Annotated in this window: 101 protein-coding genes, 5 tRNA genes and 3 rRNA genes (1 of these 109 cut by a window edge); 49 read left to right on the top strand and 60 right to left on the bottom strand. The window is 31.6% G+C overall.

What is annotated here, in order from left to right; all coding sequences use genetic code 11:
• From WG951_RS16140 to WG951_RS16125, 4 genes are all read right to left on the bottom strand, one after another.
• Nucleotides 1–206: the 5' portion of a type II toxin-antitoxin system PemK/MazF family toxin gene (locus tag WG951_RS16140; protein ID WP_068449889.1), read on the bottom strand. 127 nt of this gene lie to the left of the window's left edge; 206 of the gene's 333 nt are visible here — the first part of the coding sequence; the start codon lies at nucleotides 204–206; its stop codon lies beyond the left edge, outside the window.
• Complete coding sequence (locus WG951_RS16135; RefSeq protein ID WP_105047962.1) at nucleotides 207–452, bottom strand: ribbon-helix-helix domain-containing protein; 246 nt, start codon at nucleotides 450–452, stop codon at nucleotides 207–209. It lies immediately after the preceding gene.
• 251 nt (nucleotides 453–703) lie between these two features.
• Nucleotides 704–2,044, bottom strand: coding sequence for a microtubule-binding protein (locus WG951_RS16130; RefSeq protein WP_105047961.1), 1,341 nt, complete (start codon nucleotides 2,042–2,044; stop codon nucleotides 704–706).
• Nucleotides 2,045–2,283: 239 nt separating this feature from the next.
• Nucleotides 2,284–2,940: a rhomboid family intramembrane serine protease gene (locus WG951_RS16125; RefSeq protein ID WP_105047960.1), complete on the bottom strand. Its 657-nt coding sequence runs from the start codon at nucleotides 2,938–2,940 to the stop codon at nucleotides 2,284–2,286.
• Between the two features lie 84 nt (nucleotides 2,941–3,024).
• On the opposite strand from WG951_RS16125, the gene WG951_RS16120 reads away from it, so the two are divergent.
• Nucleotides 3,025–3,918: a lysophospholipid acyltransferase family protein gene (locus tag WG951_RS16120; protein ID WP_105047959.1), complete on the top strand. Its 894-nt coding sequence runs from the start codon at nucleotides 3,025–3,027 to the stop codon at nucleotides 3,916–3,918.
• 30 nt (nucleotides 3,919–3,948) lie between these two features.
• On the opposite strand, the gene WG951_RS16115 is transcribed toward WG951_RS16120, so the two are convergent.
• The 3 genes from WG951_RS16115 to rpsA form a co-directional block, all read right to left on the bottom strand.
• Complete coding sequence (locus tag WG951_RS16115; RefSeq protein ID WP_105047958.1) at nucleotides 3,949–4,758, bottom strand: hypothetical protein; 810 nt, start codon at nucleotides 4,756–4,758, stop codon at nucleotides 3,949–3,951.
• A 40-nt stretch (nucleotides 4,759–4,798) separates the two neighbouring features.
• Nucleotides 4,799–6,190 (bottom strand): phosphoglucosamine mutase, encoded by a 1,392-nt coding sequence (gene glmM, locus WG951_RS16110; RefSeq protein WP_105047957.1) that lies wholly within the window; start codon nucleotides 6,188–6,190, stop codon nucleotides 4,799–4,801.
• Nucleotides 6,191–6,620: 430 nt separating this feature from the next.
• Nucleotides 6,621–8,432, bottom strand: coding sequence for a 30S ribosomal protein S1 (gene rpsA, locus WG951_RS16105; protein WP_105047956.1), 1,812 nt, complete (start codon nucleotides 8,430–8,432; stop codon nucleotides 6,621–6,623).
• A gap of 244 nt (nucleotides 8,433–8,676) precedes the next feature.
• On the opposite strand from rpsA, the gene WG951_RS16100 reads away from it, so the two are divergent.
• The gene (locus WG951_RS16100; RefSeq protein WP_105047955.1) at nucleotides 8,677–9,306 is read left to right on the top strand and encodes a 7-carboxy-7-deazaguanine synthase QueE; all 630 of its coding nucleotides are present in this window, start codon (nucleotides 8,677–8,679) and stop codon (nucleotides 9,304–9,306) included.
• Between the two features lie 189 nt (nucleotides 9,307–9,495).
• On the opposite strand, the gene cmk is transcribed toward WG951_RS16100, so the two are convergent.
• The 12 genes from cmk to WG951_RS16040 form a co-directional block, all read right to left on the bottom strand.
• Nucleotides 9,496–10,188: a (d)CMP kinase gene (gene cmk / locus WG951_RS16095; protein ID WP_105047954.1), complete on the bottom strand. Its 693-nt coding sequence runs from the start codon at nucleotides 10,186–10,188 to the stop codon at nucleotides 9,496–9,498.
• Between the two features lie 2 nt (nucleotides 10,189–10,190).
• Entirely contained in the window at nucleotides 10,191–11,219 is a 1,029-nt protein-coding gene (gene porQ / locus WG951_RS16090; RefSeq protein ID WP_105047953.1) for a type IX secretion system protein PorQ, read from the bottom strand.
• Nucleotides 11,220–11,389: 170 nt separating this feature from the next.
• Nucleotides 11,390–11,499, bottom strand: a 5S ribosomal RNA gene (rrf, locus tag WG951_RS16085).
• Nucleotides 11,500–11,673: 174 nt separating this feature from the next.
• Nucleotides 11,674–14,559: ribosomal RNA gene (locus WG951_RS16080) — 23S ribosomal RNA — on the bottom strand.
• 213 nt (nucleotides 14,560–14,772) lie between these two features.
• Nucleotides 14,773–14,849 (bottom strand) — tRNA-Ala (locus WG951_RS16075).
• 82 nt (nucleotides 14,850–14,931) lie between these two features.
• A tRNA-Ile gene (locus tag WG951_RS16070) sits at nucleotides 14,932–15,005 on the bottom strand.
• 84 nt (nucleotides 15,006–15,089) lie between these two features.
• Nucleotides 15,090–16,607: ribosomal RNA gene (locus WG951_RS16065) — 16S ribosomal RNA — on the bottom strand.
• Together the 16S, 23S and 5S rRNA genes with 2 tRNA genes alongside form the textbook arrangement of a ribosomal RNA operon.
• A 1,428-nt stretch (nucleotides 16,608–18,035) precedes the next feature.
• Nucleotides 18,036–21,014, bottom strand: a complete 2,979-nt coding sequence (locus WG951_RS16060) for a DEAD/DEAH box helicase (protein WP_105047952.1) — start codon at nucleotides 21,012–21,014, stop codon at nucleotides 18,036–18,038.
• Between the two features lie 230 nt (nucleotides 21,015–21,244).
• A tRNA-Arg gene (locus WG951_RS16055) sits at nucleotides 21,245–21,318 on the bottom strand.
• A 30-nt stretch (nucleotides 21,319–21,348) separates the two neighbouring features.
• Nucleotides 21,349–21,423: transfer RNA gene (locus WG951_RS16050), tRNA-Pro, on the bottom strand.
• Between the two features lie 15 nt (nucleotides 21,424–21,438).
• Nucleotides 21,439–21,520 (bottom strand) — tRNA-Ser (locus tag WG951_RS16045).
• Between the two features lie 103 nt (nucleotides 21,521–21,623).
• The gene (locus tag WG951_RS16040) at nucleotides 21,624–23,687 is read right to left on the bottom strand and encodes an HD family phosphohydrolase (protein ID WP_105047951.1); all 2,064 of its coding nucleotides are present in this window, start codon (nucleotides 23,685–23,687) and stop codon (nucleotides 21,624–21,626) included.
• Nucleotides 23,688–23,820: 133 nt separating this feature from the next.
• On the opposite strand from WG951_RS16040, the gene WG951_RS16035 reads away from it, so the two are divergent.
• Complete coding sequence (locus WG951_RS16035) at nucleotides 23,821–24,999, top strand: acetyl-CoA C-acyltransferase (protein ID WP_105047950.1); 1,179 nt, start codon at nucleotides 23,821–23,823, stop codon at nucleotides 24,997–24,999.
• Between the two features lie 38 nt (nucleotides 25,000–25,037).
• Complete coding sequence (locus WG951_RS16030; RefSeq protein WP_105047949.1) at nucleotides 25,038–25,811, top strand: C40 family peptidase; 774 nt, start codon at nucleotides 25,038–25,040, stop codon at nucleotides 25,809–25,811.
• A gap of 71 nt (nucleotides 25,812–25,882) precedes the next feature.
• On the opposite strand, the gene WG951_RS16025 is transcribed toward WG951_RS16030, so the two are convergent.
• Nucleotides 25,883–27,166: a tetratricopeptide repeat protein gene (locus WG951_RS16025; protein WP_245893466.1), complete on the bottom strand. Its 1,284-nt coding sequence runs from the start codon at nucleotides 27,164–27,166 to the stop codon at nucleotides 25,883–25,885.
• A complete protein-coding gene (gene gyrA, locus WG951_RS16020) occupies nucleotides 27,150–29,681 on the bottom strand; it encodes a DNA gyrase subunit A (RefSeq protein WP_105047948.1) in 2,532 nt (843 codons plus the stop codon). Before gyrA ends, WG951_RS16025 begins: the two co-directional genes overlap by 17 nt.
• Before the next feature lie 275 nt (nucleotides 29,682–29,956).
• Between gyrA and WG951_RS16015 the strand changes: the two genes are divergently transcribed.
• A complete protein-coding gene (locus tag WG951_RS16015) occupies nucleotides 29,957–32,521 on the top strand; it encodes an ATP-dependent Clp protease ATP-binding subunit (RefSeq protein WP_105047947.1) in 2,565 nt (854 codons plus the stop codon).
• A 63-nt stretch (nucleotides 32,522–32,584) separates the two neighbouring features.
• On the opposite strand, the gene WG951_RS16010 is transcribed toward WG951_RS16015, so the two are convergent.
• From WG951_RS16010 to WG951_RS15995, 4 genes are read right to left on the bottom strand one after another with little or no spacing between them, the layout of a single operon-like run.
• A complete protein-coding gene (locus WG951_RS16010; RefSeq protein ID WP_105047946.1) occupies nucleotides 32,585–33,352 on the bottom strand; it encodes a hypothetical protein in 768 nt (255 codons plus the stop codon).
• A gap of 30 nt (nucleotides 33,353–33,382) precedes the next feature.
• Nucleotides 33,383–34,120, bottom strand: coding sequence for an MIP/aquaporin family protein (locus WG951_RS16005; protein ID WP_105047945.1), 738 nt, complete (start codon nucleotides 34,118–34,120; stop codon nucleotides 33,383–33,385).
• A gap of 29 nt (nucleotides 34,121–34,149) precedes the next feature.
• A complete protein-coding gene (gene glpK / locus WG951_RS16000; RefSeq protein ID WP_105047944.1) occupies nucleotides 34,150–35,646 on the bottom strand; it encodes a glycerol kinase GlpK in 1,497 nt (498 codons plus the stop codon).
• Between the two features lie 36 nt (nucleotides 35,647–35,682).
• The gene (locus WG951_RS15995) at nucleotides 35,683–37,242 is read right to left on the bottom strand and encodes a glycerol-3-phosphate dehydrogenase/oxidase (RefSeq protein ID WP_105047943.1); all 1,560 of its coding nucleotides are present in this window, start codon (nucleotides 37,240–37,242) and stop codon (nucleotides 35,683–35,685) included.
• Nucleotides 37,243–37,537: 295 nt separating this feature from the next.
• On the opposite strand from WG951_RS15995, the gene WG951_RS15990 reads away from it, so the two are divergent.
• The 3 genes from WG951_RS15990 (at nucleotide 37,538) to WG951_RS15980 (ending at nucleotide 40,516) form a co-directional block, all read left to right on the top strand.
• Entirely contained in the window at nucleotides 37,538–38,329 is a 792-nt protein-coding gene (locus WG951_RS15990; protein WP_105047942.1) for a DeoR/GlpR family DNA-binding transcription regulator, read from the top strand.
• A gap of 249 nt (nucleotides 38,330–38,578) precedes the next feature.
• Nucleotides 38,579–39,301 carry an NYN domain-containing protein gene (locus WG951_RS15985; RefSeq protein ID WP_105047941.1) on the top strand — a complete coding sequence of 241 codons (723 nt, stop codon included), beginning with the start codon at nucleotides 38,579–38,581 and terminating at the stop codon, nucleotides 39,299–39,301.
• A 186-nt stretch (nucleotides 39,302–39,487) separates the two neighbouring features.
• Nucleotides 39,488–40,516, top strand: a complete 1,029-nt coding sequence (locus tag WG951_RS15980) for a TlpA family protein disulfide reductase (RefSeq protein WP_105047940.1) — start codon at nucleotides 39,488–39,490, stop codon at nucleotides 40,514–40,516.
• Between the two features lie 75 nt (nucleotides 40,517–40,591).
• Here the strand turns inward: WG951_RS15980 and WG951_RS15975 are convergent, their stop codons facing one another.
• The 7 genes from WG951_RS15975 to WG951_RS15945 all read right to left on the bottom strand — a co-directional run bounded on the left by WG951_RS15975 (nucleotide 40,592) and on the right by WG951_RS15945 (nucleotide 48,665).
• The gene (locus WG951_RS15975; protein ID WP_105047939.1) at nucleotides 40,592–41,545 is read right to left on the bottom strand and encodes an acetyl-CoA carboxylase carboxyltransferase subunit alpha; all 954 of its coding nucleotides are present in this window, start codon (nucleotides 41,543–41,545) and stop codon (nucleotides 40,592–40,594) included.
• 74 nt (nucleotides 41,546–41,619) lie between these two features.
• Nucleotides 41,620–42,534 carry a DMT family transporter gene (locus WG951_RS15970; RefSeq protein WP_105047938.1) on the bottom strand — a complete coding sequence of 305 codons (915 nt, stop codon included), beginning with the start codon at nucleotides 42,532–42,534 and terminating at the stop codon, nucleotides 41,620–41,622.
• On the bottom strand, nucleotides 42,521–43,612 hold the full coding sequence (locus WG951_RS15965) for an LptF/LptG family permease (RefSeq protein ID WP_211296695.1): 1,092 nt from the start codon (nucleotides 43,610–43,612) through the stop codon (nucleotides 42,521–42,523). The genes WG951_RS15970 and WG951_RS15965 overlap by 14 nt, the downstream gene beginning before the upstream one ends.
• A 70-nt stretch (nucleotides 43,613–43,682) precedes the next feature.
• A complete protein-coding gene (gene tgt, locus WG951_RS15960) occupies nucleotides 43,683–44,813 on the bottom strand; it encodes a tRNA guanosine(34) transglycosylase Tgt (RefSeq protein ID WP_105047937.1) in 1,131 nt (376 codons plus the stop codon).
• Nucleotides 44,814–45,137: 324 nt separating this feature from the next.
• A complete protein-coding gene (gene rluF / locus WG951_RS15955; RefSeq protein WP_105047936.1) occupies nucleotides 45,138–46,028 on the bottom strand; it encodes a 23S rRNA pseudouridine(2604) synthase RluF in 891 nt (296 codons plus the stop codon).
• A 68-nt stretch (nucleotides 46,029–46,096) separates the two neighbouring features.
• On the bottom strand, nucleotides 46,097–47,341 hold the full coding sequence (locus WG951_RS15950) for a hypothetical protein (RefSeq protein ID WP_146105242.1): 1,245 nt from the start codon (nucleotides 47,339–47,341) through the stop codon (nucleotides 46,097–46,099).
• A gap of 1 nt (nucleotide 47,342) precedes the next feature.
• Nucleotides 47,343–48,665 (bottom strand): DUF4270 family protein, encoded by a 1,323-nt coding sequence (locus WG951_RS15945; protein WP_105047934.1) that lies wholly within the window; start codon nucleotides 48,663–48,665, stop codon nucleotides 47,343–47,345.
• A gap of 247 nt (nucleotides 48,666–48,912) precedes the next feature.
• On the opposite strand from WG951_RS15945, the gene WG951_RS15940 reads away from it, so the two are divergent.
• From WG951_RS15940 to WG951_RS15930, 3 genes are all read left to right on the top strand, one after another.
• Nucleotides 48,913–49,923 carry a Kelch repeat-containing protein gene (locus WG951_RS15940; protein WP_105047933.1) on the top strand — a complete coding sequence of 337 codons (1,011 nt, stop codon included), beginning with the start codon at nucleotides 48,913–48,915 and terminating at the stop codon, nucleotides 49,921–49,923.
• A gap of 350 nt (nucleotides 49,924–50,273) precedes the next feature.
• Nucleotides 50,274–51,116, top strand: a complete 843-nt coding sequence (locus WG951_RS15935) for a sensor histidine kinase (protein ID WP_170062858.1) — start codon at nucleotides 50,274–50,276, stop codon at nucleotides 51,114–51,116.
• 3 nt (nucleotides 51,117–51,119) lie between these two features.
• Nucleotides 51,120–51,827: a LytR/AlgR family response regulator transcription factor gene (locus tag WG951_RS15930; RefSeq protein WP_105047931.1), complete on the top strand. Its 708-nt coding sequence runs from the start codon at nucleotides 51,120–51,122 to the stop codon at nucleotides 51,825–51,827.
• Between the two features lies 1 nt (nucleotide 51,828).
• Here WG951_RS15930 and WG951_RS15925 read toward each other — a convergent pair whose 3' ends face one another.
• Nucleotides 51,829–52,431 (bottom strand): alpha-ketoglutarate-dependent dioxygenase AlkB family protein, encoded by a 603-nt coding sequence (locus tag WG951_RS15925; RefSeq protein ID WP_105047930.1) that lies wholly within the window; start codon nucleotides 52,429–52,431, stop codon nucleotides 51,829–51,831.
• Nucleotides 52,432–52,490: 59 nt separating this feature from the next.
• Between WG951_RS15925 and WG951_RS15920 the strand changes: the two genes are divergently transcribed.
• From WG951_RS15920 to WG951_RS15905, 4 genes are all read left to right on the top strand, one after another.
• On the top strand, nucleotides 52,491–53,366 hold the full coding sequence (locus tag WG951_RS15920; RefSeq protein ID WP_105047929.1) for a sugar phosphate nucleotidyltransferase: 876 nt from the start codon (nucleotides 52,491–52,493) through the stop codon (nucleotides 53,364–53,366).
• Nucleotides 53,367–53,460: 94 nt separating this feature from the next.
• Nucleotides 53,461–55,449, top strand: coding sequence for an excinuclease ABC subunit UvrB (uvrB, locus tag WG951_RS15915; protein ID WP_105047928.1), 1,989 nt, complete (start codon nucleotides 53,461–53,463; stop codon nucleotides 55,447–55,449).
• A 166-nt stretch (nucleotides 55,450–55,615) separates the two neighbouring features.
• Entirely contained in the window at nucleotides 55,616–55,891 is a 276-nt protein-coding gene (locus WG951_RS15910; RefSeq protein WP_211296694.1) for a Bor family protein, read from the top strand.
• 58 nt (nucleotides 55,892–55,949) lie between these two features.
• Nucleotides 55,950–56,153: a hypothetical protein gene (locus WG951_RS15905; RefSeq protein WP_105047926.1), complete on the top strand. Its 204-nt coding sequence runs from the start codon at nucleotides 55,950–55,952 to the stop codon at nucleotides 56,151–56,153.
• Between the two features lie 94 nt (nucleotides 56,154–56,247).
• On the opposite strand, the gene WG951_RS15900 is transcribed toward WG951_RS15905, so the two are convergent.
• Complete coding sequence (locus WG951_RS15900) at nucleotides 56,248–56,568, bottom strand: winged helix-turn-helix transcriptional regulator (RefSeq protein WP_105047925.1); 321 nt, start codon at nucleotides 56,566–56,568, stop codon at nucleotides 56,248–56,250.
• A gap of 142 nt (nucleotides 56,569–56,710) precedes the next feature.
• On the opposite strand from WG951_RS15900, the gene WG951_RS15895 reads away from it, so the two are divergent.
• Nucleotides 56,711–57,709 (top strand): YhdH/YhfP family quinone oxidoreductase, encoded by a 999-nt coding sequence (locus WG951_RS15895; RefSeq protein ID WP_105047924.1) that lies wholly within the window; start codon nucleotides 56,711–56,713, stop codon nucleotides 57,707–57,709.
• Nucleotides 57,710–57,822: 113 nt separating this feature from the next.
• Here WG951_RS15895 and WG951_RS15890 read toward each other — a convergent pair whose 3' ends face one another.
• Nucleotides 57,823–58,686, bottom strand: a complete 864-nt coding sequence (locus WG951_RS15890; protein WP_146105241.1) for a hypothetical protein — start codon at nucleotides 58,684–58,686, stop codon at nucleotides 57,823–57,825.
• A 159-nt stretch (nucleotides 58,687–58,845) separates the two neighbouring features.
• On the opposite strand from WG951_RS15890, the gene WG951_RS15885 reads away from it, so the two are divergent.
• From WG951_RS15885 to WG951_RS15865, 5 genes are all read left to right on the top strand, one after another.
• Nucleotides 58,846–59,178 (top strand): ArsR/SmtB family transcription factor, encoded by a 333-nt coding sequence (locus WG951_RS15885; RefSeq protein WP_105047922.1) that lies wholly within the window; start codon nucleotides 58,846–58,848, stop codon nucleotides 59,176–59,178.
• A gap of 51 nt (nucleotides 59,179–59,229) precedes the next feature.
• Entirely contained in the window at nucleotides 59,230–59,697 is a 468-nt protein-coding gene (locus WG951_RS15880) for a DUF6428 family protein (RefSeq protein WP_105047921.1), read from the top strand.
• A gap of 155 nt (nucleotides 59,698–59,852) precedes the next feature.
• The gene (locus WG951_RS15875) at nucleotides 59,853–60,485 is read left to right on the top strand and encodes a low molecular weight phosphatase family protein (protein WP_105047920.1); all 633 of its coding nucleotides are present in this window, start codon (nucleotides 59,853–59,855) and stop codon (nucleotides 60,483–60,485) included.
• Nucleotides 60,486–60,487: 2 nt separating this feature from the next.
• Nucleotides 60,488–61,534 carry an ACR3 family arsenite efflux transporter gene (gene arsB, locus WG951_RS15870; protein WP_105047919.1) on the top strand — a complete coding sequence of 349 codons (1,047 nt, stop codon included), beginning with the start codon at nucleotides 60,488–60,490 and terminating at the stop codon, nucleotides 61,532–61,534.
• Between the two features lie 71 nt (nucleotides 61,535–61,605).
• Nucleotides 61,606–63,072 carry a potassium/proton antiporter gene (locus WG951_RS15865; RefSeq protein ID WP_105047918.1) on the top strand — a complete coding sequence of 489 codons (1,467 nt, stop codon included), beginning with the start codon at nucleotides 61,606–61,608 and terminating at the stop codon, nucleotides 63,070–63,072.
• Between the two features lie 113 nt (nucleotides 63,073–63,185).
• Here WG951_RS15865 and sucC read toward each other — a convergent pair whose 3' ends face one another.
• Nucleotides 63,186–64,388 (bottom strand): ADP-forming succinate--CoA ligase subunit beta, encoded by a 1,203-nt coding sequence (gene sucC, locus WG951_RS15860; RefSeq protein WP_105047917.1) that lies wholly within the window; start codon nucleotides 64,386–64,388, stop codon nucleotides 63,186–63,188.
• A 240-nt stretch (nucleotides 64,389–64,628) separates the two neighbouring features.
• On the opposite strand from sucC, the gene WG951_RS15855 reads away from it, so the two are divergent.
• The 8 genes from WG951_RS15855 to WG951_RS15820 all read left to right on the top strand — a co-directional run bounded on the left by WG951_RS15855 (nucleotide 64,629) and on the right by WG951_RS15820 (nucleotide 74,480).
• Nucleotides 64,629–67,052 (top strand): DUF5916 domain-containing protein, encoded by a 2,424-nt coding sequence (locus WG951_RS15855; RefSeq protein ID WP_105047916.1) that lies wholly within the window; start codon nucleotides 64,629–64,631, stop codon nucleotides 67,050–67,052.
• Between the two features lie 178 nt (nucleotides 67,053–67,230).
• Nucleotides 67,231–67,899 carry an ABC transporter ATP-binding protein gene (locus WG951_RS15850; RefSeq protein WP_105047915.1) on the top strand — a complete coding sequence of 223 codons (669 nt, stop codon included), beginning with the start codon at nucleotides 67,231–67,233 and terminating at the stop codon, nucleotides 67,897–67,899.
• 5 nt (nucleotides 67,900–67,904) lie between these two features.
• Complete coding sequence (locus WG951_RS15845; RefSeq protein ID WP_105047914.1) at nucleotides 67,905–68,669, top strand: TIGR02757 family protein; 765 nt, start codon at nucleotides 67,905–67,907, stop codon at nucleotides 68,667–68,669.
• A 197-nt stretch (nucleotides 68,670–68,866) separates the two neighbouring features.
• Nucleotides 68,867–70,816 (top strand): BatA domain-containing protein, encoded by a 1,950-nt coding sequence (locus WG951_RS15840; RefSeq protein ID WP_105047913.1) that lies wholly within the window; start codon nucleotides 68,867–68,869, stop codon nucleotides 70,814–70,816.
• The gene (locus tag WG951_RS15835) at nucleotides 70,813–72,066 is read left to right on the top strand and encodes a dihydroorotase (protein ID WP_105047912.1); all 1,254 of its coding nucleotides are present in this window, start codon (nucleotides 70,813–70,815) and stop codon (nucleotides 72,064–72,066) included. The genes WG951_RS15840 and WG951_RS15835 overlap by 4 nt, the downstream gene beginning before the upstream one ends.
• A 5-nt stretch (nucleotides 72,067–72,071) precedes the next feature.
• Nucleotides 72,072–72,398: a DUF4870 domain-containing protein gene (locus WG951_RS15830; RefSeq protein ID WP_105047911.1), complete on the top strand. Its 327-nt coding sequence runs from the start codon at nucleotides 72,072–72,074 to the stop codon at nucleotides 72,396–72,398.
• Nucleotides 72,399–72,424: 26 nt separating this feature from the next.
• Nucleotides 72,425–73,066, top strand: a complete 642-nt coding sequence (locus WG951_RS15825) for an alpha/beta hydrolase (RefSeq protein WP_105047910.1) — start codon at nucleotides 72,425–72,427, stop codon at nucleotides 73,064–73,066.
• 178 nt (nucleotides 73,067–73,244) lie between these two features.
• A complete protein-coding gene (locus WG951_RS15820) occupies nucleotides 73,245–74,480 on the top strand; it encodes a DEAD/DEAH box helicase (protein WP_105047909.1) in 1,236 nt (411 codons plus the stop codon).
• 118 nt (nucleotides 74,481–74,598) lie between these two features.
• On the opposite strand, the gene WG951_RS15815 is transcribed toward WG951_RS15820, so the two are convergent.
• From WG951_RS15815 to WG951_RS15805, 3 genes are all read right to left on the bottom strand, one after another.
• Nucleotides 74,599–75,204, bottom strand: a complete 606-nt coding sequence (locus WG951_RS15815; protein ID WP_105047908.1) for a thioredoxin family protein — start codon at nucleotides 75,202–75,204, stop codon at nucleotides 74,599–74,601.
• An 18-nt stretch (nucleotides 75,205–75,222) separates the two neighbouring features.
• Nucleotides 75,223–75,729: a TlpA disulfide reductase family protein gene (locus WG951_RS15810; RefSeq protein WP_105047907.1), complete on the bottom strand. Its 507-nt coding sequence runs from the start codon at nucleotides 75,727–75,729 to the stop codon at nucleotides 75,223–75,225.
• A gap of 115 nt (nucleotides 75,730–75,844) precedes the next feature.
• Complete coding sequence (locus WG951_RS15805; protein ID WP_105047906.1) at nucleotides 75,845–76,624, bottom strand: S1/P1 nuclease; 780 nt, start codon at nucleotides 76,622–76,624, stop codon at nucleotides 75,845–75,847.
• A gap of 121 nt (nucleotides 76,625–76,745) precedes the next feature.
• On the opposite strand from WG951_RS15805, the gene WG951_RS15800 reads away from it, so the two are divergent.
• From WG951_RS15800 to WG951_RS15760, 9 genes are all read left to right on the top strand, one after another.
• A complete protein-coding gene (locus WG951_RS15800) occupies nucleotides 76,746–77,606 on the top strand; it encodes an SPFH domain-containing protein (protein ID WP_105047905.1) in 861 nt (286 codons plus the stop codon).
• A gap of 103 nt (nucleotides 77,607–77,709) precedes the next feature.
• Nucleotides 77,710–77,877 (top strand): DUF4177 domain-containing protein, encoded by a 168-nt coding sequence (locus WG951_RS15795; RefSeq protein ID WP_105047904.1) that lies wholly within the window; start codon nucleotides 77,710–77,712, stop codon nucleotides 77,875–77,877.
• Between the two features lie 2 nt (nucleotides 77,878–77,879).
• Nucleotides 77,880–78,380 (top strand): hypothetical protein, encoded by a 501-nt coding sequence (locus WG951_RS15790; RefSeq protein ID WP_211296693.1) that lies wholly within the window; start codon nucleotides 77,880–77,882, stop codon nucleotides 78,378–78,380.
• Entirely contained in the window at nucleotides 78,377–79,297 is a 921-nt protein-coding gene (locus WG951_RS15785; RefSeq protein ID WP_105047903.1) for an alpha/beta hydrolase family protein, read from the top strand. Before WG951_RS15790 ends, WG951_RS15785 begins: the two co-directional genes overlap by 4 nt.
• A gap of 1 nt (nucleotide 79,298) precedes the next feature.
• Complete coding sequence (locus WG951_RS15780) at nucleotides 79,299–79,469, top strand: Arc family DNA binding domain-containing protein (RefSeq protein ID WP_105047902.1); 171 nt, start codon at nucleotides 79,299–79,301, stop codon at nucleotides 79,467–79,469.
• Nucleotides 79,470–79,627: 158 nt separating this feature from the next.
• Nucleotides 79,628–80,305 carry a DUF2490 domain-containing protein gene (locus WG951_RS15775; protein WP_105047901.1) on the top strand — a complete coding sequence of 226 codons (678 nt, stop codon included), beginning with the start codon at nucleotides 79,628–79,630 and terminating at the stop codon, nucleotides 80,303–80,305.
• Nucleotides 80,306–80,308: 3 nt separating this feature from the next.
• The gene (locus tag WG951_RS15770) at nucleotides 80,309–81,616 is read left to right on the top strand and encodes a DUF819 domain-containing protein (RefSeq protein WP_105047900.1); all 1,308 of its coding nucleotides are present in this window, start codon (nucleotides 80,309–80,311) and stop codon (nucleotides 81,614–81,616) included.
• Nucleotides 81,617–81,656: 40 nt separating this feature from the next.
• Nucleotides 81,657–82,352: a DUF4369 domain-containing protein gene (locus WG951_RS15765; protein ID WP_105047899.1), complete on the top strand. Its 696-nt coding sequence runs from the start codon at nucleotides 81,657–81,659 to the stop codon at nucleotides 82,350–82,352.
• A gap of 39 nt (nucleotides 82,353–82,391) precedes the next feature.
• Entirely contained in the window at nucleotides 82,392–82,967 is a 576-nt protein-coding gene (locus tag WG951_RS15760) for a YdeI/OmpD-associated family protein (protein WP_105047898.1), read from the top strand.
• 4 nt (nucleotides 82,968–82,971) lie between these two features.
• Here the strand turns inward: WG951_RS15760 and WG951_RS15755 are convergent, their stop codons facing one another.
• Complete coding sequence (locus tag WG951_RS15755) at nucleotides 82,972–84,438, bottom strand: magnesium chelatase (RefSeq protein ID WP_105047897.1); 1,467 nt, start codon at nucleotides 84,436–84,438, stop codon at nucleotides 82,972–82,974.
• 81 nt (nucleotides 84,439–84,519) lie between these two features.
• Nucleotides 84,520–85,644, bottom strand: coding sequence for a vWA domain-containing protein (locus WG951_RS15750; RefSeq protein ID WP_105047896.1), 1,125 nt, complete (start codon nucleotides 85,642–85,644; stop codon nucleotides 84,520–84,522).
• A gap of 124 nt (nucleotides 85,645–85,768) precedes the next feature.
• On the opposite strand from WG951_RS15750, the gene WG951_RS15745 reads away from it, so the two are divergent.
• Nucleotides 85,769–86,644: a TIGR01777 family oxidoreductase gene (locus WG951_RS15745; RefSeq protein ID WP_105047895.1), complete on the top strand. Its 876-nt coding sequence runs from the start codon at nucleotides 85,769–85,771 to the stop codon at nucleotides 86,642–86,644.
• A gap of 6 nt (nucleotides 86,645–86,650) precedes the next feature.
• Here the strand turns inward: WG951_RS15745 and WG951_RS15740 are convergent, their stop codons facing one another.
• The 7 genes from WG951_RS15740 to rsfS all read right to left on the bottom strand — a co-directional run bounded on the left by WG951_RS15740 (nucleotide 86,651) and on the right by rsfS (nucleotide 92,139).
• A complete protein-coding gene (locus WG951_RS15740; protein ID WP_105047894.1) occupies nucleotides 86,651–87,280 on the bottom strand; it encodes a YceI family protein in 630 nt (209 codons plus the stop codon).
• Nucleotides 87,281–87,287: 7 nt separating this feature from the next.
• The gene (locus WG951_RS15735) at nucleotides 87,288–87,554 is read right to left on the bottom strand and encodes an acyl-CoA-binding protein (protein ID WP_105047893.1); all 267 of its coding nucleotides are present in this window, start codon (nucleotides 87,552–87,554) and stop codon (nucleotides 87,288–87,290) included.
• A gap of 4 nt (nucleotides 87,555–87,558) precedes the next feature.
• Entirely contained in the window at nucleotides 87,559–88,215 is a 657-nt protein-coding gene (locus WG951_RS15730) for a phosphatidylserine decarboxylase family protein (protein WP_105047892.1), read from the bottom strand.
• 2 nt (nucleotides 88,216–88,217) lie between these two features.
• Nucleotides 88,218–89,012: a phosphatidate cytidylyltransferase gene (locus WG951_RS15725; RefSeq protein ID WP_105047891.1), complete on the bottom strand. Its 795-nt coding sequence runs from the start codon at nucleotides 89,010–89,012 to the stop codon at nucleotides 88,218–88,220.
• 1 nt (nucleotide 89,013) lies between these two features.
• On the bottom strand, nucleotides 89,014–89,598 hold the full coding sequence (locus WG951_RS15720; protein WP_105047890.1) for a hypothetical protein: 585 nt from the start codon (nucleotides 89,596–89,598) through the stop codon (nucleotides 89,014–89,016).
• A 181-nt stretch (nucleotides 89,599–89,779) separates the two neighbouring features.
• Nucleotides 89,780–91,750, bottom strand: a complete 1,971-nt coding sequence (ftsH, locus tag WG951_RS15715; RefSeq protein WP_105047889.1) for an ATP-dependent zinc metalloprotease FtsH — start codon at nucleotides 91,748–91,750, stop codon at nucleotides 89,780–89,782.
• A 20-nt stretch (nucleotides 91,751–91,770) separates the two neighbouring features.
• Nucleotides 91,771–92,139 carry a ribosome silencing factor gene (rsfS, locus tag WG951_RS15710; RefSeq protein WP_105047888.1) on the bottom strand — a complete coding sequence of 123 codons (369 nt, stop codon included), beginning with the start codon at nucleotides 92,137–92,139 and terminating at the stop codon, nucleotides 91,771–91,773.
• An 87-nt stretch (nucleotides 92,140–92,226) separates the two neighbouring features.
• On the opposite strand from rsfS, the gene WG951_RS15705 reads away from it, so the two are divergent.
• Nucleotides 92,227–92,958 (top strand): biotin--[acetyl-CoA-carboxylase] ligase, encoded by a 732-nt coding sequence (locus WG951_RS15705; protein ID WP_105047887.1) that lies wholly within the window; start codon nucleotides 92,227–92,229, stop codon nucleotides 92,956–92,958.
• Here WG951_RS15705 and WG951_RS15700 read toward each other — a convergent pair.
• Together WG951_RS15700 and pyrE are read right to left on the bottom strand one after the other, a co-directional pair.
• Nucleotides 92,955–93,344 (bottom strand): orotate phosphoribosyltransferase, encoded by a 390-nt coding sequence (locus WG951_RS15700; RefSeq protein ID WP_105047886.1) that lies wholly within the window; start codon nucleotides 93,342–93,344, stop codon nucleotides 92,955–92,957. The two genes, WG951_RS15705 and WG951_RS15700, sit on opposite strands and share 4 nt — an antisense overlap.
• 10 nt (nucleotides 93,345–93,354) lie before the next feature.
• Nucleotides 93,355–93,996, bottom strand: a complete 642-nt coding sequence (gene pyrE / locus WG951_RS15695; RefSeq protein ID WP_105047885.1) for an orotate phosphoribosyltransferase — start codon at nucleotides 93,994–93,996, stop codon at nucleotides 93,355–93,357.
• A 7-nt stretch (nucleotides 93,997–94,003) separates the two neighbouring features.
• Between pyrE and WG951_RS15690 the strand changes: the two genes are divergently transcribed.
• Together WG951_RS15690 and WG951_RS15685 are read left to right on the top strand one after the other, a co-directional pair.
• Complete coding sequence (locus WG951_RS15690) at nucleotides 94,004–94,600, top strand: NUDIX hydrolase (RefSeq protein WP_105049329.1); 597 nt, start codon at nucleotides 94,004–94,006, stop codon at nucleotides 94,598–94,600.
• 50 nt (nucleotides 94,601–94,650) lie between these two features.
• On the top strand, nucleotides 94,651–96,543 hold the full coding sequence (locus tag WG951_RS15685; RefSeq protein ID WP_105047884.1) for a SulP family inorganic anion transporter: 1,893 nt from the start codon (nucleotides 94,651–94,653) through the stop codon (nucleotides 96,541–96,543).
• Between the two features lie 13 nt (nucleotides 96,544–96,556).
• Here the strand turns inward: WG951_RS15685 and WG951_RS15680 are convergent, their stop codons facing one another.
• Nucleotides 96,557–96,988: a hypothetical protein gene (locus WG951_RS15680; RefSeq protein WP_105047883.1), complete on the bottom strand. Its 432-nt coding sequence runs from the start codon at nucleotides 96,986–96,988 to the stop codon at nucleotides 96,557–96,559.
• A gap of 79 nt (nucleotides 96,989–97,067) precedes the next feature.
• Here WG951_RS15680 and WG951_RS15675 point away from each other — a divergent pair, with 79 nt between their 5' ends.
• Together WG951_RS15675 and WG951_RS15670 are read left to right on the top strand one after the other, a co-directional pair.
• Nucleotides 97,068–97,337 (top strand): helix-turn-helix domain-containing protein, encoded by a 270-nt coding sequence (locus WG951_RS15675; protein ID WP_105047882.1) that lies wholly within the window; start codon nucleotides 97,068–97,070, stop codon nucleotides 97,335–97,337.
• Nucleotides 97,338–99,305: a DUF2075 domain-containing protein gene (locus tag WG951_RS15670; RefSeq protein WP_105047881.1), complete on the top strand. Its 1,968-nt coding sequence runs from the start codon at nucleotides 97,338–97,340 to the stop codon at nucleotides 99,303–99,305. It begins immediately after the preceding gene.
• A gap of 191 nt (nucleotides 99,306–99,496) precedes the next feature.
• On the opposite strand, the gene WG951_RS15665 is transcribed toward WG951_RS15670, so the two are convergent.
• The 6 genes from WG951_RS15665 to WG951_RS15640 form a co-directional block, all read right to left on the bottom strand.
• A complete protein-coding gene (locus WG951_RS15665) occupies nucleotides 99,497–101,185 on the bottom strand; it encodes an LIC_10190 family membrane protein (protein WP_105047880.1) in 1,689 nt (562 codons plus the stop codon).
• A 271-nt stretch (nucleotides 101,186–101,456) separates the two neighbouring features.
• Nucleotides 101,457–102,578 (bottom strand): lactonase family protein, encoded by a 1,122-nt coding sequence (locus WG951_RS15660; protein ID WP_105047879.1) that lies wholly within the window; start codon nucleotides 102,576–102,578, stop codon nucleotides 101,457–101,459.
• Between the two features lie 3 nt (nucleotides 102,579–102,581).
• Nucleotides 102,582–104,339, bottom strand: coding sequence for a M14 family metallopeptidase (locus tag WG951_RS15655; RefSeq protein ID WP_211296692.1), 1,758 nt, complete (start codon nucleotides 104,337–104,339; stop codon nucleotides 102,582–102,584).
• A 2-nt stretch (nucleotides 104,340–104,341) separates the two neighbouring features.
• Nucleotides 104,342–104,797: a pantetheine-phosphate adenylyltransferase gene (gene coaD, locus WG951_RS15650; RefSeq protein ID WP_105047878.1), complete on the bottom strand. Its 456-nt coding sequence runs from the start codon at nucleotides 104,795–104,797 to the stop codon at nucleotides 104,342–104,344.
• An 86-nt stretch (nucleotides 104,798–104,883) separates the two neighbouring features.
• A complete protein-coding gene (locus WG951_RS15645) occupies nucleotides 104,884–105,243 on the bottom strand; it encodes a four helix bundle protein (protein ID WP_105047877.1) in 360 nt (119 codons plus the stop codon).
• Nucleotides 105,244–105,365: 122 nt separating this feature from the next.
• Nucleotides 105,366–106,340, bottom strand: coding sequence for a D-alanine--D-alanine ligase (locus WG951_RS15640; protein WP_105047876.1), 975 nt, complete (start codon nucleotides 106,338–106,340; stop codon nucleotides 105,366–105,368).
• A gap of 92 nt (nucleotides 106,341–106,432) precedes the next feature.
• Between WG951_RS15640 and WG951_RS15635 the strand changes: the two genes are divergently transcribed.
• Nucleotides 106,433–106,990: a PASTA domain-containing protein gene (locus WG951_RS15635; protein ID WP_105047875.1), complete on the top strand. Its 558-nt coding sequence runs from the start codon at nucleotides 106,433–106,435 to the stop codon at nucleotides 106,988–106,990.
• A gap of 122 nt (nucleotides 106,991–107,112) precedes the next feature.
• Nucleotides 107,113–108,153 carry an RluA family pseudouridine synthase gene (locus WG951_RS15630; protein WP_105047874.1) on the top strand — a complete coding sequence of 347 codons (1,041 nt, stop codon included), beginning with the start codon at nucleotides 107,113–107,115 and terminating at the stop codon, nucleotides 108,151–108,153.
• Nucleotides 108,154–108,232: 79 nt separating this feature from the next.
• Here WG951_RS15630 and WG951_RS15625 read toward each other — a convergent pair whose 3' ends face one another.
• The 3 genes from WG951_RS15625 to WG951_RS15615 all read right to left on the bottom strand — a co-directional run bounded on the left by WG951_RS15625 (nucleotide 108,233) and on the right by WG951_RS15615 (nucleotide 111,281).
• On the bottom strand, nucleotides 108,233–109,330 hold the full coding sequence (locus tag WG951_RS15625; protein ID WP_105047873.1) for a DUF2652 domain-containing protein: 1,098 nt from the start codon (nucleotides 109,328–109,330) through the stop codon (nucleotides 108,233–108,235).
• Nucleotides 109,331–109,476: 146 nt separating this feature from the next.
• Entirely contained in the window at nucleotides 109,477–110,325 is an 849-nt protein-coding gene (locus WG951_RS15620) for a glucosaminidase domain-containing protein (protein ID WP_105047872.1), read from the bottom strand.
• On the bottom strand, nucleotides 110,322–111,281 hold the full coding sequence (locus WG951_RS15615) for a 1-aminocyclopropane-1-carboxylate deaminase/D-cysteine desulfhydrase (RefSeq protein WP_105047871.1): 960 nt from the start codon (nucleotides 111,279–111,281) through the stop codon (nucleotides 110,322–110,324). The genes WG951_RS15620 and WG951_RS15615 overlap by 4 nt, the downstream gene beginning before the upstream one ends.
• Before the next feature lie 666 nt (nucleotides 111,282–111,947).
• Between WG951_RS15615 and WG951_RS15610 the strand changes: the two genes are divergently transcribed.
• From WG951_RS15610 to WG951_RS15600, 3 genes are read left to right on the top strand one after another with little or no spacing between them, the layout of a single operon-like run.
• Nucleotides 111,948–113,393 (top strand): RimK family protein, encoded by a 1,446-nt coding sequence (locus tag WG951_RS15610; RefSeq protein ID WP_105047870.1) that lies wholly within the window; start codon nucleotides 111,948–111,950, stop codon nucleotides 113,391–113,393.
• A gap of 1 nt (nucleotide 113,394) precedes the next feature.
• On the top strand, nucleotides 113,395–114,627 hold the full coding sequence (locus tag WG951_RS15605) for a glutamate-cysteine ligase family protein (protein WP_105047869.1): 1,233 nt from the start codon (nucleotides 113,395–113,397) through the stop codon (nucleotides 114,625–114,627).
• Between the two features lie 2 nt (nucleotides 114,628–114,629).
• Nucleotides 114,630–115,304: an N-formylglutamate amidohydrolase gene (locus WG951_RS15600; protein WP_105047868.1), complete on the top strand. Its 675-nt coding sequence runs from the start codon at nucleotides 114,630–114,632 to the stop codon at nucleotides 115,302–115,304.
• Nucleotides 115,305–115,343: the final 39 nt, after the last annotated feature.

Raw genomic sequence — 115,343 nt, 5'->3', positions numbered from 1 at the left:
GTCTTTTCTAATCCGTTTATTTCATTTGGGTTGATAATTAAATTTCCTTTATAATTTTTTATACTTGTGGTTAATGGACAAACAATTACAACCTGTAAATGTTTATTTACCATATTACCACTTATAATAACTGCTGGTCTTCTACCGCTTTGTTCACTACCTTTTGTAGGATTTAAATACAGTTCCCAAATTTCGCCTTGTTTCATTTAATTAGAATCTGCATCGTTAAGTTCTGTAAAATATTCTTGCATGCCTTCTTCTGCAATCAATAAAATATCTGGGTCCGAAGCAGCCTGCTTATAAGACTGAATATAACTCGCTTTTTCTACTTGGTCTAAATACAATTCTAAAGCATTTTCTATTAACCTATTTTTAGGAAGTTTTAACTCTTTTGCCAATACAGATAATTTTTCTAAAAGACTATCCGGTAAAGAAGATGTGAATGTTGCCATTTTATATTTATTTTTTACAAATATAATATATATTTATTATTTACACATATTGATTAAAAAAATAAACACCTCTAAATTAATAAATTAGCGACTAAACAAGCCTGCGTTAAGGATTGAAATGGCATCCTTTTTTGAGGAACGAAAAAAAAGATATAATGAAAAGCCTGACCCCAATTTTTCATTGGGGTAACGCCCAAAATAATATTTATTATAACTAACAGATTGCTTCGTCATCCTTCCTCGCAATGACGTTAACTTAACAAATCGTCATTAGAAGTATCTGTTTTTGGTTTTGCTGCAGGAGCATCCGTTCCTTTTGGTGCAGTTGCATCTGCTTTGTAATAGTCTTCGAAAATCTCTTTCATGTCTATTCCGTAACGGTCTGCAAAATTCTTTTGAATATCTACATCTTTCTCTCTAATTTCGTGCAAAGCCTCTGCGTAAGAGCTATAAACACCGGTCATCACTTTTTCGTGAACCGGAATATTATCCATCATTTCTTGACGTGCTCTAGCACTTGCAGAATGCATAGATGCTAAAGTTTCTCCGATATGCTCATCTGTTTTTACACCTAAATGCTCTAAAATGGCCGCAAATTCTTGATCTGTTCTTGCTTTTAACGCCACCACATAACCATCATAATACTTTAATCTTTCTTCAGTATCCGACTTTAATTTTGCTCTATGCGTTTGTAAATTAGAACGCAAAGAAGTTAATACTTTAATGGTTAAATTGTGTTTATGCACAAAACTATCTTTACTGGCAGCTAAGGTTGTGTAGGCGTTTTTAAGACCTTCTAACTCTTCTACTTTTTGCTCAATAGCAGTCATTTTACCAATTGCTTCTGAATAAGCAGTAGATTGTTTGTCTACAATTTCTTCTAATTCTTGTCGAGATTGTTTTAATAAAGCATACTGCTCTTCTAATTGCGCTTCTACTTCTTTCTTTTTTGCTAAAGCCTTTGTATGATTTTTAGAAGCCTCTACAATGGCTTCTTTTAACTTTTCTTCTACTTCTTTTATTTCTACCTCTCTATTTTTTAAACGCGTAACTGCTGCTTGAGATTTGTAGGAAAGCTCACTTAATAGCGTTTGAATATCGGCACTTTCTATACGTTGCTGAAACAGTGCTTTTGCTTTATTATCTGCACCTGCACGTACTTTTTCTGCGGCTGCAAACTCTGCTTCTTCTTTTTTAATTTTAGATTTTCTTCCCCATAAATTGTTCCACCAAGTGTCTGCTTTATTTTGGGCATCTTCTAATTCTATTCTTGCTCTTTCTAATGCTTTTTGAGCATCGTCTATAACTTTTTGTTCGTCTGAATTTAAAGCTGAAAATTTTTCGAACATAATACCAACTTCGTCTTGGTAATCTGTTAAGTCTTTAATAGCATCTAAAAGCGTGGTTCTGTCTTTTTCTGCCATGTGCACAACATCATCTAAGGTTGCGTTTAAAATTTTTTGACGCGATTCGGGGTCGTCTTCTTGTGCCAATTTAGATTTCATGGTGTCAATCGCTTTCCCCCAGTTTACATCTACTTTTTCAGTTTTTTTGTTTGCACTAGTTTCTAGTAAATCAAAATCATCAGACATAGTTCTTTTTTGTTTTTTTTAAGTTGAACAATTTTTAGACAAGCAATTTCGTTAAAAATTTTGAAATAAAAACAATATCGCCTCTAAATATATGTAGCTCAGATTCTTTATTTGTTACAACACAAAGAATATTTATTATTTATTGATGGATGACCCCTCTGTTTTTCTAATTAAATTCATAGAGGTTATTGAACATGATTCATAAAAAAACCGAAACTAATTAGTTTCGGTTTTTATTTTTATAAATTTTTTAGTTTGTCTCCAAAAAGTAACAACAGTATAATTGGTATTCCTAAAGATATTACCAAAAGTTTATTTGTAATAAATAAAGAGGGATGCAATAAAAGTGTTACCACAAATCCACCAATTGCGCCACCTAAATGTGCCGAATGCCCCACATTACCAACTTGCTTTTTCATCCCGTAAATAGAGTATAAAAGATAGCCTACACCAAAAATATAACCCGGAATTGGTATCGGAATAAAAAACAAATACAACTCCATTGCTGGATATAAAAGTATCGATGCATACACAATACCAGAAACGGCTCCAGAAGCACCAACGGCACTATAATAAGGTTCCTTTTTATGATAATATAATGAATATAGACTCCCTGCTAATAAACTACCAAAATAGATAATTAAAAAATAAGTCATACCTAAAAAACCTGCAACAATATCTCCAAAAAGATATAATGCATACATATTAAAACCTAGGTGCATCCAATCTACATGCAAAAAACCAGAGGTTATTGTTCTTAATTTTTCACCAGCTAAAACTTTACCTACTTGAAACTTATATTTATCTAAAAAAGAATAATCTTTAAACCCTTTCATAGAAACCAAAACATTGGCTATTATAAGAATTAAAACTGCTTGATTTATATTGTTCATCATAAAACAAACATACTAAAATCTGATTTACTAATACTACTACAGTTTAAATTTATATACGATATTTGCAATACCAAAAAGTACTGTATGCAATTTATCATTTTTACACTTATATATCCTTTTATTTGGTTATTTTCTAAACTACCAATGAGGGTTTTGTATTTTATTTCTGATGGCTTATTTTTACTAAACTATTACATTATTGGCTATCGAAAAAAAGTAGTTTTAGAAAACTTAAGATTGGCTTTTCCTGAAAAAAGTGACGAAGAAATAACTAAAATTAGCAAAGGTTTTTTTAAACATTTAACTGATTTTTTAGTAGAAACAATGAAATCTTTTACCATTTCTGAAAAAGAAATTTCTAAGAGAATGAAATACAAAAACATTTCTCTACTAAAAAAACTTTCTGAAAATGGAAAAAGTATTGCTTTGGTAGGGATACATCAAGGAAATTGGGAATGGCTAACAGGCTTACCTCTAAAAATTAAAGATCCTGCATTTTTTGCTGCGTATACCAAAGTAGAAAATAAGCATTTTGAAAAAGTGGTTAAAATGTCGCGTTCTAAATTTGGAGGAACCTTGTACAGATCTACAGATACCATAAGACAAATTCACAGAAATTTTGTCAATAAAAAACAAGGAATTTATATTCTATTAAGTGATCAATCTCCACAGATGAGTAAGGCTCATTATTGGGCGCCGTTTATGGGGATTAAAGTTCCTGTACATACTGGTGCAGAAGCGCTTTCTAAAAGGTATGATATGAGTTTTGTTTATTGGACCTCTAGAAGAGTAAAAAGAGGGCATTATGAGGTAGAATTTGAATTGGTTACAGAAACACCAAAAGATTACAAAGACTACGAACTTACTGATAAATTTTTAGAAATAACAGAAAGAAATATTAGAAACCAACCTGAAGTATATTTATGGTCTCACAAACGTTTTAAACATAGAAATAAAGTACCAAAAGAGTTTTTATAAACCTTTTGATACTTTATTTTGTTTTAATTTTTAAAGATTAAACCTTCCTCCAATAAGAATATTTCTCTGAAAAAAAGTAAAACTTTGAGTAGCTCCATCAGTTGGATCTATAGTAGTTCTTACATCTGGCATATTGATATACCCAAATTTTAAATCAGATTGAATGAAGAAGTATTTAAAGAATGTTAAATCAAGTCCTACTACAGCTGATGCTCCCCAACCTGCAATATGAAACTCATCGTGTCTTTCTTTATTTAATAAAGTTACGTCTGTTCTTGGATATAAAATACCTGCTCCAAAACCTTCTGTAAGGTTTATTTGAAAGTTCTTATGATTGATACCAAAGTAATGACCAATTTCATCAAATCTTCTAAACTCTACATTTACATAGTTTAAACCGTCTGTATGTTCTAATTTTAAAAAATCTTCAGCCAACACAATGTCGTCATTATTATAAACGCCGTCATAACTTGTACCCTCATTAATTTCTCCATCAATTTTTACGGTTTGGTTTGGTACCATAACATATTTCATGTGGTCTACACCAATAGAAATTGTATAATTTTCCTTTAAGAAATATCCTATTCTATAATTGTTTTGAGGAATGGTAATTCTTCCTGGATTAAAATAATCATTAAAACTAAACGGAGTTTGCCTGTCTTTGGCTTTTACATCATGTAGGGTAAAATCGTAATTTTTCCCAGTAAAATGTATATCAGAATTAGAGTAATTAGCTCTGTTCCATCCCCAATAAAGAAAGAATTTCCCTTTATTGGTTATTTTTTCTGCTTTTTTTAAATCTTTTGTATCATTTTCTTGAGAAAAAGTACAAATTGTCATCAATAAGGATAAACCTACTATTACTTTTGTTTTCAAAACGTTACGCTATTATTTCTTTAATTTCGTTGATAAATCTTACTGCTAAATCGTCTGCTGCTTGTTGCGATTTAGCTTCTGTATAAATTCTAATAATTGGCTCTGTATTCGATTTTCTTAAATGAATCCATTCTTCTGCAAAGTCAATTTTTACACCATCTATTGTATTTACATCTTCATTAGAATAAGTAGAAGCCATGGTTTCTAAAATCTTGTCAACATCTATTTCTGGTGTTAACTGAATTTTATTTTTACTCATAAAATAACTTGGATACGAATCTCTTAATTCTTTACAAGACATTTTTTTATTAGCTAAGTGTGATAAAAATAAAGCAACACCTACTAGAGAATCTCTACCATAATGAGATGCAGGATAAATGATTCCTCCATTTCCTTCTCCACCAATTACAGTATTGGTTTCTTTCATTTTGATCACCACATTTACTTCACCTACTGCAGATGCAGTATACGTTCCGCCATGTTTTTCTGTAACATCTCTTAAGGCTCTAGAAGATGATAAATTAGAAACAGTATTTCCACCACCTAATTTCCCTAAAACATAATCTGCACAAGCAACTAATGTATATTCTTCTCCAAACATAGAACCATCTTCAGAAATTAAAGCCAAACGATCTACATCTGGATCTACTACAATTCCAAAATCTGCTTTCTTTTTTACTACTAGTTCTGAAATATCAGTTAAATGTTCTTTTAAAGGCTCTGGGTTGTGAGGAAACTCACCGTTTGGTGTACAATATAATTCGATACATTTTACACCTAATTCTTTTAATAAAGCAGGAATAAAAATTCCACCTGTAGAGTTTACACCATCTACAACTACTTTAAATTTTGCTTTTTTAATGGCTTTTACATCCACTAAATCTAGCTTTAAAACTTCTTTAATATGCTTTTTTAAGTATTTTTTATTCTTTTTATAAGAACCTAAATCATCTACTTCTGCAAATGAAAAATCTTCACTTTCTGCTAAAGCTAAAATTTGTTCTCCTTCTTCTCCGTTTAAAAACTCTCCTTTTTCATTTAATAATTTTAAAGCATTCCATTGTTTAGGATTGTGAGATGCTGTTAAAATAATTCCTCCATCTGCATTTTCTAAAGGTACTGCCACTTCTACGGTTGGGGTTGTAGATAATCCTAAATCGATTACATCGATACCTAAACCTACCAAAGTATTTGCTACTAAACTAGATATCATTTTACCAGAAATACGAGCATCTCTACCAACTACTACTTTTATATTTTTTTTGTTAGCGTTTCTTGCTTTAATAAATGCTCCGTAAGCAGATGCAAATTTTACAGCGTCTATTGGTGTTAAGTTATCGGCAGTTTTACCACCAATTGTTCCTCTAATTCCTGAAATTGATTTTATTAATGTCATAATTTATATTGTCTTTTTTAGCAGGACAAATATAATTCTATTAAGTGATAAAATAAATTAGTGAGCTGTTAATTTTGATATTGTAACGTATTGATAACTAGCTAGCGTTAGGGATTGAAACGGCATCCTTTTTATAGCGCTTTTTAACAAGCGTTATTGCGAGGAACGAAGCAATCTATTAATTATGAGATTCCCACAGTTTACAAAAAATAAAACTTCGCAATGACAGCTATAAAAAGATATAGTGGAAAGCCCGACCTTTTTAGGGAACGTCCTAAATGAGTATTCAGTGTTTAGTGTTTAGTGTTTAGTGTTCAAAAATTAAAATTTTTGAATACTGATACCTACAAAGTTTGTAGAAACTTTAAGGCACAAAAAAAAGCCGATACAAATTGTATCGGCTTTTAAAATATATTAGAAATGTAAATGATTATTTACCTTCTTCCATTTTTTTCTTTAATGCTGCAAGACCACCAATATCTCCTAAGGTAGTTTTTTCTGCTTCTGCTGCTTTCTTAACGGCAACTTTTACATTTCTTTTCTCTTGCTCTTTAAATAAAGATGTATGAGAAACAACAACTCTTCTGTATTCTTTAGAGAATTCTAAAACTACAAATTCGATTTTGTCTCCTTTTTCTAATTTAGAACCATCTTCTTTTTCTAAGAATCTTGTAGGTGCAAATCCTTCTACTCCATCAGCAAAAGTTACAACTGCTCCTTTATCATTCTTTTCTTTGATTGTTCCTTCATGTTTAGAACCGATTGCATACGTAGCTTCATGAGCATCCCAAGGGTTATCTTGTGTTTGCTTATGACCTAAGTTTAACTTTCTGTTCTCTACATCTAATTCTAATACTTGTACTTCTAGTTTATCACCAACAGTTACAAAATCAGATGGATGTTTCACTTTCTTAGTCCAAGATAAGTCTGAGATATAAACTAAACCATCAATACCTTCTTCTAACTCAACAAAAACACCAAAGTTTGTGTAATTTCTTACAGTACCTGTGTGCGTTGAACCAACTGGGTATTTAGTAGTAATATCTGTCCAAGGATCTGGGTGTAATTGTTTGATCCCTAAAGACATTTTACGGTCTTCACGATCTAAAGTTAAAATTTGAGCTTCAACTTTATCTCCAACTTTCACGAAATCTTGTGCAGAACGTAAGTGAGTTGACCAAGACATTTCAGAAACGTGAATTAACCCTTCTACTCCTTGTTCTACTTCTACAAACGCACCATAATCAGCTAAAACAACAACTTCACCAGTTACTTTATCACCAACTTTTAATTCGTTGTTTAAAGCTTCCCAAGGATGAGCAGATAATTGTTTTAATCCTAATTGAATTCTAGATTTGTTATCATCAAAGTCTAAAATTACAACGTTTAATTTTTGATCTAATTCTACAACCTCATTTGGATGATTGATTCTAGACCAAGATAAATCAGTAATATGTACTAATCCGTCTACACCACCTAAATCAACAAAGACACCATAAGAAGTAATGTTTTTAACAATACCTTCTAATACTTGTCCTTTTTCTAATTGACCAATAATTTCTTTTTTCTGTAATTCAATATCAGCTTCAATAAGAGCTTTATGAGATACAACAACGTTTTTAAATTCGTGGTTGATTTTCACAACTTTGAATTCCATAGTTTTCTCTACATATTGATCGTAATCTCTAATTGGCTTAACGTCAATTTGAGATCCTGGTAAAAATGCTTCGATTCCGAAAACATCTACAATCATACCACCTCTAGTTCTACATTTAACAAAACCGTTAACTACTTCACCAGTTTCATGAGCATTGTTAACACGTTCCCATGCTTTAATAACTCTTGCTTTTTTGTGAGATAATACTAATTGACCAGAAGAATCTTCTCTTTTATCAACTAATACTTCTACTTTATCTCCAACAGCTAAACCTTGGTTGTAACGAAATTCGTTTAAAGAAATAACTCCTTCAGATTTAGAGTTGATATCGATGATTGCATCTCTATCAGTAATTCTGATTACAGTTCCTTCAATTACGTCACGTTCGTTTACAAAACCTACAGTTCCTTCTAACGCTTTTTCAAATGCTTGTAATTTTTCTTCATCAACTGCTTCAATACCTTGTTCGTACTTGTGCCAGTTAAAATCAGCTAAAAATTGTTTTGGATCTACAGCAGGAGTTGCTGTTTCTTGTACATCAGCAGCAACAACTTGCGCTTCAGTGTTTTTTGTTTCTTCAGACATGTGTCTAAAATAATTTTGTATCTTATTGTTTACCAGATTTTAACGATAAAAACGCAAAGAGTTGTTTTTATAAATTGTTTTATACTTTTCCTTTTATAAATCTGTTATCGTAAAAAGGAGTGCAAATTTACAAAATTGTTTTGATTATTAAGCAATTAGAATTAATTTATTATTCCTTTTATTCTTGATATACAAAAAACTACCTTTGCACTCTTAAAACCGTTATGGGTAGATTTTAATGAAGATGGATAAAAATACAAAAGATTTAGTAAATAAAGGAATAATGCTTCCGTTAATGGAAGAGTTTTATACCATACAAGGTGAAGGTGCACACACAGGTACAGCCGCTTATTTTATAAGAGTTGGCGGTTGCGATGTGGGTTGCCATTGGTGCGATGTTAAAGAAAGTTGGAATGCTGAATTGCACCCACCAACACTAGCCGATACCATTGTAAATAACGTTAAAAAACACGCCAACACCGTTGTTATTACGGGTGGTGAGCCTTTAATGTGGTCTATGGATTATATTACAGAATCGTTACAAAAAAACAACATTAGAACACATATAGAAACTTCAGGAGCTTATTCTTTTTCTGGAAAATGGAACTGGTTTTGTCTTTCTCCCAAGAAAACAAAAATGCCTTTGGCAGAGTGTTACCCAGAAGCAGATGAGTTAAAAATGATTATTCACAATACCTCAGATTTTGCTTTTGCAGAACAAGAAGCGGCAAAAGTGGGTCCTAAATGTCAACTTTATTTACAACCAGAATGGAGTAAAAAAGAAAAAATGACCGCTTTAATTGTAGATTATGTCATGAAAAATCCAAAATGGAAAATTTCTTTACAAACACATAAATATCTGAATATTCCATAATATTCAGATATTTTATATTTTTTAGAAGCTATTTCCTGCTTTCCACTATATCTTTTTATAGAGGTCACTACAAAATTCAATTTCTTGTAAACCGTGTCAACTTCATTATTAAAAGTTACTTAAGTTTTTACAAAACTATAAAAAGGATGCCGTTTCAATCAGGGCTAAGTGTATCTGTAAACTTATTAGCTAAACAGAAAGTTTGGCATCTACTAAGGCACAAATTCTTTCAAATTGTTCTGTTATTCCCATATCAGAATTATCAAATTCAATAGCATCATTCGCTTTCAATAATGGAGAATCTTCTCTTGTAGAATCTATTCTATCACGTTCCTCCACATTAAAAAGAATATCTTTAAAATCTACTTTATCCCCTCTATCAATCAATTCTTTATAACGTCTAGTAGCTCTTTTATCAGCAGAAGCCGTCATAAATAATTTCAATTCAGCACCCGGAAAAACAACCGTTCCAATATCTCTACCGTCCATCACTATTCCACTATCTTCCCCCATTAATTGTTGTTCTGCAACTAACTTTTTTCTTACTGCAGAAATGGCTGAAACTTTACTAACTAATTGAGAAATTTCTAAAGTTCTAATCTCTTTTTCTACATTTAAACCATTTAAAAACATTTCTGCAAAACCTAACTTCTCATTAAATTGAAAAGTAAGCGATATCTCATTTAAACTAGAAACAAGGTTTTCTTTATCTAAAAAACTTTTACCAACAAAATTATTTTGTTTTGCAAATAAAGTAACAGCTCTGTACATTGCACCAGTATCAACATAAATATAATTGTACTTTTTAGCCAATAATTTAGCGATTGTACTTTTTCCTGTCGATGAAAATCCATCAATTGCAATAATAATTTTTTTACTCATATTTATCTTCTCCTATCTAAATCTATTAATAAACTAAAAGTACTTGCATTTGTTGCCGAATGAATTTTAGAATAGGCATAATTAAATTTTAATTTATTCATTTTAATTCCAAAGCCAAAAGAAAAACCACTAAACGTTCTTGCATTCTGTAGTTTTAATTCAGCTGCCCTTCTAAAATTATATCCCAATCTTAAATTGATTGCACTTTCAGGAAACAACTCTCCACCAATCACCAAATGTCTAAAAGTATTGGCAATAAAACCCACTTTTTTTTCAGTAACATTGCCTTCTAAATCTGTTGTTTGTTCAGAAGGGTTAGGTACAGATACATCCCATTGTTGTAAATTATCAATAGTTGCATACCATTTTAACGGAACATGTTCTAATTTATAAGAACCACCTAAAGCAATTTTAAATGGTAATTTTTCTTTTACTCCATTGTAGGTTTGTATTTGAGTACCAATATTTCTAGCCACCAAAGTAATTGCAAAAGGTTTGTAAGGACTATTATATAAAATGGCTAAATCTGTAGCAGCACCAGTAGATGTATAATTTTCAATATTAGAATTAATCACTCTAACATTAGCACCAATAAAAAAATTAGAATAAGGAATATTTATAGCATACCCTAAAGAAACAGCAATATCATTAGCTCCAAAATTCCCCGTTTCATTACCTTGCTCATCAGCACCAATTAAAGAACCATAATCAATATATTTAATACTACCGTGTATGGTTCCAAACCTCCTAGAAATTGTTTTAGCATAAGCCAAAGATCCAATATTTATTCCAGCTAAATAACTCGTATAATTTACAGAAACTTTATTGTCAATATCTCCACCAATAACAGAAGGGTTCCATATAGGTTGATTCACATCATCCATCAATACCAACACTTCCCCACCTAAAGCTACTTGTCTAGCAGAAGTAGAAACATTTAAAAATTGATACACTTTCTCTCCTCCAACTTGCCCACTAATAGCACAAAAAGAAAATAAAAAAGTAAAAAATAAGATGTTTTTATAATTCATTAAAAAATAAATAACGACTGCTAAATAAATAACGAAAATAAACTATATTATTACAATTACCTTACACAAATATGATAAAATTACAACAATGTCTTTAAATTTATTGTATAAAAAAACCTCAATTCGTTAAGAATTGAGGTTTAAAGATACGGACATTAGTCCGTATTAAAGAAAGGCGGCGACCTACTCTCCCACATAAATGCAGTACCATCGGCGCGATTGGGCTTAACTTCTCTGTTCGAGATGGGAAGAGGTGAGCCCCAATGCTATAACCACCCTAAGATTTTAGTTCTAAGTTTAAAGTTCCAAGTTTTAAAGTTTTTCAACTCATAACTCAACACTTATAACTCATAACTCTTTAGCTTTTGCTAAAGTATAAGTTAACATATGGTAAAATAATATCTAAATCGTCTTATAAATAAAGAGTCTGTGCTCCCGCCTTTCGGCGGGAAGCGTACATAAGTCTATGGGTTATTAGTATCACTTGGCTATGACATTACTGCCTTTACACCTATGACCTATCAACGTTGTAATCTCCAACGACCCTTTAAAGAAATCTCATCTTGTGGTGGGTTTCGCGCTTATATGCTTTCAGCGCTTATCCCTTCCCGACGTAGCTACCCTGCTATGCTTCTGGCGAAACAACAGGTACACTAGAGGTCAGTCCAACTCGGTCCTCTCGTACTAGAGTCAGATCCACGCAAATTTCTAACGCCCACAGCAGATAGAGACCGAACTGTCTCACGACGTTCTGAACCCAGCTCGCGTGCCACTTTAATGGGCGAACAGCCCAACCCTTGGGACCTTCTCCAGCCCCAGGATGTGACGAGCCGACATCGAGGTGCCAAACCCCCCCGTCGATATGAGCTCTTGGGGGAGATCAGCCTGTTATCCCCGGAGTACCTTTTATCCTTTGAGCGATGGCCCTTCCATGCGGAACCACCGGATCACTATGCTCTTGTTTCCAACCTGATCGACCTGTATGTCTCTCAGTCAAGCACCCTTATGCCATTGCACTCTACGTACGGTTACCAAGCGTACTGAGGGTACCTTTAGAAGCCTCCGTTACTCTTTTGGAGGCGACCACCCCAGTCAAACTACCCACCAAGCACTGTCCTCATCTCTGAGTTAGACTCTAGATAAGCAAAGGGTGGTATTTCAAGGACGACTCCACAACGCCTAGCGACGCCGCTTCAATGTCTCCCACCTATCCTACACATTACTTATCCAAAGCCAATACTAAGCTATAGTAAAGGTTCACGGGGTCTTTTCGTCCCGCTGCGGGTAATCGGCATCTTCACCGATACTACAATTTCACCGAGCTCATGGCTGAGACAGTGTCCAGATCGTTGCACCATTCGTGCAGGTCGGAACTTACCCGACAAGGAATTTCGCTACCTTAGGACCGTTATAGTTACGGCCGCCGTTTACTGGGGCTTCATTTCAGATCTTCGCCGAAGCTAAACCCTCCACTTAACCTTCCAGCACCGGGCAGGTGTCAGGCCTTATACATCATCTTTCAATTTAGCAAAGCCCTGTGTTTTTGATAAACAGTCGCCTGGACCTTTTCACTGCGGCCCTGTATTGCTACAGGGCGACCCTTCTCCCGAAGTTACGGGTCTATTTTGCCTAGTTCCTTAGCCATGAATCTCTCGAGCACCTTAGAATTCTCATCCCAACTACCTGTGTCGGTTTACGGTACGGGTTCTTATAATCTGAAGCTTAGAGGTTTTTCTTGGAAGCCCTTAGGCACACTATCCAATTGTCCGAAGACGCTTGGTACTATCACACTTCACCTAATTCTGCGGATTTACCTACAAAACTAATAGCTACATGTTTCAACGAACTATTCCGTCAGTTCGCGGTGCTTTCATTACTCCGTCACCCCATCGCAATTATAAGAAGTACAGGAATATTAACCTGTTATCCATCGACTACTCCCTTCGGATTCGCCTTAGGACCCGACTAACCCTCAGCTGATTAGCATCGCTGAGGAAACCTTAGTCTTTCGGTGTGGGGGTTTCTCGCCCCCATTATCGTTACTTATGCCTACATTTTCTTTTGTAACCAGTCCAGCATGCCTCACAGCACACCTTCTACCCAGGTTACAATGCTCCCCTACCACTAACGTGTCTTTCAACGTTAATCCATAGCTTCGGTAATATGTTTATGCCCGATTATTATCCATGCGAAATCGCTCGACTAGTGAGCTGTTACGCACTCTTTAAATGAATGGCTGCTTCCAAGCCAACATCCTAGCTGTCTAAGCAATTTCACCTCGTTTTTTCAACTTAACATATATTTGGGGACCTTAGCTGATGGTCTGGGTTCTTTCCCTCTCGGACATGGACCTTAGCACCCATGCCCTCACTGCTGAGAAACATTTTATAGCATTCGGAGTTTGTCAGGAATTGGTAGGCGGTGAAGCCCCCGCATCCAATCAGTAGCTCTACCTCTATAAAACTTTTACTCAACGCTGCACCTAAATGCATTTCGGGGAGTACGAGCTATTTCCGAGTTTGATTGGCCTTTCACCCCTACCCACAGGTCATCCAAAGACTTTTCAACGTCAACTGGTTCGGTCCTCCACTGTGTGTTACCACAGCTTCAACCTGCCCATGGGTAGATCACTCGGTTTCGCGTCTACTACTACTAACTAAAGCGCCCTATTCAGACTCGCTTTCGCTACGGCTCCTTGACTTAATCAATTAACCTTGCTAGAAACAGTAACTCGTAGGCTCATTATGCAAAAGGCACGCCGTCACAACTCGAAGTTGCTCCGACCGCTTGTAGGCGTACGGTTTCAGGTTCTATTTCACTCCCTTACTTAGGGTTCTTTTCACCTTTCCCTCACGGTACTAGTTCACTATCGGTCTCTCAGGAGTATTTAGCCTTACCGGATGGTCCCGGTGGATTCATACAGGATTACTCGTGTCCCGCACTACTCAGGGTACCACTATCTTAAATTTGCTTACTTTTACGGGACTATCACCCTCTATGGTCTGTCTTTCCAAACAGTTCTAATTCACTTATCTTCGAATATCGTGGCCCTACAACCCCAAAATTGCCGTAACAACTTTGGTTTGGGCTAATCCGCGTTCGCTCGCCACTACTAACGGAATCACTATTGTTTTCTCTTCCTCCGGTTACTTAGATGTTTCAGTTCACCGGGTTTACCCCACTTACGTGGTGACATGTCTTCAACATGACGGGTTGCCCCATTCGGATATCTACGGATCAAAAGGTATGTGCCCCTCCCCGTAGCTTTTCGCAGCTTATCACGTCCTTCGTCGTCTCTGAGAGCCTAGGCATCCGCCATACGCCCTTACTTAACTTATTGTACTTTTTGCTGTAGAATTGCTTCTACAATGAACTCTTTTATATTTTTATAAAAAAATTTTTGATTAGATAAATCTAATCGTTCTCTATCTATTTGATTCTTACGATATCATTTTACCAATATGTCAATGAACTTTCTTTCAATTAAACAATTATCAGTTAACAATTATCAATACAAAATTGATCAATGTTAAACGGTCATTGTTAATTGACCTGGTGGAGAATATCGGAGTCGAACCGATGACCTCTTGCGTGCAAGGCAAGCGCTCTAGCCAGCTGAGCTAATCCCCCATTATGAAATTCAGAATAAATCCTAAATTATGAATGTAGAATCCTCTTACTTCCAGAATTTCCTTAGTATTTTAGTTATTTGTAGTCCCGGGCAGACTCGAACTGCCGACCTCTACATTATCAGTGTAGCGCTCTAACCAGCTGAGCTACGAGACTAGAATAGCTTAATACTTTTTTATTTTAAAATTAACAGCAAAGAGTAAAAAAAACCTTTTTTTGTAACTCACCATCTTTCTCTAGAAAGGAGGTGTTCCAGCCGCACCTTCCGGTACGGCTACCTTGTTACGACTTAGCCCTAGTTACCAGTTTTACCCTAGGCGGCTCCTTGCGGTGACCGACTTCAGGCACTCCCAGCTTCCATGGCTTGACGGGCGGTGTGTACAAGGCCCGGGAACGTATTCACCGGATCATGGCTGATATCCGATTACTAGCGATTCCAGCTTCACGGAGTCGAGTTGCAGACTCCGATCCGAACTGTGATATGGTTTATAGATTCGCTCTCTGTTGCCAGATGGCTGCTCATTGTCCATACCATTGTAGCACGTGTGTGGCCCAGGACGTAAGGGCCGTGATGATTTGACGTCATCCCCACCTTCCTCACTACTTGCGTAGGCAGTCTCGTTAGAGTCCCCATCATAACATGCTGGCAACTAACGACAGGGGTTGCGCTCGTTATAGGACTTAACCTGACACCTCACGGCACGAGCTGACGACAACCATGCAGCACCTTGTAATCTGTCCGAAGAAAACTCTATCTCTAAAGCTGTCAGACTACATTTAAGCCCTGGTAAGGTTCCTCGCGTATCATCGAATTAAACCACATGCTCCACCGCTTGTGCGGGCCCCCGTCAATTCCTTTGAGTTTCAGTCTTGCGACCGTACTCCCCAGGTGGGATACTTATCACTTTCGCTTAGTCACTGAGCTAATGCCCAACAACTAGTATCCATCGTTTACGGCGTGGACTACCAGGGTATCTAATCCTGTTCGCTCCCCACGCTTTCGTCCCTCAGCGTCAGTACATACGTAGTAGACTGCCTTCGCAATCGGTATTCTGTGTAATATCTATGCATTTCACCGCTACACTACACATTCTATCTACTTCCATATGACTCAAGTCAACCAGTATCAAAGGCAGTTCCATAGTTGAGCTATGGGATTTCACCTCTGACTTAATCGACCGCCTGCGGACCCTTTAAACCCAATGATTCCGGATAACGCTCGGACCCTCCGTATTACCGCGGCTGCTGGCACGGAGTTAGCCGGTCCTTATTCTTACAGTACCGTCAAGCTGGTATACATACCAGTGTTTCTTCCTGTATAAAAGCAGTTTACAACCCATAGGGCAGTCTTCCTGCACGCGGCATGGCTGGGTCAGAGTTGCCTCCATTGCCCAATATTCCTCACTGCTGCCTCCCGTAGGAGTCTGGTCCGTGTCTCAGTACCAGTGTGGGGGATCTCCCTCTCAGGACCCCTACCTATCACAGTCATGGTAAGCCGTTACCTTACCATCTAACTAATAGGACGCATAGCCATCTTTTACCAATAAATCTTTAATTAATTAATCATGCGATTAATCAATACTATGGAGCATTAATCTTCATTTCTAAAGGCTATTCTCCAGTAAAAGGTAGGTTCTATACGCGTTACGCACCCGTGCGCCGGTCGTCATCTGTGCAAGCACAATGTTACCCCTCGACTTGCATGTGTTAAGCCTGCCGCTAGCGTTCATCCTGAGCCAGGATCAAACTCTTCATTGTATATTTTAAATATTTTAATGAATAAGTTTCAAAAGAATTTTACATTAATCTAATAATGTGGTTATTCTACTCTTTAATTACGCTGTCAATTTCAATATTTTCAATGAACTGTGCCGAGTCGGCACCGACAAGTCATAAAACTCAATCTTTACCTTTAACTCAACTTTGTAGAAATGTTAGAATCGAACTAACTAATCGTTTTAATGATTATTCCAAATTTTCTCTGATCGTTTTGCTGTATTTCTTAGCGGCTGCAAACATACAAACTATTTCTAATCTGACAATAAAAAAATAAACTTTTTTTTATTTTATTTTACCTGTAAAAAAACACTGAACTTTTTGCCGAAATTTTCGGACTGCAAACATACAACGTTTTTTACAAACCAACCTAATAAAAATTAAAGTTTTTTTTGATAAAATTTTTGCAAATTTACCGGTTTAACTCCTTAATTTTCACTCGATTTACAAACTCTCAATGAACGTGACTAACAAACTAATATTGCTGTTAGCGGCTGCAAACTTACAACACATTTTTAATCTAACAACTATTTTTTAACCCTTTTTTTTTGTTTATTTTACATACTTCTCCTAATTATTTTGTTTCTAGTAAGTTACATGAAATATTTTTTTGGTTATTTTTTTAAGGTTATTGGGTTTTATCTGGGTTTTGGGGATGACAACTACTTTTTACAACATAAGAACATTAAAAAAAGGAAAGAGTGTCAGCTGATTTTTTTGTCTAAATAGGTTTCTTGTTCTCTAATTTTAGATAAAACGACTACTACTCTCGTCAACTTTATCTTTGAAATAGCTTCACCTAGTTACTTGGATTTGTTTTTTTGCTTTTAAATAAAGCCTGTAAATGATTGTTTTTTAATTTTAATACAACGAAAATCGTGAAAAAGGTCTCTTATAGATGAAGTAGAAACTTTGTAAACAGAATTAAATCTAAAAATAAACGGATTACTTGAAAGCTTCGATTTGCTCAGAAGCTTAATTTATTAGAAGAAAGGGATTGCTTCGTGCTTCGCAATGACGTTTTTTTATATGAAGAACAAATGGGGTGGCTATTTGTTGAAATTGTTCTTTGTAGGCTTGTTTTCTTCTTGCTAATTACAATTACAGGCTTTGTGTTAGGGATTGAAACGGCATCCTTTTTGCTTTTCGCAAAAAGATATAGTGGAAAGCCCGACCTTTTTTATTCTATAAGTTTATTTGAATTAAAAAAGTGTACCTATATATAAACCCAACTTTTTTAATATCTCAACGAAAAAAGGGAACACCCAAAAGGGAAATTTATACGGATACTTTTTAAAATTACGTATTTAATTGCTTTTAAGAATTGAACAAAATGCTAAAACAAGTTTAGCATGATAAATGTTATACTTTTAGATACCCTTCTTCTACTCTATATTACTGAAACTGATTTTAAGTAGGCATTTCGAACATATTTAAATGTTTTTTTAAAATTCCTGATGGTGTATTTTTGGTTTCATCAAAGATTCTAGTATCTCCAAATAATATAAAACTATCTCTAGCTCTTGAAACTGCCACATTTAACATATTTGGTTTATTGTCTCTATCGAAAAACAATACACCTTCGTCCTCATTACTATATACAGAGCTAAACAGTACAATATTGCGTTCTGCGCCTTGAAGTGCGTGTACGGTTCCTAATTTTATGTCGTTTACTTTAAAACCAGACTCTATTAATGCTTTAGACAATTCTGTTTTTTGACTTGCAAAAGGTGTAATTATACCTAAAATATTTTCTATAGCATCTACATTATAAGCTTTTTCGATATCGGCTTTATGCATGTTTAGCCATAAAATAATGGCTTTTACTTCATTTAAGTTATGACGACTGTTAAATTTACGTTCGCTATAGCCCTCTACATGATAAGCCATCATTGAAGAAAATATTTGATCTTTATGGGCTTTTCCTTTCATTGGTTTTAGAATACCATCGTAAGCGAGTTCGTTACAAAAGCCAATAATTTCATCATTACACCTTCTGTGCTCTAACAACAGTAAGCCATTTTCTTTTTTGGTGACTAATGGTGTTTCGTATTCGCAGGCATTTTGAGCCATTTTCATGATACTACCACTAGAAGCTAAAAAACCAATGTTATTTAAATAAGCAATATGAGATGGATCTGCAACTATATTTTGATTGGTTAAATTACCATAATCGATTTTTAAAGGAATAGACCAAATAGGTTCTATTTGCTTTAAATCTCCCACAACAATTGCTTTTTTTGCTAATGAAAAGATAGGAATACTAACTTCTGGAGTTACTTGACCCGCTTCATCTATAATTAATAAGTCTAAAAAATTAAATAAAGGAAGGTATTCGAAAATAGGTCTGCCTTCTTCATTTTCTCCTTGAAACTGACTGTACAAAAAGTGTGTAGGTGCTGTATATAAGGTTGCCACAAAACAAGGTGTAAGCATTGCTCTTCGTTTCCATTTAGCAATAACTGTATTTTCTCCGGTTCCTTTTTCTGTTTCGTTTACTAAAACATCTTCTGTTTCTAAAATCCACCTTGCCTCCCAATAATGAGTTGCTAATAAAAAAGCCTTGTGTCTTAGGCTTAAATCTATTTCATCATAAAAGAAACGGTGCGTTTTATCATTCGATTCCATTTTTTCATACTCAAACTCCCACATTTGTTCTTCTGAAACAAAAGGATATCCTGTAATATCATTTTGACGTTTCCAGTTGTGTAGTTTTAAGTTTGATGACAATGCCAAATTAAGATCGGCAATACAATTTTTGATAAATACAAGCGCCGTTTTATCACTGGAAAGTGTTTCTTTATTAATTCTAAAAAGGTGTTCTGAATTTGAGCTACCCTCTTCTGAATCGGCTTTAAAATAACGTTTTATTTCACTAATAAATTGATCGTCTTTAGCAAGTGCTTTTATATCGACTATAATATCTCTCCATTCTTGTAATTTTGAGATTTGAATTACATTTTTTTTTATGTGATTGTTCTTATCTAGCAATAAATTATTTACCTTTTCTATAGAAATTAAGTAGTTCTGAGAAATTTGCCCCCCTTCTATTATGTTGTCTTCTATTACCGTAATTTCTTCTTGAAGGTGGTTGCAGGCATCTTCTAAGGATTCTGGATGAAACCCAAAATAATCTGAATAACTACTAAAATAGAAGTTTTTGGCATCATATAAATAATTTTCGTTTTCTAAATCACACAAAGTACCTTCATTACCAAACATGTTTCCTTTTAGGTAATTAATATTTTTTAAGCTTTTTTCACTTTTTGAATTGGAAGGTAAGTAGGTTGCGTAACCATTAAAACCAGGAATCCAGCGTTGTGCTAAAATCCCCATATCACTTTTAGAGTTTATAAAACTATCTATAATATTGGTTACCGCTTGGTTGTTTGTAGAGCATGCTAAAATAACAGGCGCTTCTTCTCCTTTAATAGCCGCTCTTACCACTTCTGTAGCCACTAAACTTTGCAATAATGTTGTTTTACCTGTACCTGGAGGTCCGTTTACTGCTGTAATGGCATTTTCTTCTGCCGTAAAATAAGACAATAAGGTTTTACGCTGACTTATTGATAATGGAAACTCATTAGACATTTGCCCTAAATGCAAATGATTGTAATCTAAAAAGCCTTTATCTGTAATCGGTTCTCTTCGTTCTCTATTTACGGGATTTATAATTTTTGAAATTAACGGAAGCTCTTCTGTTTCATTTATTAAGTTTTCGTACAAAAAGAGAATGCTTTTTGCTGCCGAAATTTTAGAGCTCCTTGCAAAATAAGTGGCTTTATGATTTGTCTTATACCCTACTGCTCTATAACTATCTATAGCTCCGTCTGTAATTTCAGAAAAAACCACATTGATATATTCCCAGTAAGCTGCCCAAGGGATGTTCTCTTCTTCCTCTTCTTTTTCTGGCTGTTCTATTTCTCTTGCTTCTGTAACTGTTTCTATTGATGAAAAAATAAAATCGTTTCCAACTTCTGCAATAGGATCTAAATAATTACGGACAATTAACGGAAAAACATCTCTTGGAGCAGATAATTGCCCTAAGCGATTTACTCTTGCAGTAATCCAAAATGGATAGATGGTTTTTTGCCTAAAATTAGGGTCACTCGATTCAAAATCTAACTGAAAAGGCGCAATGATAATTTCGGCATCAAATACTTTGTGGTAATTGTCACTGTCTTTTTTTGTGATTCCTTTTAACCTATTTATCCTTTTTTCTTCTACATCTAACATTTCGGCAGCATTCTTTGGATTGATGGTTGCCGAACTTAAATCGCAATAGTTTTGATGGAATAAGTTTTTGATTCTAGAAATGTCTACAGCTAAGTTTTCACTATCAGTTAAACTGTTTTTGTAATAATTTAACCAGTTTTTTACGTTGCTCATGTATTTTTTAGAATTCGTAGTTAATGGGTTGAAAAAATGGTGTGCGAATATATACTTTTAGATGTGTATTCTTATTGAATTAGATGCTATTGTTCTATAAAAAAAGATATGTTAATTGCTAATTACTGAAAGTTAAGTTGTTAGTCTTCTTTAAATTTATTAACAAATTATAGCTTGTTTTAAATAGTTTCTAAAAACAAAAAACCTTCACATTTCTGTGAAGGTTTAAGTGAGCCCTGAAGGATTCGAACCTTCGACCGCCTCCTTAGAAGGGAGGTGCTCTATCCAGCTGAGCTAAGAGCCCGTAATTTTTAAGTTGTTACGACCAACTGTGTCGGGGTGGCAGGATTCGAACCTGCGACCTCCTCGTCCCAAACGAGGCGCGATGACCGGGCTACGCTACACCCCGAGTGCAATTTCTTAGCGGAGAGACAGGGACTCGAACCCTGGCGACCCTAAGGTCGACAGATTAGCAATCTGCTGCATTACCACTCTGCCATCTCTCCTTTCGGAAACAGACTTAAAGCCTGTACTGAAATTGCGAGTGCAAATTTAAGACTAGAAAAAGGATTATACAAGACTTTTTTGATTTTTTTTTAAATATTTTTTTTATTCAGGATATTCAACTCGTAAATGATAGATATTCATCAGTTTTTTCTTAATTACTTTTTTTATAATTTCTATTTCTCTAAAGGTAATATCTGAATTTAAAAACTGATTATCAGCCATTTGCTTAGCCATGATTTTATCAATCAAATTACTAATAGACATTGCTGTTGGTTTTGTTAAACTTTTAGACGCAGCTTCGGAGGCATCACACATCATTAGAATAGCAGTTTCTTTAGAAAACGGAATTGGACCTTGGTATTGAAAATTTTTAATATCTACCTCTGCATCCGGGTTTAATTCTTTTTCCTTCATATAAAAATAATAGGTAGAACTGGTTCCGTGATGCGTTCGTATAAAATCTATAATTCTATCTGGTAAATTGTACTTTTTAGCCAACTCTACTCCTTTTATTACATGATCTGTAATAATTTTAGAGCTATCCCTTGGCGACAAATCATTGTGTGGATTAACACCTGTAGATTGATTTTCTGTAAAATACATTGGGTTTAACATTTTACCAATATCATGATACAAAGCTCCTGTTCTAACCAACATAGAATTGGCTCCTATTTCATTTGCTGCGGCTTCTGCTAAATTTGCTACCTGCATAGAGTGTTGAAACGTACCTGGGGCTTTCTCGTTTAATTCTCTTAAAAGCTTTGCATTAGTGTTAGAAAGTTCTAACAGGGTAACATCAGACACCAAACCAAATACTTTTTCATACATATAAATTAATATGATAGATAAAAAAGACAATAACCCATTTGCCGCAAAAAGCATAAAGTAGGTCCAATTTATCTGAGAAGCATTTCCTTCTCTAATAATAGAAAATGCAAAGTAGGTAAGCATATAAATTAATGTAATTTGAGCTACTGAAATAAATAAATTTGCTCTCTTATATAATTCTGAAACCGTTAAAATAGTTACAATACCTGCAATAATGTGTAAATAAATAAACTCGAAACTATTAGGTACAATATATCCTAATAGCAATACGGTTAAAACATGGGCAAACAAACCTAAACGAGCATCAAAAAAGGCTTTTAAAACTATTGGAAGTACACTTAAAGGAACCACATATAAATAATCTGAATTGTACTTTATAACCAATGTTTGTATAAAAATCATTGAAAATACATTGAAAAAGATAAAGGTAACCTTGTTATTGTTATCAAATATTTCTAATCTATACTTATGTAAAAACAATAATAACATTAATAAAGCCAGTGCAACTAAAATAGTATATCCTAAAATAATCCAATTATAATTAGAATCTGTCCAAACCTTAGATTCAGACTCACTTTTTAAAGAGTTTAAAATAGCCAGTTTTTTTCCTTCAACAATATCTCCTTTTAAAATAATTAACTTACCTACCTCTACCTTACCTTTAGTATAAGAGATATTTTTAATCTCATTGTCTATTACTTTTTCGCTGTAAAGGGCGTCAAAAGATACGTTCGGTTTTATGATTTCCGTCAACAAGTCTAACAGCACCTTTTTAGCATAAACATTTTTTTCTATCTCTAAATTACTTCTAATTATCTCTAAAACTTCTTTAGAACTTAAAAGGTTTTTAAATACTACATCTTCTACTTCGTTTCCTTTTCTTACGGCTACTATTTCATTTTTATTAGAAACCCTATCTTGACTTGACACTTCTAAAAAACCTTTCTTGTAAACAAGATCTATAACTTTTTGACCAATTCTAGACAAATCTTTAACATCTTCTAGATTCAAAGAATCTGATTGTTTTACAAGGGCAACCCTTTCTAAAAAATTAGATTTTACTGTATTTTCAACATCAAAATTATGCGTAAAATATAATTTTGAGTTTGCCGAAATCTCCTTTTTTTCTATGGCAATTTCTTCTGCAGTTTTCTGAATAGCAAAATCAAAAGGCGCATATAAATTATCATATTTCCATAGCTGCCCGTTGTTAAAATCGTATTTAAATTGTCCTCCTTTTGGAAACAAATAAACAATTGCAACTGTGGTTACTAAAAACAAAATTACCTTATAAATAATGGCATTGTTTTGGTACAATTTATTAACTATATTACTCATAGATTCTATCTTCTTACAACAAACTTACCATAAAAAAGTCAAGCTCAAAAATTCAAGTAGAATAATAAAACTTAAATTGATTAAAAATAGTTAATTTAGCACACAAATCTTACTTAAAATAAACACTCTATTTATGAAAGAAGTCGTAATTGTATCTGTAGCAAGAACTCCAATAGGAAGTTTTATGGGAAGTTTATCAACAATACCAGCCCCTAAATTAGGAGCTATTGCTATAAAAGGAGCCTTAGAAAAGATCAATTTAAACCCCAATTTAGTTGAAGAAGTTTTTATGGGTAATGTAGTTTCTGCTGGCCTGGGTCAAGCTCCAGCAAGACAAGCATCCATTTATGCAGGTATCCCAAATACAGTTCCTTGTACAACCGTAAATAAAGTATGTGCTTCTGGTATGAAAGCCATAATGTTAGCTGCACAAACCATTGCTTTAGGAGATGCATCTATCGTTGTTGCTGGTGGTATGGAAAACATGAGCAGCATTCCTCATTATCAACACGCTAGAAAAGGATCTAAATTTGGACCAATAACCATGGAAGATGGCTTGCAAAAAGATGGTTTGGTTGATGCTTATGACAATATGGCGATGGGCGTTTGTGCTGATGAATGTGCAAGTGAGTATGGTTTTTCTAGAGAAGATCAAGACACTTTTGCAATACAGTCTTATAATAGATCTGCTAAGGCTTGGAGTGATGGAAAATATGCTGATGAAATTGTACCTGTAGAAATTCCACAAAGACGAGGAGAACCAATTATATTTTCTGAAGATGAAGAATACAAAAATGTAAGAATGGATAAAATTCCAACATTAAGGGCAGCTTTTACAAAAGACGGAACTGTTACCGCCGCAAATGCTTCTACTATTAACGATGGTGGTGCTGCCTTAGTATTAATGTCTGCAGATAAAGCAAAAGAATTAAACATTACGCCTATTGCAAAAATTAGAAGTTATGCAGATGCTGCTCATGAACCAAACTGGTTTACAACGGCTCCAGCAAAAGCAATACCAAAAGCATTAGCAAAAGCAAACTTATCTATTGATGATGTAGATTATTTTGAATTAAATGAGGCATTTTCTATTGTAGGTTTGGCTAATATGAAAATTTTAAACATTACTGATGACAAAGTAAATGTAAATGGTGGCGCTGTTTCTTTAGGACATCCACTAGGTGTTTCTGGAGCACGAATTGTAATTGCTTTAACCTCTATTTTAAAACAACAAAATGCTAAAATAGGAGCAGCAGCAATTTGTAATGGTGGTGGCGGTGCTAGTGCATTTGTTATAGAAAGAATTTCGTAGAAAAAATAACTTAGAACTTATAATTCAAAACTCATAACTTGTTATACGGCATTTGTAATTTAAGCATGGTTCCTTTAAGAACCGAAGAATCAGACCAATCTGAAATGACTAGTCAGGTTTTATTTGGTGAAACTTTTGAGGTTATTGAAAGGCAAAAAGATTGGAGTAAAATTCGCTTAACTTTTGATAACTACGAAGGTTACATAGATAATAAACAATACTCAGAAATTAGTACAGATTTCTTTTTAAAATTAAAAACTGAAAAGCAATATTTTTCAGGAGAAATGATTGATTTTATTACCAACAGTAAAAACGAGTTAACCACCATTCCGTTAGGTGCCAACTTACCTTTTTACAATGCAGGAAAACTGCAAATAAACTCAGAATTATATCTCTACGAAGGCAGTGTTGTATCAGAAAAAAAATCTAAAATTGAAATTACGCAGACTGCTTTTAATTATTTAAACACACCATTTTTATGGGGAGGAAAAACCCCTTTTGGCATTGATTGTTCTGGCTTTACACAAATGGTATATAAACTTTGCGGACATCAACTTTTAAGAGATGCAAAGCAACAAGCCACCCAAGGTGAAGTATTAAGTTTTATTGAAGAAAGTGAAGCTGGTGATTTGGCTTTTTTTGATAATGAAGAAGGAGAAATTATTCATGTAGGTATCATTTTAAGTGATTATCACATTATACACGCTCATGGTAAAGTTAGAATTGATACTTTAGATCATAGCGGAATATTTAATGCTGAACTTCAAAAACATACACACAAACTTAGAATTATTAAAAAAATGATTTCGTAAGTTAAAAAATTAGACATAAAAAAAACCGAAACTAAAAATTAGTTTCGGTTTTTTTATTAAAAAAGTCTTAATTATTGACCTCTCATTTCTTTATAAATTGGTCTTAAAGCATCTGCTTCAGAAGTCATTTCTAAAGTATCATAAATATTTAAAAGTGTACTTACAGTTCCCTCTGTTCTACCAAGCTCATCTGCTTTTACAATATAAGGTAATGCATCTTTACAGATTTCTTTTAATGTACCTTCTAATTCTGTATATTTTTTATCATTCGATAAATTTTCATTCATCTCATTAATAACAGCAATTCTTTTATTTAAAACAGTAACCCCTAAGTTTAAATAAGCATCTCCATATTCAGGATCTAATTCTATTGCTTTTTTATAAAAACCAATAGCTTCTTCAATTTTATCTTCACCAGCATTTACAACACCTAAATTAAAAAACAAAGTAGGATTTGTAGGATCTAATTTTACAGCTTCTTCCATTAGGGCTCCAAATTTATCCATTTGCTCTAGCTTAATGTACATTTGAGCTTGATTTAATAATAAATTGATATCTTTTGGATTCGCTTTTCTAGCTTCCTCTAAAGCAGCAACAGCTAATTCTGGTTTTCCTTGGTTTACATATATATAACCAATATTTTTAATAATTTCTGCTTGTTTAGATTCAGTAACTTTTTCACTAGGGTTTGTATATTTACCAAACTTAACCATTGCATCTCTATTTGCTTTGGTTCCCATGTTTTCTTCTTTACCTGTTTCTTTATTTACAGCAGTATACTGAGTTGCAATACCCGTATATTTAATATCTTGTAATTCTTTATAATATTTTAAAGCACCATCGTAGTCTTTACCTAAAGAAGAACTTAAAGCTGCATTATATAAAAAAGAAGTATCTGTAGGACTTAATTTATACGTTAAATAAAAATTCTTTGTAGCTTTATTGTAATCTTTTCCATTATAAGAATCAATTGCTTTTTTAGATACAAATTGTATTAATTCATTTAATTTAGGTTGTGCTTCTTTTGTATATTTTTGCTTTCCTATTTCTTTCTCATAAGAAATTAACTTATTGTATGCAGCCGCTGCTTTTTCTACGTTAGATTTTCCGTACGCAGATCCTTTTAAAAAGAAATATTTTGCTTTGTACTTTGCATCCATTGAGTCTTCTGCGCCTTCTAAACCAGCTAATGCTGCTTTTGCTTCTTTAAACGCCCCTTTTTTAATTGCCTTTTCGGCAGCTTTAAGTTCATTCTTCTGCGCAAAAGATGCTATTGATAAAAAGCCAACTGTTAACGCTAATATTTGATTTCTCATTTTACTAATTATTAATTTATTGTTATTCTTGATTTTCATTTGAATCATTTTCAATTTCCGTGCCACTTTCTGTTTTTCCTTCTATATCATTTACTTCTCCCTCTTCTTCTACTTCTTCATCATGAGCTACTTTTGCTACGGCAGCAATGCTATCTGAATCTTTAATATTTATTAAACGAACTCCTTGTGTTGCACGTCCCATAACTCTTAAATCTTCTACAGCCATTCTAATAGTAAGACCTGATTTATTAATAATCATTAAATCATTAGAATCATCTACATTTTTAATAGCTACTAAATTTCCTGTTTTTTCAGAAATATTTAAAGTTTTTACACCTTTACCTCCACGATTAGTAACACGATAATCTTCTAATTTAGAACGTTTACCATATCCTTTTTCAGATACAACAAGAATATTACTTTCCATGTCATTTACAGCAACCATACCAATTACTTCATCATTTTCATGTTGTAAAGTTATTCCTCTTACACCAGAAGCAGTTCTTCCCATTGGACGAGTTTTTGCTTCTTCGAAACGAATAGATTTACCTGATGCTAAAGCTAACATTACTTGACTGTCTCCTGTAGTTAATTTTGCTTCTAGCAATTCATCTCCGTCCTTAATAGTAATAGCATTAATACCATTAGTTCTTGGTCTAGAATATTGTTCTAAAGAAGTCTTTTTAACTTGACCTTTTTTAGTTGCCATAATTACGTAATGGCTATTAATATAGTCTTCGTCTTTTAAGTCTTGTGTTACTAAGAATGCTTTTACTTTATCGTCTTGTTCTATGTTGATTAAGTTTTGCATTGCTCTACCCTTGGTGTTTTTACCACCTTCAGGAATTTCATAGACACGCATCCAAAATACTTTACCTTTTTGAGTAAAGAACATCATATATTGATGGTTTGTACCAACAAATAAATGCTCTAAGAAATCTTCATTTCTTGTTGTAGCTCCTTTTTGCCCTCTACCTCCTCTATTTTGAACTTTATATTCTTCTAGATTTGTACGTTTTAAATACCCTGCATTAGAAATTGTTACCACAACTTTTGTATTAGGTATCATATCTTCTATACGCATATCTCCACCAGCATATTCTATTACAGATCTACGCTCATCACCATACTTATCTTTTATGTGTAATAACTCATCTTTAATAATTTGGTAACGTCTAGGCTCGTTTGCTAAAATGTCTTTTAAATCAGTTATTGTTAACATAATTTCATCGAACTCTGCACGTAATTTATCTTGTTCTAGTCCTGTTAACTGACGCAAACGCATTTCTACAATTGCTTTTGCTTGAATTTCTGTTAATTCAAAACGCTCAATTAAAGCTTCTCTAGCTTCATCTGCATTATTAGAAGCTCTAATAATTTTTATAACTTCATCAATATTATCAGAAGCAATTATTAGTCCTTCTAAAATATGAGCTCTTGCTTCTGCTTTTTTAAGTAAAAATTCTGTTCTACGAACAACAACTTCATGTCTATGCTCTACGAAGTAATGAATTAATTCTTTTAAATTTAATTGCTCTGGTCTTCCTTTTACTAATGCAATATTATTTACACTAAAAGAAGTTTGTAATTGTGTGTATTTAAATAATTTATTTAAAATGATATTAGGTATTGCATCACGTTTTAATACATATACAATACGCATTCCGTTTCTATCAGATTCATCACGAATATTCGCAATTCCTTCTAATTTTTTATCATTTACAAGTTCGGCAGTTTTTTTAATCATTTCCGCCTTATTCACTTGGTAAGGGATTTCCGTAACAATAATGCACTCACGCCCCTTAACCTCTTCAATAACCGCTTTAGCACGCATTACAATACGTCCACGACCTGTATGAAACGCATCTCTTACACCATCGTAACCATAAATAATTCCTCCTGTAGGAAAATCTGGTGCGGTAATATGCTGCATCAATTCATCAATCTCAATATCTCTGTTATCTATATACGCAACAGTACCATTAATAACCTCTGTTAAATTGTGTGGCGCCATATTTGTTGCCATACCTACTGCAATCCCAGAAGCTCCATTTACCAATAAATTAGGGATACGAGTTGGCAATACGGTTGGCTCTTGCAACGTATCATCAAAGTTTAAACGATGATCTACCGTATCTTTTTCAATATCAGCTAACATATCTTCTGATATTTTCTGCATTCTAACCTCAGTATAACGCATTGCTGCAGGACTATCCCCATCTACAGAACCAAAATTCCCTTGGCCATCAACCATCATGTAACGTACACTCCAATCTTGCGCCATACGCACCATAGAATCATATACAGAAGTATCTCCGTGTGGGTGATACTTACCTAAAACTTCCCCAACAATTCTTGCCGACTTTTTATATGAACCTGTTGCTTTAATGCCCAACTCATGCATACCAAATAAAACCCTTCTATGAACTGGCTTTAAACCATCTCTTACATCTGGTAATGCTCTTGAAACAATAACCGACATCGAGTAATCGATGTACGCAGATTTCATCTGTTCTTCAATGTTAATCGGAATTAACTTTTCTCCGTCTGCCATAAATATATTTTGATTAATATTACTTCACTTTTTTAAAACAAGGCAAGATACTATTTTTCCTTGTCTCTACAAAGGTTTTAGCATTTGTAATTAAGTAGAGTTATCAACATTATTTAATAATTTTTAACATTATTTTATTTGCCTGATTTACAAGAGTTTTCTACTTTAGTATCATAGTCAAACTGTCAGTATTTTACCATTGGCACCTTTTTTGTAATTATCTATAAAAAAAAAGGACTAAATTTACAACACATCAATTATAGACAGAAAGAAATATGGACGATAATTTTTCACCAAAGGTCAGAGATGTAATTACTTTCAGTAAAGAAGAGGCGCTACGTTTAGGGCAAGAGTTTATTGGAACAGAACATCTTTTACTCGGATTAATAAGAGAAGGCGAAGGAAAAGCAATAGAAATACTAACAGCATTTAATGTTGATTTAATTTTGTTGCGCAAAAAATTAGAACAACTAAATCCTGCAAATCCTACTTTTTTAGAAAGTACAGGCAAGCCTAGTTTACGATTAACAAGACAAGCAGAAAAAGCTTTAAAAACAACTTTTTTAGAAGCAAAATTATATCAGAGCGAATCTATAGATACAGCACATTTATTACTTTGCATCTTAAGAAACGAAAATGACCCAACCACAAAGTTGATTCATAAATATCATGTGAATTATGAGGAAGCGAAAGCGCTTTACAAACAATTACATGTAGATGATTTAGAAGCAGATTTACCAATAAATCCTATTGCAGAAACTCCTTCTGATGATGAATACGCGTCAGAAAAATCAAATCCTTTTGATCAACCTCAAAAAGGAAAAACCGTAAAAAAATCGAAGACTCCGGTATTAGATAATTTTGGTAGAGATTTAACAGATTTAGCAGAAAAAGGAAAATTAGACCCGGTTGTTGGTAGACAAAAAGAAATTGAAAGAGTTTCTCAAATTTTAAGTCGTAGAAAGAAAAACAATCCAATGTTAATTGGAGAACCAGGTGTTGGTAAATCTGCCATAGCAGAAGGTTTGGCTTTGCGAATTATCGAAAGAAAAGTTTCGAGAATTTTATTTGACAAACGTATTGTTTCTTTAGATTTAGCAAGTTTAGTAGCTGGCACAAAATATCGTGGTCAGTTTGAAGAACGCATGAAAGCCTTAATGAATGAGTTAGAAAAAAATGATGATATCATTCTTTTTATTGATGAAATTCACACCATTGTTGGTGCTGGTGGCGCAACAGGTTCTTTAGATGCTTCTAACATGTTAAAACCCGCTTTAGCAAGAGGAGAAATACAATGTATTGGCGCAACTACGTTGGATGAATTTAGAACAAACATAGAAAAAGATGGTGCTCTAGAACGTCGTTTTCAAAAAGTAATTGTAGATCCAACTTCTGTTGATGAAACGATTCAGATTTTACAAAACATCAAAAACAAATACGAAGAACACCACCATGTAAATTACACAGATAACGCTATTGAAGCTTGTGTAAAATTAACCAATAGATACATGACAGATAGATACCTACCAGACAAAGCTATTGACGCTTTAGATGAAGCAGGTTCTAGAATTCATATTACAAACATTGTGGTTCCGCAACAGGTTTTAGAACTTGAATCTCAATTAGAAATTATTAGAGACCAAAAAACAAAAGCTGTAAACGGACAAAAATACGAGGAAGCTGCTAGGTTGCGTGATGATGAAAAAAACATGGAAGCTGCTTTAAATTCTGCCCAAAACCAATGGGAAGAAGACTCTAAATTAAATAGAGAAATTGTAACTGAAGATAATGTTGCCGAAGTAGTTTCTATGATGACAGGCATTCCTGTAAACAGAGTTGCAGAAGCAGAAACCAGCAGATTACACGAATTACCTGCCTTAATTAAAGGAAAAGTAATTGGACAAGATGACGCTGTTACCAAAGTTGTAAAAGCAATTCAGCGTAACAGAGTTGGGTTAAAAGACCCTAACAAACCAATTGGTTCTTTTATTTTCTTAGGACAAACAGGTGTTGGTAAAACACAATTGGCTAAAGTTTTAGCACGTGAGCTATTCGATTCTGATGATTCTTTAATTAGAATTGACATGAGTGAATACATGGAGAAATTTGCTATCTCTCGTTTAATAGGAGCGCCTCCGGGATATGTTGGCTATGAAGAAGGTGGTCAACTAACAGAAAAAGTTAGAAGAAAACCATATTCTGTTATCCTATTAGATGAAATAGAAAAAGCGCATCCAGATGTATTTAATATGTTGCTACAGATTTTAGATGATGGACATATTACAGATAGTTTAGGGCGTAAAATTGATTTTAGAAACACCATAATTATTATGACTTCTAATATTGGTGCACGACAATTAAAAGACTTTGGCGGCGGAGTTGGTTTTGGTACCTCTGCTAAAACAGCACAAGCAGATGAACATGCTAAATCTGTACTAGAAGGCGCTTTAAAGAAATCTTTTGCCCCGGAGTTTTTAAACAGAATTGATGATGTAATTATATTTAACGCTCTAGAAAGAAACGATATTCATGAAATTATAGATATTGAGCTAGATAAGTTATTACACAGAATCTCTGATTTAGGCTACACATTAAAACTAAGCGAAAAAGCAAAAGATTACATAGCAGACAAAGGTTTTGATAAAAAGTACGGTGCAAGACCACTTAAAAGAGCCATACAGAAATACATTGAAGACGCTTTGGCTGAAGAAATTGTAAACTCTAAACTCTACGAGGGAGACACCATAACAATGGATTTGGATGAGAAAGAAAACAAGCTCACCATTAAAATTGAAAAAGGCGAAAAGAAACCTGAAACAAGAACAGAAACAGAGTCTTAAAAACAGTAAAAATCCCAAACGCAAGTTTGGGATTTTTTTTATACATTAAAAACAAATACTTCTTTAAAAAAGACTAAAAGCCAATTGAACTCTTGCATACTTTAAAGATGGATTCCACAACACAGTAGTTGAAACAGGTAAACTATAATTACCCAACATTACTGTTTTAGAAGCTATAAGCCCCACATTTACTAAATCAAAATTTTCTTGACCATCACCATACAAATGCGTATCACCGTTTAAAGAAAATCCCGCTCCCACAAATCCATCTAAATTAACTTTAGCATCTTTAACCAAAGGATACGAAACCTGAACATACGTAGAATAGCGTTGTTCAAAATCTATATTTTGATCATATTGACCATCTTTACCCCCATACAACAAAACATCTGCTTCTAACGTTAAAGGAAAACTTTCTCCAAAATTATAAGACGTTCTTAAATCTAATAAATGCCCAGAAGTTTCTTTATCATAATCCCAAACATCTGGATTAACAGCTCCCCTTGTGTTATACAAATCCCATAAAGCTAAAGACAATCCATTTTTTGCATATTGTACATAGTAATTTATTTCTTTATAAGAAGTACCATCACTTTCATTAGAGAAAGACATTCCTCCCCAAAAACCAGTTGTAAAGCTACCTGATTTATTCAGTTTAATCGAGGTAAAAACTGCAACCATCGGTTTATCTGTAATAATCAACCCTCTCCAAAGATGATTCGTTTTAATATCTACATTAAAATCTATCGGACTGTCTTTTAACTCTTTATTTTGAGCAATATTTATCTGTGCCGCAAACGCAGCTACAAGTATTAATAATACTTTTTTCATTTTATTTATTTTAAAATTTATCGAATAGTTTTACGCCAAAGCAACATACAATAATGCAGCCAACACACAACCAATAACCGGACCTACAATAGGTATCCACGCATATCCCCAGTCACTACTTCCTTTTACCGGTAAAATTGCATGCATAATTCTTGGTCCTAAATCTCTTGCTGGGTTAATTGCATAACCAGTAGTCCCTCCTAAAGACAAACCAATTGCCCAAACCAAAAACGCTACAGGAATCGCTCCTAAAGACCCCAACCCAATTACCGCACTTGCATCGATATCTCCAACAAGATCAATACTTGGTCCTGCTAAATAAAGTATTACAAAGATTAAAACAAAGGTTCCAATAATTTCACTCATTAAATTTGAAAACGAATTTTTAATTGCTGGCCCCGTACTAAAACAAGCTAATTTTCCACCTTCATCGTCTGTTGTTTTAAAGTGATCTTTGTAAAACACCCACACTAAAAACGCACCTAACATAGCGCCTATCATTTCTCCTGCAAGATACTCTGGCACCAAACCCCAAGAAAGCTTTCCTGCCGTTGCCAAAGCTATGGTTACCGCCGGATTTAAGTGAGCACCACTCGAAGGTCCCGCAACAATAACCCCTACAAATACAGCCAATGCCCAACCTGTAGTTATTACAATCCAACCCGAACTATTTCCTTTTGTTCCGTTTAAAACAACATTAGCAACAACTCCATTACCCAATAGAATCATTAACATTGTCCCTAATATTTCTGCTACTAAAATTGACATATTTTAATTTTTTATTATTAAACAATTGATTAATCCTCTATCCAGTTTTGAGCACATGCCACTGCTTTATGCCAGTAATGCAACATTTTATCAACTTTCTCTTTCTCCATTTTAGGAAAAAACTCTTTATCGACAATCCATTGCGCCTGAATATCATCAACACTATCCCAATAACCTACCGCTAAACCTGCTAAATATGCAGCCCCTAAAGCAGTTGTTTCTAGTGTTTTTGGACGAATAATCTTAAAACCAAATAAATCTGATTGTATTTGTAATAATAAATCACTTGCTGCCGCTCCACCATCAACTCTTAACTCGATACTTTTTTCTCCAGCATCCGCCTCCATCGCCTTAACAATATCATACACCTGAAAGGCAATCCCCTCTAAAGTTGCACGTGCAATATGAGCATCTGTAGTACCACGAGTAACCCCAAGCATTGCCCCACGAGCATATTGATCCCAATAAGGAGCACCTAAGCCAGTTAATGCAGGTACAAAATAAACACCTCCATTATCTTCTGCCATATCTGCTAAATGATTTATACCTGGAGCTGTTCTTACCATTCTTGCTCCATCACGCAACCACTGAATCGCTGCACCACCAACAAAAACACTTCCTTCTAAAGCATAAGTAGTTTTCCCTTTAATCTTCCAACCAACGGTTGTTAATAGGTTGTTTTCTGAATACACCGCTTTCTCACCTGTGTTCATCAATAAAAAACACCCTGTACCATACGTGTTTTTAACCATACCAGGTTTTGTACACATTTGCCCAAATAAAGCCGCTTGCTGATCTCCTGCAATACCAGCAATAGGAATTTTTGTAGAAAATAATGTGGTAGCTGTTTCTCCATAGACCTCGCTACTTTCTTTAACAGAAGGTAAAATAGATTTAGGTATATTAAATAATTCTAATAATTCCTCATCCCACTCTAGGGTATGAATATTAAGTAACATTGTTCTACTAGCATTAGAAACATCAGTAATAAACATTTTCCCTCTTGTTAGCTTCCAAACCAACCATGTATCCACAGTACCAAAACACAGTTTTCCTTCTTCCGCTCTTTCTCTTGCTCCTTCAACATTATCAAGAATCCATTTTAATTTAGTTGCAGAAAAGTATGCGTCTAAAACCAAACCTGTTTTCTTTTTAATCATATCAATATGACCTTCTTCTTTTAGCTGGTCGCAATATTTTGCTGTTCTTCTATCTTGCCAAACAATCGCATTATAAACAGGTTCGCTAGTTTCACGATCCCAAACAATGGTTGTTTCTCTTTGATTTGTAATACCTATTGCCGCAATTCCCTCTCCAGAAATACCCTCTTGCGCAGTAACTTCTGCTGCTACAGAAATTTGTGAAGACCATATTTCATTAGGACAATGCTCTACCCAACCTGGTTTTGGAAATATTTGCTCAAAAGGTTTTTGAGATGTTCTAACAATTTCACCGTTATGATTAAACAGAATTGCTCTAGATGATGTTGTACCCTGATCTAATGCTAAAATTAATTTTTCTTTCATCTTTAGTTAATTGGTTTTAATTAAAATTGTTTTTATTTATAAAATATAATTAGAAGTTACTTCTAGATAAGCTGCCACTTGATCTTTCTCCCAACTTAAATCTTTCCCTAATTCTTTTGCCATTATTTTAGCAACCTTAGGAGCCATTTTTATACTTTCTTTTGCATCCAATAATTGACAACGAGTTCTTCTTGCTAAAAAGTCTTCAACAGTTCTCGCCATCTCATGCTTAACCGCCCACACAACTTGCGCTTCTATTACTTTTGATGACGGACTAATAAAACTCTCTAGATTCTCATCTTTTGCTAGTTTTAACATTTTTTCTTCATCCGAACCATAGAAATAAAAAGGTTTTGTAAAATCTACATTTTCTTTATATCCATGAATCTTTAAGTGTCTTGTTTTTGTAGGAATATGAGACCAACCATGTAATTTTTCTGACTTATTTACTAAGTCTTCACCCATTTTTCTAAAAGTAGTCCACTTACCACCAACCATGGTTAGCATACCCGATTTTGACGTATAAATTTTATGACTTCTAGAAATTTCTTTTGTTTTATCACTATGTCCTTTTGTTGCTGCTAAAGGACGTAAACCAGCAAACACACTTAAAACATCACTTCTTTTAGGGGTTTTTGTTAAATATCTACTTGCTGTACTTAATATAAAATCTACTTCCTCCTGAAGCGCAACTGGCTCTAAAGACTCTTTTTCTATAGGCGTATCTGTTGTACCCACAATAACCTTATCGTGCCATGGCACTAAAAAAAGCACCCTACCATCATCGGTTTTAGGTATTGTTATCGCGTCATCACCTGGTAAAAATGATTTATCTAAAATTAAATGCACCCCTTGACTCGGAGCAATTGTTTTTTCTGCTCCCGGAGCATCCATCTGTAAAATATCATCTGCAAACACACCGGTTGCATTTACAACTTGCTTTCCTTTTATTTCATATTCTTTCCCTTCTTCCTCATCATGCACACGAACACCCGTTACCTTACCATCTGAACCCTTTACCAATCCTGCAACCGAACAATAGTTAACCACTACCGCTCCCATTTCTACACAATTTTGCAAAACATTAATAGCCAAACGACTATCATCAAACTGACCATCATAATAGACAACACCTGCAGATATTTTATCTGGATTGATAAGAGATATACGTTTTAATGTTTTTGCTTTTGATATTCTTTTAGACCTACCCAAACTTAGTTTACCTGCCAACAAGTCATAAAACGTTAAACCAACGGTATACAAAACCTCATCATACAAACCATGCGTAGGTATTATAAATGACTGACTTTTAGTTATATGTGGCGCATTTTTTAACATCAACCCTCTCTCTACAACCGCCTCTCTAACCAAACCAACATCTCCTTGCGCCAAATATCTTACTCCACCATGCATCAACTTTGTAGCTTTACTTGATGTTCCTTTTGTAAAATCTGATTTTTCTAACAACAATACAGAGTACCCTCTTGCCGAAGCTTCTAAAGCAACACCAATACCAGTAGCTCCTCCACCAATTACAATGAAATCATACTCTTTAGTATTGCTACTTAACTTTTTTATCATTTCACTTCTAACCATAATATCTTTTATTAATTAATTGTAAACTTCTGATTGTAAAGATATCATCTTTTTAAAACAAAACGAAACATTTTGAAACATTTTTTTATATTTTTTCGAAACCCAAGGTTTCGTAAGGCTTTAAAAAGAAACAAAATGATAATATAAGCAACAAAAAAGGTAATTAACACTTTCTTTTTATTGTTTTTAACCCCAAAAACGAAACTTTAATATCGAGAAAATGTTTCAAAACGTTCATAATTTTCTTTTATGGGAATTTTATTAACTATATTTGTTACACAAAAAAATTAATAAAATGGGAATTAACATTGCTGAAAGACATAAACTAATTCTAAACAAACTAGAAAAAGAAGGACATGTTACGGTATTAGACTTAAGTAAAGAGTTTAACGTTTCTTCGGTAACCATTAGAAAAGACTTAAAACTTCTTGAAGAATTAAATTTACTATTTAGATCTCACGGTAAAGCCATTCAAATAAACCCTTACACACACGAAAGAACCGTTAACGAGAAGGAAAAACTTCATCAAGAAGAAAAAAATAAAATTGCCACAAAAGCAGCCGAATTAATTGAACCTTTTGACAGTATTATTCTAGCATCAGGAACTACCATTATACAAATGGCTAATCAAATTAAACCTACTCAAGGAATCACGGTTTTAACAGCATCTTTAAATGCAGCTTTAATTGTTTCTGAACTTCCTGACGTAGAAGTTATTCAACTTGGAGGTACTTTAAGAAAAAGTTCATCTTCTATTATTGGACCATTTGGAGAAAAAATGCTATCTGAATTTACATGTTCAAAACTATTTTTAGGTGTAGATGGTATAGATCTAGACTTTGGGCTAACCACCACAAACACCATGGAAGCATCTTTAAACCAAGTAATGATAAAATCTGCTCAAAAAATTATCATTCTAGCAGATTCTTCTAAATTTGGAAAAAAAGGTTTTGGCAGAATTTGCGGACTAGAAGAGGTAGATCAAATAATTACAGACTCTGGAATAGATGATAACTACAAAAATAAATTAACAAAACTAGGCATAGACGTTTTAGTTGTAGATGGACCTATAATTAAAACCGATTAAACAACACACACATATATAAATCTCAAACTTTGTTTGGGATTTTTATTTTAAAACAACCATTTATACTTGTTGATAAAACAATTACCAAAAAAAAATAATAACCAAGACAATACCCCCCCTAAAAACAACTGTTATTCTTATTGATTTTATGAAAGCAAAAAACTAACTTTACTTTTTACTCATTACAAAAAAAGTATTGTAAAGTGCATTTTCATTTTACACAACTAACAATCAAATAAAACAACTACTATGAATATCGCAGTTCTTATAGACGGAGACAACATACCTTCTGCCCACGTAAAAGAAATGATGGAGGAAATTGCTAAATACGGAAATCCTACTATTAAAAGAATTTATGGAGATTGGACGAGTCCGCATTTATCTAAATGGAAAAACCTTTTATTACAAAATGCCATTACTCCCATTCAACAATACGCATACACTACTGGTAAAAACGCTACAGATTCAGCAATGATTATTGATGCCATGGATATTCTGTACTCCGAAAAAGTAAATGGATTTTGTTTGGTTTCTAGTGATAGCGATTTTACAAAATTAGCTACTAGACTAAGAGAAGCCGGAAAACAAGTAATTGGTATTGGAGAAAAAAAGACTCCGAATCCTTTTATTGTTGCTTGTGATAAATTTATTTATATCGAAATCATTAGAAAGCAAACCGAAAAGAAAGAAAATACACCTCAAAAAGATAATGAAAAAGATAGTGTAGATAAAATAACATCTAAAGTAATTAAACTAATCTCTTCTACTATTTCTGATTTATCTGACGAAGATGGTTGGGCATTTTTAGGTGATGTAGGAAGTTTACTTCAAAAAAAGCAACCTAATTTTGACTCTAGAAACTATGGTTTCGATAAATTAACTCCACTTATTAAATCTATCGGTAAGTTTGAATTAGAACAAAGAGAAAACACAAAAAGCCGACATAAATTAATTTTTGTAAAAAATAAATAAAAAGCCCGTATTAAAAACACAAGCTTTTATCAGAAGAAAAAATAAATATCCAGATCATTTATCAAAAGTAAATCTACAGGTTACACTCAAATAATCATTATTTTAAACTATTATTTCGATTCTATTTTAACTATTTTTATTTATAGAGAAGTGATATCTTTGCTTTTAAACTTAAGAATTTAAAAAATGAAAAAAATAAGTCTTGCACTTTTTACCATGCTAGTAATTGCTTCTTGTACAAAAGAACATTCTAAAGAATACATTTCTTTATCAGGAAAACTAGAAAACAATAAAGATTCTATTATTACAATTTCTGGCAGAACAGGTGTTGTTAAAACCATTGCCATTAAAGAAGATGGTTCTTTTAAAGACACTTTAAAAGTTTCAAAAATAGACATCTACACTTTTCAAACAAGTAAAGAAAAAAGAGCTCCAATTTATTTAAAAAATGGATTTGATATTTCTATTAAAGGAGATGCTGATAAATTTATGACAAGCTTTACATATTCTGGAAACGGAGCTTCTAACACAAACTTTATAATGGCTCAGTTAGAAAAAAGTCAAAGTATAGGAAACCCTGCTGATATTTTTGCTTTAGATAAAGATGCTTTTGACACAAAAGTAGGTTTATTAAAAAAAGAATTTGATAGTATTTTAACTTCTTACAATGATTTAGATAGCTCTTTAGTTGACATGGCATCTAAACAAAACACACAAATGTTTGAGTATTTTGAAAAAACGTATGAATCAAACAAGAAGATGGCAAAAGGAAATGCTTCTCCTAAATTTGAAGGTTATAAAGACGCAAAAGGAGGTGAAAAATCTTTAGACTCTTTTAAAGGGAAATACGTGTATATAGATGTTTGGGCAACTTGGTGCGGACCTTGTATTAGAGAAATTCCTTCTTTAAAAAAGATTGAAAAAGAATACCATAATAAAAACATTGAATTTGTAAGTATTTCTACAGACGAATCTAGAAGAAGTGGTGGAACTTGGGAAGCTGCAGAAAAAAAATGGAGAGATTTTGTAAAAGAAAATGAATTAAAAGGAGTACAACTTTGGGCAGGACAAGATTTTAGTTTTCAACAAGCATATCAAATTTCTGGTATTCCAAGATTTATTTTAATTGATCCACAAGGAAACATTGTAGATGCAAATGCACCAAGACCTTCTGACCCTAGATTAAAAGCTCTATTAGAATCTTTGGATATTTAATATTACACACAAGCATAAAAAAAAAGCGAAATCTAAATTTAGATTTCGCTTTTTTTTATGCTTTACTTCTTTTTATTATTCTTTATAAACACCCATTGCTGCATATTTATCCATTCTTTGCATAACTAAATCTGTATCATTTAAATCTTTTAATTCTTCAAAAGCAGAAAGAATTTGCTCTTCAACAGCTTTAAAAGCTCCTGCTCTATCCGTATGTGCACCACCAATTGGCTCTTCAATAATTCCGTCAATTAATTTTAACTTCTTCATATCAGTACCCGTTAATTTTAATGCAGCAGCAGCTTGTTCTTTATACTCCCAACTTCTCCACAAAATAGAAGAACAAGATTCTGGAGAAATAACCGTATACCAAGTATTTTCCATCATATACACTCTATCACCAACACCAATACCAACAGCTCCACCAGACGCTCCTTCACCAATAACAATAGTTATAATTGGCGTTTTTAAACGTGTCATTTCTAATATATTTCTAGCAATAGCCTCACCCTGCCCACGTTCTTCTGCCTCTAAACCAGGATAAGCACCTGGAGTATCTAATAAGGTAACCACAGGGATACCAAATTTCTCTGCCATTTTCATTAAACGTAACGCTTTTCTATATCCTTCAGGATTTGCCATCCCAAAATTTCTGTACTGACGTGTTTTTGTATTATACCCTTTTTGTTGACCAATAAACATAAAAGATTGATCGCCAATTTTACCAAGCCCACCAATCATAGCTTTGTCGTCTTTTACATTTCTGTCTCCGTGAAGCTCCATAAAAGTATCTCCACAAATGGCTTTAATATAATCTAAAGTATAAGGTCTATTAGGGTGTCTAGATAACTGAACTCTTTGCCAAGGCGTTAAGTTTTTATATATATCTTTCTTAGCTTTTTCTAGTTTTTTGTCGATTTTTTTACAAGTAGCACTTACATCCACATCACTTTCTTTACCAATTAATTGGCACTTATCTAGTTGATCTAAAAGCTCTTTAATCGGCATTTCAAAATCTAAATACTCCATATTGTAATTATTTGATTTTAGTTGTTTGAATAGACAAACATACTATAAAATTCGTTGTTTTTTAAAAAAAGAAGCTACTTTTTTCTAACAGCTTTCTCTTTCAGTTTATTTCTGATGACCGTTTTATTTTTTATAATTCCGTTTAACAAAACGACAAACAATACTATAAATGCCCCAAAATAAAATTCAGGATTCATTTTTTCTTTATCACCAAAAATAAAAAGCGCCAAAATAATTGCATAAATAGGCTCTAAATTAACGGTTAACATTACTGTATAAGGTGATATATATTTCATTACTTGAACTGACGCTATAAAAGCATACGCTGTACAAATACTACTTAAAAGCAAAAGATACATCCAATCTGATGTTGATATATTAAAAAAGGCAACCGAAAAACTGTTTGTAACCAATAAATAAATAGTAATGCAAAGCACTCCAAAAAACAATTGATACAAAGAAATAATTTCTGCCGTATATTTTTTAATAAAAAGACCATTAAGAACTGCAAACAAGGCACTTAAAAACGAAGAAATTAGCGCATAAAAAATACCTAACTGGTACTGACTTTCAAAGTTAAAAATAATGTAAAGTCCAAAAATAACCACCAAACCTAGTACTATTTCTAAAGACTTAATTCTTCTTCTAAAAAAAACAGGTTCTATTAAAGCTCCAAAAAAAGCACCAGTGCTCATAGTTACCAGGGCTACAGAAACATTAGAAACCTTTATCGCTTTAAAGAAAAAGACCCAATGCAACGCAATAACAACACCTGTTACAAAAAACTTAACAAGTCCTTTTTTATCAACTTTAAATGATTTCTTTCTAAAGATAAAATACAGTACAATAAAAATAACTGCCAAGGACATTCTATACCAAACTAACGGTATAGCATCTAAGTTAATTAACGCTCCTAAAATTGCTGTGAACCCCCAAATAAAAACAATAAGATGTAACAGTAAATAATTTTTTAATTTACTTTCTTGCATTTAAATAGAGATAAATGGCTAAACAACCAAAAACAATATTAGGTAACCAAACATAAAGCAATGAGTTTACCCCAGCTACAGCACCTAAAACCTCAGCTATTTTCATTAAAAAAACATACAAAAACATAATACCAATACCTAGTGCCAAATTAACACCTGTACCACCTCTTCGTTTTCTAAAAGCCAATGCTACTGCTATTATTGTTAAAATATAAGAAGCAACAGGCAAGCTTGTTCTTTTATGAAACTCCACTAAATAGGCATTTAAATTTTTAACACCTCTTTTTTTAGAAACACCAATAAATTTTAACAACTCATTAGAAGGCATTTCTTGCGCTAAAGCAGATTTATAAATTAAATCTTTAGGTGTAAAGTTAAAAACGGTATCTATTTTAACACCTGAAAAAATACTATCTCTGTCTTTAAAAATCTTACGTAGTTTCCAGTTAGACAAAGTAAAAGCAGAGTCTTTATCACTGTACTTTATTCTATTTGCAACCAATTTAGATTTTAATTCTATACCATCATAAACTTCTGAGGTAAAATCATACCCCGAATTAGATTCTGTATCAAAACTTCGTATAAAAATGTACGTACTGTCAGTTAGCTGTAAACTAAACTCTTTTACGTATTTTAACTCGTGTTTTTGCCTACTATTTTGAATGTACTCTTTTTCGAATTTCTTTCTTTCCTTACTACTATTAGGTACCACAAAATGATTCATTGCTAAAGAAACAATGGTAATTAAAGTAGCTCCAATAAAATAAGGATATAAAAAACGAGTAAAAGAAACCTTTGCATTTGTAATGGCAATAATTTCTGTATTGTTTGATAATTTAGACGTAAATAAAATTACAGCAATAAATAATGCCAAAGGCATAAAAGTATTTGCATAATAGATAATGAAATTTTTGTAATACTCATCTACAATTTGGTAAAACCCTAAATCTGTATGTTCTAAAAAATTATCAATCTTTTCTGATATATCTATAGCAATAGCAATAGGAATCAAGATTAATAAGGTAAACACAAAAGTTACCAAAAATCGTTTTAATATGTACCAATCTATAATTCTCACTTATCGTTGTGTAATTGTTTATTTGTTTAATGGCGTAACCTGTTTACTGCTACTGAAAAACGGCTTACTTTTATAGCCTTTTATCCATTTGTTTTACCATCATATCTTTCCACTCTCTAAAATCTCCGGCTAAAATATGTTTTCTTGCTTCACGAGTTAACCAAACATAAAAACCTAAATTATGAATAGAGGCTATTTGTTTCCCTAACATTTCTTTTGCAGCAAAAAGATGGCGTAAATAGGCTTTTGAATACATGGTATCTACCCAAGTAATCCCCATATCATCTATTGGAGAAAAATCTTCTGCCCACTTTTTATTTTTGATGTTGATAGAACCATGTGCCGTAAACAACATTCCGTTTCTTGCATTTCTAGTTGGCATAACACAATCGAACATATCGATACCCAAAGCAATGTTTTCTAAAATATTAATTGGCGTACCAACTCCCATTAAATAACGTGGTTTATCTTCTGGTAAAATTTCTGTTACCACTTCTGTCATTGCATACATTTCTTCTGCAGGTTCACCTACAGAGAGACCTCCAATTGCATTTGCTTGTTGCCCTGAATTTGCAATATATTCTGCAGATTGTCTACGCAAATCTTTATATGTACTTCCCTGTACTATAGGCATAAAGGTTTGTTCATAGCCATATTTATAAGGTACTTTATCTAAATGACTGATACATCTATCTAACCATCTATGTGTCATGTGCATCGATCTTTTTGCGTAATTATAATCGCAAGGATATGGTGTACACTCATCAAACGCCATAATTATATCAGCTCCAATGGTACGCTGTGTTTCCATTACGTTTTCTGGTGTAAAAAAATGCATAGAACCATCTATATGACTCTTAAACTTTACCCCTTCTTCGTTAATTTTTCTTCTTCCAGAAAGTGAATATACTTGGTAACCTCCAGAGTCTGTTAAGATATTACGGTCCCAGTTCATAAACTTATGCAAACCACCAGCTTTTTCTAAAATATCCATTCCTGGACGTAAGTATAAGTGATAGGTGTTTCCTAAAATAATATCAGGATTTATTTCGTTTTTAAGTTCTGTTTGATGGACTCCTTTTACGGTTCCAACAGTACCCACGGGCATAAATATTGGCGTTTCAATTTCTCCATGATCAGTAGTTATTACTCCTGCTCTTGCCTTACTCTTTGGGTCGGTTATTTTTAAGTCGAATTTCAATCGTATAAATTTTGATGATTCTTGTAATTAAAATTAATCACAAAATTAAGAACGTGTATCATTACTTTGTTCTCTAGTTTATTTATTTAAATGCAAATAAACTTTATTTTCATTGCTGGCAAAGATACTATTATTTAAGAATTGATAAATAAAATGAAGTGTTATAAAAAACGAAAAGTTACAGCCCTACTTTTGTTGGCAAAAATGCGCGTTAAGGATTGCAACGAAAATCCTTTTTTATTTTTTTTAAATAAAAAAGATTGCAGCCTTTCTACTTCGCTCAAGATAAAATCCAAGCCTGACCTGAAAGGGAACGCCCAAAAACTACCAGCGTTTCTTTTTAGCTGAAAAACCGCCACTATTTCTTTTACTTTTTGGTGATGATTTTCTAAAAGAGGCACTTTTTTTATTAAAATCGTTTTTGGTTGGCGCTTCTCTTTTTTTAGAAGTTTGTTTTTTTGGTTTTTCTTTAACAACAGATGCTTCTTCTGTTTTAGAAGAGGTAGAAATCATTTTATTAATTTCGCTCATTTCTTGTTCTGTTAATTCTCGCCAATCTCCTGCTTGCAAATACCCAAGCTCTACATTCATAATTCTTGTACGTTTTAACTTGGTTACTTCATAACCTAAATACTCGCACATTCTACGAATTTGACGATTTAAACCTTGTGTTAAAATGATTTTAAAAATTTTACCACTTATTTTTTCTACCAAACATTTTTTGGTCATGGTACCTAAAATAGGAATTCCATTCCCCATTTTTTGAATAAATTCATCTGTAATTGGCTTATCTACAGAAACAAAATATTCTTTCTCGTGATTGTTACCTGCTCGTAAAATTTTATTTACAATATCGCCATCGTTTGTAAGAAATATTAATCCTTCAGATGGTTTATCTAAACGCCCTATTGGAAACAATCTTTCTGGATAATTTACATGCTTTACAATATTATTTGGTTCTCTATCATCCGTAGTAGAAACAATACCAACTGGCTTGTTTAAAGCGATGTATAAAATTTCGTCTTTCGGTTTTACAAGTCGTCCATCAAATTTTACAACGTCTTTTTCTCCTACTCGGTTTCCTAACTGAGTGGGTTTACCGTTAATTGTAATTCTGCCTTCTTTTATATATTTTTCTGCTTCTCTACGAGAGCAAATACCAGAAGAACTTATATATTTATTAAGGTTTGTAGATTTTTTATTTGTATTGTCCAAAGAAAATAATTTTATGCAAAAGTAAGTATAAGATTATAATTTTATGGGTCTAAAATTGTTATTCTTATCTAATCTATCTTTCTTTGATCAAACCATTTACCCACAAAATTTAGGTTTAAAGTAATTTTATGAAAATTCTCTTTAATTAATTTGTTTGACAAAGTACCTTCTCTACCATACGAATAAGAGATATTAAAATAATCATTGCTATATTTTTTCATAGGCAAACCTACACCGAAAGACACAAAATAACTATCTATTTGTTGATTGGATATTTTTAAAAAACCTGTGTTATAGTTTACACCTGCTCTATACTTTATATTAGACCAATAACTGTATTTTTCTTTGGCTGATACAAATTGTACACCAAAGGCATAAATAGATTGGTTTGCATAACTCTCGTTATTTTGCTGCTGATTGGTATCGCTCCAAAGTAATTTGCGATAATCTAAACTAGTGGTAATTTTTTTATTGATGACCGATGTAATTCCCACTCCGTAAGTAAGCGGAAGTTCAAAATTATCTAAATCATTTTCAACTTCACTTTCTATAGCTATTGATGTTCCGCTAGAAGTTGTTTTATAAGAACTTCTTGTTTGTGTTCCGCTTAATGATGTCGGTAACTCTAAAGTACCACCAAGCGTTGTTTCTACACCACTAAATGTTGGTAACTTGTACTGCAAACCGGTTTTTAGTTTTACACCTCCGTAATAATTTTGATCGTTAATAGAAACTAAAGAGCCTGCATAAGCCAAACTTTCTTGATTGATAGATCCAAAAAGAAAAGAAACATCTACACCAAAAGATAGGTTTTTAACCACCTTAAAACCGGTAGATAAATAAAATTTATTTAAACCTCCTTCTCCTGTTACCCTTGTAATATAAACATCTGTAGACCCTTCGATGGAATTTTCAACATCTATATTATAACCTGTTTTTGTAAAAGGAAGCAGCCCAATACCCACACCCCAATCTTTTTTTATAGGAAATGCAATGGCAATGTGTGAGATATTTCCGTTTGTAGAAGATTCACTAACACTACTAGTTTTTAAAGTAGAATACGTACCGTTTAAACCAAACTCATACAAGAACGATTTTGGTAAAATACCACTTAAACTCGCTGGGTTAAACAAATTTATTTCAAAAGGATTTGCTTGTGCAATTCCTGTATTACCTAACCCAGTTAAACCTCCGGTTGCTGTTTTGTTTTCTACCCCTAAACCAAACAAAGAATAAGGTGTATTTGTATTTACTTGTCCCAATAAAATATTTACGGATCCAATTAACACTATTAATAGTAGGCTCTTTTTCATCTTAATAGTTTAAAAATTTTACTGATAATTTTACCTCGTTATTTGTACTTGGATCATTTTCTATGACCAACTTATGCACTTCTTTTGCGTAATCTTCATACTGAATCATTAAGGCATAATTTAAATCTTCTTCTGTATAAAGAATATTTTCTACAAAGCCACTTAAATCTACCGTGTAGTAGGTGTTTTTATCAAACTCATCATTATCATTAATTAATATGGCAGAAGCAAGGTTGCCATCTATATCTGTTAGTTGTTCTATCATTCTATTTTTATGATCTACCACAAAAACCGATAACGATTCTGGCAAAGGGTTATCTTCATTATAACTCCCTAACAAAGGATTAAATGTTAAGGTTGCACTTAAGGCTGTGGCATTTTCATACAATTCAGAGAGTCTTTTTATAGAAGGAATTTCTATTCTTGGGGAAACACCAATACCTCCTTGTGCAAATAATAAATTATTGGTATTTGCACTTAATTTAATTTCTTCTCCATCCTCAAAATCTCCCACAGTACTATTAGAGAAGTTTCCCTCAATTTCATTAAACTGTTTTGCGGCACTAGAAATGGTAAAGTCTATATAATAGCTATTATCTTCACTATCATCATCTTTTACAGAATAATACAATCGCATACCAGAATTACCTTCTAAACCTGCTGTTATTTGTGCATTAAACCCTAAAACATGGCTATTAACTGTTGTATCTGGTGTAATTACTATTCCTTTAAAATATTGTAAAAAATCATCTGTTGTATTAATGTCATTATCTACAATCTTATCAAAAATTTCTTCTCCTAGAACATCATCCATTTTAATAAATAATGAATCTGTAGTTCTATTAGGCCTTGGTGTAAATGAAATTTGTCCTAAAATATCGGCATCATATTTTAAGGAAGAAGTATTGTAAAAACTACTATTATCTTCTGTTTCTACCGTTTCTGTAATTCTGTGTAGTGTATAGGTTTGTATTTTAGTTGTATCACCATAATAGTAATTATCATAATTTAAAATAAACCCAATAGAATCATACTCTGCATTAGTACCAATAGAAAGATTAGTAGTTATTAATTGTAAATATGATTTTGCAGACAAACTACCTAAGTTTTCATCAACCACATTCCCTACTAAAATTCTATTTGTGTTAGCAGTAACAATAGAATCTCGTTTAAAAGTACCTGCCTTTACCGTAAAGGTATCTATAACCCTAACCTGAATATTGTTTTCTATAAAATCACTACCAACTTCATAAACAGTAGAATCATCTGTTGCACAGGATATCAGAAAAACAAAACTTAAAACACCAATAATTAAATACCTCATTTTACTTTTTTAGCAAAAGTATTAGGGTCGTTTTCATCAAAAATCACAAAATATATAAACGCTATTTTTTTATAGACTTATCACTAAAAAACACCTCTAAACCCAATTATTAACACCTTTTAAGAAAATTAACATTTGGTTTACATGGTTATCTGTAAAATACCCCTGTTTGTCTATTTTGTACTTTTTTAAACTAAATAGCTTTTACGTTTGCCAAATAATTATGCAAATGAATAAATTAAATCTAATGAGAAAAACAAATTTAATGCAAAAGAGTAGTATGCTCTTTTTATCAACGTTGCTAATGTCTTTATTTTTTATAGGATGTAGTAGTGATGATGAAGACGACGATGAATATGGAAACTGGGTAGAAAGTTCTACTTTCGATGGAAACTCTAGAGCAAACTCTGTAAGCTTTACCATTGGCACAAAAGGATATTTAGTTACCGGTCATGATGGTGATGATTATTTAGCAGATACTTGGGAATATAATTCTGACAATGATTATTGGGTAAAAAAAGCTAGTTTTCCGGGAGTTGCAAGAAGTGCTGCTGTTGGTTTTTCTATAAACGGAAAAGGATATTTAGGTACAGGTTATGACGGAGAAAATAGGTTAAATGATTTTTGGGAATATGATCCATCATCAGATACTTGGACACAAAAAGCAGATTTTGCAGGAACCGCAAGATATGGAGCAATCGCTTTTACTATTGGTAACGATGGTTATATTGGTACTGGTTACGATGGCAGCGAACAAAAAGATTTTTGGAAATACAATGTAGCTGCAAATACTTGGGAACAATCTGTTGGTTTTGGTGGAGAAAAGCGTCAAAACGCATCTGTTTTTACCATTAATAATGTAGCTTATATTGGTTTAGGAATTCATAATGGTGCCTACGAAAAAGATTTTTATGCTTTTAATGGTACTACCTGGACAAGGTTAACAGACCTAGATGATGATGAAGACGACGATGATGATTATGAAATTCTATTAAGCAGTGGAACCGCTTTTTCTTTAAATGGAAAAGGATATGTAACTACCGGTATTTCTGGCTCTATTACCACAGAAAGTTGGGAATATGACCCAAGCACAGATACTTGGGAAGAGTTACCAGTATTTGAAGGAACTGCAAGACAAGATGCTTCTAGCTTTACTTTCGATTCGAAAGCTTTTGTTTTAATGGGTAGAAGTGGTAGTTATTATTTTGATGATGTTTGGGAATTTAGACCAGATGAATTAGAAAATGAAGACGATTAAGTTTTAGTAAACTTATTTTTCTAAATACATAGAAGATTAAAAATGAAGGCACTAATTTAAAACTCCTTCATTTTTAATCTTTTTTTTGTGATAAAAACAACAATTCTTTGGGAGACTTTTAAGAAACCTCCTTCATAGTTTTGCAATTATTAAATAACGCATAGTTTGAATACAACATTAAAAAAACTGAATACAAAAATTCTTATTCATAGCCTTATTTGGCTTTTATTCTTATCAATTACTGCTATTCAATCGTATGCACGCTTTAGCACTATACCTAATGAATTTTAAATTTTATTTTTATTGCTGCTTTTTATCTAAATTATTTGGTGTTGATTCCTAATTTTTTATTGAATAAAAAAATTGTTCTATACATTGTAATTTCTTTAGCAATTATATTTTCTGTAATTTACGGAATAGAATATTTTTTAAAAATTTCTTTAAAACCACCTTTCCACAATAATAACTTCATCCGTAATTTCCCAAGACACCGTCAAAACAACATCAATTTAAGACCCCCTATTTTACTGCTCTTATTTTTTGCTTTAAGCACTTGCATCAAACTTGTAGCCGAATGGTATAAATCAGAAAAAGAAAGAACTTTAATTGCTTCTCAAAAAGTAAATTCTGAATTATCTTTTTTAAAAGCACAATTAAACCCACATTTTCTATTTAACTCTTTAAACAGTATTTATTCTTTAGCTAATAAAAAATCTGACGATACAACTGTAGCCATTGTTACACTTTCTGAACTCATGCGGTATATGATTTATGAAGCTAATGAAGAGTTAATTTCTTTAGAAAAAGAAATAGATTACATAAAAAACTACATCTCTTTACAATTGCTACGTTTAAAAGATTCTAGTGGTGTAAAAATAAATATTCACGGAGATTTAAATTACAAAATAGAACCTTTACTCCTTATTTCTTTTATAGAAAATGCCTTTAAATACGGAACCGATTATAAAGGAAAAACAGATATTTCTATTAAAATTTCTACCATTAACGATCAATTACAACTAGAGGTTTACAACCTTTCTTCTTTGCAAAATGCCATCAATAAAGATTCTGGTATTGGGCTAGAAAATATACAAAACAGATTAAACTTATTATACCCCAAAGCACATACTTTAAAGATTACAAAGACTAAAAAATCATTTGAAGTTCTCTTAAAAATCAACTTAAAAAAATAAATTATGAAGTGTATAATTATTGATGACGAACCTTTAGCACTAGAACTATTAGAAGATTTTATTTCTAAAATTCCGTTTTTAGAATTAGTCGCATCTTGCTCTAACGGATTTGAGGCCACTAGTTTTTTACAAGAGCAAAAAATAGATTTAATTTTTACAGACATAGAAATGCCTAATTTCTCTGGAATCGATTTTATAAAATCTTTAGAAACAAAACCGATGTTTATTTTTACCACTGCATACTCCCATTATGCTGTAGAAGGTTTTAATTTAAACGCCATCGATTACCTTGTAAAACCCATTCCCTTTCATCGATTTTTAAAAGCAGCAACCAGAGCTCAAAATTTATTAAAATCAAAAAACGAAGAAGAAATACCTGTTGCAAAACAAGAAACGAATCCTGAATTTATTTTTGTAAAATCTGAATACGAAAACCTAAAAATAAATTTGTGCGATATTAAATATATTGAATCTTTAAAGGATTATATTAAAATTCATACGCATAAAGAAAAACCTATTTTAACACTTAGCAGCCTTAAAAGCTTTGAAGAAAAATTAGGCAAAACAAACTTTATACGTGTACATAAATCCTTTATTGTTTCTTTAAAACACATTTATTCTGTGCAAAGAAATAGAATTATTATTGATGATAATTGGATACCGATTGGCTTAAATTACCGTGAAGAATTTATCAAAAAAATTGATCATTAATTTACAATTCTATTGTTCTAAAGGTTAGGTTAATTCTTGGTGAATTTACTTTTTTTGTAGGTGGCAATCGATGAAGCCAATGGGTTTGAGTACCTTCTCGCATCACTAATAAACTTCCTTTTTCTAACACAATATCTATTCTTTGCTTGTTCTTTTTATGCTTAAAAGAAAACTTACGGTCGGCTCCTAAAGATAACGACGCAATAGCACCATTTTCTCGTAGCATTTTTTCTCCATCAGAATGATACGCCATTCCTTCTGCTCCTGTAGGATATAAATTTAACAAACAAGAATTATAGGTTGCTCCACTTTCTCGTTCTACAATTTCTTTTAGCGCCAACAATTCTTCAGTAAAAATATTTGCCCTTTTTGTTATTTTAGAATAGGTATAAGAATATTCAGATTCTCCATACCAAGCGACCATTCTTTTGGTGATGATTTTTTTACCAAAAATAATTGCTTCATCATTTTTAAATTGAATGGTTTCCATCAATTTTTGATAATAAAATTCACATTGTTTTTTATCTAAAACAAGTCCGTGATAATTGGTAACCCCATCAAAAGGTAAAATATTTTTGATGCTTTCTGTCGAGAATAAATCCATAAAATAAAAATACTAATTAAACTTGAAATGATTACTTTTAAACCATTAAATAAGATTCTATGCACAATAACTTAATCATATTAGCAGGTGGCGCTTCATCAAGAATGAAAAAACCTGCGACTTCTAAAAACCTAAATTCAAACGAAACTGAACAAGCCAACAACAGAAGTAAGAGTTTAATTAGTTTAGATAATTCGGGTAGACCTGTGTTAGATTACCTTTTATTCAATGCTAAAAAAGCGGGTTATAAAAACATCTATATTGTAATCAATGAAAAAGGTGGTTTGTTTAAAGAGTTTTACGGAAGTAAAGATAAAAACAACCCTTTTAATGGCTTAAATATTTCTTTTCCTGTACAATATATTCCTGCAAATAGAGAAAAACCTTTTGGCACTGCAGATGCACTTTTACAAGCAGTAGAGCAGTTTCCCGAATTAAACAATCAATTTTACACGGTTTGTAATAGTGATAATTTATACTCTACAAAAGCACTACATTTACTTAAAGAAACAGACTATAAAAATGCATTTATTTCATATAATAGAGACACTTTAGAGTTTCCTTTAGAGCGAATTTCTAAGTTTGCTCTCACCAAATTAAATGAACGTAACGAGTTGGTCCATATTCTTGAAAAACCATCAGAATTAGATGTTCCTAATTTTTACGATAGAGAACAAAAGTTAAGAGTCAGCATGAATATTTTTAAGTTTGAGGGCAAAGAATTTTATCCTTTTTTAAAGAATTGCCCTGTGCATCCTACAAGAAATGAAAAAGAAATGCAAACTGCGTTGTTAAATTATATTACAGAAACCGATAATAAAGTTGTCGGAATTCCGCTTTCAGAACATGTTCCAGATTTGTCTTCTAAAGACGATATTGCCATTGTAAAGGCATATCTAAAAAAGAATTATACTACTTTAGATTGGAATGCTTAATAATAAAAACCTTGCATTCTTAAAACTTAAAATTGCATTTTAAAACTTAAAAAAATACGGATACTTTGTTTAAAAGTATCCGTATTTTTACAGCATGGAATTTAAATTGGTATCAGAGTTTTCTCCTACGGGAGATCAACCGCAAGCAATAAAAGAACTTACTAAAAACATTAAAGGTGGTGAAAAATATCAAACACTTTTAGGGGTAACAGGTTCTGGTAAAACTTTTACCGTTGCCAATGTGGTAAAACAAGTAGACAAACCCACCTTAGTTTTGGCACACAACAAAACTTTGGCAGCTCAATTGTATTCTGAATTTAAACAATTTTTCCCTGAAAACGCTGTAGAGTATTTTGTGTCTTACTACGATTATTATCAACCTGAAGCCTACATTCCGGTAACGGGAACTTTTATAGAAAAAGATTTATCTATTAATGATGATATCGAACGTTTGCGTTTAAGCACCACTTCTTCCCTACTTTCTGGTAGACGAGATGTGTTGGTGGTGGCTTCCGTTTCTTGTTTGTATGGTATTGGAAATCCCGTAGAATTTAAGAAAAACGTAATTCCTATTCATGTTGATCAACAAATTGCACGAACAAAATTTTTACATCAATTAGTACAAAGTTTATATTCTAGAACAGAACACGAAATAAAAAGTGGAACCTTTAAAGTAAAAGGTGATGTGGTTACCATTTATCCGTCTTACGGAGATAATGGCTATAGAGTCCATTTTTTTGGTGATGAAATTGAAGAAATAGAATCGTTCGATTTAGAAAACAATACAGTTTTAGAAAGCTTTAGTGAACTGACTATTTATCCTGCAAACTTATTTGTAACATCACCAGACATTTTACAAAATGCCATTCATCAAATTCAAGAAGATATGATGAAACAGGTAGAATATTTTAAAGAAATAGGAAAACATCTAGAAGCAAAACGTTTAAAGGAGCGAACTGAGTTTGATTTAGAAATGATTCGTGAATTGGGGTATTGTTCTGGTATAGAAAACTATTCTCGTTATTTAGACGGACGAGAACCTGGTACAAGACCTTTCTGCTTGTTAGATTATTTTCCGGATGATTATTTAATGGTGATTGATGAAAGTCACGTGACCATTCCGCAAACACACGCCATGTATGGTGGCGATAGAAGTAGAAAAGAAAATTTGGTAGAATATGGTTTTCGATTACCAGCTGCAATGGACAATCGCCCTTTAAAGTTTGAAGAATTTGAAGGGGTACAAAACCAAGTAATTTATGTTTCTGCAACACCTGCAGATTATGAATTAGAAAAAACAGAAGGTATATTTGTAGAGCAAATAATTAGACCTACAGGTTTATTAGATCCTGTGATAGAAATTCGCCCAAGTTTAAACCAAATTGATGATTTAATTGAAGAAATTCAGGTTCGTGTAGAAAAAGACGAACGTACTTTGGTGACTACTTTAACCAAAAGAATGGCAGAAGAATTGACTAAATACTTAACAAGAGTAGCTATTCGTTGTCGTTATATTCATTCTGATGTAGATACTTTAGAGCGTGTAGAAATTATGCAAGATTTGCGTAAAGGTATTTTTGATGTTTTAATTGGAGTTAATCTTTTGCGTGAAGGGTTAGATTTACCAGAAGTTTCTTTAGTAGCCATTTTAGATGCCGATAAAGAAGGTTTTTTAAGAAGTCATAGATCTATAACACAAACCGTTGGTAGAGCCGCAAGAAACGTAAATGGTTTGGCAATATTATATGCTGATAAAATAACCAACAGTATGCAAAAAACCATTGACGAAACAGAAAGAAGACGTGAAAAGCAAATTGCCTACAACACCAAACACAGCATTACTCCGACTCAAATTAACAAAAAAATTGACGATACTTTGTCTAAATCTGCCGTTTCTAGTTATCATTACGACAACGCAAAACAAGTTGCTGCAGAACAAGATTTACAGTATTTACCAAAAGAGGAAATAGAAAAACGTATTAGAGATAAACGCAAACAGATGGAAGCGGCCGCAAAAGGTTTAGATTTTATTGTTGCCGCTAAACTACGTGATGAAATTGCTGTTTTGAGGGAGAAATTATAATTCTATTTAGTTTGCTTTTTATTTAATAAAAATATAAATTCGCTGTCCTTAAAATTAAGTATCCTTATTAAAGGTTTATGATGATAAGGTATTTTAAACCAGACTCAAAGAGAGTATTATTAATAAATATTTAAATTAAAAAAAAATGATTAAAAATTCAATGAAAATGATGACAGTAGTATTTGCTTCATCAATGTTATTAACTTCTTGCTACTCATATACTAGTGTTGTTGGAGAAGGTGCTAAAGGAAATTCTCAAACAACTCAATGGAATCATTATGTTGTTTATGGATTAGCTCCAGTTGGAGTTTCTGATTCTAAGCAAATGGCAGGTGGTGCAAAAGATTATACAGTACACACTAGACAATCATTTGTTAACGGATTAGTATCTGCTTTAACATTTGGAATATATACTCCATCAACTACTACAGTAACTAAATAGTTAATGAATTTAAGAAGAAAGGTAATTTATAATTACCTTTCTTTTGAATAAAAGAAAAATGAAAAAAGTAATATTTTACGTTTCAATAATAATTTCTATAATAATATTAGTTAACATCATACAAATATTAACTACAGATTTAGAACGATTAACAGAATATGGTTATGGATATTTAGCTGGAAAAATAATTCTTTTTGGAATATTTTTGACACTTACCCTTTTTACTAAAAAGTATGTTCTGAAAAATAAAAAAACAGTATAAAATCACTTTTATACTGCCAAATTCCAACTAAATAGAATCCCCACAATTTCTTAAGATATTTATAGGAAAAGTTTTATTCTTAAAGAAACTCACTTTACCCCCCTTCAATACTTTGTTCAAACAACAAACCACCTTTATACATTCCTTTTAAAACAGGCCGAATGTCTATTCCTAATTGCGTTAAACTATACTCTACTCTTGGTGGTACTTCCGGAAAAACCGTTCTAATAATTAAACCATCGTTTTCTAACTCTTTTAGCTGCTTAGACATCATACGCTCACTTATATCCGGCATTAACTTAACCAACTCACCATATCTTTTAGTACCTTGAAAAAGGTGCAAAATAATAGTGCCTTTTCTTTTTCCCTTAATGGTATTTATAAAAGTATCTATAGGACAATAACTTTTTTTCATTTTTTTTTTAGGCTTGTAAGTATTATAAACAGACAAAACAGCACAAAATGTTCGTTAGGATACAATTTGTAAGCTCTTGTGTATCAAAATATTTTAATCGAACTTTGATGTAAAAATAAGGAAAAACAGATAAAATAACAATATGGATAATCAATCAAATTACAATGCTTTTAGAGTAGAAGAAAAAGATGGAAGCTATATTTCTTCTGTTAAAAAAATACCTTTTACAACATTAAAAAAAGGCGAAATATTAATAAAAGTACACTATAGCTCCCTAAACTATAAAGACGCCTTGTCTAGTAGAGGAAATAAAGGTGTAACCAGAAATTACCCACATACACCAGGCATTGATGCTGCAGGAACCATTGTTTCTTCTGAATCTGAAAAATTTAAAACTTCTGACGATGTTATTGTCACTAGTTACGATTTAGGAATGAATACAGACGGAGGTTTTGCAGAATATGTTAAAGTACCAGAAGATTGGGTTGTAAAGTTACCCAAAAATCTTTCTATGAAAGAAGCTATGACAATTGGTACAGCAGGCTTAACCGCTGGTATGTCGGTTTTAAGATTAAGTGAAATGGTAAAACCAGAAGACGGCACTATCGTAGTTTCTGGAGCTACAGGTGGCGTTGGATCTACAAGTATTGCCATCTTAAAAAAGTTAGGCTATAAAATAGCTGCAATTACAGGGAAAGAAACTGAAATTGATTTTTTACAAAAACTTGGAGCAGATGAAATTATCCTACGAAAAGATTTTGAAGAAATGGCAAAAAAACCGCTTTTAAAACCTCTTTTTGCAGGAGGAATTGACACTGTAGGTGGTGTAATTTTAGAAAACATTATAAAAGCGACACATCCAATGGGAGTTGTAACTTGTTGTGGAAATGTAGCTTCTCCAAAACTTGAGTTAACCGTATTTCCTTTTATTTTAAGAGGAGTTACTTTGATTGGTATCGATTCTCAAAATTACCCTATGATCTACAGAGAAAAAGTATGGAACAAACTAGCTAACAAATGGAAAAACAACCAATTAACAGAAGCTTCTTCTGAAATATCTTTAGATGAATTAAATACAAAAATAGATGCAATGCTACAAGGAAAATTAAAAGGAAGAACCTTGGTTGCACTAAAACAATAAAAAATACAGTCCCCCCAAATCCCCCAAATTGCTAATTTTTTTAATAAACTAAAATGCCTCTACATTAGAGGCATTTTAATTTAATTGTACTTTAAAGGTAAAACAACTTGTTATTAATTTAGAACGTATCTTTCCCAAAATTTAGAATTACTATCCGCTGCTTCACCAATATTAAAAATCCACCAATTTTCTACACAGTCAGAATAATCTACACCATCATAATGAATATAAGACCATTTATGAGGAAATTTATTTGGAAACATTTTAGTAATAACAGCATCAGCCTCTGTCCAAAGTTTTCTTGCTTTTCTGTTTTTTGAGTTTTTAGCCAAAGAAATCCATTTAATATCTTTACCTCTATACTCCGGAGTCGAATATGGTCCGCGATCTCCCTTTTTACCATCTTTCGGATGATTCCCATCATCCAACTCAAAATAAGTAGTTTTACTTTTTACATATTGCAAATCTAACGCAGCTGTTTTTTTTTCGTTCCAACTACTATGTTGTACTACAATTACATTCGATTTTACAACATCCTTAGAAACTGTTTTAAGAACCTCTGCAACCCAATCTGCTGTAATATTAGATTGTCCTGCTTCTTGCACCCAAACTTTTCCTCCTTTTTTTAAAACAGCTACCACTTTTTTAGTAATTCTTTTTACAGAACCATTCCAATCTGTGTGAGCATTTGTCCATTTTCTACCAAATGCCATCTTAAATAATCTATCCGAAGCTATAAATTTTCCATTCTGACCACCTATAGCGCCAGCAACAGCATAATAGTGAACTCCTTTAAAATCTTTATGTGCTAATAGGCTACCCAAAGCGGCTTGTGCGTGAATATCATCAGGATCTGGTTTGCTATCAAACTGAGCAATTAAAATATCTTTCTTTTTATCAAAAAAAGGACGTTCTGTAGCGGTAATCAAGTTAGAAAATGCTATAAATAGGATAAATAATACGGTTTTAAAATTCATAATACTTGTTATATCAATAAGATGTTTATTTTTTCATCAATAAAGATACTTGTAAGCACTTGATAAACCAAATTCTACTACTTAAAAAAATATTTCAAAATATTTTTCAGCAAATAAAATATTAATCGTAATATTGCAATGAATAAATAAAGCAAATATATGGGATTAGCAAAAACCGAAATGTTTACCGATCAACAAAATGAAATAGCCTTGTTTGCTAAAGTTTTTGGGCATCCGGCAAGAGTTACTATTTTACAACATTTGTTTAAGATTGATTCTTGTGTGTGTGGTGATTTAGTAAACGAAATAGGATTGGCACAACCCACTATTTCTCAACATTTAAAAGAATTAAAACATTTAGGGTTGATAAAAGGAAGTGTGGAAGGTACAAGTGTTTGTTACTGTATTCATAAAGAAAACTGGACCGCAATGAAAACGGTTATGACAGAATTCTTGAATCAAGATTTATCTCAAAAAACAGATTGCTGTTAAAAAAATTTATCAGCATTCATCGTATAATTACAATAAATAAAAACATTCATTATGAAATTATCAGAAGTTAAAGTAGCATTAAACAAATTAGAAACCATCGGTTTTCAATTACCAAACGGAGAATTAGTAGCAAGCCATTTTCATGTTACAGAGGTTGGTAAAATTACCAAACATTTTATTGATTGTGGCGGAACCGTAAGAAATGAAGAAGTGGTAAACTTTCAACTTTGGAATGCAGATGATTACGACCATAGATTGCATCCTGAGAAATTATTAAACATTATAGAGCTTTCTGAAAAGGTTTTAAATATTGAAGATTTAGAGATTGAAGTAGAATACCAAGCAGATACGATTGGTAAATTCGGACTTGATTTTGACGGAACAAACTTTTTATTAACCACTAAGCAAACAGATTGTTTAGCCAAAGACAATTGCGGAATTCCGGAAGAAAAACCAAAATTGCAATTTTCAGACATACCAGTTGCAAACACTTGTACACCTGGAGGCGGATGTTGTTAACATAAAATCTGCGAACATCTGCGGGAAATAATATTAATCCATTCAATATTATCTCGCAGATTTCACAGATTTATGCAGCATAAAACGACACTACAATTATTTTAAAAAAAAACTTAACAAGCTTACCAAAAATAAAAAAAAATCAACTTAAAATAATGATCACAACACAAACAACGCTATTTTCAGAAATAGAAAATGCAATTAAAGGTTTAAATCCTGCAACGATATCAGAAGAACGAAAAACTGTTTTACAACCGTTAGCAGATTTTATTCAAGATAAAGTTTCTAATCAACAAAAAATAAACATCAACTTTATTTGTACGCACAATTCTAGAAGAAGCCATTTATCTCAAGTTTGGGCACAAACAATGGCTCACTATTTTAATATTAAGAATGTGTTTTGTTATTCTGGCGGAACAGAAGCTACAGCTCTTTTTCCTATGGTTGCTGAAACTTTAAAAAGTACTGGATTTCAGATTAAAACAATTGCCGAAACGAGCAATCCTATTTATAGTATTAAATACGCCAACAATGCGCACCCTATTATTGGGTTTTCTAAAAAATTAGATGATGATTTTAATCCGAAATCCGAGTTTGCAGCCATTATGACTTGCTCGCAAGCAGATGGCGGTTGTCCGTTTATTGCAGGTGCAGAAAAACGCATTCCGATTACTTTTGAGGATCCAAAGGCATTTGACAATACACCTCAACAAGCTGAAAAATACCAAGAAAGAAGTCTGCAAATTGCAACAGAATTATTTTATGTTTTCTCTCAAGTAAATTTATAAAAATGGCTTTAAAAAAATTAAGTTTTTTAGACAGTTACCTCACTTTATGGATTTTTGTAGCCATGACATTTGGTGTTAGTTTAGGCTATTTTGTTCCAACATTTCCAGACGTTATCAATTCATTTAGTAGCGGAACCACTAACATCCCTATTGCTATTGGGTTAATATTAATGATGTATCCGCCTTTGGCGAAAGTAAATTATGCCCTTTTACCAAAGGTTTTTAAGAACACAAAAATATTATCTATTTCGCTTCTTTTAAATTGGATTGTTGGTCCTGTTTTAATGTTTATTTTGGCAATTACATTTTTACGTGAGTATCCAGAATATATGGTCGGCCTAATTTTAATTGGTTTAGCACGTTGCATTGCTATGGTTTTGGTGTGGAATGACCTTGCGGAAGGAAGTAGCGAATATGGTGCAGGTTTGGTGGCATTAAACAGTATTTTTCAGGTATTTGCATACAGTTTTTATGCATGGCTTTTTATTACTGTACTTCCACCCTATTTTGGATTTGAAGGAGCTATAGTTGATATTTCTGTAGCAACTATTGCAGAAAGTGTCGCTATTTATTTAGGAATCCCTTTTGTATTAGGTATTTTAAGTCGACTTATTTTAGTAAAACTAAAAGGAGAAGATTGGTACACAAACAAATTTATTCCTACTATTTCTCCGATGACATTAATTGCATTGTTATTTACAATTGTAGTGATGTTTTCTTTAAAAGGAGAATTGATTGTAGAAATACCGATGGATGTTTTAATAATTGCTGTTCCTTTATTAATCTATTTTACGTTGATGTTTATCATCGGGTTTTTCGTTACCAAAGCAACAGGAGCCGAATATGATAAAACAGCAGCCGTTGCTTTTACAGCAGCAGGAAATAATTTTGAATTGGCTATTGCTGTTGCCATTGCTGTTTTTGGATTAAACTCCGGACAAGCATTTGCAGGAGTAATTGGGCCTTTAGTAGAAGTACCCGCATTAATTTTACTAGTACGAGTTTCATTTTGGTTGCGAAAAAAATATTTCAAAAAAATCAATATATAAACATAATAATAGTCAGTACTTTAATGGATAAAAGTTAAATTTGTCTTTACTTATTTTAAGAAGTTAGAAGCATGAATTTAACCATTGAAAACATTTTATTAGTTGGCTCTATATTACTTTTTATAAGTATTATTGTTGGTAAAACTTCCTATAAATTTGGAGTACCAACTTTAATACTTTTTTTGGCTATCGGAATGATGGCGGGTTCGGAAGGTATTGGAGGTATTCGTTTTGACGATCCAAAAACCGCACAATTTATAGGGATTGTTTCGCTTAACTTTATTTTGTTTTCTGGTGGATTAGACACTAATTTTAATGCCATAAAACCAATCCTAAAAGAAGGCCTAGTTTTATCCACCGTAGGTGTATTATTGACAGCTCTTACTTTAGGTACTTTTGTTTGGTATGTTACCGATTTTACAATTTATGAAAGTTTATTATTAGGTTCTATAGTTTCCTCTACAGATGCTGCTGCGGTATTTTCTATTTTACGATCTAAAAATTTGGCTTTAAAAAACAATTTAAGACAAACCCTAGAGTTAGAAAGCGGTAGTAACGACCCTATGGCCTATGTATTAACATTGGCTTTTTTAACTTTAGTGATTAATCAAGATTTAAGTATTGCTTCTATTATACCTATGTTTTTTCAACAAATGATATTTGGTGGAATTGCAGGTTTTGGTTTTGGTAAATTAAGTAAAATTATTATCAACAGAATTAAACTAGATTTTGAAGGTTTGTACCCTGTTTTAGTAATTGCCCTTATGTTTATTACTTTTTCTGCTACAGATGCAGTTGGTGGAAATGGGTTTTTAGCAATTTATATTTGTTCCGTTTATTTAGGAAATCAAGATCTTATACATAAAGCAACTATTTTAAAAATGTTTGATGGTATTGCTTGGCTTATGCAAATTGTACTATTCCTTACTTTAGGATTACTTGTATTTCCTTCTCAAATAATCCCTTATATGGGCGTTGGAATTTTAATTTCTGTGTTCTTAATTTTAATTGCAAGACCGCTAAGTGTTTTTATCAGCTTGCTGTTTTTTAAAATGAAACTTCGCAGACGTTTTTATATTTCTTGGGTTGGTTTGCGTGGTGCTGTGCCTATTGTATTTGCCACATATCCGCTTTTAGCGGGAATAGAAAAAGCCAATATCATTTTTAACATTGTGTTTTTTATATCGGTAACCTCTATTTTAATTCAGGGTACTACATTGTCTATTTTTTCTAAATGGCTAAATGTTGCCTTGCCAGAAGAAACAAAACCAATTGCAGAAAACGAGCGATATATTTTGAATCTACCAAAATCGGCAATGAAAGAAATTGATATTCATAAAGATAGCGATGCCGTGAATAAGCGTATTATTGATTTACATTTTCCTAAATCTGCTTTTATTAGTATGATAAAAAGAAACGGAAAATTTGTGCGTCCAGGAGGTACAACTATTATAAAACCAAACGACACGCTTGTTGTTTTGTTAGATAATGAAGAAAGCTTAACTGAAGTTTACGCTGTGCTTGATAAAAAACAATAGTTAGTAAACATACCTACAAAAGTTAAACACACTAAAGAAAGAGTAAAATATCTTTTTAAAGCATAAAAAAACGCCTCATTTTCATGAGGCGTTTTTAATATCTATAAAACTACTTATTTAGCAGCTTCTAAAACTTCGGCCACTTTATCTGCAGCTTCTTGAAATTCTGTAGCAGAAATAATTTCCATTCCAGAATTATCAATTAACTCTTTTGCTTCTTTAGCATTTGTACCTTGTAATCTACAAATAATTGGCACATTAATTTTGTCTCCCATACTTTTGTAAGCATCTACAACACCTTGTGCAACTCTGTCACAACGTACAATACCTCCAAAAATATTTACTAAAATTGCTTTTACATTTGGGTCTTTTAAAATAATACCAAAAGCAGTTTCAACTCTTTGTGCATCTGCAGTACCACCAACATCTAAAAAGTTAGCTGGCTCTCCTCCAGACTCTTTAATTAAATCCATAGTTCCCATTGCCAAACCAGCTCCGTTTACCATACAACCAACATTTCCGTCTAAATCTACATAGTTTAAACCAGCAGCTTTAGCTTCTACTTCAATTGGGTTTTCTTCACGTAAATCGCGCATTGCTGCATAATCTCTGTGTCTGTATAATGCATTTTCATCTAAAGAAACTTTAGCATCAACGGCCATTATTTTAGAATCAGATGTTTTTAAAACAGGATTAATTTCAAACATAGAAGAATCTGAACCTATGTAAGCTTTGTATAAATTAGTAACAAATTTTGTCATTTCTTTAAAAGCAGCTCCAGATAAACCTAAGTTAAATGCAATTTTACGAGCTTGAAAAGGCATGATACCTAATAAAGGATCAATCTCTTCTGTAAAAATTAAATGCGGAGTTTCTTCTGCAACTGTTTCGATATCCATACCACCTTCGGTAGAATACATAATCATATTTTTACCAGTGGCTCTATTTAATAAAACAGACATATAGTATTCTTCTGGCTCAGAATCTCCAGGATAATACACATCTTCTGCTACTAAAACTTGGTTTACTTTTTTACCTTCTGCAGAAGTTTGAGGTGTAATTAACATCATTCCAATAATATCATTGGCAATGCTTTCTACTTCCGCTAAGTTTTTTGCTAACTTAACTCCTCCTCCTTTTCCACGTCCACCTGCATGAACTTGTGCTTTAATAACATGCCAACCAGTACCAGTTTCTGCAGTTAATTGTTTTGCTGCATCTACAGCCTCTTTATGGTTGCTTGCAACAATTCCACGTTGAATTCTAACGCCAAAACTGCTCAAAATTTCTTTTCCTTGATATTCGTGTAAGTTCATTTGTAAAATTTTATTAACGGTTTCAAAAATACAAATTCATATATAAAACGGTGCATCTTTTTAATTAAAAAAAAATCTTATGTATCCTCACCTCTTTTTCTTTAAGAAAATTTTAACATTTCGTTTTTGTAACACTCTTATATTTACGAAGTCTTTCCTTTAGCATACACCTATTTATCATTTATAAAAAGAAGATAAACAGATAGCTATTATGTATACATATAATCAACCAAAACTAATATGTTAAAGAAAATCACTTTATGCCTAATTGCACTGCTATCAGTACAGATGCTCTCTTCGCAACAGAAAAAAATCAGAAAAAAAATTAAAACTACAAGGGTTAGAAAATCTCCTAAAATAGATGGTGTTTTAAATGATCAATCATGGGTAAATGCTGAGATTTGTACTGATTTTGTTATTTTAAAACCAGACAACGGTGCACTTGTTTCAAAAGAATATCAAACTATAGTAAAGGTAATTTATGATGATGATGCTGTTTATATTTCTGCTCAAATGAATGATCCTGACCCTGAAGGAATCCCTCAGGAGTTTTCTACAAGAGATAATTTTAGTATTGCAGACTTCTTTTTAGTTACTATAAACCCTAATGATGATGGCCAAAACCCGTTTGAATTTCTGGTACAAGTTACCGGAAATCAAGCTGATGCCAAAGTATCTAACGGTAATGAAGATTATAATTGGAGTGCAGTATGGGAAAGCGCTGCAAAAATCACTAAAAAAGGCTGGAATGTTGAAATGAAAATTCCGTACAGAGCACTTCGTTTTGCAAACAGGCCTGTACAATCTTGGGGGTTTAACTTTCATAGAAGGTTAGAAAAATTAAATGCACAACATACTTGGACACACGTTGATAACACTGTAGGAAGATGGACACAATATGATGGCTTAATTGAAGATTTTAGAGATATAAAACCACCAACTAGATTAAACTTTTATCCGTATGCATCTGCAACCACCAATACTTTTGAAGGAAAAACAGACTTTGATTGGAGTGTTGGTATGGATATTAAATATGGTTTAACAGAAAATTTTACATTAGACGCTACTTTAATTCCAGATTTTAGTCAAGTTGGTTTTGATGATGTTGAATTAAATTTAGGCCCTTTTGAACAACAATTTACAGAACAAAGACAATTTTTTACAGAAGGTACAGAACTATTTAACAAAGCAAATCTGTTTTATTCTAGAAGAATTGGTAGCGACCCAATAGATCAATTTAATGTAGAAAGCACATTAGCATCTGATGAAGAAATTACAGACTATCCTAACAAAGTTACCATGCTAAATGCTGTAAAAGTTTCCGGAAGAACAAAAGGTGGATTAGGAATAGGTTTCTTTAATGCAATTACAGAAAAAACAGAAGCAACCATAAAAAACAATACTACAGGAGACACTAGAAAAGAAGTAATAGCCCCTTTTACAAATTATAATATTTTAGTTTTAGACCAACAGTTTAATCAGAATTCTACGGTAACATTAATCAATACAAATGTTACTAGAGATGGACGCTTTAGAGACGCCAATGTTACTGCCCTAGATTGGCATATAGAAACAAAAGATAGTAAATACAATGCAGATGGATCTGTAAAAATGAGTAATATTACTGATGATATTAATAACCCTAACACTGGCTATACTTTTGATAATAGCTTTGGATATAATTCTGGACATTGGAATTGGGAACTCGGTTACAATTTTGAAAACAAAGATTTTAACCCAAACGACTTAGGAATTCTATTTAGTAATAATGAACAAACAATATACGGAAGTGCTGGTTGGAGAACTTTACAACCCACTAAAAACTATAATTGGTATAATTTTTATTATTACAATAACCTTAATTTTCAGCATTTTTCTGGTATCTATACAGGTTATAATGCGAGTGCTAGGTTTGAAGCCCAAACAAGAAAGCGTTTTACTTTTGGAGGGAATCTAAATTATGGCACCCAAGAAAAAGACTTCTTTGAACCTAGACAAGGTACTACAAGTGGAATTTATTTTTTACAACCAGAACGAAAAAACATCAATGGCTGGATCTCTACCAACTCACAAAAGAAATTAGAATTAAATGCAGATATCTATTACACGGGGTATAGCGAAAACCCAAAACTAGCCTACGGATTTAGTGTGGCTCCTCGTTACCGTTTTACCAATCAATTTTCTTTACAATATAAATTAAGTTATAACAAAACAAACAACGATCAAGGTTATGTAGATGAAGAAAACACAACCATTATTTTCGGAATGAGAGATCGAAAAAACTATACCAACACTATTGCTGGTAAATACAGTTTTAGTACAAAATCTTCATTATCATTAAGTTTTAGACATTATTGGGGTGCTGTAAATTACACAGGATATCACAACCTAAATTCTGAAGGAAATTTAAACCCAAACACCACATATACGGGAGACAACGTAAACTTTAATAGTTGGAATTTAGACTTAAATTACATTTGGCAGTTTGCTCCTGGTAGTCAATTAATTGCTTTTTACAGAAATTCTATTTTTAATGAAGACACCAATGCAGATTTAAATTTTAGTAAAAATTTAGACAACCTATTCGATCAATCTCAAAGACATACCTTTTCTGTAAGACTTGTATATTTTATCGATTATAATAAATTGAAAAATATTTTATAAATTCAAACCTACTCCTCCTGCAAGGTTTTTCTAACCTTGTAGGTGTTTTTTGCTCACTTTCTAGACCTACAAGGTTTTGAAACCCTACAGAAGAAACAATTTAATTGGTTTAGATTTAAAATTCAGTTGTATATTTTTCTGATTTCTTTTTTATACATTCGTTACAAAGTTTTTAAGTATGATAATAGGTAAAAACATTCACAAATATTATGGGGATGTAGAAGTTTTAAAAGGAGTAGATTTACACATAAAAAAAGGAGAAATTGTAGCTATTGTTGGTCCATCTGGAGCAGGAAAAACTACCTTACTCCAAATTTTAGGTACTTTAGACAAACCTAAAAAGAACGAAAATTTCGAACTAAAATTAAACAATGTTTCACTTAAAAACTTAGCAGACAAAGAGCTCTCTTCGTTTAGAAACAAGCATATTGGTTTTATTTTTCAATTTCATCAATTACTACCAGAGTTTACCGCTTTAGAAAACGTTTGTATACCTGCATTTATTGCTAAAAAAACGAAACAAGAAACAGAAAAAAGAGCAAACGAAATTTTAAATTTCTTAGGTTTATCTCATAGAATAAGCCATAAACCCAACGAACTTTCTGGAGGAGAACAACAAAGAGTTGCGGTTGCTAGAGCCTTAATTAACAATCCTTCTGTTATTTTAGCTGATGAACCTAGTGGTAATTTAGATAGTGAGTCTGCAAAGAATTTACATGAGCTATTTTTTAAACTACGTGATGAATTTGGACAAACCTTCGTAATTATTACTCATAACGAAGAATTAGCCAATATGGCAGATAGAAAACTAACCATGATTGATGGTAAAATAGTAGAAAAAAACTAATTTTTATGACTCAAAAAGAACTAAAAGAGTTTTTAGATGAAAAAGTAATTCTATACAACAACCCAAAGTTTATTGAGTCTGATCCGATACAAATACCACATTTATTTTCTAAAAAAGAAGATATTGAAATTGCTGCTTTTTTAGCTGCAACCATTTCTTGGGGTAACAGAACCATGATTATCAGGAACGCTACAAAAATGATGAATCTTTTTGATAACGCTCCTTTTGATTTTGTAATGAATCATCAAGAAAGCGATTTATCATCTCTTGACGGTTTTGTACACAGAACTTTTAATGCAATCGACCTACAACAATTTGTTAGGTCTTTAAAACACATTTACACCTACCATAAAGGATTAGAAAATGTTTTATTAGTAAATAAAAAAGAAACCGATTATAAGAACGCAATTCATCATTTAAAAGACGTTTTTTTTGAAGTTAACCATCAACAAAGAACACAAAAACACATTTCTGATCCGCTAAAAAATTCGGCTGCAAAAAGAATAAATATGTTCTTACGTTGGATGGTTAGAGATGATAATAAAGGAGTCGATTTTGGCCTTTGGAAAACACATAAATCTGCAAATTTATCTTGCCCTTTAGATGTACATTCTGGCAATGTTGCACGTAAATTAAAACTACTTTTAAGGAAACAAAACGATTGGAAAGCACTTTCTGAATTGGATAAAAATTTAAGAAAATTAGACAAAAACGATCCTGTAAAATATGATTTTGCTTTGTTTGGTTTAGGTGTTTTTGAAAAATTTTAACCTCAATTTTGAACACAAAAAAAGATACAATAACAACAAATTAGTTCGCTTTAAAAATGTTTTTTTTATGCTTTCCGCAGATGTTCGTATTCTCTATTTAGATTGATAAATGATATTTTAATTTCAAAAGATTATCTTCACCTCTCAAAAAAAAATAATAAAATCAACTATTTTTGAATCACATAGAAATACCATAAATGCAATTTAAAAATCCGGAAATATTATACTTTTTAGCACTGTTAATTATCCCTATTATAGTGCATCTTTTTCAACTACAAAAATTTGTAAAAACACCTTTTAGTAACGTTGCTTTTTTACAAAAAATAGTACAGCAAACACGTAAAAGTTCTCGTATAAAAAAGTGGTTAATTTTAGCTACAAGAATGCTTTTATTTACTGCTATAATTTTTGCTTTTTCACAACCTTATTTTAGCAATAAAACAGCAAACCAAAATCAACATAATTTTATTTATTTAGACAATTCTTTAAGTACAAATACTAAAGGAGAAAAAGGAAATTTACTACAAATAGCTGCGCAAGAAATTATTGAAAATGTTTCAGAAAAAGACGTATATTCGCTACAGACAAATTCTAATTTCTATGATAAAATTACCAAGACAACACTAAAAAAAGTCTTGCTAGAAACAAAAGAAACTTCAAAAAAAGTAGATTTACCTACCATTTTACTAAAATTTGGCAACAACACAAAAAACAAAACAAAAGCTTTAAATAAAACAATATTAATATCTGATTTTCAGAATACTTATAAAAACGAGTTTACAAATGTAACACCCTCTTTTTCGGCCATAAAACTAACTTCTTCTGTAAAAAACAACATTTCTATTGATAGTGTTTTTATCAACAATACAAATGCAACAAATTTTACTTTAAATGTTCTTGTAAAAAACCAAGGTGAAGCACAAGAAAATATTCCGATTGCTATTTACAACAACAAAAAACTAATTAGCAAACTTACCTCCTCTTTCGAAAAAGACTCTCAAAAAAACATTGAATTTAAAATTCAAAATCAGGAAGAATTTAGCGGAAAAATAGTGATTACTTTTAGTGATGCTTTTTCGTTTGACAACACCTTTTATTTCACCTTTAAAAACGATCAAAAAATCAATGTTTTATCGATAGGAAAACAGGCAGATTTTCTTTCTAAAATTTATACTAAAAACGAATTTAACCTCACACAAACCACGGTACAAAACATCAACTATAATTCCATTTTAAAACAGCAATTAATTGTACTAAATGAAGTAGAAAATTTTACTGAAATTTTATCAAAAAAAATCATAGAATTTTCTAAAAACGGAGGAAGTGTTGTTATTATTCCAAATCAAAATTTGAATATTGACTCTTATAATTCTTTGCTTCAAAAGTTAAATTCAGGAAAAATTACCTCTAAAAAAACAGACACTTTAAAGATTACAAACATCAATTATAAACACCCCATTTTTAAGAATGTGTTTTCTAAAAAAGTAACCAATTTTCAAAATCCAACGGTTCAAAATTACTTTAGCATTTCATCAAAAAATAGAAGTACAATAATTTCTTTTGAAAATAATATTCCGTTTATTTCTCAAATTACAAATAACAAAAATAACCTCTATTGGATTGCAAGTTCTCTGGATAAAAAAAACAGCAATTTTATAAATTCTCCACTCATAGTTCCGGTATTTTATAACTTTGGAAAATGGAGTTTTAGGCATCCAAAATTATTCTATAGAATTGCTACAGAAAACAAAATTGACATTGAAACAGCTATCGAAAAAGACAAAGTTTTAAAAGTTGCTAATACCAAAAATTCTTTTATTCCATTGCAACAAAAATTTCAAAATAAAGTACGCATTACTACCAAAGAGCAACCTTTAAAATCTGGTTTTTATAGCATCGTAAAAGGTGTCGATACCATTCAAAAATTAGCCTTTAATTACCCAAAAGAAGAAAGCTTACTAAATTTTATGGATGTAAGTGAGCTACAAAAAACAAACAAAAACATTACTATTTCTAATTCAATTGCAGATGTTTTTAAAAAAATCAACAAAAAAAATGAAGTTCATTGGCTTTGGAAATGGTTTTTATCGTTGGCAATTGTATCTTTGCTTTTAGAAATTTTGATTTTAAAATTCTATAAACCATGACTACGCTTTTAAAATCGGCAACGATTATAGACTCTTCAAGCCCATATCATCAACAAAAAAAAGACATTTTAATTACCAACGGAATCATTGAAAAAATAGAGGATTCTATAGAAAACAACAATTATAAAGTGGTAACACTAGATAATTTACATGTTTCTTGCGGATGGTTTGATACGAGTGTTTCTTTTGGAGAACCCGGTTTTGAAGAAAGAGAAAACATTAAAAACGGATTAAATGTTGCTGCAAAAAGCGGCTTTACAGCAGTGGCAGTAAATGCCAACTCTAATCCCGTAATAGACAACAAGGCAGCTGTTGAATTTTTAATACACAAGGCAGCTGGATTTGCTACCAACCTATACCCTATTGCTGCTTTAACTCAAAATAGCGAAGGGATAGACATGGCTGAATTATACGACATGCAACAATCTGGCGCCATTGCCTTTGCCGATTACAACCAACCAGTGGCAAATGATAATTTGATGAAAATTGCACTTTTGTACGCGCAAAATTTTAACGGATTAGTTTTTAGCTTTCCCAAAAACAATTCTATTGCTGGAGAAGGTATTGCTAATGAAGGTATTAATAGCACAAAATTAGGACTAAAAGGGAGTCCTGCTTTAGCAGAACACATACAAATTGCTAGAGATTTGTTTTTATTAGAATATACAGGTGGAAAACTACATATTCCAACAATTTCTACAACAAAATCTGTAGAACTAATTGCAGCTGCAAAAAAGAAAGGATTGCAAGTTACCTGTAGTGTTTCTGCACATCATTTAACCTTGTCTGACGATGAATTACATGGTTTTGACAGTAACTATAAGGTAAACCCTCCTTTAAGAACCAAAGCTGACGTAAAAAGCTTACAAAAAGGAATTAAATCTGGAGTTATAGACATTATTACTTCTGACCACAACCCAATAGACATCGAACATAAAAAACTAGAATTTAGTGAAGCTAAAGACGGAACTATTGGTTTAGAAAGTGCTTTTGGAGCCATCAATTCGGTTTTAGGTTTAGAAGATTTTATAGAAAACATCACACAAAAACCTAGAACTATTTTTGGGTTAGAGCATCATTCTATAAAAGAAAACAACAAAGCAGAAATTACTTTATTTAACCCAGAAAGTAACTATACATTTACAAAGGATGATATTTTATCAATATCTAAAAACAGTGCATTTCTAGATAAGAAGTTAAAAGGAAAAGCATACGGAATATACGCTAACAATCAATTAATACTAAATTAAAAACTATGGAAAATCAAACAGTAAACGAAGGAAAAACAATGGCAATCATAAGTCACTTATGGATTATTGGACTAATCATTGCTTTTTTTATGAACAACAGTAAAAAGAATTCTTTTGCTAGTTTTTACATCAAACAAATGATTGGCTTAAATTTAATTCAACTTTTAAATGGATGGATTATTTATAAATTTGTTGGAATGACAGCGGGTTCTATTGTTGGTATTCTTTTATTAGTTTTATGGGTTATTTCACTTATTGGAGCTGTTAAAGGAGAAGAAAAAAGCATTCCTGTAGTTGGAGATCAGTTTCAAGAATGGTTTAAAAATATATAATCAAAATAAAAAATATAGTATACAAAATGAGTGATTTACATTATCTGGTAAGACAACCAAAAACACCTACAGAAAACCCACCTTTACTGGTTTTACTACATGGATACGGAAGTAACGAACAAGATTTATTTTCTTTTGCAGAAGAATTACCAGATACTTTACTAATAATTAGTGCACAAGCTCCTTACGCTATGGCTGCTGGGGGCTACGCATGGTATGCTATAAATTTTGATGAAATAAATGGTAAATTCTCAGACCTAGAACAAGCTAAAGAATCTATTGATAAAATTGCTCTTTTTATTGACCAAATAAAGGCAAAATACAACACAAACCCAAATAAAACTTTTTTATTAGGTTTTAGTCAAGGTGCTATATTAAGTTATTCTTTAAGCTTCTTTTATCCTAATAAAGTACAAAATGTAATTGCTTTAAGCGGTTATATTAATACAGAATTATTACCAACTACTATTTCTAAAGATATTAAAACCAATTATTACTGTTCTCACGGAACGGTAGACCAAGTTTTACCTATAGAATGGGCTAGAAAAAGCAAGCCTTTTTTAGATAATTTAGGTTTTAATAATGAGTACTCAGAATACCCTGTTGGACACGGTGTAGCACCACAAAACTTTTACAGTTTTAAAACTTGGATTGAACAACGATTATAGGTTTTATTAAAACTTAAAAATATTTCTTATTACTTTAAAAAAAATAATAAGAAATATTTTTACTCTTCTTACCGAACTTTCATTAACTATTTTAGTGAAAACATTCTCCATTTTAAAACACTAAATTCATCAAAAACTATAGATACAATTAAACTATCTTTGCATTAAAAATATATCAATGCAGTTTTCTGAATTACCTTTACATAAATCTATTTTAAAAGCAGTTGCTGAAGAGCGCTTTCACACACCAACCAAAGTACAAGAAAAAGCAATTCCATTAGTTTTAGCTAAAAAAAATATAATTGTTTCTGCACAAACAGGTACTGGTAAAACAGCAGCTTTTGCATTACCTATTCTTCAACTTTTGTTAGAAAAAGAAGAGGAAGATATAAAAGACAAGAAAATAAAATCTTTAATTATTACGCCAACTCGTGAGTTAGCCATACAAATACTAGAAAACTTTGTAAGCTATGGAAAATACACAGATTTAACAACCACAGCTGTTTTTGGAGGAGTCTCTTTAGAGCCTCAAAAAGAAATATTAGCAAATGGTGTAGATGTTTTAGTAGCAACTCCTGGAAGATTAATTGATCTTCAAATGCAAGGAAACATAGACTTAAGCGCTATTGAAATCTTTGTACTAGATGAAGCAGATTTAATGTTAGATATGGGGTTTATTGCTGATATTAAAAAAATAGAAGCTTTATGTCCTAAGAAAAAACAGACCTTGCTTTTCTCTGCTACAATTCCAGAAAAAATAGACGAATTAGCAAAAAGGATTCTAAAAAGCCCTGTTAAAGTAGAAATAAACCCAGAGGAAACAACAGCAAAAAACATTGGACAGTTATTATATTATCTTCCCAAAAAGAACAAGACCGATTTATGTTTACACTTGTTGAGAAATACCATCAATGGGAAAATAATCATTTTTAGACGTACAAAATTTGGTGTTGACAAACTAGAAGAATCTTTACTTAAAAACGGATATAAAGTTACCAGTATTCATGGTGATAAAACCCAAGCAATTAGAAATAAAGCTATTGAAGATTTTAAAAATAAAAAAGCAAATATTTTAATAGCTACTGATGTTGCCGCACGTGGAATTGACATTACAAATGTAGATGCTATTATTAATTTTGATATCCCTAACATACCAGAAACCTACATTCATAGAATTGGAAGAACAGGTAGAGCAGGAAAATCTGGAATAGCTTTCTCTTTTTGTTCTCCGGATGAAAATGCATACATTAAATTAATTGAAACTTTAATTGAAAAACCAATTAAGGTAATCGCAGAACATCCTTACCCAATTGCTCCACCAAAACATAGAAAAAAACAACCAAATACGGTTAGCAAACACAGTAAAGGAAGAAAATCTGAAGCTTCTAAAAAGAATAAAAAACGTTGGTATTAAATTTTAAAATACCTTATTGAACATATTAAAAGATACACCATCAAAAAACCCAAGTTTTCACTTGGGTTTTTAGGTCTTTAGAGAAAAAAGTTCAATTAATTATCTAAATCATTTATCGTTATAATACTTTTATAGAACAACCTATTGCTCTTGTTGTTGTTTTTGATGGTTTTTTACCTGCTAACAAAGCATCAATCACATTTTCTACATATTTTTCTGTTACAGCATCTTCATCTCTAGAGCTATTATCTATAGCTCCAATATATTCAACTTTCATAGCAGGCTTACTCACAATAAATACGTGTGGAGTTTTAGTTGCACCAAACTTTGGATATACTTTCTGACCTTCATCATACAAATAAGGAAACGTAAATCCTTTTTCTTTAGCTCTAACCTGCATATCCTCAAAACTATCTCCTTTAGATGCCTTCGGATCATTAGGGTTTATAGCTATTACAGGATATCCCAATTTTTTATATTTTTTATCTAAGGCAATAATTCTATCTTCATTTGCAATAGAATACGGACAATGATTACAGGTAAAAATAATAACAAACCCTTTTGCATCTTTATAATCAGATAAAGAAACCATTTTATTATCAATATTTTTCAAACTAAAATCAGCCACGGTATCTCCTACTTGGTAACCTCCATTATTTTTTACCGTAAAAGCACTTGCCACAACAACTACTAGTAATATTAAAATTGATCTTGTAAATTTCATAAGGTTTTTATTTTAAATTTATAAAACGGATTGCAACTCGGTTTCTAATTTTTCATAATCAAAAGATTCTTCGTAAAACTTTCTACTTTTTGCATTATAAATTAAGGTTGCAGGCAAAGCACCAGACCAAGTAGTATCTATTGCTTTTATCCAAACATCTTCATTTACATCATTTAACAAAACCACTTTAGATTGCAAATTATTTTTATTGATAAAAGGTATTAATCTTTTATCTATTTGTTTCGGAAAATCTAAACTTACCAAAATAACTTCTACATTTTTAGTTGCATATTCTTGGTTTAATTTTTCAAAAGCAGGCAATTCTTTTACACATGGTGCACACCAAGTTGCCCAGAAATTAACAACGTAAGTTTTACCATCATTTTTTTCTAACAAAGGTTTTAATTCATTATAAGTGTAAGACTTAACAGAGGTTACTTTCTGCGAAACCTCTTTTACTTCTTTGTCTTTACAAGAAAACAAAAGACCTAAAAACAAGAAGGAATAAAAACATTTTTTTACCATACCATAAAGCTACAAAGAAGAATTCTTACTAAAAAACAATTAACGAATCATTAACAAAAAAGCCTCATAAAAATAAATTTATGAGGCCTTTAATTATAAGTAAATAAGCTTTTTATTAGAAAATATCGTTTAAAATTTTAGCCAAACGAATTCCTCCTTTTTGCAACTGAGTTCTTACAGTTCCAAAATAATCATAAGAATATCTATATTTTAAATTTTCACCAACTTTTACAGAATTGTACACTTCTTTTGTAGTTTCATGAACTTCATCTACCCAGTCTACAAGCGTTCCTTTTTCAATAGCTTTAATTTCTTTTTTTGATAAATCTTCTGCATTATTAGCCAATTCTATATAACTCATATTCCATTCTTCAATCATTTTAGAATCCCAAACAGTGTGTAAATTAGTACCATTACCAAACCACTGAACCTGTATACCGTTTCCTCCTTTATCTTCTCTTTGCCCAATATGCAATGGCTGATGTAAATCTCCCACTAAATGCACCAACATTTTTAAGTAAAACACTTTATCTTCTTCTGCGCTATTCTCATCTTTTAAAACTTGAATGCATTTTTGAATTCCTGTAACTAAATCTCCTTTAGGATTTTTTTCTGCATTTGCATACTTTTCATCCAAATCCATATTTACATAATGCCAAGAATAAAATTCGTTGTATTTTTTATCTGATTTTATCTCATCACCAAACGTAGCTACAAAGGCTAAACTTTGCCCTTTTAAGAGTTTATCTATTTTTCTTTTGGCTTTGTTTGTTAAATGTTTTTCTGCAATTTTACCTGTAGTTCTATGACCTGTTGGGCCCCAAAATACCGTTTCTTCTGTTGAAGGTTTTGAGAAAAAAAATAACGATATCATTAAAAATATTTTAATATTCATCTTATGCTTTTAAAATTAAGTTGCTACAAATTTATAAAAATAATCATCACCAATTTTGGAAATAACAAAAAATATAGTATATCTTTGTGATATCATTTTAATATCATAATAAATAAAACTCATGAAAGAAGAAAAAATTATTAAACCCGCAAACGGTTATTTAATGTTATTAATCGTTATATTATTATTTTTTGGAGGAATTGCCTTAACTGCAATCAATAAAACAATTCTATTTTTATTGGTTTCTTTGCTTGGTTTTATTGGCTTTTTCGGATTTCTCTTGGTTAACCCGAACACCTCTAAAGTAATTTTATTATTTGGTAAATATGTGGGTACTATAAAAGACAACGGTTTGTATTGGGCAAATCCACTATTTAGAAAAAAAACAATTTCATTAAGAGCTAGTAATTTTGATAGTGAACGTTTAAAAGTGAATGATAAATTAGGGAACCCAATCATGATTTCTACAATTTTGGTTTGGAGAGTTACAGACACTTATAAAGCAGCTTTTGATGTTGATAATTACGAAAACTTTGTACGTGTACAAACCGATGCTGCCGTTAGAAAATTAGCAAGTATGTATCCTTATGACAATTTTGCTGACGAAGGTTCTGATGAAGATATTACTTTGAGATCTAGTGTAAATGAAGTTTCGGAAGCTTTAGAAAAAGAAATAGACGAGCGTTTATCTATTGCAGGAATAGAGGTTTTAGAAGCACGAATTGGATATTTGGCCTATGCGCAAGAAATTGCTTCTGCCATGTTAAAAAGACAACAAGCTACCGCAATTGTTGCTGCAAGACATAAAATTGTACAAGGTGCTGTAGAAATGGTAGAAATGGCTTTAAATGAATTAAATAAAAAACAAATTGTTGAGTTAGATGAAGAACGTAAGGCTGCAATGGTAAGTAATTTATTGGTTATTTTATGCGGTGATAAAGAAGCTTCTCCTGTTGTTAACGCAGGAACTTTAAGTCATTAATTAGTAGTTCGTAAAGCTAAAAAAACAACAACTTCACAACTTTTTTTACTCTAAATCTTTGTGCTTTTGCAGGTCAAAAGCTCAAAAACAAAAAATAAAATACATGAAAGAATATAAATTTTTAAAACAAAAAGTAAGTTGGTCTAATAGCCAAAATAATTTTGAGGACGCAATTAACGCTCATGCTAAACAAGGTTGGCGCGTAATTAACGTATACTCCAATGTAAATGGAGGTGTTTATGCGCTTTTAGAAAAAGATAAAAACAGATAAAAATGAAAATTTTTAAAGAAGAACAACGTTTTAGACAAACTTGGTTGATTATCTTGTTAGTTATTAGTTCAATTGCCCCTATAGCAATGATGCTGAAGAAATACTTACAAAAAAACACTACACTAACCACCCAAGGATTTGTAATTACAATTGCAGTTATTTTGGTTTCAGTTACCACAATATTCTTCTTTAAACTAACCACAAGAATTGATGAAAAAGGAATTCATTACCAATTTTTTCCGTTTCACTTTTCAGTAAAAATGATTCCTTGGCGTGAAATTTCTAAAGCTTATGTAAGAAAATATCAACCGATAACTGAATTTGGTGGTTGGGGAATAAGAAGAGGATTTTTCTTTAATAAAGGAAAAGACAAAGCGATAAATGTTTCTGGTAATATTGGCATTCAATTAATTCTTAAAAATGGAGAGAAATTATTAATTGGTACACAAAAAAAAGAAGAAGCTACAAGAGTTTTAGAAACTTATAAAAATAAATTAACATGATTCGTTTTAGCACCTATTTAATAATTACATTTTTTGGAACCTTTATTTCTATTGCTCAGATAAAATCTGAAGAAATAGTGATAAAAAATGAAGCCATAGAACTTCCAGGAACCTTAACCTATACAAATACAAAGGTTCCATTAATTATTTGGGTGCATGGATCTGGTAATGTAGATAGAAACGGAAATCAATTTCCAATAATTAAAGCCAATTATATTAAACAATTTAGAGATGCCATCAACAAAGAAGAAATTGCTTTTTTTAGTTATGATAAAAGAACTGCTACTAAAAACAACACCGCTTTTTTAAAAGGCACCAAAATTGTAGATTTTTCACTTGATATAGAAAAGGTAATCTCTCATTTTAAAAATGACAAACATTTTTCTAAAATTATTTTAATAGGTCATAGTCAAGGTTCTTTAATTGCAATGATGGCTGCTAAAAATATTGACAAATATATTTCTATTGCAGGCGCAGGAGAAACCATTGATAAAACCATAATAAAACAGATATCAAAGAATAATGCCACCTTAGGTATTGCTGCTAAAAAACAGTTTGATACTTTAAGAATAAAAGGAAAAATAGAAGTTGTAAATCCATTTTTAATGAGTGTATTTGCAAAACAAAATCAAGATTTTTTATATTCTTGGATGCAAATAAATCCTTTAGAAAAAATAAAAGAATTAAAAATTCCGAGTTTAATTATTAATGGTAACAAGGATTTACAAGTACAAATTGAAGATGCTGAAGCTTTGCATACTGCAAACTTAAATTCTAAATTGGTTATTATAAAAAATATGAATCATGTTTTAAAAGACATCCAAAAAGAAGAAGACAATCTAAAATCGTATTATTCATCAGAATACCCAATATCAGAACAATTAATTAAAACAATCGTTTTATTTATAAAAAAGTAACATGGCTAAAAAAAAGGCATTCGCGTTGCGAGTTAATGAAGACATGATTAAAGCTATTGAAAAGTGGGCTGCAGATGAATTTCGTTCTACAAACGGACAAATAGAATGGATGCTTATGCAAGCTCTTAAAAATGCAAAAAGAGAACCTAAAAAGAAAGAAGACAATAATTAATGTTGATACAAAAAACAAAGTAACCTATCTTTTAAAAGAACACTTAACACATCTAATTAATAAAAATAAACGCTCATTTTTTACGGAGCATTTTCTATTTTGTATATTGCCTTCTTCTTAAAGTTAAATGCAAAAAAACTATTTTCTCTAAATAATTTATGACTAAAAATATAATTCTATTTTGTTTATTAATTATAGGCTTCAAATTTTACGCTCAAACACCATCCGAAGAAAATAAACTAGGAACTTGGTACATGTATAATGGCACATATAAAATTTCTAAAAAAATAAAACTTAAAACAAATGCCCATTTTAGATATTATGAACTGGCTAGCGAATATCAACAAGAAATTTATAGATTAGGTATCAATTTTACTTTTAATGATAAAATTAATGTTACAGCGGGTGGCGTATATTCTATAACAGACACTTCCTATAAGACTACTTCTCCTAATTTATATGAATATCGGTTTTATCAAGATTTAAACATCAAAAATAATTGGAGAGATATTCAGGTAAAACACCGCATACGTTTGGCGCAAAGATTTAAAAGAAAAAACTTTAAAAATGAGGTAACGCATAGAATACGGTACGGTTTATTTTTAAACTACCCTATTTCTAAAAATTATGAAATATATACTTTTAATGATCTTTTTATAAAGTTTGTTTCAAAAGCATATGGTCAAAACAGAACTGGTTTTGGCATGCTTAAAAAATTAAGTGAAAATTTAAAACTAAAATTAGGTTATTTTTACACAAAATTTACAAACAGCAGCCTACATAGAATGCAATTAGGTGTTATTTTAAACACAGACTTTACTAAAAAAAACATATAAAATATGACAACCCCTATTTTTACAAATGATGCAATCGTTTTTGGAATCTTAATGCTATCACTCGGTTTTGTTTTTTACACAGAAAGCAAAACAAGTGGTTTTTGGTACAAGTTCTACAAGATTGTACCTGGTTTATTTATGGCGTATTTTATTCCGGCTATTTTTACCACATCTGGCATTATATCCCCAGAATGGGAAACTTTAAACACCGCAGGCGAGGTTATTAAAGGAAAATCTCAATTATATTATATTTCTAGTCGTTTTTTATTGCCTGCTGCTTTAGTTTTAATGACGTTAAGTATCGATTTAAAAGCAATTTTTAACTTAGGCTCTAAGGCATTAATTATGTTTTTTACAGGAACCGTAGGCATTATAATTGGTGGGCCCTTGGCTATTTTATTAATTTCTGCTTTCTCTCCAGAAACAGTTGGTGGCGCAGATTTTGATGCTGTTTGGCGTGGTCTATCTACACTTGCAGGAAGTTGGATAGGTGGTGGAGCAAACCAAACGGCCATGTTAGAAATTTACAAATACAACCCTGCAAAATATGGAGGAATGGTGTTTGTTGATATTGTTGTTGCCAATATTTGGATGGCTGTTTTATTAATAGGTATTGGTAAAAAAGATAAAATTGATAAATGGCTTGGTGCAGATACTTCTGCCATAGAAGAGTTAAAAGAAAAAGTTTCTAACTTTGCTCAAAAGGTAAAAAGAAACCCATCTGTTACAGACTTAATGATTATTCTAGCCATAGCTTTTACTACTGTTGGTTTTGGTCATTTTGCATCGGGATATTTAAGTTCTTTTTTTAGCCATTTAGTTGCAGGAATAGAATCGGAAACATGGAGAAATATTTTCACTTTTTTAGGCTCTGGTTTCTTTTGGTTGATTAGTATTTCTACAATTATTGCCATTATCTTATCTTTTACAAAAGCTAAAAATTACGAAGGTGCAGGAGCTAGTAAAATTGGAAGTGTTTTTATTTACATTTTGGTTGCCACTATTGGTATGAAAATGGATTTAGCAATGATTTTTGACAACGTAGGCTTAATTGCTATTGGTTTGGTTTGGATGTCTATACACGCTGGTTTATTAATTTTAGTTGCCAAACTAATAAAAGCTCCTTACTTCTTTTTAGCCGTAGGTAGTCAAGCAAATGTTGGTGGTGCAGCCTCTGCTCCTATTGTAGCGCAAGCATTTCACCCTTCATTAGCAACTGTTGGTGTTTTATTGGCGGTATTTGGTTACGCTATAGGAACAATTGGCGCCATTTTATGTACCATTTTAATGGAATTATCAGCTACACTTTAAATAAAAATAAGCATATTTGCAGACGGAAAATATTAAATTTATGAAGAAAATAATTACACTTTTAGTCCTATCTATTTTAATAGTAGCTTGTTCTTCTAAGAAAGAAGGAAACATGATTGTAAAAGGGCAAATTAAAGGTCTTAAAAAAGGAACTTTATACCTTCAGAAAATGAAAGACACCCTTTTAGTTTCTGTAGACTCTGTAAACTTATTAGGAAGTGATCAATTTACTTTAACGGACAACGTAGAATCGCCAGTATTGTATTATTTAACTTTTGATGGAAATACAACAAACAAAAGAATTCTATTTTTTGGTGAAAAAGGAAACATTACAATTAACGACAACGTAGAACAATTTGGATTTAACCCAGAAATTTCAGGCTCAAAAAACCAAGAAATTTTAGATAAATACAATAAAATTAAAAGACAGTTTCAAAACCAGCGTTTAGAATTTATTCAAAAAGATTTTAACGCAAAAAAAGAAAATGACGAAGCTTTAGTGAAACAACTAGAAAAAGACTATCAAAAACTAACAAAAAGAAGAGTTTTATTTACCACTAACTTTGCAATTAACAATGCAAACACAGAAGTGGCTCCTTATATTGCTTTAACAGAAATGTATGATGCTAGTTTACAAATGTTAGATACTGTTAACAACTCTTTATCTGAAAATGTAAAAAATTCTGATTACGGAAAACGCTTTCAAGAGTATCTAAACAAAATTAAAAGCAAATAATATTTACGCTTGTTTTATTAGTACTGCTGTTTGTTACCTATGTTTGCAATAGAAGAATTTTACTTTAAAAATGATATAGAATGGCGTAATTGGCTGTCTAAAAATCATGATTCTTCTAACGGAATACATCTTATTTTTTATAAAGTAGATCATAAAAAAGAATCGATGCGTTGGGAAGAGGCTGTAAAGGTTGCCCTATGTTTTGGCTGGATAGATGCTACCGTTAAAAGTTTGGGAGATGGAAAACGCAAACAATATTTCTGCCAAAGAAAACCTAAAAGTGTTTGGAGTGCTGTAAATAAAAAGCATATTAAAAATTTAATGGCTGATGATTTAATGCATCCAAAGGGTTTAGAAATTATTGAAATTGCGAAACAAAATGGCTCTTGGACTGCTTTAGATGATGTTGAAAAGGGAATTATTCCTGAAGATTTACAAATTGAGTTTGATGCTAATAAAAATGCTTTTACTAATTTTAAAAACTTTGCACCTAGTTACAGAAAAGGATATCTGTATTGGTTACAACAAGCCAAAAGAGAAACTACAAGAAAAAACCGAATTATAGAAATAATTCGGTTTTGTAATCTTAATATTAAATCTCGTAGCAATCGATAATTGCTTATAAACCACTTATAAAATTACCATAAGGATCTTTAAATTGTGTGCCTTCTGCAAATCTATATTTGCTTAATTTTTTAAATTCAACCAACGCCCATAATACAAATTCTTTCATAAAATAAGTATCCGCTTCATTTAAGTTTGGTTGGTATTCTTTAACAAAAGCATCTAAAGGCTTCACTTTATCTAATTCTGCTTTGTACTGTTCTTCTGTAAAATCATCTAACAATTCAAAATCTTCATCAGCATTAAAAAACCAAGAAATAATGTCATCATACGGAGTTTCAGCATCTTGCTTTTCTAATTTTTTAATCTCAGGAAAGTAGTTTGGAAACAACGTTTTAACAGCATTTTTAATTAAGGTTTCTGCAACTACATGTGCACCTTCTTGTTCACCTTCGTACACCAACTCTACCTTACCTGTAATAGCGGGTATAATTCCGTCAAAATCATTTAAACGAACCATTGTTTTTTCATCACCAGAAAACAAGGCTCTTCTTTCTGCTGTACTTAATAAATTCTCAAAAGCAGAAATACTTAAACGTGCACTTACCCCACTTTTAGCGTCTACATATTCACTTTCCCTTGCTTCAAACACAATTTGTTCTAACAAATCTTTAGCTAGTTCTGGTACTGTAATAAACTCTTTTTGAGAACTTGTATTATTCGCTTCTTGTTGTGTAATCGCTTTTGCGGTTTTTATATCTGCTGGATAATGCGTTAAAATTTGCGAGCCAATTCTATCTTTTAAAGGCGTAACAATACTCCCTCTATTGGTATAATCTTCTGGGTTTGCCGTAAACACAAATTGCATATCTAAAGGCAATCTTAATTTAAAACCTCTAATTTGAATATCGCCTTCTTGTAAAATATTAAACAAGGCAACTTGAATCCTAGCTTGTAAATCTGGCAACTCATTAATTACAAAAATACACCTGTTTGCTCGTGGAATCATTCCGTAATGAATTACTCTGTCATCTGCATAAGACAATTTTAGATTTGCCGCTTTTATTGGATCTACATCACCAATAATATCTGCCACAGTTACATCTGGCGTAGCCAATTTTTCTGCAAAACGTTCATCTCTGTGCAACCAATAAATAGGTGTAGCGTCTCCTTTTTCTTTAATCAACTCAACGGCAAACCGAGAAATAGGGTTTAAAGGATCATCATTAATTTCAGAACCTTCTACTACAGGAATATATTCGTCTAATAAATTTACCATTAATCTAGCCAAACGTGTTTTTGCCTGTCCTCTTAATCCTAATAAATTAATATTATGCTTACTTAAAATAGCACGCTCTAATTCTGGAATTACGGTATTCTCGTAGCCATGAACTCCCTTAAAAACGGTTTCTTTACTCATTATTTTACGAATAAGGTTTTCTCGTAACTCGTCTTTAATAGATCTAGATTTGTAACCAGACTTTATTAATTCTCCTAATGTTTTTATATTTTCTAAATTCATGTTTTTGTTTTAGATGCAAGAAAAAAGATACAAGAAAAGAGATAGCACTCATCTTCTTTTATCTTTATTCTAGTTTCTTTTTTAACCTTTAATTCTCTTTTTTCTATTTGTTTCGTAATCTTCAAAAATCATTTCTCCCAAACCTTTTAACCCTGTATAAAATGCTTTTCCTTGATTGGCTTGTGTAAACGCTCTTACAAATTGCATTAAATACGGGTCTTGTGCAATCATAAAAGTGGTAATAGGAATATGTAATTTACGGGCTTGTTGTGCCATTGCATAACATTTGTTTACAATATACTTATCTAAGCCATTACTATTTTTATAATATTGACCATCTGGTAAACGCAAGCAACTAGGTTTACCATCGGTAATCATAAAAATTTGTTTGTTGGTATTTCTTTTTCTTCGGAGTAAATCCATTGCCAATTGCAAACCTGCTACTGTGTTGGTATGATAAGGACCTACTTGTAAATACGGTAAATCTTTAATTTTAATAGCCCAAGCGTCATTACCAAAAACAATAATATCTAACGTGTCTTTTGGGTAACGCGTAGTTATTAATTCTGCCAACGCCATGGCAACTTTTTTTGCAGGTGTAATTCTGTCTTCGCCATACAAAATCATAGAATGACTAATGTCTATCATTAAAACAGTGCTCATTTGACTTTTATGCAGCGTTTCTTCTACCACCAAATCATTTTCGGTTAAATTAAAATTATCAATTCCGTTATTTATTTGAGCATTTCTAATGCTTTCTGTCATTGATACTTTGTCTAACGAATCTCCAAATTGATAATTTCTAAAGTCTCCTGTATGTTCATCTCCAATTCCGGGAGATTTACTTTTATGATTTCCAGAACCACTTCTTTTTATGTTACCAAAAATATGTTTTAATGCTTGCTGTCTAATGGCACGTTCTGTTTTCGGAGTAATTTTTGTTCCTCCGGTTCCATCACCTTTTATTTCTTCTTTTATATATCCTTTCTTCTTTAAATCTTCAATAAAATCATCAATGGTATAATTCTCATCCGTTAATTTATACTCTTTATCTAAAGAACGTAACCAATCAATGGCTTCATCAAAATCGCCAGAAGTATAGGTAATCAATTCCTTAAAAATCTCGAATAGTTTTTCGAAAGGAGATTGATTTTCTGCTTCATAGGTTTTAAAAACAAAACCTTTTCTTTTTTTGTTATTTTTCATCACTATAAAAATACGCTTTTAAGCAACGTCTAAAAAAGGATTAACATTAGTTTAATATATCTGGCTATAAGTTTGTTTTATAAAACACTAAAAAGATTCAACAAAATTTAAGTATCTTTACTTTATGTCAAGAATATTAATTACCGGAGGAACAGGACTTGTAGGAACAAGACTAACAGAAATGCTGATTGCTAAAAAGCATGAAGTAGTAATTCTTAGTAGAAACCCACAAAACAAAAACGAATTTAAATGGGATGTTTCTGCCAATTATATTGATGAAAAAGCACTCATAGATACCGATTATATTATTCATTTGGCGGGTGCAGGAATTGCAGATAAACGCTGGACAGAAGAAAGAAAGCAAGTAATTATTGATAGCCGAGTTAAAACGGCTAATTTACTTTTTAATAAAATAACTGCTCTAAATGTTCATTTAAAGGGATTTATTTCGGCCTCTGGTGTTGGCTATTACGGAGCCATTACTAAGCAAATTACTTTTGAAGAAACAGATAACGTAGGTACAGACTTTTTAGGTGATGTTTGCCAAAAATGGGAAAATGCAGCCCATCAATTTTCTAAAAAAGACATTCCGGTAACTATTTTAAGAACAGGCATAGTTTTATCTAAAAAAGGAGGTGCTTTAGAAAAAATGAAAACACCTATTATAGCTCCTTTAGGTTCTGGTAAACAATTTTTACCTTGGATTCATATAGAAGATTTATGTTTAATTTATATCAAAGCCGTAGAAGAGAACTTTACAGGAATTTTTAATACTGTTGCACCAGAACATCACACAAGTATCACTTTTTCTAAAGAATTGGCCAAAAGCATTAAAAAACCTTATTTAGGTATTGGTGTCCCTGCATTTATCTTAAAACTGTTATTCGGTGAAATGGCCAATATTCTTTTAGAAGGCAGTAAAGTTTCGGCAAAAAAAATCGAAAAGAACGGATATTCTTTTCGATTTAAAACACTTAAAAAAGCGTTAGATAATTTATAATACTTCTTAGAAAGTAGATGTAATATTTAAAGCAACCTCACTCCATGTTTTAGAAACCCCATCTGCACCTTTATGCAAATCTAAACAAGCTGTATTTAAAGAAGCTAAAGCAGCACCTGCATTCCATTTTGTAATATCCATGGTACCTGTTAAATTAAAAACATTACCAGTAATAGTATATGTAAAAGCTACTTTTTCTGTAACTCCATTCATTTTAATTTCTGCTACACCATTAGTATCATCTGTTAACAATAACTTCCCAGAAAGTAATTTGGTGTTCTCCATAATACCAAAAAAGAATTTTTTAATTTTAAAATCTCTACTTGTATCTTTTGTAAAAACACTGCTTACAGGAATTGAAAACTCAGTATTATTAATAGCTTCTTTAATAGAGTTTCCTTCTCCGCCTGAAATAATATCCACTTTTTTAAACTGACCACCAACAGGCACTTTGTCTGTAGTCTTATAAGCAACAAAGTTAATTTCGTTTTGCGCTTTCTCTAAAGAAAAAGCTGCTGTACTTTTTTTAGTTTCAATTTTATCTTCTGTTTTCTGTTCAGATTTTTTTTCTGATTTACAAGAAGAAAAGTTAAATGCTATAACCATTAATAATGATAAAATTACTACTTTTTTCATGACGTCTTTATTTATTATTATTTAAAACTACTTTTGCTAATTCTATATATTCTTTTTTTGCTTCATCAGATTTCATTCCGTTTAATTGCATCCAAGCATTTAGCTTAAAAGCATTTACAACATTATGCTCATCATTAAAAGAAAATTTATTTCCAAAGTTTGCCTGCTTATTGTACGCATAAAACTTTAACTTAATATCCGGAGCAATGGCTTTTCCTAATTTAGAAATTTTATAGAAAGCTTCATTAAACTCTTTGTCTAAATCAGATTCCATATAACTATTTTTCTGCTATTACCTGTACTCCACCCTTAACCTTGTCTCCTAAAGCAACATTTAACTTTGTACCTAACGGAAGAAAAAGGTCTACTCTAGATCCAAATTTAATAAAGCCTGCATCAGCACCTTGTACTGCGGTATCACCTACTTTTGCATAGTTAACAATTCTTTTAGCGAGTGCTCCTGCTATTTGTCTGTATAAAACGTCTCCAAAAGCTGCATTATTAACAACAACTGTAGTCCTTTCATTTTCAGTAGATGCCTTTGGATGCCATGCAACTAAATATTTTCCTGGATGATATTTACTATATTTTACTATTCCACTCATAGCATACCTTGTAACATGTACATTAATTGGAGACATAAAAATAGATACTTGTAATCTTTTTCCTTTAAAGTACTCTGGCTCTTCTACTTCTTCTATAACAACAACCTTACCATCAACAGGTGCCACTAAAACATTTTCATTTAATGGAGCCACTCTTTTAGGATTTCTAAAAAATTGTAGCACAATAACTAAAAAAGCAATAATTAAAATCTGAATAGCTTTAACCAACCACGCTATCTCTAAAAAATAGTCTGCTAGTAAAATACCTACAATTGATATTATAAACGTAATAACAATTATTTTATATCCCTCTTTGTGAAAACGAATCATACTTAAATTATAAAATTAATATACAAATATACAAATGGTGCTGCAAACAACAAACTATCTAATCTATCTAAAATACCACCATGACCAGGCATAATAGTACCACTATCTTTTATATTGGCATGTCTTTTAAATTTAGATTCTACTAAATCTCCAATAGTACCAATTACACTTACTATCACTGAAATTACTAACCAATTTACTAACGTAAAATCTAAACAAAATTTACTAATAATAAAAGCCGCAATTAGCGAAAAAACCAAACCGCCTAAAAACCCTTCTTGTGTTTTTTTAGGTGAAACGGAAACAAATAACTTTCTTTTTCCAAAATTTTTACCCACTAAGAAAGCAAAGCTATCATTTACCCAAATCATAACAAGAATGGCTATGATTAACTGTGGGTTATAAACTCCTTTATGAATAGGCAAAAGAATTAAAAAAACCATAGAAAATATGGCATACCTTATTAACAAACCTAATTTAGATCTCTCATCTGTAAAAGAGATTTCTTTTTTTGTAAATAAATTATAAATAAGAGATAAAGACGAAAGTATTGTAATTCCTAAAACAAAAACAACAGCATAGCTTTCTGGTCTTTTTAACATTAAAAACAATGTTAAACAAAAGAAAATATACCCAATAAAACCTTTAAATTTAATTAGTTTAGAAAACTCCCAAACACATAATAAACCAAATATAGCAGTTAAAATGACATACGATTCTTTCGAAAAAAGAATCGCTGATAAAAAAATTAAAACGTAAATTATGCCTGAAAGACTCCTTCTTAAAAGGTTACTCATATTATAAATCTTCTAATAGCAGCAAATATAAGTTTTTTGAGTTACTGTTACCGTAGTTTAAGAAATTATCATCACTTTTATTGATCTTATAATTTTTTACAGCAGAAATATTTGTGGGTAAATTCCCCTTGTGATGTATTTTAATACCTGTTAACCCTTGCCCCATATCTTTAACCAACTGACTTGTAGTTGCGTAAACAATAAAGTTTTGTGGCATTTCAGATAACTTTGTACTTTTTAACTGTCTTGAAGAAAATAAAATATCGCCATTATCTGCTATTAAATGTTCGCAATTTAAGAAAACAGGAATCTCTGAATTAAAATTTTTATATATTGTTACATCTTCTTTATTAAAAAAAGAAGCTAGTTCATTATCTAAAAGCGTTAATTGTTTCCAATTATTCTCTTTTAAAATGTTTTTTAAGTTATCTATAACTTCAGATTCCTTTAAACAATATAAAAACTTACCTCCTTTTTCTACAAAATTATGCACGAACAAGTCGTCCAAAGAAAGATCTACTTCTTGTTTTTGGATTTCCTTATCTTCCGTAACCGGTATATTGAATAACTTTTTAAAAAAATTCATTTAATAAATATTTTATTTAAACCAACTATCCTCGAGGCATCGCTTCGAGGATAATTCATTTTATTTTGAAATTAAGATCAAAATCAAAAATCTGTATTTTAAAATACTTGTTTTCAAAGTAATTAATCACAACAGAAACACCGAAGTATTACAACAACGAATTCTTTTTGATTAAAGATATTTATTTTTCAGTAGTAGGCTCTACAGAAGTAACATCTTTCTTTTCTTCAATTATTTCAGCTTGAACATCATCAAAAGGTCTTTTTCCAAATATCTTTTCTAAATCATTTTTAAAGATTACTTCTTTTTCTAATAATAATTCAGCCAAAGTGGTTAACTTATCTCTATTATCCCCTAATATTTGAATCGCTCTTTCGTATTGCGCTTCAATCATTTTAGAAATTTCTTTGTCGATGCTCTTTGCAGTATCCTCACTATAAGGTTTTACAAAACCATCGTTACCAGAAGAATCATAATAGGTAATATTCCCTAACTCTTCATTTAATCCATAAACGGTAACCATAGCTCTTGCTTGTTTGGTTACTTTTTCTAAATCACTTAAAGCTCCTGTAGAAATCTTATCAAACATTACTTTTTCTGCAGCTCTACCTCCCATGGTAGCACACATTTCATCTAACATTTGCTCTGTTTGCACAATCATTCTTTCTGCTGGCAAATACCAAGCAGCTCCTAAAGATTGACCTCTTGGAACAATCGTTACTTTTACCAATGGAGCAGCGTGTTCTAACATCCAACTAATGGTTGCGTGCCCTGCTTCATGAAAAGCAATTACTTTTTTCTCACTTGGCGTAATTACTTTGTTTTTCTTTTCTAAACCTCCTACAATTCTATCTACAGCATCTAAGAAATCTTGATGATGTACTGCTTTTTTACCATTTCTGGCAGCAATTAAGGCAGCTTCATTACACATATTAGCAATATCTGCTCCAGAAAAACCAGGCGTTTGTTGTGCTAAGAAACCAATTTTAACATCTTCTGCTAATTTTAATGGTTTAATATGAACTTCAAAAATTTCTTTTCTTTCGTTGATATTAGGTAAGTCTACATAAATTTGTCTATCAAAACGACCTGCACGCATTAACGCACTATCTAAAACATCTGCTCTATTGGTTGCTGCTAATACAATAACATTTACATCGGTACCAAAACCATCCATTTCTGTTAGTAATTGATTCAACGTATTTTCACGCTCATCATTACCACCCGTCATACTGTTTTTACCACGCGCTCTACCAATAGCATCAATTTCATCAATAAAAATAATAGAAGGCGATTTTTGAGCTGCTTGCTTAAACAAATCTCTTACACGAGAAGCACCTACACCTACAAACATTTCAACAAAATCTGAACCAGATAAAGAGAAAAAAGGAACATCTGCTTCACCAGCAACGGCTTTAGCCAATAATGTTTTTCCTGTTCCCGGAGGGCCTACTAATAAAGCTCCTTTTGGTATTTTACCTCCTAAAGAGGTATATTTTTCTGGGTTTTTTAAGAAGTCTACAATTTCCTGTACCTCTTCTTTAGCTCCTTCTAAACCTGCTACATTTGCAAACGTAGTTTTTACTTTAGTGTCTTTATCAAATAATTTAGCTTTCGATTTTCCGATGCTAAAAATTTGACCGCCACCACCAGATCCACCAGCGCCACCAGACATTCTTTTCATAAAAAACAACCAAACTCCTATTAATATAATGAATGGTAAAAAGCCTAAAATAGTATCAAAAATACTTGTTTTATTCTCGTTTTTTATATCAAAATCTAAACCATTTTCTTGTCTTGATTTTTCTATATTATTTTCAAAATTTTGTAAATCACCAAAATTATAATCATAAAAAGACGATCCTTGTGTATAAAAAGCAGAATTAATTGTCTTTCTGTATCGCTCTTTCTTTTGAGCCTCTTTTTTGATATAAATTTGAGCGATATTGTTATTTAAAACAACAATTTTAGAAATATCGTTCTCTTTTAAAATCTCATTAAACTCATTTTTTGAAATGCTTTTAGTAGCTAAATCTCCGCTACTAAAAAACTGAAAGGCCATTATTATAACAAATATTGCACCATATATCCAATACGCATTAAACTTAAATTTAGGCATATTCGAATTACTATCTTTCTTTAAATCACTCATTTACTTAAAAAATAAAAAAATTAAACTGATTTTATCTCTGTTATTTTTGCATCACCCCAAAGACTTTCTATATCATAATACTCTCTAATGTGTTTTTGAAAAATATGAACAGCAACGTTTACATAATCCATTAAAACCCACTCAGAGTTTGTTTGTCCTTCTATGTGCCAAGGTTTGTCTTTAAGCTCTTTGCTCACTATTTTCTGAATAGAACCAGCAATTGCATTTACTTGTGTATTTGAGTTACCAGAGCAAATTATAAAATAATCGCATACAGTATTCTCTATATCTCGTAAGTCTAATAATTGAATATCTTCCCCTTTAACTTCATCAATCCCTTTAATAATTAAAGCAATTAAATCATCTGCACTTACTTGTTTTTTTGTCATTAACTTTTTTCTATATTTAACGCAAAGTTATTATTTTTTTGCGAGTATTTTATGTATTATTACAGTTGTTTACACTTTATTTAACACTTGAAAATAATCAAACTTAGTGCCACCGATTCTACAAATTCTTTTTTAAAGGATTTATCTCAAAATTCTCCCTTAGAGAATTTTACTACTGTTGTTGCCATAAACCAAACCAACGGAAGGGGTCAGCAACAAAGTAAATGGGTATCTGAACCTTATAAAAACCTAACGTTCAGCACTTTTATCTCTTTTAAAGATTTAAAAGTATTTCAAAAAAAATATTTAAATTTTGCTATTTCCTTGGCTATTTATGATGTTTTATTGACTAAAAATTTAGCTAAAATTGCTATAAAATGGCCAAACGACATTCTGTCAGCAACCCATAAAATTTGTGGAATTTTAATAGAAAATACTTTTTCTGGAGATAAAATTAAGAATTCTTTTATAGGAATTGGCCTAAATGTGAATCAAGAAATTTTTCCGGAGCACCTAACTAACGCCACATCTTTAAAATTAGAAACCGGTTTAGAATACAATTTAGATCGTTTACTAAATACTATTTTGGTTGCATTTCAAAAAAATATAAAATTATTAGAAAGGCAAGAATTTGATTTTTTAGAAGAGCGATACCTCAACGTTTTATACAAAAAAAACACCCCTACTATGTTTAAAAATAGTAAGGGCGAAATTTTTATGGGTATTATTTTCGGAATTTCGTATCACGGAAAACTACAAATTCAATTAGAAGATGATCGCATCCTAGAATTCGGAATTAAAGAAGTTTCTTTTCTTTAAAGCTTTCCGATATTTTCTGTAAGGGTATCTACAAATTTAGTCAATGGTTTTTTTATCATCATTGCCATCATAGCATTAAACTCACCATCAAATTTTAAAGATACTTCCGTTTTATTTTCTGACAACTCATTAATATCCGCAGACAATGTAAAAGGTAATTTACTACTTGCTGCCCCTAAAGTAATGTTAGAAAATTCTGTTTTTTCTTTTAACACCAATCTAATTTCTGGCATCCCCGGTAATCCAAATATAAAAGAATCTCCATCTACCTCAAACTTTTGAATGTTCTCTGGCATTATTTCTTTAAAATTCTTCAAATTTGTAAAAAAAGTAAATACTTCTTCGGCAGATTTATCTATGGTTACTGTATTTCCGTTAATATTCATCTTTTTTATTTTATTGTTTCCAGGTACTCGGACTTTTTCTCCAATCGTTTAACGTAATCAACTCCTTATCAGTAATATAATTACTATCTAAAGCTTGTTCTAACAAGTTTTCGTAACTACTTAACGTAGTTAACCCTACATTTTTTTCTTCAAAATTCTTAGTTGCTACATCAAATCCGTAAGAAAAAATAGCCACCATACCTTTTACAACAGCACCTGCTTCTTTTAAAGCATCTACCGCATTTAAGCTACTGTTACCTGTACTTATTAAATCTTCAATAACTACAACATTTTGCCCTCTTTCTAAATGCCCTTCAATTTGGTTCTTTCTACCATGTTTTTTTGGCTCTGGCCTTACATAAATAAAAGGAACTCCTAATTCTTGAGCCACTAAAACTCCAATTGCAATTGCACCGGTAGCAACACCAGCAATTACATCTGGTTTACCATATTGTAACTCTACAATTTTTGCAATTTCTTCTTTTAAAAAAACACGAACTGGAGGATAAGATAGCGTTATTCTGTTATCACAATATATTGGAGATTTCCAACCTGATGCCCAATTAAAAGGGTCATTGGGGCTTAACTTTATTGCTTTTATTTGCAATAAAAGTTCAGCTGTTTTTTTTGCCGTATCTTTGTTTAAAATCATATCGCAAATGTATAAAGTTTTTGTAAATGATACGCCAATAATTATCACTTCTTCTTCAAAAAAAGAAAATATTTTTCCTGTTTACAACTTTAAGAATGTTCTTTTTGATGATATCATTCATAAAATAAACAACAAAGAGCTAAAAGGCATTAATTTATATAGCACTGACTTAGAGAATGATTGGAAATCTTTTTTAAGTAATATGAAGGTAATTCCCGCCGCAGGCGGATTGGTGCTAAACCCCAAAAAAGAAATTCTATTTATTTTTAGAAATGGCGTTTGGGACCTACCAAAAGGTTGGGTAGAAAAAGGAGAAACCATAAAAACAGCCGCTATTAGAGAGGTAGAAGAAGAGTGTGGCATTTCTAACTTACACCTTATAAAACCTTTAGTAACCACCTACCATATTTATTTTCATAAAGGAATAAAGCTAAAACAAACCTATTGGTTTTTAATGTCTTCGGATGATCAAAAAGAATTAACACCTCAATTAGAAGAAGGAATAACCCAAGTTACCTTTAAAAACGAAGCTAAAACCAAAGAGGCACTGGCAAATTCTTATGCAAATATTCAATTAGTGTACGATACTTACAAAGAAGGATAGTTTTTTAAAAAAACCTTCTATCTTTGCCGACTCGAAAAAATCAACCAATTATGACTGAGTTTATTAGAAAAATTTTACCAAATGCAAAAGATGATGTCCTTGCAGGAATAACCGTTTCCCTAGCAATGATACCAGAAGTTGTCGCTTTTGCTTTTGTGGCACAAATAAGTCCTATTGTAGCTTTATTTGGTGCTTTTGTGGTAGGAATTATTTCTGCTAGTTTTGGTGGAAGACCCGGATTAATCTCTGGTGCTGCAGGTGCTGTTGCTGTTATTTTTGTGCATATGATACAAGAAGGACACGCAAAAGGCTTGTTATTTGACAATCCTGTAGAAAATATGGGCTACTTTTATCTTTTAGCTGCCGTAGTATTAATGGGAATTATACAAATATTTGCAGGTGTTTTTAAGTTAGGAAAATTTGTACGTTTAATTCCACATCCTGTAATGATGGGCTTTGTAAATGGTTTGGCCATTGTTATTTTTATGGCACAATTAGGCATGTTTAAAGAAAACAAAAAAGATTTCTTCGGACAAAATATGCGTAAAACCGAATCGAAAGAATTGGTCTATAATGTATCTAACAACCAAGTAAAAGATATAATGTCTGGTACCGTTTTATTTACTATTGATGGAAAATCAATAAAAAACAAAGCCACCAACCAAGAAGTATTTTTTGTGTCTGACGGACAAGTATTTGATGCAAAAACTAAAAAAGTTGTTTTTAATGCTTCCGATGAGGGTTTTTATTCAGTAAAAGATAGCGGTGTTGTAAAAACAACTATGCAAGGAAAAACCTTATATATAATGATTGGTTTGGTATTATTAACCATGCTAATTGTTTGGGGATTGCCTAAATTAACTACAAAAATACCTGCTGCATTAACAGCCATTTTAATCGTTACTCTAATTTCTATTTTTAGCGGATTGGGTTCTATTAATGTTGGCGATTTTATTAGAGATGGTGGTGGCGCTGGTTTAAATGGAATTGCAGAACTTTCTAAGAATTTAAATGTTTTAGAATTGTGGAGCAACCTTCCTTTTAATTTAGATACCTTAAAGTTTATTGCTCCTTATGCCTTTTTAGCAGCATCGGTTGGTTTAATAGAAACGTTAATGACCATGAATTTAGTGGATGAATTAACAGAATCTAGAGGTAACGGAAACAAAGAGTGTATTGCGCAAGGTGCAGGAAACATTGTAAGTGGTGCCTTTGGTGGAACTGGTGGTTGTGGTATGATTGGACAAACCGTAATTAATATCAATGCTGGCGGACGTGGACGTTTATCGGGCGTAATGATGGCATTAACACTATTAACTTTTATTTTATTTGCAGATAAATATATAGAGCAAGTGCCCATTGCAGCGCTTGTTGGTGTAATGTTTATGATGGTGATTGAAACTTTTGCTTGGTCTAGTTTTAGAATTTTAAAGAAAATACCAATGGCAGATGCTTTTGTATTAATCATTGTTTCTGCAGTAACAGTTTTCTTTGATTTGGCCATTGCCGTATTTGTAGGGGTTATTATTTCTGCTTTATCTTTTGCTTGGACAAGTGCTAAGAAAATTAGAGCTAGAAAACGTTTTAAAGCAGACGGAACAAAAATTTACGAAATTTGGGGTCCTTTATTCTTTGGAAGTATTACCGAATTTAATGAAAAGTTCGATATTAAAAACGACCCAGATGTTGTAGAAATAGATTTTGTAGAAGCACGTGTTACAGATCATTCTGCCATAGAAGCTATTTTTAATTTGGTTGAAAAGTACCAAGCAGCCAACAAAAAAATCACCTTAAAACACTTGAGTGAAGATTGTAAATTGTTATTGTTTAAATCGAGCCCAATATTTCAGGAAATCATTATAGAAGATATCGATGATCCTCGTTATCACTTAGCTGCAAACCCAGAAGATTTTCCTAAACCTTTAGGTGAGTATAAGTTTTAATGGGAAATAATTTCTATAAAAAATGAGTTCTTTTAACTGCTTTTTTAGCGGAGTATAAAGAAACAAATTCTAAATCTTTTAAAAAAATTTCATACAACGATGCAATTAGATATTTTCTAATTGCATCGTTTTTGTTTTCACCTAATTCATTACCTAAATGAACACCTTTCTTGTAGATAGCAAATAATGTATCTTTTTTATTATTTATTTCACAACCATTAATATCATAATAAATATCAGCTTCCTGGTCATACCAATCTGTCCAATAAAACCACTCGTCCTTTGTATTAAAGGTTAATAGCTCTTCTTTCCAATCTAATCCTAAACCCTCAATATAGAATTTAGCTTGTTCTTCGGTTTCGCAATAATATTCTCCATCATTGAAACAATAACCTTCATTCATTCCTTTCCCGTTAAAATTAGTTACTCTAGCATATTTTTTCATGTTTAAATATTTTTTCAAAGATACAAAATGATACATATTGTATGTTGATTAACGCATACAATATGTATAGTTTAGATTGATGGTAAATAAATTTCTTTTAAAAGAATTTGGAATAAGAATTAGAGAGTTAAGACTCGAAAACAAACTAAGTCAAGAAAAACTTTCTTTCAAAACAGGATTTCATAGAACTTATATTGGTATGATTGAAAGAGGCGAAAGAAATATATCTCTAACCAATATTGCTGTATTTTCAAAAGTTTTTGAAATGGAGATTTCAGATTTATTAAACTTTAAAAATCAAAATTCAAAACTAAGTTTTAATGATTATCAACTTAAAACTGATAGTTAAATGAAAAGAGCATACTACAGTAATACAATTTCAGAGTTTTTAACTGAAGATTCAAATTCAGTTTTAGGCCAATTAAGCTTAAACCATAGTAATCGTTCGTTAGAGGATTTACAAAAAAATGCTTGGGTTAAACAGATTGAAATTCTTAAGAGTGAGTTAACTGGAATTAGAGGTTCAATTTATTTTGAATTTCAAATTCCTAGAATGGGAAAACGTGTTGACAACATAATAATTGTTGATGATTGTGTTTTTGTAGTCGAATTTAAGGTCGGTGATAATACATATGGTAAACATGCAGAATTACAAGTAATAGACTATTGTTTAGATTTAAAAAATTTCCATGAAGGCAGTCATTTTGTTAAATTAATTCCAGTACTAATTGCAACAAATGCTGAATGGTGTTCAACTAATACAGAAAAAGTAATAGAACATTATCAAGTTGCAAAATGTAACAAATCTGGAATCAGAGAAATAATTGAGAAATTTACTCAGTATCCGAGGGATGAAATAAATATTGAAATTTGGGAGAATTCAATATATAAGCCTACACCAACAATAGTTGAGGCAGCTCAAGCACTATACAAAGGACACAAGGTTGAGGAGATATCTCGCCATGATTCAGAAAAAATAAATCTAAACAAAACTTCTAATTATATAAATGAAGTCATAGATAATTCAAAGCTAAATAATAAAAAATCAATTTGTTTTATTACAGGAGTACCAGGAGCAGGAAAAACATTGGCAGGCTTAAGTATTGCAAATGAAAGAATGCTCGCAAATGAGGATGAACATGCAGTTTTTCTTTCAGGAAATGGTCCATTGGTAGATGTTTTAAGAGAAGCTTTAGCTAGAGACTTTGTTTTAACAGCTGCAGAAAGTGGTCAACGAGTTACTAAAGATGAAGCTAAAAGAAAAACAAGTACTTTTATTCAAAACATTCATCATTTTAGGGATGAATATATAAAGTATAATGTTAAGCCTACCGAAAGAGTTGTAGTATTTGATGAAGCTCAAAGAGCATGGACTAATAAGCAAGTTAGTTCATTTATGAAAAGAAAGAAAGGTATTGAAGATTTTGATATGTCTGAACCAGAATTTTTGATTGATGTTATGAATCGTCATAAAGATTGGTGTACAATTATATGTTTAATTGGTGGAGGACAAGAAATAAACACAGGAGAAGCAGGTCTTGAGGAATGGGTTAGTGCTTTTCAAAAAAACTACAACGACTGGGAGATTCATTTTTCAAATTCTATTGTCAATAGTCCTAATTATATAAAATCTGAAACTCAAAGAAAGTGGTTGAATAGAAATGGAATTTCTGAAACGGATTTACATTTAGCGGTTTCAGTGCGCTCTTTTAGGTCAGAAAAAGTATCCGAATTTGTTCACGAACTATTGGAATTAAATTTAGAAACAACAAAAAAACTATATTCAGACATTAAAAATGATTTCCCTATTTACATTACACGAGATATAAGAGTAGCTAAAAAATGGCTAAGAGAAGAAAGTAAAGGGACAGAAAGAACTGGTTTAATAGCATCTTCTGGAGCCAGAAGACTTAAAGCTTTAGGGTTTGATGTTAAAAATGAAATATCTGCTCCTTATTGGTTTTTAAACTCAAACGATGATATTAGGTCTTCCTATTTCTTAGAAGATATAGCTACAGAATTTGATATACAAGGTTTAGAAATAGATAGGACTTGTTTAATTTGGGGAGCTAATTTTCATATTGATAATAACGAATGGAAATACCAAAATTTTAAAGGAACAAAATGGCAAAACATAAAACAAGAAGTAAGTAAAAATTATCTTAAAAATACTTATAGAGTTTTATTAACTAGAGGAAGACAAGGTATGATAATTTTTATACCTGAAGGTTCGGAAATAGACCATACAAGACCTAAAATTTTTTATGATGGTACTTATAATTACTTAAAAAAAATAGGTATAGTAGAATTATTTTGATTCATCCCTAAAATAATATTCCGTTAAATTAAAATACTCCCCCCTCAAAAACCCCACAAAAAAAACTTTAAACACGTTTTCCTATATCATTAATACAAGCTTTACAACTAAGAAAACCATTTTAAACATCTAAGTTGCTCTACTCCTTATCTAAAAAACAAAAAATAGATTCTTCAATTGAAGAACAACAACTATTTAACGTGCATACTCTTAAAACCATCTTCAACATCCGCAGTTCTTAAAGCCGGAACAATTTTATAATATTTTTTAATAAAGGCCACTTGTTTTGCATTAACCGCAGGTAAAGGCACAATCCCTACCGTCCAGAAAAAACTATCTTTTGTGGGAGAATTATAAGCAAAAGCACCTTCTATATGTTGGTTATATTCTAAACTCATGCTCGAATTTACATTTGGTTGTACAATATTTTTAAGCTTTAAAATACTGGTTTTGGTATTCGTTTTTTTTATGGTGGTGTAGTTGCTCAATTTTAATTCGGTTAAAAAAGGGACCAAACTTAGCAATAAACTTATATAGGTAAATAACACAATTATTTTTTCTTTTTTAAAAAACCAAACGCAAATTTGCATGGAAAAAAACAACATATAAAAAAAGAAAAATCGGTATTGAGGAGAAAAAATCCACGCCAATACAAAATGTAAAACTCCAATTATGTACAAGATAAAAACGGATTTTTCTTTACTTTTTAGAAACCATAAAAAAGGAAAAGAGAGTAATAAAGTTGTAAAAATAATATTGATTATTCCATTAAATTTAAAAGAGGTAACCCAAGCAATAAACAATTGATATGTAGAAAGGTTTTCTAATTCTTGATAATCAAAAGCAGCACTATACGTACCCACTTTAAACAAATGAATCAATTCTTTAGGCACTTTCCAATCTACATTTAAAACATCAAAATTTTCTAACGGATATAATAAATAACCTGTAAGAATTACATTTTTAATCAAAAATAAAAACAGTACAAAAACAGAGAAAAGAATGGGTTTTACTAGATTCGGTTTTAATGTTTTAAAATGCTTAACAACTAAAATTAAAGGCAACAACACCAAAACACAAGTGGTGATTTTTATGACACACAAAAAAATTGTGAGCAATAGCACAATACTAAAACTAGAAAAGTCTATGGCTTTATAATGCTTTATAAAAAGGAAAAATAACAACTGACTTATTAAAAATACCGATAAATCTGGTGAAGGTGCATTGATAAAAAAAATAAGAAAAGGCAGACTTATTAAGACGCTACCTATATACAATTGGTTTATTTTTTTACTTGTTTTAAAATGATGTAATTGTTGAAAGCAGAGAAAAGAAAAAAGAACTAAAAAGTAACCGTTTAAATCATTAAAAGAGGTTTCTAAAAACGGAAAAGAAAATGCCGCTTGTAAAATATGCCAACTAGAGGTTTGTGCAAAAAAGATATGTAAATTTCCCAATCCTTTAACAAATCCGTATTCATTTAACCATTTTATGGTTTGTATATAATAACTCTCATTATCAAAAATAGCAGGCGTAACCGACGACATTGCCAACGCAGCAACACTAATAAAAATAATACACAATTTATAAGTGTTACTAAATAAAAGCCAACATTTTTTAAACTGAATGAGATGTACTTTAACGTCTTTTTTTAACAACCAAATTACTGCCATTGTTACACTAGCCATGAAGCCGTAAAAAACAAGATCTAAAGCAAAGAAAAAAGCATACACCCAACTAAATAATGTTATGGAAAATAGTCCTAAAATATGGTGAATGGTAAAGTTTTGATTCTCAATTTTAAATAGTTTTTTTAATAAAAACCCAAAGCTTAAGGAGGAAATGAAAATATAAATCCAATTAACTAAAATTAAAAGCATGTGTTTTTTAAAATTGATTTTACAGACTACAAGTTACGAATAAAATAATTTTCTACTTCGTTAAATATCCAATTGTTCTCGACTCCGCTCGAACGGATAACTCTTTAAAAAATTTGATTCCATAGATCCATCGTAAACATAGGTTTTGTGTTATAAAAATGAATCCAATTTAAATAGTCAACCCATTTATAAACATCCGCTAGTACGAGCGAGACGCTCGTACTAGCATTGCATTGGATTTGAAATTAAAGTAATTGTAAATATTAAAAACCTAAAACAAAATACAAACTGGCATTGGCGCAGCAACTTCACTAACAAAAGTTAATGTACCCGTTGTAGCATCTCTTTTAAAAGAAACAATATTATCTGTATCTTGATTAGCAACTAATAAAAACTGTTCATCTGGAGACAGTGAAAAATTACGAGGATGTTTCCCTAAAACAGGCTCGTAACCAATTGTTTTTAAAGTTCCGTTTTCTGAATTAACGGCATACATCACAATAGATTCGTGTCCGCGGTTAGAAGCATATAAAAATTTTCCGTCTTTGGTTATATGAATATCTGCTGCCTTGCTAAACGCTGTAAAGTCTGATGGTAAAGTAGCAATTGAAAAATCTACAAAATATTTTCCGTCTTTTTCTTTTACCAAAGAAACCGTATTGTCTAACTCATTTAATACGTAAATCCATTTATTATTTGGATGAAAGGTTAAATGTCTTGGTCCTGCTCCGTCTTCCATTTTTAAAGATTTTTGAGCCGTAGCAACTAGTTGATTTGTGTGTGTATCAATTGTAGAAAACAACAATTCGTTGGTTCCTAAATCTACAGAAATCACTTCTTTTTTAGCTGGATGAAACCAAGCTGAATGTGCATGAGGTCCTTTTTGTCTTTCTGTGGTACCTTTACCAACATGTTGTTGCACATCTAATAATGTAGATAATTTACCAGAAGCATCTGCTTTTAACAAACCTACGCTTCCGCTTCTGTAATTTGCAGTTACTACATAATTATCATCATTTACAGCCACAAAACAAGGTCCAGAACCACCACTTTTTTCATTACTGATAAGTTGCAAAGCATCTTTTGTTATTTTAAAAGACTTTACATACCCAATGCCGTTTGCATCTGTTTCACCAACAGAAAAAAGTGTTTTTTTATCTTTAGATTTCACTAAAAAAGTAGGGTTTATAGTTTCTGCAACCAAGCCTATTCTTGTTAATTTTCCTTCTTCAGAAATTTGATATTTATAAATTCCTTTAGAATCTTTTTTGGTATACGTACCTACATAAAAAGTAGTCTCCATAGTCTCATTTTTTAGGGATGCTTTTTTACCTGTTTCAGATTTACATCCGAATAAAAATATTGATACTAAAAACAGCGATAACAATTTCATAAATTAAAATATTTTAAAAATAGGCAAACGTAAGTGTGCTAATTCGTAATGAGGTGATTGTTTGTAAACAAAATTCAGTTGTGCTTTTGCGTTATTAGCAAACGCTGTATCTGTCTTTAGTTTTTCTAAAAACTCTTTTTTTATGGTTGGATTCTGAGCTAAAAAGTCTTCTGCAATATCTTCGAAAACATAGGCAGAATAGCCTTCTTTTTGTTGTAAAATGGTATCAAAAAAATTCCAATTAAAAAAAGAATCTGTTGCTGCTGCCTCTAAGGTTTCTAACAAATAACGAACACCCTTTTGATGGGTATCAATATATACATCTCCTTTTCTAAATTTAAAATTCTGTGTGGATGCTTTTACCGAAGTATTAGCATGTAAATAATGCCCTTCGTAAGCTGTTTTACTCGTTTCAAAATTATCTATATGATTTACTTCCACAGCAATTACCGTATCGTTTTTAAAACGTGAAAATTTAATATTATTATTTTTTAATCGTTCTAACACTTTATGCCAACCTTGTTGTAAAACATACGCTTTTGGAATTTTTACAGTCTTTGTGGCTACAAAATTATTGTAATATTTTACAGGCTCGGTATACGGTTTTGATTTATCGTAAAACAAGCGTTGCCCTGTGGTTACCTTACTATCTATATATTCGCCTTCGTATCCTTTAAATTGTAATTCTGTAGAATTTTTTGCATCAACCTTAAAAACTATCGGATATGTTTCTTGTGCCAATACCTCATCCACAGCATTTGCTCTTAATTCTTTAATTTTTACGCCATTTTTTTCTGTAAAGTCTAAAGCAGAAAACAGCAATTGATACGTTTGTGCTACTCTTGTTTTATACGGTTTTAACATGTGTGTTTCTACCATTAAACCTAAGGTGTTAAATAAGGTTGTGTAGCCTGTAGAATATCTTGGTGAGTCGAAAAACTGAGACCAACCTTCTTTTGGAGTTGTACCCCAAACATTTACATAAGGCGTAATTGCAATGCCTTTATTTTCTAGTGATTTCTCTAAACTCGGACGCATATTCTCTTCTATAAAAGTCCCTAAATTACCGCCTAATTTATTGTGTTGTGTAAATAAATGAGTAATGGCATATTGATAATCGGCACCGTTACTTACGTGATTATCAATAAAAACATCAGGATTTACAGTATGAAAAATATCAGCAAAAGCTGCCGCATTTTTTGAGTCTTGTTTGATAAAATCTCTATTTAAATCGTAGTTTCTAGCATTTCCTCTAAAACCATATGATTTTGGTCCGTTTTGATTTGCTCTCGTGGCTGAATTTCTATTTAAAGAACCACCAATATTATACACAGGAATGACACAAATAATGGTGTTTTTATACTTTTCTTTTAACGAATCGTTCTGTACAAGATCTCTAAGCAACAACATAGAAGCATCAATTCCGTCTGATTCTCCGGGATGAATTCCGTTGTTAATTAAAACCCTATTTTTTGGTAAGTGCTTAATTTCATCCACATTAAAAACACCCTCGTTACTATAAACCACCAAATGCAACGGCTTGCCCGAATCTGTTTCTCCGAAAGAAAATAATGAAATGGCTGCATACTCTTCTGCTAAATCTTTGTAATAAGAAATTACATCTTTGTATTCTGGAGTTTCGGTTCCGTTTGATGTTTCAAAAAGTGTTGTAAAATTTTTAGGTGCTTTTGATGAATTATCACAAGAAATCATCAATAATAAAACAGCCGACAACAGTACTTCTTTAAAATAATAACGCATATTTATTTAACTCTTACCGGTTTGGGTACTAATTTTGTATAATCTCCATTGTTTCTAATTACATCTCTAACAATAGATGATGATATATAAGATGTACTTGCTGCCGTAAGTAAAAATACTGTTTCTATAGGTGCTAAATCTCTATTGGTGTGGGCAATTGCTTTTTCGAATTCGAAATCTGCGGGGTTTCTTAAGCCTCTAAAAATAAAATCTACATTGTTTTTTTGGCAAAAATCTACCGTTAACCCTTCGTAGGTTACTACTTTAATTTTTGGTTCGTGCGCAAAACAGTCTTCAATAAACTTTTTACGTTCCTCTAAAGAAAACATGTATTTTTTATCGGCATTGATACCAATGGCAATAATAAGTTCATCGAACAATTTGACACCGCGCTCTATAATATCATAATGACCTAATGTGATTGGATCAAATGATCCTGGAAAAATTGCTCTTTTCATTCTATTGAATTTGATTTTTTTGATGTTTTAGACACATGAAACACGACTGACAATGTATACTTTAAAATTCTTATCTTAAAATAGTATCACTTGTCTAACGAATCTATGAAATTTGATATTTTTTGTTGTAATTTTTGGATTCTTTTTTCAAAATCGATAAAAGTTTCATTAGAAATAAAGTTTAAATTATTACATATTATAAGTTGAGTTTCCCATTCAAAAGCAGAACCTAAACTATGCTCTAAAAAAGTAACAAAATGTTTATTTGTTCTTTTACTTGTCCCTTCAGATATATTTGAAGGAATAGAAACAGCACATCTATTTAATTGACTAATCAAACCAAACCTCTCGTAATCTGGCAATGTTGAAGTGAATTTATAATTTAAAGTAACTAATTCTATTGCCTCTTGCCAAATTTGTAACTTTTTAAAATTATGTCTTTTCATAGCTTTCTTATTTTAACGTTATAAATATTTTTGTCTCTTACTGTTAAAACATCCTGACTCAAATCCACAACAGTGATCATCATCTTGTTTCATGGTTCAAAAACATCTTGTCTCTAAAAACGCTATTTTAATGCCGATTCTATAGCGTTATCAAATAGTTCTTCTAATGATATTCCTGCTACTTGTGCTTGTTGTGGTAAAATACTATTTTCTGTTAAACCTGGTACTGTATTCATTTCTAAGAAATGTGGTTCTCCATTTACCAAAATATATTCTGAACGTGAAAAACCAGACATATTTAAAATTGCATATACTTTTTTAGCAATTTCTTCTACTTTTATTTTTGCACTTTCTGATATTCTTGCTGGAGTTATCTCTTGTGATTTTCCTTCATATTTAGCTTCGTAATCAAAGAAATCATTTTCTGTTACTATTTCTGTAATTGGCAACACTTTAATTGCTCCTTTATATTGAATGACACCCACAGAAACTTCGGGTCCGTCTAAAAAAGATTCAATTAAAATTTCTGAATCTTCTTGATACGCTTTTTCTAAAGCAGGCAACATTTCTGCTTTTGTATGCGCTTTAGAAATACCGTAACTAGAACCTGCATTATTGGGCTTTACAAAACAAGGCAAACCAACTTTACTAATTATAGCATCTACATCTACAACATCTCCTTTATTTAAATACACAGACACAGCTGTTTTAATGCCATATTCTTTTACCACACTTAACGTATCTCTTTTATTAAAAGTTAAGGCCATTTGGTAAAAAGGTGCCGAAGTATGTTTTAAATTGATCAGCTTAAAATAGGCTAATAAAGTTCCGTTTTCTCCGGGCGCACCATGAATTGCATTAAAAACACAATCGAAAGTTATTTTTTGATCACCTAACATAAAAGAAAAATCGTCTCTATTAATAGGATACTCATTATTAGCAGCATCTAAAGCAACCCATTTCTCTTTTAAAATATGAATTCGATAAGGACTGTATTTCTGTTTGTTTAAATGGTTGTACACTACATTTCCGCTGGTAAGCGAAATATTAACTTCGGATGAATAACCACCCATAACAATGGCAATGTTCTTTTTCATGGATTATAAAATAATAAAACAAATTTATCAAAATAATTATAGAAATAGCAACGTTTAGTTTTTATATCTTTGTGCGTTCTAAAAATCAAAAAATGAGTGTTTTTCAATTTATAAAAAGTAAATCTTTCTTTATACAAGTAACTATTGCCATTGTAGGTTTGTTAATCTTTATTTTTGCTCTAAAATATTGGTTAGGGTATTCTACCAATCACGATCAAAAAATTCAGGTTCCTAATTTGCATAAAATGTCTTTAGAGAATGTAGAAAACAAATTAAAAGAACTTAATTTAGATTTTATTGTTATAGACAGTGCTAGTTACAATCCAGACTATCCTAAAAAATCTGTTATTGAGCAATCGCCAGAAGCAGGAGATTTTGTTAAAGAAAAACGTAAAATTTATCTAACGTTAAACCCTTCTAAATATAGAGATGTTACCATACCAGATTTAAACGGAAAAACCAAAAGACAAGCTATTTCTCATTTAAGATCAATCGGTTTTAATATTGGTACAAACCCTATTTCTGTGAGAGATATTGGTAAAGATGTAGTACGTGGATTGCGTTACAATGGAAAAATATTAAACAAAGGAGATAAATTACCGCTAAATTCTATTGTAGATTTAGTTTTAGGTGATGGAAACGGGAATTAAATCAGTATTCAGTATTCAGTATTCAGTATTCAGTATTCAGTATTCAGTATTCAAAAATAAAAATTAAACAGTTGAAGTTTGAGATTCTTTACGGATGTCACCTAAAACTTAAAAAATAAATTTTGCAAGAAAATCAACCTCAAGATCAAGAAAACGACGACTTATACGAACATCACAGATTTACAGCTAGTGAAGGTCAAGAACCTTTAAGAGTAGATAAATTTTTAATGAACTTTGTAGAAAACGCTACCAGAAATAAAATTCAGCAAGCTGCAAAAGCAGGTAATATTTTGGTAAATGAAGTGGTTGTAAAATCGAATCATAAAGTTAAACCAAACGACGTTGTTAGAGTTGTTTTAGCATATCCACCAGCAGAAAATTTATTAGTTGCAGAAGATATTCCTTTAGATATTGTTTATGAAGATGATACTGTTATTGTAGTAAACAAACCAGCAGGAATGGTGGTGCATCCAGGACACGGAAATTATTCTGGAACCTTGGTGAATGGTTTAATTCATCATATAGAAAATTTACCAACCAATTCTAACGAAAGACCTGGTTTGGTGCATAGAATAGATAAAGATACTAGTGGATTATTAGTAGTAGCAAAAACAGAATTTGCCATGGCTAATTTATCGAAACAGTTTTTTGACAGAACTACAGAACGTTTATATTATGCTTTAGTTTGGGGAAATATAGATGAAGATGAAGGTACAATTGAAGGAAATATTGGACGTAGTTTAAAAAACCGTTTGCAAATGGCTGTTTTTCCTAATGGAGATTTTGGTAAACACGCGGTTACACATTATAAGGTTTTAGAACGTTTAACTTATGTAACTTTAGTGCAATGTAAATTAGAAACGGGTAGAACTCATCAAATTAGAGCGCATTTTAAGCATATTGGGCATACGTTATTTAATGATGAGCGCTATGGTGGAGATGATATTTTAAAAGGAACAACGTTTACCAAATACAAGCAATTTGTAAACAACTGCTTTAAAGTATTACCTAGACAAGCGCTACATGCTAAAACATTAGGATTTACACACCCTAAAACGGGAGAATTTATGCAATTTAATTCAGAGGTTCCCAATGATATTACAGAGTGTTTAGAAAAATGGAGAACGTATTCTGAGAATTCTAAAGATGTAGAATTAGACTAGAATACTTCGTTCTTATATAAAATAAAACAGCGATTTGTATTTAAATACAAATCGCTGTTTTTTATTTTCTTTTTTTTGATTAATTAACTTGTTTTTGCACACGCTTAGCACTTAAGAAATCATATAATTTATCCAATCCTTTTGCTGTATTTTTTTCGAATACTTTTTTTACTATTAAAAAAATAGCCAACTTTTTAATCGGAGATTTTGCTTCTAAATACGTTTCTAAAACTAATTTACATTTTCCAGCATCTAATGGAGTTATCACATAAAACTGATACAATTTATCTACAGGAATTGGACTCTCCGTCATTTCTCCGTAAACCAATTGCCCAGGTTTTACTTCTTTTGTAACCACCACAAAATCTAAATGCTTTTGATTAACAACACAAACATGCTCCGATCCTAACCTTGTAACTTCATTTACATGATACTTAATTTCATTAACCTCCTCTTTCCATTGTGTTCTATAAGCGTAATTAGTTAACGCTTCTAACAATTCTTCTGCCGCAACAAGAAACTCTTTTTCTACAATAAAACTCGGAGATTTGTTAAAAACAACTTTACTCGGAATAAGAAATGATTTTAATTTTAAATGACGATTATCTATTATAGAATATAAATAATCTAATTGGTTGCCATCATAACGATCATTTCCTTGTTTAAAATTATATAATTTTGATTGATAATTGCCAGACAAACCAATCGTATCTGTCAATTCTTTGCTAAACAACACATAATTGTCGCTATCAACAGAATTTTTCATGAGTCGATGCGCTTCAATAACTTGTTTCCCAAAAGGTTTTCTATTATTCTGAACAGTTAAAAATTGTAACTCGCCACAATGTGCAATAATTTTCAACTGTAATTTAGGGGCTGTAGAACAGGCATTACACGGACAAATTCTGTTTTTTTCTAACAGTTTTAAATGGCTATAAAAGGCCGTAAAGATGTGTTCTGATAAAGCCAACAACCTTTCTAAAGAAGGAATCTCATTTTCTTTATAGAAAAACAAAGCATCTCCTTCTATTTCTGCTAATTGTAACTCTTCTGTATTAGCGGCTATTAAAACTTCTAATAATTCTGAAATTACATGCTGACTGTGTTCTACTTCTGTAGTTTGAACAAATTCTGTAAAACCAGAAATATCAGGTAAAAAAAGTAAAGATTTGCCCATGCTCTGTTTGTCGATTTTAAAACTTAAAACTAACTAAAAAACAGATACAAACAATTATTATTTACATATTCGTTCTTCCTTTTCTAAATTGCAAAAAAATAACCTCGAAGATTCTCCTCGAGGTTATTTTTTTATAAAAACTTTTTTTATTTTATCTGTAAATGCTGTCCTATAGAAATTACATTATCTTTTAAAGCATTCACTTCTTTTATAGCAGCAACTGTTGTATTAAATTTTCTAGCAATAGAATACAGTGTATCTCCTTTTTTTACTTCGTAATACTTAACAACAGTATTGTTTGGGTTTGCAGCTGCTTTTAAAACTGCTTCCGTTTTAGGATCTACTTTAAAGTCTTTCTTTTTTACATTATCAAACTCATGTAACTTATAATCTTCAATAATTTTAATCAGTTTATCTGGGTATCTCTTATCCGTTGCATACCCTGCTTTTTTTAAACCTCTTGCCCATCTTTTATAATCATTAGACCTGTAATTAAACAAAAAAGCATATCGTTTTCTTTGGGTTAAAAATGCCGAATGATCATCATAAGAAGTTTCTACATATTGATATTTTCTAAAACACTCACCTTTTTCATCATCATCATGATATACACGTTCTCCTTGCCATTGTGTATGACATTTTATACCAAAATGATTGTTAGATTTTAAAGCTAATTCACTTCTACCTCTACCAGATTCTAAAATTCCTTGTGCTAAAGTAATACTAGCAGGTATATTATTTTCATGCATTTCTTTTACCGAAATAGGTGCATATTTTCTAATATAATCTAAAGTCTGTTTGTTTAAATTTGAGTTTTTCTTTATTAATTTTTTAGTAAGTTCTTTTTCATTTACAGAAGGTAATTTTACTGGTTTTGGCTCATTTAAAACAACGCCAGCACTTTTACCACCTTTACTCTTACTCGCTTTTTTACTAGAACCACAACTTGCAAACACCAATAAACTAACACAAAACACTACAACTCTTAACTTCATACACTTTTAATTATCTGCTCATTTTTCTTTTCTAAAACCTGATTAAAACCTGCAATTCCTTGAATTCCTCCTGTATGAATTGCTAAAATTTTAGTTCCCTCAGAGAAGGTATCTTTTTTAATTAAATCGATAATACCAAACATCATTTTTCCGGTATAAATAGGATCTAACAAAATACCTGTTTTATCTGTAAAATCGTTGATAAAAGTAATTAATTCTTCTGTATGTTTTGCATACCCTCCAAAATGATACCCTTTTTGTAGTTTCCAACTATCATTTTTTATGGTGTATTTTTTTATTTCTTCGGATAAAAAATTTCCTTTTAAAGCAGGGAAACCTAATACTTTCTGACGTCTTTTTAACGATTTTATCAATCCTGCTAATGTTCCTCCTGTTCCTACAGCAGCACAAACATAATCGAAGGTAGCATCTTCTTTTGTTAAAATTTCTTCACAACCATTTACGGCTAAAAAATTGGTACCTCCTTCTGGAACTAAATAAAAATCGCCCCATTTATTTTTCATTTTTTCAATGAAACCAAAAGATGATTTTTGTCTGTATAATTCTCTAGACACAAAATGAAATTTCATGCCATGCTCATGAGCTTCTCTTAATGTAGGGTTTTCTTCTAAAGTCTGCGTTAGGTTTTTACCCAACTCTTCGCCTCTAATAATTCCAAATGTTTTTAAGCCTTCTAATTTACCAGCAACTGCAGTTGCCAAAATATGATTAGAATACGCTCCACCAAATGTAAGTATTGCCTTCTTTTTAAGCTTTTTAGCTTCTTCTAAATTGTATTTTAATTTTCTAAATTTATTACCCGAAACAAAAGGGTGAATTAAATCTTCTCTTTTAATAAAGAGTTCTATCTTTTTTTCTTCTAAGATTGGGAGAAAAACTTGTTGGTTTTGAGCGATAAAATCACTCTCGAAAAAAGTATTGTTTGTGTTACTCAATGTTAAGAATTTGTTAGCACAAAAATAACAGATATTATTTTGTTACCTACACAATATTTACTTTTTAAAGTTAAAATTAAAAGTCCGTACTGTTTTTTAACTAAAACACCATAAAAAACTACAAGACAACACTTTAAAAACACTATTACTTTTATAATTCTTAACTATTTACCTTCTCACAAAAAAAAATAGCCTACAAATAGCATAAAACTCCCTAAAACAAAAAAATAACGAACTCAATTTTAAGATTCGTCATCTTACCATTTTCAAAGCTATCTCTTTTAAAAGTATAAATAAGTTTATTTTCTTCTTATCAGATAGGGATTTCTTTACAGTAAATTAATATCCTTTAAATACAAATTTGTTAGCCAAATTGAAATTGCTACAGGTGCAATCTAACTTACAAATGATTAAGATTCTAAAATTTTGAAACAAAAACTTTGAAGACTACCTTTTTTCTTTTCTAAAACCATCAATACGAGTGTTCAATAAAATATTACATCAAAAGACACAACATTCTTAAGCCACTATTATAAAGAAACTTAACCTAAAAACAGCAACTCTAAAAATCTTTAAAAAAACATAATTTATTTTTCAACTTTTGTAATTCGAATCAAAAAATAGTATAATTTTACTTAAAATTTATATCGCGATTATGCTTCTTAAATGAACAAATACATTGTTGCCAATCAACCTGAAAAATGGCTTTTTTCGATTGATAATATTACCGTAATTTCCTCACAAGAATATCTTACCAATCCAAAATATTCTACCATAAAAAAAGCTAGAATATTTAACCTTTGTAAAAACTACAGTTACCAATCTAAAGGATACTATGTTTCTCTTTTAGCAGAAGCAAGAGGTCATTTAGCCATACCTACTGTAAAAAACATTGTAGATTTAAAAACATTGAAACTTGTAAAAATAGTTTCAGAAGAGTTTGATGATGAAATTCAGCAAAGTTTAAAAAACATCAAATCTAGATCCTTTACTTTAAGTATTTATTTTGGTCAGAATGTTGCGCAAAAATACAAAGGACTCAGTAGCTTGTTTTATAAGCACTTTCAAGTTCCGTTTTTACGTGTTCATTTTAGTTTTAACAACAAATGGAACATTCAAAGTATCGAAGCTATTTCTGAATCTGAAATACCAAACGAACACCTAGAATGTGTCTATGAATTTGCGAATCAATATTTTTCTAAAAAACGATATGACACGCCTAAGTTAGCTACATCTGATTTTGATTTGGCTATTTTGGTAGACCCAAATGATCCTGCGCCACCAAGCAACGCGAAAGCCTTAAAAAAGTTTGTTGATATTGCTGAAAAGATGAACATCTATGCAGAAATTATTCAACCAAAAGACCTCAGTAGATTATCGTCTTTTGACGCTTTATTTATTCGTCAAAGTACAGAGGTAAATAACGAAGCGTATGCATTTGCACGTAAGGCACAACAAGAAGGAATTGCTATTATTGATTATCCGGATGCTATTTTAAAGTGCTGCAATAAGGTTTTTATGGCAGAAGCTTTAAACAATGCCAATATAGCAACGCCAAAAACAATTATTGTGCATAGAGATAATATAGATGATGTGCTTAACAAAGTTGGTTTGCCTTGTGTATTAAAAGCACCTGATTCTACCTTTTCTTTTGGTGTAAAAAAAGCCAAAACAGAAAGCGAATATGCCGTTTTAGTCAATGAAATGCTGAAAGAATCTGACCTTATTATTGCACAAGAGTTTTGCCCTTCTGATTACGATTGGAGAATTGGGATTATTGATGATAAACCCTTTTTTGCTTGTAAATACTACATGGCAAAAGGGCATTGGCAAATATACAATTGGAATGCTAAAAAGAAAAAAGAGCAAGATGGTGATGCAGATTGTTTACCGATAGAAAAAGTGCCTAAAAAAGTTTTAGACATGGCTTTAAAATCGGCAAGAATTATGGGAAAAGGATTGTACGGAATAGACATTAAAGTTGTAAACAACAAACCGATGGTGATTGAAATTAACGACAACCCAAATGTAGATTTTGGTGTAGAAGATGCCTTTTATGGCGATTTAGTCTACACAGAAATTTTATCAGCATTAAAAAAACGTTTAGAATAAAATGGGAACAAAATATAAATTGTTTGAGGTTTTTGGTATCGAATTAGAATACATGTTGATTAATAACACCTCTTTTAAAGTAGCGCCCATTGTAGATGTTTTATTGACAAAAAAAAATGGAGCACTTACTTCTGATATTGATAATGGAACCATTGCCTGGAGCAACGAATTGGTTGCACATGTTGTGGAAATAAAAACAAACGGACCAACAGCAGATCTCACCAACTTATCAGAAGAATTTCATAAAAACATTCTAGAAATTAATGCTATTTTAAAACCGTTAAACACTAAATTATTACCAACGGCTTGCCATCCTTTAATGAATCCTTTGCAAGACACACAACTATGGAAACACAGTTATAGTGAGGTGTACGAACTATACAATAGAATTTTTAATTGCAAAGGTCACGGCTGGTCTAATGTACAAAGCACACATATTAACTTACCTTTTTATGATGATGTTGAGTTTGAAAAACTACATGCTGCCATTCGTGTTATTTTACCATTAATTCCGGGTTTAAGTGCAAGTTCGCCTATTTTAGAAGGTAAATTTACTGATTTTAAAGACACCCGATTAGAGTATTATAAAACCAATCAAAAAGAGATTCCGGAAATGACAGGAATGGTAATTCCTGAGCAAGTGTTTTCTAAATCAGCTTATCATAAAACCATCTTTGATCCTATTAAAAAACAGATTAAACAACACGATACCAATAATATTTTAGACCATCATTTTCTAAACTCTAGAGGTGCCATTGCCCGTTTTGATAGAAATGCCATCGAAATTAGATTGGTAGACATACAAGAATGTCCAAAAGCAGATATTGCTATTTGTGTGTTCATTATTGAAGTTTTAAAACAATTGGTCAACGGAAAATTAGCGAGTTTAGAAGTGCAAAAAAGCTGGAACGAGCAAGATTTGTTCAATATTTTAAACCCAATTATTAAGGAAGGTGAAAATTATAAAATCAGCAATAAAGAATACTTATCTCTTTTTAATCTTTCTAATGACTGCACCGTAAATGAGCTTTGGAAACACCTTTTTGAATTGGTAAAAGAAAATATTTCCGAGAACTACCAAGAAGCTTTAACGATAATTTTTGAACACGGAACACTCGCTACAAGAATTGAAAATGCACTTGCTGCTGATACTTCGGATAAAAACATTATAAACGTTTATACGCAATTAGCAAATTGCTTAGAAACCAACACGCTATTTATCCCAAATAAATAGGAATGAAATTGGTAATCACTTGCGAACACGGTGGGAATGAAATTCCGGATAAGTTTAATTTTCTATTTAATGATAAAGAAATTTTAAATACACATAGAGGTTATGACTTAGGTGCTTTAGATGTTTTTAATACGCTAAAACCATTAGCAAACTACACTAATTACAGCACAACAAGTAGATTGTTCATAGAGTTAAACAGATCGATTTGGCATAAAAACTTGTTTTCAGACTTCACAAAAAAACTATCGGATTTAGAGAAAAAAGACATCATTAAAACACACTATAACGTTTATAGAAATGCTGTAGAAAATAAGATTGAAACACTTATTACCAACCAAAATACTGTTGTACACCTTTCTATACATTCGTTTACGCCTATTTTAAATGATAGTGCAAGACATTGTGATATTGGTTTTTTATACGACTCCTCAAATCAACAAGAAAAAAAAATTGCGTTACAACTTAAAGAAGCTTTACATAGGATAAACCCGAAATGGCATGTACGTTTTAATTATCCTTATCTCGGAAAATCAGACGGATTTACAACGTATTTAAGGAAGCGTTTTAATGAAAATTACATCGGAATCGAGATTGAAATAAATCAGAAATTTTCTAAAAACAACATCATGAATTTTCAGTTAAAAGAAGATTTACAAAAAGCGATTGCTTTGTTATAAAACTAAAATATGTTAAAATAAAAACGCCAAATACTTAAA

This window comes from Polaribacter butkevichii (assembly GCF_038024105.1).
Lineage (GTDB): Bacteria > Bacteroidota > Bacteroidia > Flavobacteriales > Flavobacteriaceae > Polaribacter > Polaribacter butkevichii.
The sequence above is the reverse complement of the archived record's forward strand: the minus strand, read 5'-3'. Positions and strand labels throughout refer to the sequence as shown.

Bases quoted from the DNA above. Each gene is read 5' to 3' on its own strand.
- WG951_RS16125 (WP_105047960.1), bottom strand. From the start codon at position 2,940: ATGATGAACAATATAAATCAAGCAGTTTTAATTCTTATAATAGCCAAT.
- WG951_RS15735 (WP_105047893.1), bottom strand. From the start codon at position 87,554: ATGGAATCTGATTTAGACAAAGAGTTTAATGAAGCTTTCTATAAAATT.
- WG951_RS16135 (WP_105047962.1), bottom strand. From the start codon at position 452: ATGGCAACATTCACATCTTCTTTACCGGATAGTCTTTTAGAAAAATTA.
- WG951_RS15900 (WP_105047925.1), bottom strand. From the start codon at position 56,568: ATGAAAAAAAGTTATTGTCCTATAGATACTTTTATAAATACCATTAAG.
- WG951_RS15980 (WP_105047940.1), top strand. From the start codon at position 39,488: ATGAAAAAAATAAGTCTTGCACTTTTTACCATGCTAGTAATTGCTTCT.
- rsfS (WP_105047888.1), bottom strand. From the start codon at position 92,139: ATGACAAAAAAACAAGTAAGTGCAGATGATTTAATTGCTTTAATTATT.
- WG951_RS15765 (WP_105047899.1), top strand. From the start codon at position 81,657: ATGAAGAAAATAATTACACTTTTAGTCCTATCTATTTTAATAGTAGCT.
- WG951_RS15990 (WP_105047942.1), top strand. From the start codon at position 37,538: ATGGGAATTAACATTGCTGAAAGACATAAACTAATTCTAAACAAACTA.
- WG951_RS15625 (WP_105047873.1), bottom strand. From the start codon at position 109,330: ATGGGCAAATCTTTACTTTTTTTACCTGATATTTCTGGTTTTACAGAA.
- WG951_RS16010 (WP_105047946.1), bottom strand. From the start codon at position 33,352: ATGAAAAAAGTATTATTAATACTTGTAGCTGCGTTTGCGGCACAGATA.
- WG951_RS15855 (WP_105047916.1), top strand. From the start codon at position 64,629: ATGTTAAAGAAAATCACTTTATGCCTAATTGCACTGCTATCAGTACAG.
- WG951_RS15930 (WP_105047931.1), top strand. From the start codon at position 51,120: ATGAAGTGTATAATTATTGATGACGAACCTTTAGCACTAGAACTATTA.
- WG951_RS15755 (WP_105047897.1), bottom strand. From the start codon at position 84,438: ATGAATTTAGAAAATATAAAAACATTAGGAGAATTAATAAAGTCTGGT.
- gyrA (WP_105047948.1), bottom strand. From the start codon at position 29,681: ATGGCAGACGGAGAAAAGTTAATTCCGATTAACATTGAAGAACAGATG.
- WG951_RS15660 (WP_105047879.1), bottom strand. From the start codon at position 102,578: ATGAAATTGTTATCGCTGTTTTTAGTATCAATATTTTTATTCGGATGT.
- glpK (WP_105047944.1), bottom strand. From the start codon at position 35,646: ATGAAAGAAAAATTAATTTTAGCATTAGATCAGGGTACAACATCATCT.
- WG951_RS16005 (WP_105047945.1), bottom strand. From the start codon at position 34,120: ATGTCAATTTTAGTAGCAGAAATATTAGGGACAATGTTAATGATTCTA.
- WG951_RS15865 (WP_105047918.1), top strand. From the start codon at position 61,606: ATGAATTTAACCATTGAAAACATTTTATTAGTTGGCTCTATATTACTT.
- uvrB (WP_105047928.1), top strand. From the start codon at position 53,461: ATGGAATTTAAATTGGTATCAGAGTTTTCTCCTACGGGAGATCAACCG.
- WG951_RS16015 (WP_105047947.1), top strand. From the start codon at position 29,957: ATGGACGATAATTTTTCACCAAAGGTCAGAGATGTAATTACTTTCAGT.
- WG951_RS15725 (WP_105047891.1), bottom strand. From the start codon at position 89,012: ATGAGTAACCTTTTAAGAAGGAGTCTTTCAGGCATAATTTACGTTTTA.
- WG951_RS16120 (WP_105047959.1), top strand. From the start codon at position 3,025: ATGCAATTTATCATTTTTACACTTATATATCCTTTTATTTGGTTATTT.
- porQ (WP_105047953.1), bottom strand. From the start codon at position 11,219: ATGAATTATAAAAACATCTTATTTTTTACTTTTTTATTTTCTTTTTGT.
- WG951_RS15805 (WP_105047906.1), bottom strand. From the start codon at position 76,624: ATGAATATTAAAATATTTTTAATGATATCGTTATTTTTTTTCTCAAAA.
- WG951_RS15950 (WP_146105242.1), bottom strand. From the start codon at position 47,341: ATGAAAAAGAGCCTACTATTAATAGTGTTAATTGGATCCGTAAATATT.
- WG951_RS15850 (WP_105047915.1), top strand. From the start codon at position 67,231: ATGATAATAGGTAAAAACATTCACAAATATTATGGGGATGTAGAAGTT.
- WG951_RS16100 (WP_105047955.1), top strand. From the start codon at position 8,677: ATGGATAAAAATACAAAAGATTTAGTAAATAAAGGAATAATGCTTCCG.
- WG951_RS16060 (WP_105047952.1), bottom strand. From the start codon at position 21,014: ATGAGCAACGTAAAAAACTGGTTAAATTATTACAAAAACAGTTTAACT.
- sucC (WP_105047917.1), bottom strand. From the start codon at position 64,388: ATGAACTTACACGAATATCAAGGAAAAGAAATTTTGAGCAGTTTTGGC.
- WG951_RS15750 (WP_105047896.1), bottom strand. From the start codon at position 85,644: ATGAAAAATAACAAAAAAAGAAAAGGTTTTGTTTTTAAAACCTATGAA.
- WG951_RS15830 (WP_105047911.1), top strand. From the start codon at position 72,072: ATGGAAAATCAAACAGTAAACGAAGGAAAAACAATGGCAATCATAAGT.
- WG951_RS15635 (WP_105047875.1), top strand. From the start codon at position 106,433: ATGAGTGTTTTTCAATTTATAAAAAGTAAATCTTTCTTTATACAAGTA.
- WG951_RS16040 (WP_105047951.1), bottom strand. From the start codon at position 23,687: ATGAGTAATATAGTTAATAAATTGTACCAAAACAATGCCATTATTTAT.
- WG951_RS15970 (WP_105047938.1), bottom strand. From the start codon at position 42,534: ATGCAAGAAAGTAAATTAAAAAATTATTTACTGTTACATCTTATTGTT.
- WG951_RS15665 (WP_105047880.1), bottom strand. From the start codon at position 101,185: ATGCTTTTAATTTTAGTTAATTGGATTTATATTTTCATTTCCTCCTTA.
- WG951_RS15995 (WP_105047943.1), bottom strand. From the start codon at position 37,242: ATGGTTAGAAGTGAAATGATAAAAAAGTTAAGTAGCAATACTAAAGAG.
- WG951_RS15775 (WP_105047901.1), top strand. From the start codon at position 79,628: ATGACTAAAAATATAATTCTATTTTGTTTATTAATTATAGGCTTCAAA.
- WG951_RS15645 (WP_105047877.1), bottom strand. From the start codon at position 105,243: ATGAAAAGACATAATTTTAAAAAGTTACAAATTTGGCAAGAGGCAATA.
- cmk (WP_105047954.1), bottom strand. From the start codon at position 10,188: ATGAGTAAAAAAATTATTATTGCAATTGATGGATTTTCATCGACAGGA.
- WG951_RS15785 (WP_105047903.1), top strand. From the start codon at position 78,377: ATGATTCGTTTTAGCACCTATTTAATAATTACATTTTTTGGAACCTTT.
- WG951_RS15795 (WP_105047904.1), top strand. From the start codon at position 77,710: ATGAAAGAATATAAATTTTTAAAACAAAAAGTAAGTTGGTCTAATAGC.
- WG951_RS15790 (WP_211296693.1), top strand. From the start codon at position 77,880: ATGAAAATTTTTAAAGAAGAACAACGTTTTAGACAAACTTGGTTGATT.
- WG951_RS15760 (WP_105047898.1), top strand. From the start codon at position 82,392: ATGTTTGCAATAGAAGAATTTTACTTTAAAAATGATATAGAATGGCGT.
- WG951_RS15610 (WP_105047870.1), top strand. From the start codon at position 111,948: ATGAACAAATACATTGTTGCCAATCAACCTGAAAAATGGCTTTTTTCG.
- WG951_RS15745 (WP_105047895.1), top strand. From the start codon at position 85,769: ATGTCAAGAATATTAATTACCGGAGGAACAGGACTTGTAGGAACAAGA.
- WG951_RS15815 (WP_105047908.1), bottom strand. From the start codon at position 75,204: ATGAAATTTACAAGATCAATTTTAATATTACTAGTAGTTGTTGTGGCA.
- WG951_RS15675 (WP_105047882.1), top strand. From the start codon at position 97,068: ATGGTAAATAAATTTCTTTTAAAAGAATTTGGAATAAGAATTAGAGAG.
- WG951_RS15720 (WP_105047890.1), bottom strand. From the start codon at position 89,598: ATGAATTTTTTTAAAAAGTTATTCAATATACCGGTTACGGAAGATAAG.
- WG951_RS15895 (WP_105047924.1), top strand. From the start codon at position 56,711: ATGGATAATCAATCAAATTACAATGCTTTTAGAGTAGAAGAAAAAGAT.
- WG951_RS15780 (WP_105047902.1), top strand. From the start codon at position 79,299: ATGGCTAAAAAAAAGGCATTCGCGTTGCGAGTTAATGAAGACATGATT.
- pyrE (WP_105047885.1), bottom strand. From the start codon at position 93,996: ATGATTTTAAACAAAGATACGGCAAAAAAAACAGCTGAACTTTTATTG.
- rpsA (WP_105047956.1), bottom strand. From the start codon at position 8,432: ATGTCTGAAGAAACAAAAAACACTGAAGCGCAAGTTGTTGCTGCTGAT.
- WG951_RS15655 (WP_211296692.1), bottom strand. From the start codon at position 104,339: ATGCGTTATTATTTTAAAGAAGTACTGTTGTCGGCTGTTTTATTATTG.
- WG951_RS15820 (WP_105047909.1), top strand. From the start codon at position 73,245: ATGCAGTTTTCTGAATTACCTTTACATAAATCTATTTTAAAAGCAGTT.
- WG951_RS16025 (WP_245893466.1), bottom strand. From the start codon at position 27,166: ATGAAAATCAAGAATAACAATAAATTAATAATTAGTAAAATGAGAAAT.
- WG951_RS15810 (WP_105047907.1), bottom strand. From the start codon at position 75,729: ATGGTAAAAAAATGTTTTTATTCCTTCTTGTTTTTAGGTCTTTTGTTT.
- WG951_RS15770 (WP_105047900.1), top strand. From the start codon at position 80,309: ATGACAACCCCTATTTTTACAAATGATGCAATCGTTTTTGGAATCTTA.
- WG951_RS15885 (WP_105047922.1), top strand. From the start codon at position 58,846: ATGGGATTAGCAAAAACCGAAATGTTTACCGATCAACAAAATGAAATA.
- WG951_RS15835 (WP_105047912.1), top strand. From the start codon at position 70,813: ATGACTACGCTTTTAAAATCGGCAACGATTATAGACTCTTCAAGCCCA.
- WG951_RS15925 (WP_105047930.1), bottom strand. From the start codon at position 52,431: ATGGATTTATTCTCGACAGAAAGCATCAAAAATATTTTACCTTTTGAT.
- WG951_RS15905 (WP_105047926.1), top strand. From the start codon at position 55,950: ATGAAAAAAGTAATATTTTACGTTTCAATAATAATTTCTATAATAATA.
- WG951_RS15910 (WP_211296694.1), top strand. From the start codon at position 55,616: ATGATGACAGTAGTATTTGCTTCATCAATGTTATTAACTTCTTGCTAC.
- ftsH (WP_105047889.1), bottom strand. From the start codon at position 91,750: ATGAGTGATTTAAAGAAAGATAGTAATTCGAATATGCCTAAATTTAAG.
- WG951_RS15640 (WP_105047876.1), bottom strand. From the start codon at position 106,340: ATGAAAAAGAACATTGCCATTGTTATGGGTGGTTATTCATCCGAAGTT.
- WG951_RS15985 (WP_105047941.1), top strand. From the start codon at position 38,579: ATGAATATCGCAGTTCTTATAGACGGAGACAACATACCTTCTGCCCAC.
- WG951_RS15600 (WP_105047868.1), top strand. From the start codon at position 114,630: ATGAAATTGGTAATCACTTGCGAACACGGTGGGAATGAAATTCCGGAT.
- WG951_RS15880 (WP_105047921.1), top strand. From the start codon at position 59,230: ATGAAATTATCAGAAGTTAAAGTAGCATTAAACAAATTAGAAACCATC.
- coaD (WP_105047878.1), bottom strand. From the start codon at position 104,797: ATGAAAAGAGCAATTTTTCCAGGATCATTTGATCCAATCACATTAGGT.
- WG951_RS15940 (WP_105047933.1), top strand. From the start codon at position 48,913: ATGAGAAAAACAAATTTAATGCAAAAGAGTAGTATGCTCTTTTTATCA.
- WG951_RS15680 (WP_105047883.1), bottom strand. From the start codon at position 96,988: ATGAAAAAATATGCTAGAGTAACTAATTTTAACGGGAAAGGAATGAAT.
- WG951_RS15740 (WP_105047894.1), bottom strand. From the start codon at position 87,280: ATGAAAAAAGTAGTAATTTTATCATTATTAATGGTTATAGCATTTAAC.
- WG951_RS15690 (WP_105049329.1), top strand. From the start codon at position 94,004: ATGTATAAAGTTTTTGTAAATGATACGCCAATAATTATCACTTCTTCT.
- WG951_RS15730 (WP_105047892.1), bottom strand. From the start codon at position 88,215: ATGATTCGTTTTCACAAAGAGGGATATAAAATAATTGTTATTACGTTT.
- arsB (WP_105047919.1), top strand. From the start codon at position 60,488: ATGGCTTTAAAAAAATTAAGTTTTTTAGACAGTTACCTCACTTTATGG.
- WG951_RS16035 (WP_105047950.1), top strand. From the start codon at position 23,821: ATGAAAGAAGTCGTAATTGTATCTGTAGCAAGAACTCCAATAGGAAGT.
- WG951_RS15975 (WP_105047939.1), bottom strand. From the start codon at position 41,545: ATGGAGTATTTAGATTTTGAAATGCCGATTAAAGAGCTTTTAGATCAA.
- WG951_RS15945 (WP_105047934.1), bottom strand. From the start codon at position 48,665: ATGAGGTATTTAATTATTGGTGTTTTAAGTTTTGTTTTTCTGATATCC.
- WG951_RS15875 (WP_105047920.1), top strand. From the start codon at position 59,853: ATGATCACAACACAAACAACGCTATTTTCAGAAATAGAAAATGCAATT.
- WG951_RS15700 (WP_105047886.1), bottom strand. From the start codon at position 93,344: ATGAATATTAACGGAAATACAGTAACCATAGATAAATCTGCCGAAGAA.
- glmM (WP_105047957.1), bottom strand. From the start codon at position 6,190: ATGACATTAATAAAATCAATTTCAGGAATTAGAGGAACAATTGGTGGT.
- WG951_RS16130 (WP_105047961.1), bottom strand. From the start codon at position 2,044: ATGTCTGATGATTTTGATTTACTAGAAACTAGTGCAAACAAAAAAACT.
- WG951_RS16115 (WP_105047958.1), bottom strand. From the start codon at position 4,758: ATGACAATTTGTACTTTTTCTCAAGAAAATGATACAAAAGATTTAAAA.
- WG951_RS15605 (WP_105047869.1), top strand. From the start codon at position 113,395: ATGGGAACAAAATATAAATTGTTTGAGGTTTTTGGTATCGAATTAGAA.
- WG951_RS15845 (WP_105047914.1), top strand. From the start codon at position 67,905: ATGACTCAAAAAGAACTAAAAGAGTTTTTAGATGAAAAAGTAATTCTA.
- WG951_RS15685 (WP_105047884.1), top strand. From the start codon at position 94,651: ATGACTGAGTTTATTAGAAAAATTTTACCAAATGCAAAAGATGATGTC.
- WG951_RS15800 (WP_105047905.1), top strand. From the start codon at position 76,746: ATGAAAGAAGAAAAAATTATTAAACCCGCAAACGGTTATTTAATGTTA.
- WG951_RS15670 (WP_105047881.1), top strand. From the start codon at position 97,338: ATGAAAAGAGCATACTACAGTAATACAATTTCAGAGTTTTTAACTGAA.
- WG951_RS15825 (WP_105047910.1), top strand. From the start codon at position 72,425: ATGAGTGATTTACATTATCTGGTAAGACAACCAAAAACACCTACAGAA.
- WG951_RS15620 (WP_105047872.1), bottom strand. From the start codon at position 110,325: ATGAAGTTAAGAGTTGTAGTGTTTTGTGTTAGTTTATTGGTGTTTGCA.
- WG951_RS15840 (WP_105047913.1), top strand. From the start codon at position 68,867: ATGCAATTTAAAAATCCGGAAATATTATACTTTTTAGCACTGTTAATT.
- WG951_RS15920 (WP_105047929.1), top strand. From the start codon at position 52,491: ATGCACAATAACTTAATCATATTAGCAGGTGGCGCTTCATCAAGAATG.
- WG951_RS15890 (WP_146105241.1), bottom strand. From the start codon at position 58,686: ATGAATTTTAAAACCGTATTATTTATCCTATTTATAGCATTTTCTAAC.